Annotated in this window: 99 protein-coding genes, 1 tRNA gene, 1 other RNA gene and 1 riboswitch (2 of these 102 cut by a window edge); of the genes, 55 read left to right on the forward strand and 46 right to left on the reverse strand. The window is 62.9% G+C overall.

The window, feature by feature from the left end; translation table 11 throughout:
- Nucleotides 1-2,601, forward strand: partial view of a preprotein translocase subunit SecA gene (gene secA / locus AB4074_RS00535; protein ID WP_441411655.1) — the 3' portion only. Its footprint begins 144 nt before the window's first position; only the last 2,601 of its 2,745 coding nucleotides appear in the window; its start codon lies off the left edge, out of view; the stop codon is at nt 2,599-2,601.
- A 139-nt stretch (nt 2,602-2,740) separates the two neighbouring features.
- On the opposite strand, the gene AB4074_RS00540 is transcribed toward secA, so the two are convergent.
- Together AB4074_RS00540 and AB4074_RS00545 are read right to left on the reverse strand one after the other, a co-directional pair.
- Entirely contained in the window at nt 2,741-3,253 is a 513-nt protein-coding gene (locus tag AB4074_RS00540; RefSeq protein ID WP_441411656.1) for an Rv3235 family protein, read from the reverse strand.
- 69 nt (nt 3,254-3,322) lie between these two features.
- A complete protein-coding gene (locus AB4074_RS00545; RefSeq protein WP_441411657.1) occupies nt 3,323-4,069 on the reverse strand; it encodes a LysM peptidoglycan-binding domain-containing protein in 747 nt (248 codons plus the stop codon).
- 183 nt (nt 4,070-4,252) lie between these two features.
- Between AB4074_RS00545 and AB4074_RS00550 the strand changes: the two genes are divergently transcribed.
- Nucleotides 4,253-4,825 carry a hypothetical protein gene (locus AB4074_RS00550; RefSeq protein WP_441411658.1) on the forward strand — a complete coding sequence of 191 codons (573 nt, stop codon included), beginning with the start codon at nt 4,253-4,255 and terminating at the stop codon, nt 4,823-4,825.
- Nucleotides 4,826-4,871: 46 nt separating this feature from the next.
- On the opposite strand, the gene AB4074_RS00555 is transcribed toward AB4074_RS00550, so the two are convergent.
- Entirely contained in the window at nt 4,872-5,087 is a 216-nt protein-coding gene (locus tag AB4074_RS00555) for a helix-turn-helix domain-containing protein (RefSeq protein ID WP_059387549.1), read from the reverse strand.
- A 152-nt stretch (nt 5,088-5,239) separates the two neighbouring features.
- Here AB4074_RS00555 and AB4074_RS00560 point away from each other — a divergent pair, with 152 nt between their 5' ends.
- The 4 genes from AB4074_RS00560 to AB4074_RS00575 are packed head-to-tail and all read left to right on the forward strand — an operon-like array spanning nt 5,240 to nt 13,605.
- Entirely contained in the window at nt 5,240-5,884 is a 645-nt protein-coding gene (locus tag AB4074_RS00560) for an SAF domain-containing protein (RefSeq protein ID WP_441411659.1), read from the forward strand.
- Complete coding sequence (locus AB4074_RS00565; RefSeq protein WP_441411660.1) at nt 5,881-7,194, forward strand: AAA family ATPase; 1,314 nt, start codon at nt 5,881-5,883, stop codon at nt 7,192-7,194. The genes AB4074_RS00560 and AB4074_RS00565 overlap by 4 nt, the downstream gene beginning before the upstream one ends.
- A gap of 57 nt (nt 7,195-7,251) precedes the next feature.
- The gene (locus AB4074_RS00570; RefSeq protein ID WP_441411661.1) at nt 7,252-12,105 is read left to right on the forward strand and encodes an NAD-glutamate dehydrogenase; all 4,854 of its coding nucleotides are present in this window, start codon (nt 7,252-7,254) and stop codon (nt 12,103-12,105) included.
- 30 nt (nt 12,106-12,135) lie between these two features.
- The gene (locus AB4074_RS00575) at nt 12,136-13,605 is read left to right on the forward strand and encodes a sensor histidine kinase (protein ID WP_236811889.1); all 1,470 of its coding nucleotides are present in this window, start codon (nt 12,136-12,138) and stop codon (nt 13,603-13,605) included.
- Nucleotides 13,606-13,735: 130 nt separating this feature from the next.
- Here AB4074_RS00575 and AB4074_RS00580 read toward each other — a convergent pair whose 3' ends face one another.
- Entirely contained in the window at nt 13,736-13,984 is a 249-nt protein-coding gene (locus AB4074_RS00580; RefSeq protein WP_003804966.1) for a WhiB family transcriptional regulator, read from the reverse strand.
- Between the two features lie 228 nt (nt 13,985-14,212).
- Between AB4074_RS00580 and AB4074_RS00585 the strand changes: the two genes are divergently transcribed.
- Complete coding sequence (locus AB4074_RS00585) at nt 14,213-14,710, forward strand: hypothetical protein (RefSeq protein ID WP_441411662.1); 498 nt, start codon at nt 14,213-14,215, stop codon at nt 14,708-14,710.
- A gap of 22 nt (nt 14,711-14,732) precedes the next feature.
- Here the strand turns inward: AB4074_RS00585 and AB4074_RS00590 are convergent, their stop codons facing one another.
- Nucleotides 14,733-18,854 (reverse strand): FtsK/SpoIIIE domain-containing protein, encoded by a 4,122-nt coding sequence (locus tag AB4074_RS00590; RefSeq protein ID WP_441411663.1) that lies wholly within the window; start codon nt 18,852-18,854, stop codon nt 14,733-14,735.
- 211 nt (nt 18,855-19,065) lie between these two features.
- Between AB4074_RS00590 and glf the strand changes: the two genes are divergently transcribed.
- The 5 genes from glf to AB4074_RS00615 all read left to right on the forward strand — a co-directional run bounded on the left by glf (nt 19,066) and on the right by AB4074_RS00615 (nt 25,018).
- Nucleotides 19,066-20,253: a UDP-galactopyranose mutase gene (gene glf / locus AB4074_RS00595; RefSeq protein ID WP_345452988.1), complete on the forward strand. Its 1,188-nt coding sequence runs from the start codon at nt 19,066-19,068 to the stop codon at nt 20,251-20,253.
- Nucleotides 20,250-22,220: a glycosyltransferase gene (locus tag AB4074_RS00600; RefSeq protein ID WP_437770826.1), complete on the forward strand. Its 1,971-nt coding sequence runs from the start codon at nt 20,250-20,252 to the stop codon at nt 22,218-22,220. The genes glf and AB4074_RS00600 overlap by 4 nt, the downstream gene beginning before the upstream one ends.
- Nucleotides 22,207-23,094, forward strand: a complete 888-nt coding sequence (locus AB4074_RS00605; protein WP_437770825.1) for an ABC transporter permease — start codon at nt 22,207-22,209, stop codon at nt 23,092-23,094. Before AB4074_RS00600 ends, AB4074_RS00605 begins: the two co-directional genes overlap by 14 nt.
- Nucleotide 23,095: 1 nt before the next feature.
- The gene (locus AB4074_RS00610) at nt 23,096-23,848 is read left to right on the forward strand and encodes an ABC transporter ATP-binding protein (RefSeq protein ID WP_345452997.1); all 753 of its coding nucleotides are present in this window, start codon (nt 23,096-23,098) and stop codon (nt 23,846-23,848) included.
- Between the two features lie 93 nt (nt 23,849-23,941).
- A complete protein-coding gene (locus AB4074_RS00615; RefSeq protein ID WP_441411664.1) occupies nt 23,942-25,018 on the forward strand; it encodes an ABC transporter substrate-binding protein in 1,077 nt (358 codons plus the stop codon).
- Between the two features lie 181 nt (nt 25,019-25,199).
- Here AB4074_RS00615 and AB4074_RS00620 read toward each other — a convergent pair whose 3' ends face one another.
- On the reverse strand, nt 25,200-27,248 hold the full coding sequence (locus AB4074_RS00620; RefSeq protein WP_441411665.1) for a DUF6541 family protein: 2,049 nt from the start codon (nt 27,246-27,248) through the stop codon (nt 25,200-25,202).
- Nucleotides 27,249-27,527: 279 nt separating this feature from the next.
- On the opposite strand from AB4074_RS00620, the gene AB4074_RS00625 reads away from it, so the two are divergent.
- Genes AB4074_RS00625 through AB4074_RS00635 form a run of 3 tightly spaced genes read left to right on the forward strand, consistent with a single transcriptional unit; the run spans nt 27,528 to nt 29,635 of the window.
- Nucleotides 27,528-28,319 carry a glycosyltransferase family 2 protein gene (locus AB4074_RS00625; RefSeq protein WP_345453097.1) on the forward strand — a complete coding sequence of 264 codons (792 nt, stop codon included), beginning with the start codon at nt 27,528-27,530 and terminating at the stop codon, nt 28,317-28,319.
- The gene (locus tag AB4074_RS00630; protein WP_345453005.1) at nt 28,316-28,735 is read left to right on the forward strand and encodes a DUF2304 domain-containing protein; all 420 of its coding nucleotides are present in this window, start codon (nt 28,316-28,318) and stop codon (nt 28,733-28,735) included. Before AB4074_RS00625 ends, AB4074_RS00630 begins: the two co-directional genes overlap by 4 nt.
- Before the next feature lie 3 nt (nt 28,736-28,738).
- Nucleotides 28,739-29,635, forward strand: a complete 897-nt coding sequence (locus AB4074_RS00635) for a glycosyltransferase family 2 protein (protein WP_441411666.1) — start codon at nt 28,739-28,741, stop codon at nt 29,633-29,635.
- A 94-nt stretch (nt 29,636-29,729) separates the two neighbouring features.
- Here AB4074_RS00635 and AB4074_RS00640 read toward each other — a convergent pair whose 3' ends face one another.
- The 3 genes from AB4074_RS00640 to AB4074_RS00650 all read right to left on the reverse strand — a co-directional run bounded on the left by AB4074_RS00640 (nt 29,730) and on the right by AB4074_RS00650 (nt 34,388).
- Entirely contained in the window at nt 29,730-31,181 is a 1,452-nt protein-coding gene (locus AB4074_RS00640) for a lipopolysaccharide biosynthesis protein (protein WP_441411667.1), read from the reverse strand.
- Nucleotide 31,182: 1 nt separating this feature from the next.
- Nucleotides 31,183-32,193: a glycosyltransferase family 2 protein gene (locus AB4074_RS00645; RefSeq protein WP_441411668.1), complete on the reverse strand. Its 1,011-nt coding sequence runs from the start codon at nt 32,191-32,193 to the stop codon at nt 31,183-31,185.
- A gap of 74 nt (nt 32,194-32,267) precedes the next feature.
- Nucleotides 32,268-34,388 (reverse strand): GH25 family lysozyme, encoded by a 2,121-nt coding sequence (locus AB4074_RS00650; RefSeq protein WP_441411669.1) that lies wholly within the window; start codon nt 34,386-34,388, stop codon nt 32,268-32,270.
- A gap of 325 nt (nt 34,389-34,713) precedes the next feature.
- Between AB4074_RS00650 and AB4074_RS00655 the strand changes: the two genes are divergently transcribed.
- The 14 genes from AB4074_RS00655 (at nt 34,714) to ssrA (ending at nt 47,325) form a co-directional block, all read left to right on the forward strand.
- Nucleotides 34,714-35,937 carry a CpaF family protein gene (locus AB4074_RS00655; protein WP_441411670.1) on the forward strand — a complete coding sequence of 408 codons (1,224 nt, stop codon included), beginning with the start codon at nt 34,714-34,716 and terminating at the stop codon, nt 35,935-35,937.
- On the forward strand, nt 35,937-36,791 hold the full coding sequence (locus tag AB4074_RS00660) for a type II secretion system F family protein (RefSeq protein ID WP_441411671.1): 855 nt from the start codon (nt 35,937-35,939) through the stop codon (nt 36,789-36,791). The genes AB4074_RS00655 and AB4074_RS00660 overlap by 1 nt, the downstream gene beginning before the upstream one ends.
- Entirely contained in the window at nt 36,788-37,726 is a 939-nt protein-coding gene (locus AB4074_RS00665; RefSeq protein ID WP_441411672.1) for a type II secretion system F family protein, read from the forward strand. The genes AB4074_RS00660 and AB4074_RS00665 overlap by 4 nt, the downstream gene beginning before the upstream one ends.
- 125 nt (nt 37,727-37,851) lie before the next feature.
- Nucleotides 37,852-38,115 (forward strand): hypothetical protein, encoded by a 264-nt coding sequence (locus AB4074_RS00670; RefSeq protein ID WP_441411673.1) that lies wholly within the window; start codon nt 37,852-37,854, stop codon nt 38,113-38,115.
- 4 nt (nt 38,116-38,119) lie between these two features.
- Nucleotides 38,120-38,542 (forward strand): TadE family protein, encoded by a 423-nt coding sequence (locus AB4074_RS00675; protein WP_441411674.1) that lies wholly within the window; start codon nt 38,120-38,122, stop codon nt 38,540-38,542.
- Nucleotides 38,523-39,041, forward strand: a complete 519-nt coding sequence (locus AB4074_RS00680; RefSeq protein WP_441411675.1) for a hypothetical protein — start codon at nt 38,523-38,525, stop codon at nt 39,039-39,041. Before AB4074_RS00675 ends, AB4074_RS00680 begins: the two co-directional genes overlap by 20 nt.
- 65 nt (nt 39,042-39,106) lie before the next feature.
- A complete protein-coding gene (locus AB4074_RS00685) occupies nt 39,107-39,517 on the forward strand; it encodes a pilus assembly protein TadG-related protein (RefSeq protein WP_441411676.1) in 411 nt (136 codons plus the stop codon).
- A 67-nt stretch (nt 39,518-39,584) separates the two neighbouring features.
- Nucleotides 39,585-40,700, forward strand: a complete 1,116-nt coding sequence (gene prfB, locus AB4074_RS00690) for a peptide chain release factor 2 (protein WP_236811830.1) — start codon at nt 39,585-39,587, stop codon at nt 40,698-40,700.
- Between the two features lie 175 nt (nt 40,701-40,875).
- On the forward strand, nt 40,876-42,987 hold the full coding sequence (locus AB4074_RS00695) for an acyltransferase family protein (protein ID WP_441411677.1): 2,112 nt from the start codon (nt 40,876-40,878) through the stop codon (nt 42,985-42,987).
- Nucleotides 42,988-43,164: 177 nt separating this feature from the next.
- Nucleotides 43,165-43,929, forward strand: coding sequence for a cell division ATP-binding protein FtsE (ftsE, locus tag AB4074_RS00700; RefSeq protein WP_059387583.1), 765 nt, complete (start codon nt 43,165-43,167; stop codon nt 43,927-43,929).
- Nucleotides 43,926-44,840, forward strand: a complete 915-nt coding sequence (gene ftsX / locus AB4074_RS00705) for a permease-like cell division protein FtsX (protein ID WP_236811828.1) — start codon at nt 43,926-43,928, stop codon at nt 44,838-44,840. Before ftsE ends, ftsX begins: the two co-directional genes overlap by 4 nt.
- Nucleotides 44,841-44,878: 38 nt before the next feature.
- Nucleotides 44,879-46,270: a peptidoglycan DD-metalloendopeptidase family protein gene (locus tag AB4074_RS00710; RefSeq protein WP_441411839.1), complete on the forward strand. Its 1,392-nt coding sequence runs from the start codon at nt 44,879-44,881 to the stop codon at nt 46,268-46,270.
- A 64-nt stretch (nt 46,271-46,334) separates the two neighbouring features.
- On the forward strand, nt 46,335-46,805 hold the full coding sequence (gene smpB / locus AB4074_RS00715) for an SsrA-binding protein SmpB (protein WP_028264808.1): 471 nt from the start codon (nt 46,335-46,337) through the stop codon (nt 46,803-46,805).
- Between the two features lie 151 nt (nt 46,806-46,956).
- Nucleotides 46,957-47,325: a transfer-messenger RNA gene (ssrA, locus tag AB4074_RS00720) on the forward strand.
- A gap of 132 nt (nt 47,326-47,457) precedes the next feature.
- Here the strand turns inward: ssrA and AB4074_RS00725 are convergent.
- From AB4074_RS00725 to AB4074_RS00735, 3 genes are read right to left on the reverse strand one after another with little or no spacing between them, the layout of a single operon-like run.
- Nucleotides 47,458-48,711 carry a hypothetical protein gene (locus AB4074_RS00725; protein WP_441411678.1) on the reverse strand — a complete coding sequence of 418 codons (1,254 nt, stop codon included), beginning with the start codon at nt 48,709-48,711 and terminating at the stop codon, nt 47,458-47,460.
- The gene (locus tag AB4074_RS00730; protein WP_441411679.1) at nt 48,701-49,456 is read right to left on the reverse strand and encodes a TIGR03943 family putative permease subunit; all 756 of its coding nucleotides are present in this window, start codon (nt 49,454-49,456) and stop codon (nt 48,701-48,703) included. The genes AB4074_RS00725 and AB4074_RS00730 overlap by 11 nt, the downstream gene beginning before the upstream one ends.
- On the reverse strand, nt 49,446-50,504 hold the full coding sequence (locus tag AB4074_RS00735) for a permease (RefSeq protein ID WP_441411680.1): 1,059 nt from the start codon (nt 50,502-50,504) through the stop codon (nt 49,446-49,448). The genes AB4074_RS00730 and AB4074_RS00735 overlap by 11 nt, the downstream gene beginning before the upstream one ends.
- Before the next feature lie 224 nt (nt 50,505-50,728).
- Here AB4074_RS00735 and AB4074_RS00740 point away from each other — a divergent pair, with 224 nt between their 5' ends.
- Nucleotides 50,729-51,052, forward strand: coding sequence for a hypothetical protein (locus AB4074_RS00740; RefSeq protein ID WP_441411681.1), 324 nt, complete (start codon nt 50,729-50,731; stop codon nt 51,050-51,052).
- Nucleotides 51,053-51,397: 345 nt separating this feature from the next.
- Here the strand turns inward: AB4074_RS00740 and AB4074_RS00745 are convergent, their stop codons facing one another.
- The 3 genes from AB4074_RS00745 to AB4074_RS00755 all read right to left on the reverse strand — a co-directional run bounded on the left by AB4074_RS00745 (nt 51,398) and on the right by AB4074_RS00755 (nt 55,062).
- Nucleotides 51,398-51,871, reverse strand: a complete 474-nt coding sequence (locus AB4074_RS00745; RefSeq protein WP_441411682.1) for a DUF3237 domain-containing protein — start codon at nt 51,869-51,871, stop codon at nt 51,398-51,400.
- Nucleotides 51,868-53,619 (reverse strand): CocE/NonD family hydrolase, encoded by a 1,752-nt coding sequence (locus tag AB4074_RS00750; RefSeq protein ID WP_441411683.1) that lies wholly within the window; start codon nt 53,617-53,619, stop codon nt 51,868-51,870. Before AB4074_RS00750 ends, AB4074_RS00745 begins: the two co-directional genes overlap by 4 nt.
- A gap of 72 nt (nt 53,620-53,691) precedes the next feature.
- Nucleotides 53,692-55,062, reverse strand: a complete 1,371-nt coding sequence (locus AB4074_RS00755; RefSeq protein WP_441411684.1) for an MFS transporter — start codon at nt 55,060-55,062, stop codon at nt 53,692-53,694.
- 176 nt (nt 55,063-55,238) lie between these two features.
- Between AB4074_RS00755 and AB4074_RS00760 the strand changes: the two genes are divergently transcribed.
- Entirely contained in the window at nt 55,239-56,168 is a 930-nt protein-coding gene (locus tag AB4074_RS00760) for a PaaX family transcriptional regulator (RefSeq protein ID WP_441411685.1), read from the forward strand.
- Between the two features lie 45 nt (nt 56,169-56,213).
- Here the strand turns inward: AB4074_RS00760 and AB4074_RS00765 are convergent, their stop codons facing one another.
- Genes AB4074_RS00765 through AB4074_RS00790 form a run of 6 tightly spaced genes read right to left on the reverse strand, consistent with a single transcriptional unit; the run spans nt 56,214 to nt 62,799 of the window.
- On the reverse strand, nt 56,214-57,773 hold the full coding sequence (locus tag AB4074_RS00765; protein ID WP_441411686.1) for an acyl-CoA synthetase: 1,560 nt from the start codon (nt 57,771-57,773) through the stop codon (nt 56,214-56,216).
- Nucleotides 57,774-57,813: 40 nt separating this feature from the next.
- The gene (locus AB4074_RS00770; RefSeq protein ID WP_441411687.1) at nt 57,814-59,181 is read right to left on the reverse strand and encodes an MFS transporter; all 1,368 of its coding nucleotides are present in this window, start codon (nt 59,179-59,181) and stop codon (nt 57,814-57,816) included.
- 45 nt (nt 59,182-59,226) lie between these two features.
- Entirely contained in the window at nt 59,227-59,682 is a 456-nt protein-coding gene (locus AB4074_RS00775) for a MaoC family dehydratase (RefSeq protein WP_441411688.1), read from the reverse strand.
- A 40-nt stretch (nt 59,683-59,722) separates the two neighbouring features.
- Nucleotides 59,723-60,961, reverse strand: a complete 1,239-nt coding sequence (locus AB4074_RS00780; protein WP_441411689.1) for an acyl-CoA dehydrogenase family protein — start codon at nt 60,959-60,961, stop codon at nt 59,723-59,725.
- Between the two features lies 1 nt (nt 60,962).
- Complete coding sequence (locus tag AB4074_RS00785) at nt 60,963-61,856, reverse strand: amidohydrolase family protein (RefSeq protein ID WP_441411690.1); 894 nt, start codon at nt 61,854-61,856, stop codon at nt 60,963-60,965.
- A gap of 1 nt (nt 61,857) precedes the next feature.
- Entirely contained in the window at nt 61,858-62,799 is a 942-nt protein-coding gene (locus tag AB4074_RS00790) for an SDR family NAD(P)-dependent oxidoreductase (RefSeq protein ID WP_441411691.1), read from the reverse strand.
- A gap of 123 nt (nt 62,800-62,922) precedes the next feature.
- On the opposite strand from AB4074_RS00790, the gene AB4074_RS00795 reads away from it, so the two are divergent.
- Complete coding sequence (locus AB4074_RS00795) at nt 62,923-63,393, forward strand: MarR family winged helix-turn-helix transcriptional regulator (protein WP_441411692.1); 471 nt, start codon at nt 62,923-62,925, stop codon at nt 63,391-63,393.
- Between the two features lie 111 nt (nt 63,394-63,504).
- A complete protein-coding gene (locus AB4074_RS00800) occupies nt 63,505-64,503 on the forward strand; it encodes a S1C family serine protease (protein ID WP_441411693.1) in 999 nt (332 codons plus the stop codon).
- Between the two features lie 64 nt (nt 64,504-64,567).
- Here AB4074_RS00800 and AB4074_RS00805 read toward each other — a convergent pair whose 3' ends face one another.
- Nucleotides 64,568-64,708: a hypothetical protein gene (locus tag AB4074_RS00805; RefSeq protein WP_234747959.1), complete on the reverse strand. Its 141-nt coding sequence runs from the start codon at nt 64,706-64,708 to the stop codon at nt 64,568-64,570.
- A gap of 136 nt (nt 64,709-64,844) precedes the next feature.
- Entirely contained in the window at nt 64,845-65,219 is a 375-nt protein-coding gene (locus AB4074_RS00810) for a hypothetical protein (RefSeq protein WP_441411694.1), read from the reverse strand.
- A gap of 74 nt (nt 65,220-65,293) precedes the next feature.
- Between AB4074_RS00810 and AB4074_RS00815 the strand changes: the two genes are divergently transcribed.
- Entirely contained in the window at nt 65,294-66,745 is a 1,452-nt protein-coding gene (locus tag AB4074_RS00815; RefSeq protein WP_441411695.1) for an MFS transporter, read from the forward strand.
- Between the two features lie 41 nt (nt 66,746-66,786).
- Here the strand turns inward: AB4074_RS00815 and AB4074_RS00820 are convergent, their stop codons facing one another.
- The 7 genes from AB4074_RS00820 to AB4074_RS00850 form a co-directional block, all read right to left on the reverse strand.
- Nucleotides 66,787-67,500: a metal-dependent transcriptional regulator gene (locus AB4074_RS00820; RefSeq protein WP_441411696.1), complete on the reverse strand. Its 714-nt coding sequence runs from the start codon at nt 67,498-67,500 to the stop codon at nt 66,787-66,789.
- Nucleotides 67,501-67,529: 29 nt separating this feature from the next.
- Nucleotides 67,530-68,306 carry a class I SAM-dependent methyltransferase gene (locus AB4074_RS00825; protein WP_441411697.1) on the reverse strand — a complete coding sequence of 259 codons (777 nt, stop codon included), beginning with the start codon at nt 68,304-68,306 and terminating at the stop codon, nt 67,530-67,532.
- Nucleotides 68,307-68,356: 50 nt separating this feature from the next.
- On the reverse strand, nt 68,357-69,781 hold the full coding sequence (locus tag AB4074_RS00830) for an aminotransferase class V-fold PLP-dependent enzyme (RefSeq protein WP_441411698.1): 1,425 nt from the start codon (nt 69,779-69,781) through the stop codon (nt 68,357-68,359).
- Between the two features lie 35 nt (nt 69,782-69,816).
- Nucleotides 69,817-69,929: riboswitch (SAM riboswitch) on the reverse strand.
- A gap of 161 nt (nt 69,930-70,090) precedes the next feature.
- Nucleotides 70,091-70,903, reverse strand: coding sequence for a histidinol-phosphatase (hisN, locus tag AB4074_RS00835; protein WP_441411699.1), 813 nt, complete (start codon nt 70,901-70,903; stop codon nt 70,091-70,093).
- A 59-nt stretch (nt 70,904-70,962) separates the two neighbouring features.
- Nucleotides 70,963-72,078 (reverse strand): ribosome small subunit-dependent GTPase A, encoded by a 1,116-nt coding sequence (gene rsgA / locus AB4074_RS00840; protein WP_441411700.1) that lies wholly within the window; start codon nt 72,076-72,078, stop codon nt 70,963-70,965.
- Nucleotides 72,079-72,080: 2 nt separating this feature from the next.
- Nucleotides 72,081-73,475: a 3-phosphoshikimate 1-carboxyvinyltransferase gene (aroA, locus tag AB4074_RS00845; RefSeq protein ID WP_441411701.1), complete on the reverse strand. Its 1,395-nt coding sequence runs from the start codon at nt 73,473-73,475 to the stop codon at nt 72,081-72,083.
- Nucleotides 73,476-73,481: 6 nt separating this feature from the next.
- A complete protein-coding gene (locus AB4074_RS00850) occupies nt 73,482-73,997 on the reverse strand; it encodes a DoxX family protein (protein WP_441411702.1) in 516 nt (171 codons plus the stop codon).
- 215 nt (nt 73,998-74,212) lie between these two features.
- On the opposite strand from AB4074_RS00850, the gene AB4074_RS00855 reads away from it, so the two are divergent.
- Entirely contained in the window at nt 74,213-75,052 is an 840-nt protein-coding gene (locus tag AB4074_RS00855) for a sigma-70 family RNA polymerase sigma factor (RefSeq protein ID WP_441411703.1), read from the forward strand.
- Nucleotides 75,049-75,306, forward strand: a complete 258-nt coding sequence (rsrA, locus tag AB4074_RS00860; RefSeq protein ID WP_028264789.1) for a mycothiol system anti-sigma-R factor — start codon at nt 75,049-75,051, stop codon at nt 75,304-75,306. Before AB4074_RS00855 ends, rsrA begins: the two co-directional genes overlap by 4 nt.
- Nucleotides 75,307-75,385: 79 nt before the next feature.
- On the opposite strand, the gene AB4074_RS00865 is transcribed toward rsrA, so the two are convergent.
- The 5 genes from AB4074_RS00865 to AB4074_RS00885 all read right to left on the reverse strand — a co-directional run bounded on the left by AB4074_RS00865 (nt 75,386) and on the right by AB4074_RS00885 (nt 81,697).
- Entirely contained in the window at nt 75,386-75,460 is a 75-nt protein-coding gene (locus AB4074_RS00865) for a 50S ribosomal protein bL37 (RefSeq protein ID WP_369299106.1), read from the reverse strand.
- Nucleotides 75,461-75,566: 106 nt separating this feature from the next.
- The gene (locus tag AB4074_RS00870) at nt 75,567-76,181 is read right to left on the reverse strand and encodes a PadR family transcriptional regulator (protein WP_234747938.1); all 615 of its coding nucleotides are present in this window, start codon (nt 76,179-76,181) and stop codon (nt 75,567-75,569) included.
- Entirely contained in the window at nt 76,181-77,029 is an 849-nt protein-coding gene (locus AB4074_RS00875; protein WP_441411704.1) for a DUF4097 family beta strand repeat-containing protein, read from the reverse strand. The genes AB4074_RS00870 and AB4074_RS00875 overlap by 1 nt, the downstream gene beginning before the upstream one ends.
- 120 nt (nt 77,030-77,149) lie before the next feature.
- Nucleotides 77,150-77,749: a GDSL-type esterase/lipase family protein gene (locus AB4074_RS00880; protein WP_236811788.1), complete on the reverse strand. Its 600-nt coding sequence runs from the start codon at nt 77,747-77,749 to the stop codon at nt 77,150-77,152.
- A gap of 135 nt (nt 77,750-77,884) precedes the next feature.
- Nucleotides 77,885-81,697 carry a multifunctional oxoglutarate decarboxylase/oxoglutarate dehydrogenase thiamine pyrophosphate-binding subunit/dihydrolipoyllysine-residue succinyltransferase subunit gene (locus tag AB4074_RS00885; RefSeq protein WP_441411705.1) on the reverse strand — a complete coding sequence of 1,271 codons (3,813 nt, stop codon included), beginning with the start codon at nt 81,695-81,697 and terminating at the stop codon, nt 77,885-77,887.
- Between the two features lie 542 nt (nt 81,698-82,239).
- Between AB4074_RS00885 and AB4074_RS00890 the strand changes: the two genes are divergently transcribed.
- From AB4074_RS00890 to AB4074_RS00910, 5 genes are all read left to right on the forward strand, one after another.
- Complete coding sequence (locus tag AB4074_RS00890; protein WP_441411706.1) at nt 82,240-83,721, forward strand: hemolysin family protein; 1,482 nt, start codon at nt 82,240-82,242, stop codon at nt 83,719-83,721.
- The gene (locus tag AB4074_RS00895) at nt 83,718-84,788 is read left to right on the forward strand and encodes a hemolysin family protein (RefSeq protein ID WP_345452788.1); all 1,071 of its coding nucleotides are present in this window, start codon (nt 83,718-83,720) and stop codon (nt 84,786-84,788) included. Before AB4074_RS00890 ends, AB4074_RS00895 begins: the two co-directional genes overlap by 4 nt.
- 124 nt (nt 84,789-84,912) lie before the next feature.
- Nucleotides 84,913-85,869, forward strand: coding sequence for a metal ABC transporter solute-binding protein, Zn/Mn family (locus AB4074_RS00900; RefSeq protein WP_441411707.1), 957 nt, complete (start codon nt 84,913-84,915; stop codon nt 85,867-85,869).
- A gap of 120 nt (nt 85,870-85,989) precedes the next feature.
- Nucleotides 85,990-86,823: a metal ABC transporter ATP-binding protein gene (locus tag AB4074_RS00905; protein WP_441411708.1), complete on the forward strand. Its 834-nt coding sequence runs from the start codon at nt 85,990-85,992 to the stop codon at nt 86,821-86,823.
- The gene (locus AB4074_RS00910) at nt 86,824-87,741 is read left to right on the forward strand and encodes a metal ABC transporter permease (RefSeq protein WP_441411709.1); all 918 of its coding nucleotides are present in this window, start codon (nt 86,824-86,826) and stop codon (nt 87,739-87,741) included. It abuts the gene before it with no gap.
- Here AB4074_RS00910 and AB4074_RS00915 read toward each other — a convergent pair.
- Complete coding sequence (locus tag AB4074_RS00915; protein ID WP_441411710.1) at nt 87,738-88,220, reverse strand: Fur family transcriptional regulator; 483 nt, start codon at nt 88,218-88,220, stop codon at nt 87,738-87,740. The genes AB4074_RS00910 and AB4074_RS00915 overlap by 4 nt on opposite strands.
- A 108-nt stretch (nt 88,221-88,328) precedes the next feature.
- On the opposite strand from AB4074_RS00915, the gene AB4074_RS00920 reads away from it, so the two are divergent.
- Entirely contained in the window at nt 88,329-88,985 is a 657-nt protein-coding gene (locus AB4074_RS00920; protein ID WP_441411711.1) for an MBL fold metallo-hydrolase, read from the forward strand.
- A gap of 50 nt (nt 88,986-89,035) precedes the next feature.
- Here AB4074_RS00920 and AB4074_RS00925 read toward each other — a convergent pair whose 3' ends face one another.
- A complete protein-coding gene (locus tag AB4074_RS00925; protein ID WP_441411712.1) occupies nt 89,036-90,124 on the reverse strand; it encodes a PLP-dependent cysteine synthase family protein in 1,089 nt (362 codons plus the stop codon).
- 115 nt (nt 90,125-90,239) lie between these two features.
- Between AB4074_RS00925 and AB4074_RS00930 the strand changes: the two genes are divergently transcribed.
- The 3 genes from AB4074_RS00930 (at nt 90,240) to AB4074_RS00940 (ending at nt 92,775) form a co-directional block, all read left to right on the forward strand.
- Complete coding sequence (locus tag AB4074_RS00930; RefSeq protein WP_441411713.1) at nt 90,240-91,094, forward strand: sulfurtransferase; 855 nt, start codon at nt 90,240-90,242, stop codon at nt 91,092-91,094.
- A 77-nt stretch (nt 91,095-91,171) separates the two neighbouring features.
- Nucleotides 91,172-92,350, forward strand: coding sequence for an NAD(P)-dependent alcohol dehydrogenase (locus tag AB4074_RS00935; protein ID WP_441411714.1), 1,179 nt, complete (start codon nt 91,172-91,174; stop codon nt 92,348-92,350).
- The gene (locus AB4074_RS00940) at nt 92,347-92,775 is read left to right on the forward strand and encodes an HIT family protein (protein ID WP_437770775.1); all 429 of its coding nucleotides are present in this window, start codon (nt 92,347-92,349) and stop codon (nt 92,773-92,775) included. Before AB4074_RS00935 ends, AB4074_RS00940 begins: the two co-directional genes overlap by 4 nt.
- A 275-nt stretch (nt 92,776-93,050) precedes the next feature.
- Here the strand turns inward: AB4074_RS00940 and hrpA are convergent, their stop codons facing one another.
- From hrpA to AB4074_RS00955, 3 genes are read right to left on the reverse strand one after another with little or no spacing between them, the layout of a single operon-like run.
- Entirely contained in the window at nt 93,051-97,058 is a 4,008-nt protein-coding gene (gene hrpA, locus AB4074_RS00945) for an ATP-dependent RNA helicase HrpA (RefSeq protein ID WP_441411715.1), read from the reverse strand.
- A 13-nt stretch (nt 97,059-97,071) separates the two neighbouring features.
- Nucleotides 97,072-98,058, reverse strand: a complete 987-nt coding sequence (locus tag AB4074_RS00950) for a helix-turn-helix transcriptional regulator (RefSeq protein ID WP_441411716.1) — start codon at nt 98,056-98,058, stop codon at nt 97,072-97,074.
- A 60-nt stretch (nt 98,059-98,118) separates the two neighbouring features.
- Nucleotides 98,119-98,283 carry a hypothetical protein gene (locus AB4074_RS00955; protein ID WP_236811764.1) on the reverse strand — a complete coding sequence of 55 codons (165 nt, stop codon included), beginning with the start codon at nt 98,281-98,283 and terminating at the stop codon, nt 98,119-98,121.
- 81 nt (nt 98,284-98,364) lie between these two features.
- Between AB4074_RS00955 and AB4074_RS00960 the strand changes: the two genes are divergently transcribed.
- Nucleotides 98,365-99,333, forward strand: a complete 969-nt coding sequence (locus AB4074_RS00960; RefSeq protein ID WP_441411717.1) for a GlxA family transcriptional regulator — start codon at nt 98,365-98,367, stop codon at nt 99,331-99,333.
- On the opposite strand, the gene AB4074_RS00965 is transcribed toward AB4074_RS00960, so the two are convergent.
- The 6 genes from AB4074_RS00965 to AB4074_RS00990 form a co-directional block, all read right to left on the reverse strand.
- Nucleotides 99,330-99,641, reverse strand: a complete 312-nt coding sequence (locus tag AB4074_RS00965) for a protealysin inhibitor emfourin (RefSeq protein WP_441411718.1) — start codon at nt 99,639-99,641, stop codon at nt 99,330-99,332. The two genes, AB4074_RS00960 and AB4074_RS00965, sit on opposite strands and share 4 nt — an antisense overlap.
- A gap of 33 nt (nt 99,642-99,674) precedes the next feature.
- Nucleotides 99,675-100,691 (reverse strand): M4 family metallopeptidase, encoded by a 1,017-nt coding sequence (locus AB4074_RS00970; protein WP_441411719.1) that lies wholly within the window; start codon nt 100,689-100,691, stop codon nt 99,675-99,677.
- 177 nt (nt 100,692-100,868) lie between these two features.
- Nucleotides 100,869-100,941, reverse strand: a tRNA-Arg gene (locus AB4074_RS00975).
- Nucleotides 100,942-101,028: 87 nt separating this feature from the next.
- Nucleotides 101,029-102,549 (reverse strand): FAD-dependent oxidoreductase, encoded by a 1,521-nt coding sequence (locus AB4074_RS00980; RefSeq protein ID WP_441411720.1) that lies wholly within the window; start codon nt 102,547-102,549, stop codon nt 101,029-101,031.
- Nucleotides 102,546-103,418, reverse strand: coding sequence for an FAD:protein FMN transferase (locus tag AB4074_RS00985; RefSeq protein ID WP_441411721.1), 873 nt, complete (start codon nt 103,416-103,418; stop codon nt 102,546-102,548). The genes AB4074_RS00980 and AB4074_RS00985 overlap by 4 nt, the downstream gene beginning before the upstream one ends.
- Before the next feature lie 4 nt (nt 103,419-103,422).
- Nucleotides 103,423-103,842, reverse strand: a complete 420-nt coding sequence (locus AB4074_RS00990) for an FMN-binding protein (protein ID WP_236811752.1) — start codon at nt 103,840-103,842, stop codon at nt 103,423-103,425.
- A 219-nt stretch (nt 103,843-104,061) separates the two neighbouring features.
- On the opposite strand from AB4074_RS00990, the gene argS reads away from it, so the two are divergent.
- From argS to AB4074_RS01035, 9 genes are all read left to right on the forward strand, one after another.
- Nucleotides 104,062-105,711 carry an arginine--tRNA ligase gene (gene argS, locus AB4074_RS00995; RefSeq protein ID WP_441411722.1) on the forward strand — a complete coding sequence of 550 codons (1,650 nt, stop codon included), beginning with the start codon at nt 104,062-104,064 and terminating at the stop codon, nt 105,709-105,711.
- Between the two features lie 5 nt (nt 105,712-105,716).
- The gene (gene lysA / locus AB4074_RS01000; protein WP_441411723.1) at nt 105,717-107,195 is read left to right on the forward strand and encodes a diaminopimelate decarboxylase; all 1,479 of its coding nucleotides are present in this window, start codon (nt 105,717-105,719) and stop codon (nt 107,193-107,195) included.
- Nucleotides 107,188-108,504 carry a homoserine dehydrogenase gene (locus AB4074_RS01005; protein WP_441411724.1) on the forward strand — a complete coding sequence of 439 codons (1,317 nt, stop codon included), beginning with the start codon at nt 107,188-107,190 and terminating at the stop codon, nt 108,502-108,504. The genes lysA and AB4074_RS01005 overlap by 8 nt, the downstream gene beginning before the upstream one ends.
- Entirely contained in the window at nt 108,505-109,611 is a 1,107-nt protein-coding gene (thrC, locus tag AB4074_RS01010; RefSeq protein ID WP_284984698.1) for a threonine synthase, read from the forward strand.
- Nucleotides 109,612-109,613: 2 nt separating this feature from the next.
- On the forward strand, nt 109,614-110,588 hold the full coding sequence (gene thrB / locus AB4074_RS01015; protein ID WP_441411725.1) for a homoserine kinase: 975 nt from the start codon (nt 109,614-109,616) through the stop codon (nt 110,586-110,588).
- 301 nt (nt 110,589-110,889) lie between these two features.
- Nucleotides 110,890-113,046, forward strand: a complete 2,157-nt coding sequence (rho, locus tag AB4074_RS01020; RefSeq protein ID WP_441411726.1) for a transcription termination factor Rho — start codon at nt 110,890-110,892, stop codon at nt 113,044-113,046.
- A 177-nt stretch (nt 113,047-113,223) separates the two neighbouring features.
- Nucleotides 113,224-114,297, forward strand: coding sequence for a peptide chain release factor 1 (gene prfA, locus AB4074_RS01025; RefSeq protein WP_441411727.1), 1,074 nt, complete (start codon nt 113,224-113,226; stop codon nt 114,295-114,297).
- Between the two features lie 18 nt (nt 114,298-114,315).
- Nucleotides 114,316-115,188, forward strand: a complete 873-nt coding sequence (gene prmC / locus AB4074_RS01030) for a peptide chain release factor N(5)-glutamine methyltransferase (protein WP_441411728.1) — start codon at nt 114,316-114,318, stop codon at nt 115,186-115,188.
- 12 nt (nt 115,189-115,200) lie between these two features.
- Nucleotides 115,201-115,343, forward strand: partial view of an L-threonylcarbamoyladenylate synthase gene (locus tag AB4074_RS01035; protein ID WP_441411729.1) — the beginning only. The gene runs 670 nt beyond the window's last position; only the first 143 of its 813 coding nucleotides appear in the window; its start codon is at nt 115,201-115,203; the stop codon falls past the right edge of the window.

Raw genomic sequence — 115,343 nt, forward strand, 5'->3', positions numbered from 1 at the left:
CTGCGCGCCCGTCACGAGGACGGCGAGAAGCTGGACGATCTCTTGCCGGAGGCTTTCGCCGCCGTGCGTGAAGCTTCCTCCCGCACCTTGGGGATGCGCCACTTCGATGTCCAGCTCATGGGCGGGGCCGCTCTTCACCTCGGCAATATCGCCGAAATGAAGACCGGTGAAGGAAAGACCCTTGTGGCCACCGCTCCGGCCTTCCTCAATGCCCTGACCGGCAAAGGCGTGCACGTCGTTACAGTCAACGACTACCTCGCCGAATACCAGTCCGAACTCATGGGCCGTGTCTATCGCTTCCTTGGCCTGAGCAGCGGTTGCATCCTTTCGAACCAGGATCCCGAAGTGCGCCGTCAGATGTACGCGGCAGACATCACCTATGGCACCAACAACGAATTCGGCTTCGATTACTTGCGCGACAACATGGCGTGGGACAAATCCGAGCTCGTGCAGCGCGGCCACAACTACGCGATTGTCGACGAAGTGGACTCCATCCTCATCGACGAAGCCCGTACCCCGCTCATTATTTCCGGTCCGGCCCAGGGTGACACCAACCGCTGGTACAGCGAATTCGCCAAGGTCGTGCAGCGTCTCCAGCCTGAAATCGACTACGAGGCCGACGAAAAGAAGCGCACTGTCGGTGTTCTCGAAGCCGGAATCGAGAAGGTCGAGGACTACCTCGGCATCCAGAACCTCTACGAATCCGCCAACACCCCGCTCATCGGCTTCCTGAACAACGCCATCAAGGCCAAAGAGCTCTTCAAGCGGGACAAGGACTACGTCATCCTGGACGGCGAAGTCCTCATTGTTGACGAACACACCGGCCGTATCCTTGCCGGACGGCGTTACAACGAAGGCATGCACCAGGCGATCGAGGCCAAGGAAAACGTCGAGATCAAGGCTGAGAACCAGACTCTCGCCACCGTGACCCTGCAGAACTACTTCCGCATGTACTCCAAGCTCTCGGGCATGACCGGTACCGCTGAAACCGAAGCCGCAGAGTTCATGAGCACGTACAAGCTTGGCGTGGTGCCCATTCCCACCAACCGGGACATGCAGCGCCTCGACCAGTCGGACCTCGTGTACAAGAACGAAATCGTGAAGTTCGAAGCCGTCGTGAAAGACATCGCCGAACGGCACGAAAAAGGCCAACCCGTGCTCGTCGGTACCACCAGCGTGGAGAAGAGCGAATACCTGGCCAAGCTGCTTGCCAAGGAAGGCATCCGGCACGAGGTCCTGAACGCAAAGAACCACGCACGGGAGGCCGCCATTGTCGCGCAAGCCGGACGCAAGGGCGCCGTCACGGTTGCTACCAACATGGCCGGCCGTGGCACTGACATCATGCTGGGCGGAAACGCCGAGTTCACGGCCATCGCCGAGCTGGCAAAACGGGGTCTGGACCCTGAAGGAAACTCCGAGGAGTACGAGGCCGCGTGGCCGGAAGCACTCGAAGCGGCCAAGCAGGCAGTCAAGGACGAGCATGAGGAAGTGCTTGAACTTGGCGGGCTGTATGTACTGGGCACGGAACGCCACGAATCCCGTCGAATCGACAACCAGCTCCGTGGCCGCTCGGGCCGCCAGGGCGACCCGGGCGAGTCCCGCTTCTACCTCTCGCTGACCGATGACCTCATGAGGCTCTTCAACTCCGGGGCCGCCGAGCGCCTGATGAACAGCTCCGTGCCGGACGACATTGCCCTCGAATCCAAGCTCGTGTCCCGTGCTATCGCTTCGGCCCAGGGCCAGGTCGAAGGGCGGAACGCTGAGCAGCGCAAGAACGTCCTCAAATACGACGACGTCCTGAACCGCCAGCGTGAAGCCATCTATGGCGACCGTCGCAGGATCCTTGAAGGTGACGATCTGCACGAAAAGGTCCAGTTCTTCCTGGAAGACACCATCAACGCCCTGATCGACGCCGCGACGGCGGAGGGAACCGGCGATGATTGGGACTTCCACCAACTGTGGACCAACCTCAAGACGCTGTACCCGGTAACCGTCACAGCCCAGGACATCATTGACGAAGCCGGCGGCAAGGCCCGCGTGTCCGTTGAATTCCTCAAAAACGAGATCCTTTCGGACGCGCAGCTCGTATATAAGGAGCGGGAAGAAGCCATTGGCGCCGAGAACATGCGCGAGCTTGAGCGCAGGGTTGTCCTCTCGGTCCTTGGCCGCAAGTGGCAGGAACACCTCTATGAGATGGACTACCTCAAAGAGGGCATTGGCCTGCGCGCCATGGCCCAAAGGGATCCCCTGGTCGAGTACCAGCGTGAAGGATTCACGATGTTCCAGAGCATGATGGAAGCCATCCGCGAGGAGAGCGTTGGCTTCCTCTACAACCTGGAAGTGGAAGTAACCCCCGCCGAAGACGTGGTGGTGGTGGACGGCAGCCCTGAAGGCGGTCACGTGGAACACCACGATCCACAGATCCGCGCGGCCGGGCTCGAAGCCCCGGAAAAGCCTGTTCAGCTGCAGTACACGGCGCCGGGTGAAGACGGAGCGAGCCAGACCCGCGTTGAGGGTCGGGCCTCGGGTCGCTCAGGCAACCCCGCCAAGGCCGCCGCCGATGACAAGCAGCGCGGATCCAACAAGAAGAAGCGCCGCTGACATCGCGATTGCCTGACGCATGTAGCTGACGCCGCAACCGACGGACGTGTCCAACGAACGGATGCCTGCAGCGAAAACGGAGAGGGACCAGAACACCCGTTCTGGTCCCTCTCCGTTTTGCTGCTTTTGAACCCCGCCCTCAGCCGATTTCGAGGGCGGTGACTTTCCACGCGCCGTTGCTCTCTTCAAGCCTCATGGCTACTGCTCGGGAGCGGAGTTCTTCCGAGACAACCAAGCTGGCCTCGTACACTCCGTCGTTTACAGCGCAGACGCGCACGGAGCGGACCATCGGACTTCGGTGAACGCGGGATTGCCCGCCTTGGGAGTTGGCAGCATGGGCTCGCGTCAGTGCTGCCCGGTGTTGCAGCGCGCCGAGGCATCCGGGGTCCAGGGTCCGTGAGAGCTGTTGCGCCGGCCGGGTGCCGGCAAGGACTTCGACCGCAGCTTGGGCGATGCTGCGGGCCAGTGCGCGGATTTCGCCGTCGAGGCTGCGGATCTGGGCCGCTTTGCGGGCAGAAGACGGCCCCCTTCCGGTTGGCCCGTCCGTTCGGGATTTGGCCGGGGGTGACGCCGCGATTGAACGGGAGGCAATCGACGAAGTCGCCTGGACGACTCCATTCGGCAGGCTGTGGACGGCTGGTGATGCGCTCATGTGCTTCCTCGGTGACGAATCGCTGGTTGGCGGCGGGTGGTGGTGGTTCGGATGGTGGCAGCTCGAGTGCTAGCTGGGCGGTGGTTGCAGGATCTGACCCGGGACAAGGAAACCCGGGTCGTTTCCGATCACATGCCTGTTTGCGGCATACCACTTCGGCCAGTGGAGGGCGACGTCGACGTCGCTGGCCATAGGGCCTAGCTGCCGGGCGGCAATCGACCAAAGTGAATCTCCCCGCTTCACCACTACTTCGCCTTGATTTGGCGACGCAGGCTGTTCGGGGGCGCGCTGTGACCCGGTACCCAGAAGCCCCGGCTCGGCGACAAATGCGCGGGGTTGCCAGTGGGGGTCGATCTCCGACGAACCTGACTCAAGCGAGGGTATGACTGGGAGATGGGGAGAAGGGCTCGAGGCGGGTGTCCATTGGACAGATATGTCGCTCGACGATGCTGCGCCGTTTGCCGGGCTCCACGCTGGTTCAAGCTGTGCCGGTGACGCATTCGCCAGGGGGATTCCCACGAGATTCAGGCCCAGAATCGCAACGGCCAGCCGGCGCATGAAGGCAGGGCTGAGTTTGGCGGTGGCACTCGCGAAGCGGTCCTTTCCCGCTTGCCGGAGAAGCGCGGCCGCCATTGCCAGGAGGAACGTCGCGATCCACCAGGCTCCGAGCCCCAGACCGGCGGCAGTTGCGATGAATCCCAGGAGGTCTTCGAACGTGGGTTCCTGGAGTCGTCCTGCTGCGGAGTGCCATCGGTCGACCAAGATCAGTCCAGCGACAGCGAGCAAGAGAGCGAGCACAAGGATGGTCGCCGCCATCGCAACATCGTTCCGAACGGGTCTGTTCGTCTGTTCCAAGGGTTCCCCTTACCCAGTTGATGCTATTTGATGCTGTTTGATAAAGATTGACCTATTTTGACCACGAAGAGTTGCATTTGTCTAGCGGTCTGGTGTCGATGAAGAAAGATTGACCATCGAGGGGTGCCCGCTTACGCTGACGCAATGCGTTGGGATGCTCTGTTTGAAGACATGGAGGCACAACTGGCCTCTGAACGATTGCTGGGACTTGAATCCGAAATTTCAGAGCGAGCCCGGGTGGAGCTGGCCGGAATCGAGGTCTCCGACAGGCTGCGTGGAGCAATCGGCCAGAAGATTGATGTGACGCTCCGGTCCGGCACGCAGGTGTCCGGGACGCTCAGCCATGTCGGCGGCGAATCGTTGGTCCTTGACGAAGGTCGCCACCAGTGGTTGGTGCCTGTCACGGCAGCATTGGCGTATCAGGGCCTAGGCCGGCAGGTGCGGCCAGGCCAATCGAAGGCGTCACAGCGGCTTGGCTTGGCCAGTGCTCTCCGAATGCTGGCCCGCGACAGGGCAGAACTGGCGGTTCATCTGCTTGAGTCGGCACGGGAGGAACGGACCATGCGGGGCGTCATTGATCGCGTGGGCAAGGACCACTTTGATCTCGCCGTCATGTTGCCGGGCGAAGTCCGCCGGTCGCGAAACGTCGTGTCTGTAGCGACAATTCCGTTCCAGGCCCTTGCAGCGCTGCGCTCATTGCGGGGCCAGGACTTCTAGCCCGGCCAACCTCCCCGCCGGCGCCGCCTGGGGCAGTGGGCAAAGATCAGGAGGACTTGGATTTGGCCTCTTGGATGATCCTGCTCGCCTCGGCGTAGCGTTCCTCGATGTACTGCTCCAGCATCTTCTCTTCGACGCGCCACTGGCCCCTGCCACCCACTTGGATCGCCTTGAGCTCTCCGCTTCGCACGAGAGCGTATGCCTGCGGCGAGTTGATCTGAAGCTGTTCGGCGACATCAGCGAGGGTGAGGAATCGGGGCATGCATCCATTTTGCCACTGTTCGACCCACTTGCCGGGTTATCCACAGCTTGACGTAATTTGGGGCATTTAGCTTTCGGAAGGGACGCCCTTCCGGTCAGAATAAAGGCCACCGAACGTCGACGCGGACAAACTATGCAAACGGGGGAGCAAGGATGGGTGCAACTACCGCGGCCGCTGCAGCGCGGCTCAGGAAACCGTCATGGAGGGATCCGCGACTATTGGTGGGGATTCTCCTTGTCTTGGCATCGCTGGCCGGAGTCATCGCCCTCGTTGGAACCGCGGACCGTACCACTCAGGTCTATGCGGCGCGCGAGTCGATTGCCGTGGGCCAGAGAGTCAGCAAGGACAATCTTGCGGTCGTCAAAGTCCGGCTCGACGACGTTGAGTCCAGTTACGTGACTCTGGCTGACGGTCTGCCCGAAGGAAAAGTCGCCGTTCAGAGAATTGCCAAGAATCAACTCGTCCCGCAGGAGAGCCTCGGGGCCGCCGATTCCCTGGACCGCAAACCGGTGGCGATCGCGATCCAGGAATCACTGCCTTCGCAGGCTATGGCAGGATCCCGCGTTGACGTCTGGGTGGCACCCCCCGACGCGCGCAACGGTTTCGGCACGCCGCAGCTATTGTTGCCGGGTGCGGAGATCGCCCAGGTCACGGAGGGCGCCTCCACCCTCGGAGCGTCCAAGGAGAAAGTGGTTCTGGTCCTGGTGACCGATGAGCAGATGCCGAAACTTCTCGGAGCGCAGGCGAACAAAGCGAAGATTGCCGTGGTTTGGAACCCGGGCGGTGCCGGCAAGTGAGTATCCCGGTTGTCACAGTCGGGCAGTCCCGGGAGGATTTGGTCGGGGGACTCGAGCGGCTCCACGGGCCGGTGACGGTGGTGCGTCGGTGTGGCGAACTCACGGAACTTCTGGCCGCTTGCCAAAGCGGTCTCGCGCGCGCGGCGGTCATCGCCGAAGGCGCTCAGGAACTGACGGCGTCGCTGGTCGATCGGCTCGCGGCTGTCGGAGTCTCCGTTGTTGCACTGAGCGACGACCCGGAGGAGTCGGGCCGCCTGTGGAGCATCGGCGTCGTGACCGCGTCCCTGGATGTAGATTCGGCAACGCTGGCTTCCAGAATCTCCGATGCAGTAGGCCAGATGCCCGGACATGGACGGCGACGTTCGGAGTCCCGGGATTCCGGGTTTGCGGACACTGCCGCAGAACTCCGTCCCACCGATGCGCCGGAAGAACCGGAGCAGGCCCCGGCCGGGGCTGGCCGGATCATCGCAGTCTGGGGGCCCACCGGGGCGCCGGGCAGGACTCTTGTGGCTGTCAACATTGCCGCAGAACTGGCGGCTGAAGGCAAATCGGTGATCCTTCTCGATGCAGACAGCTACGGGGCCAGTGTCGCAGCATCGCTTGGTTTGCTGGACGAATCCGCCGGACTGGCGCAATCTTGTCGACTGGCGGACCAGGGATTGCTGGATGCTGAATCCCTCAAGCGGATCGCCGCGCCGGTCTTCGCCAAAGCCACGAGTTTCAGGGTTCTTACGGGCATTACCCGCGCGGACCGGTGGCCGGAGCTCCGGGCCGCAGCGCTTTCGTCGGTACTTGAACTCTCCAAGGCGATCGCGGACGTCGTCGTGGTCGATGCAGGTTTCTGCCTTGAAGCGGACGAGGAACTCAGCTTCGACACGATGGCCCCTCGACGCAATGCAGCAACCCTCCGCAGCATCGAACTGGCGGACACCATTTACGCCGTCGGCGCGGCCGATGCCGTCGGGGTTCCGCGACTCGTACGTGGCCTCGCTGAGCTTGAACGGGCAGTCCCGCATGCGGCTCCCCGCGTGGTATTGAACAAGGTCCGGGGAGCATCGGCTGGCCGCTCACCCGAACGTGAACTCCGCGAGGCATGGGAGCGGTACGGCCCCGGTCATGGCATCGAGGTATTCCTTCCATCCGATCCTGAAGCTTGTGACGCTGCCTTGTTGTCCGGCGCTGTCCTCTTCGAAGCTGCGCCCGAATCTGCGTTGCGGCTCGCAATCGCAAAAATGGTCTGTGCACCCGTCCAGCAAAATGGCAAATCCTCTGTCGTTTATTCCAGAGCAAGGCGTCGTCTAAAGCGTTAGGCTCGCCATGTGGGCTGCAAGGACGCAGCAATTGAGATGTGATGGAGGCGTTTGTCGATGTCGTCAGGATCCAGCGTGGAGGATCGTTCTAAACCTGCAGTAGTCCGGGAAGGGTTCTTCGGGGACTACTACGAGCATCTCGCAGAGGAGGACGCCCGCGGATACGCTGCCGAGCAATTGACCTCCAGGGCAGCGGCACACCGCGAGGCGGGGCAGAGCCGCAAGCCGGGCACTGCCAATGTCAGGATTGCCAACGAGGGTGATCGCAGCATTCTGTACATCGTCACGGATGACATGCCGTTCCTGGTGGACTCGGTGAACGCCGAACTCGTTCGCCAGAACTGCGCTATCCGGCTCGTCATGCACCCACTCTTCGTGGTTTCTCGTGATCACGTCACCGGCGATCTGTCCGACATTGCCCGGGTGCCGTCGAACATCGGCATCTCAAGCGGTGACACCGCGGCGATGCCGAATATCGCTCATCTGATCTCGCAAGGTGACAACGTCTCCCACATGGAGTCGTGGATCGCCGTCGAAGTTGACAGGGTGGCCGACGACTTCCAGAAGGAGCTCGTTGACGGAATCCACCGCGTCCTGAACGACGTCCGGGCCGCCGTCGAAGACTGGCCCAAAATGCGCACAAAGGCGCTCGAGCTGGCATCGTCCCTGGACAAGGTGGCCCACCCGGAAGACATCGCGGAGCTCAGGCAAGCGCAGGACCTCCTGCGCTGGTTGGACAACGGCAACTTCACGTTCCTGGGTTACAGGGAATACGACCTCATCACCGAGAACGGTGAAGACGTCCTTGAGTTGCGCGAAGCGAGCGGTCTGGGACTCTTGAGGGCGGGGGACCACCCGCACCAAATCCAGCACCTTACCGACGCCGGACGCCGTAAAGCTCGCGAGAAGCGTGCCTTGGTGATCACCAAAGCCAACTCGCGGTCCACCGTGCACCGCCCCGCGTACCTGGACTACATCGGTGTCAAGAGCTTCGATGTTGCGGGCAACGTCAACGGTGAGCGCCGCTTCATCGGCCTGTTCGCCACGAGCGCGTACACCGGGTCCGTAAGGAACATCCCCATCGTTCGGGAAAAGGTCGACGCCGTGCTCCGCTCGGCCGGGTTCCCGCAGGACTCCCACTCCGGCAAGGACCTCGTCGGTATTCTCGAGACCTACCCCCGTGACGAACTCTTCCAGATCGAGACCGAGGACCTGGCAGCGACGGCTTTGGGCATCCAGCGTCTGCAGGAGCGGCGCCGCACGAAGCTCTTCCTGCGCCCGGATATCTACGGGCGGTTCATGTCGGCACTGGTCTACCTGCCCCGTGACCGCTACACCACTAACGTCCGGCAACGAATTGAACAGGAACTACGCGAGACCTTCGAAGCCGAGAGCATCGACTACGAGGCCCGGATCACGGAGTCCGCACTCTCAAGGGTTTTCTTCCGGATCCGGCTGCCGCGCGAGGCTGAGCTCCGCGACGTCGACGCCGGTGAACTCGAAAAGCGGCTTGTCCGGGCCTCGCGGTCCTGGGCTGAAGGTATTGCGGAGGTGCTCCGCGAGAACACCAGCGGTTTGGATGCCGAGCGATTGTCAGCCCTGTGGGCGGATGCGTTCCCCGCCGGCTACCGAGTCGACTACGAAGTCGAGGACGCCCTCAAGGACATTGAGCGTTTCGAGAAGTATGCCGCCACAACCGACCGCGACGCCGTCGCCGTCCAGACGGTCCCTGGAGTGCATGTCTACCTGCCCAACGGCGCCGGTGAGCTGCTCGAAGAGGATGCCCGCGTCAAGCTCTACCTTTTGGAACCGAAGAGCCTGAGCCAGATCCTGCCCTACTTCCACAATCTTGGCCTTGAGGTTCTCGATGAGCGGCCTTTCGAAATTGAGACTGCCGACCACCGGGACTTCTTCCTCTACGACCTTGGCCTGAAATACCCCACCGGTGTCGATCCCGTGGCTACCGGCCAGCTCTTGGCGGACTCCTTCAGTGCCGCGGTGACCGGTGCGGTGGAATCCGACAGTTTCGACCGGCTCGTGCTCCGGGAAGGTATCCACTGGCGGCAGGTTGTCATGCTCCGCGCCTATGCGAAGTACATGCGCCAGATGGGGAACACCAACTCCTTCGAGTTCATTGCGGACACCCTTCTCGCCAACCCTGAGGTTGCCCGCGGCCTGATTGACCTCTTTGGGGCCCGTTTCGATCCTTCTTCGCCTGACGCCGCGCGTCCGGCCCGCCAGGAGGGCGCGCGCGCCACACTGGCCGAAGCAATTGACCAGGTGGCCACGCTCGACGCCGACCGGGTACTGCGGACTTTCGTTAACCTCATTGAGTCGACGCTGCGAACGAACTACTTCCAAGGCAAGTCGTACGTCAGCTTCAAACTCGATCCGACCACGATCGACGGCCTGCCGTTCCCGCGGCCGAAGTACGAGATCTGGGTGTACTCGCCTCGCGTTGAAGGCGTGCACTTGCGCTTCGGCAAGGTGGCCCGTGGCGGTTTGCGGTGGTCCGACCGCCGCGAAGATTTCCGGACCGAGATTCTCGGGCTCGTCAAGGCACAGACGGTGAAGAACGCCGTGATTGTGCCGACCGGTGCAAAGGGCGGATTCTTCGCGAAGCAGCTTCCGGATCCGGCACTTGACCGTGCCGCTTGGATGGCCGAAGGCATCGAAAGCTACAAGACCTTCATCCGCGGACTGCTCGACCTTACCGACAACCTCGTGACCACGGCAGACGGCGAGAAGATTGTGCCGCCGTCGGACGTTGTCCGTCAGGACGACGACGATTCGTACCTGGTGGTGGCAGCGGACAAGGGCACGGCAACTTTCTCGGACACCGCGAACGGCCTGGCCGCCGAGTATGGATTCTGGCTGGGGGACGCATTCGCTTCCGGTGGCTCCGTAGGATACGACCACAAGGCCATGGCCATTACGGCCCGCGGTGCATGGGAGTCGGTCAAGCGCCACTTCAGTGAGCTGGACCTTGACACCCAGACTGAGGAATTCACCGTGGTCGGCGTCGGCGACATGTCCGGCGACGTGTTCGGCAACGGAATGCTGCTTTCCCGGCACATCCGCCTGCTTGCCGCCTTCGATCACCGGCACATCTTCCTGGATCCGACGCCGGATGCGGCTTCGTCCTTCGGCGAGCGGCAGCGTCTCTTCGAGCTTCCCCGCTCCTCCTGGGACGACTACGACCGCTCGCTCATCAGCGCAGGTGGCGGGGTCTACCCCCGCCAGGCCAAGGTCATCCCGATCTCGCCGGAAGTCCGCCGTGCCCTCGGCCTGCCGGACGGAACCGTTCAGCTGAGTCCTCCTGAACTCCTGCGTGCAATACTCCTGGCTCCGGCCGATCTCCTCTACAACGGCGGGATCGGAACGTACGTCAAGGCCAGCACCGAGTCCCACGCCGAGGTGGGAGACAAGGCGAACGACGTCATCCGCGTGAACGGACGGGAGCTCCGTGTCAAGGTCGTTGGCGAAGGCGGAAACCTCGGAATGACGCAGCGCGGACGCATCGAAGCTGCCCTGCAGGGTGTCATCCTCAACACCGATGCAATCGACAACTCTGCCGGCGTCGATTGCTCCGACCATGAAGTCAACATCAAGATCTTCGTCGACCGGATGGTTGCCGCAGGAAAACTGGATGCTTCCGAGCGCACATCCTTCCTCGCCGACATGACCGACGAGGTCGGACGCCTCGTGCTCGAAGACAATATCGATCAGAACATCCTGTTGCTCAACGACCGCACGCGCGTCGCCGAATGGAGCCCGAGCTACGAGCGCCTGATGGACTGGCTCGAGAAGTCCGCCGACCTCAAACGGGACCTCGAAGCGCTGCCGACGACCGAGACGCTTCGCGAGCGGCTGGAACAGGGCCAGGGCCTGACGTCCCCGGAACTGTCCGTCCTCGCCGCCTACGCCAAGATCGAATTGGGCTCCGCCTTGCGGGACAGCGATCTGGCTGACGATCCTTGGTTCCGTAAGACGATTCGCTCCTACTTCCCGAAGCAGCTCCGAGAACGGTTCGACGCCGAACTGGACACCCATCCCTTGCGTCGCGAGATCATCGCGACCGTGGTGGCCAACGACATGATCAACCTGGGTGGCATCACCTTCGCCTTCCGCACCATGGAGGAGACCTCGGCTACCGAGGTCGCCGTCGCGAAGGCGTTCGTAGCCCTCCGTGAGATCTACGAACTCGATTCGATGGTGCGGGAGCTCAATGCCCTGCCTGCTTCGTTCCCCACGGAACACTGGAGCACCGTCCACCTCGACATCCGAAGGCTTCTTGACCGTGCGGTTCGCTGGTTGCTCAGCCAGGGCAACGCCTCGAAGCCGATCTCGGAGATCGTCGCGGAATTCAAGCCGATGATGGATCCGATGCGGGCCAGGGTGCTCGACTACTTGCGCGGCAGCGACAAAGAGCGCGTTACCGGCTGGCTCGAAAAGGCGCGCTCGTGGGGCCTTCCCGACACGCTCGCCCATCGCTGGGCCGAGCTATTCGAGAGCTTCGTGCTCTTGGACATCGCCAAGATCACGCACAGCCGCGACGCCCGTGTGGAAGAGGTCAGCCACGTCTACTACACGGTATTCGACCGCTTCCACGTCGATTCGTTGCTGGAGCGGATCACAGCACTCCCGCGCGATGACCGCTGGCAGGCGCTTGCCCGGGCGGCCCTGCGCGACGACCTCTACTCGACCGTAGCGGACATGACGACGTCGGTGCTCGAATCGACCGACGCCGGCCTCGACGCCGAGGCCCGTTTGCGGGCCTGGGAAGGCATCAATGCCGAGCAATTGGGCCGCGCGAAGAGCATGTTCGACGAGGTCAACGCGCTGGAGGCCGACGACATGGCTTCTCTGTCGGTAGCATTGAGGCTCTTGAGGTCAATCGTTCGACGCTAGGGACAAGCCCGGGCGTTATATGGAGGTGCAGTGGCAATCTTTACAGACCCCATCAGGGAGCACGCTGATTTCGGGCCTGGAGATGCCGAATGGCTGCACCTCCTGGTCGGCGACTGGCAGATGGTCGCCGACCTGGCGTTCGCGGACCTCGCCCTATGGTTTCCGCATCCTGAGTTCGGTTACATCGCGCTTGCTCACGTGAGGCCGTCGACGAGCCACACGGTGTTTCATGCGGACTTCGTTGGGGAAGGCATCCGCTCGGATCTGCGACCGATAGTCGACAAAGCGTGGTCCAGTCGTTCCATCGAACGCTCCAGCGAAACGAGCTGGAGCAGCGAGATGGCCCTGAGGGTTGAAGCGGTGCCCATGGTCAGGAACGGACGGACCCTTGCCGTCGTCACGTCGCATATGGACCTTTCCAGTTCACGGATGCCTTCCCGCCTGGAGCTTACGTACAGGCAATGCGCCTACGATCTGCTCCGGATGGGAACGCTGGGCCTCTGGCCGGACTTCGCTTCACCGACGGGTTCGCGCCGTGGCGCTCCCCGCGTGGGTGACGGCCTGATCAGGCTCGACGCCGACGGCATCGTGCAGTACGCGAGTCCGAACGGCGTCTCCGCATTCCGTCGCCTCGGCGAGGTGGAAACCTTGGAAGGACGGTCCCTCGCGGAAGTAACCGCAGGACTCCTCAAGGACCGGCGGATGGTGGACGAGACGCTGCCGCTGGTCGTTACTGGTCGGATGCCGTGGCGGAGCGAGATCGAGTCCCGCGGTGTCAGCTTGTCGTTGCGCGCGATTCCATTGCGCGACGAGAAGCATCGCTTCGGAGCCTTGGTACTGTGCCGCGACGTATCAGAACTGCGACGCCGCGAGCTCGAGCTGGTGACCAAGGACGCGACGATTCGTGAAATCCACCACCGCGTCAAAAACAACCTGCAGACGGTGGCTGCTTTGCTGCGCATGCAGTCGCGACGGATGGTCAGCGACGAGGCGAAACAAGGCCTGGAACAGGCAATGCGGCGAGTGGCGACGATTGCGTTGGTACACGAGACGCTTTCACAAGGGCTCACGCAGAGCGTTGATTTCGATGAACTCATTGGACGTCAGTTCCGGCTCTCGGCAGAAGTAGCGTCCCCTTCGCAGCACGTCCGGACTGAGCGCGCCGGCCTGTTCGGCGAATTGCCGAGCGACTTTGCCACGCCCCTTGCGCTGGTCATCAATGAGCTCGTGACAAATGCCGTGGAACACGGTCTTGAAGGCCGGGCCGGAACGGTATGGCTAATGGCGGATCGTTCCACGGGGGAGCGCGGCGATGAACTCCTCACGGTGACGATCGCCGATGATGGCGTCGGACTGCCCGAGGGGTCGTATACCGAGGGTCTAGGCCTTCAGATTGTGCGGACTCTTGTCACGAGCGAGTTGGGTGGCAGCATCCAGTGGCGGCCGCGCGACGGCGGTGGCACCGCCGTCGAGATCGTCCTGAACCTGGTGCGGAGCTGACGCCGGCCGCTGGCGGCGCGCTCTATCTCTGACCGCGGTCAGAAATGCGAAGATGGCCCGGACCTATCGGTCCGGGCCATCTTCGTGTGTTCTCTTTGCCTTAGGCTCTGTGCTTCGCGGGCCCAGTCGCTTAGGAAGCGCGGCGGGCGCGGGCGGCGCGTCGCTTGAGTGCGCGTCGCTCGTCCTCGCTCATGCCGCCCCAGACGCCAGCGTCCTGGCCCGATTCAAGGGCCCACTGAAGGCATGTGTCCACAACGGGACAGCGACGGCAGACACTCTTCGCTTCCTCGATCTGGAGAAGCGCAGGGCCGGTGTTGCCTACGGGGAAGAAAAGCTCCGGGTCCTTGTCGAGGCAGGCTGCGCGGTTACGCCAATCCATGCTGATCAGTCACTCCATTCGTGAGTACTAGTTAAGCCTTTTGTGAAAATATTCACGAGAGGCTTCATAGGAAAGGGGACCCATTGGGCCCCCTTGGTCGTCTGAGTCAAGCGTGTCATGTTAACGCCATGTAAACAAGGGGTTTTAGCGTTTGAAACCGTGAGCGATGCATCACATTGGCCACCGGTCTACTCACAGGTATTCGACTATGTCCGGTATTGTGCCAATGTGTCAAGACCCCCTCTGAACCCTAACCATGACCCAGCAACGCCCGGCGACGACGGCCAGGGGACCGGCAGCGACAACATTGGCCGGGCATCCGGCGGAGGGCCGCGCCCTGTAGGGATCGTTGTTATTTCCATCGTGGTTGTGCTGGAAGCCCTCGCACTGTTGGCCGCCGGAGCCCTGTATGTATACGAGCTGGTGACCGGGGCTCCGGTGGCCTCATTCTGGGGAGCCGTGTTTACCGTTGGCCTGTTGCTGGCTTTTTCTGCATTGTTGTTTGCCGTGGGGCACTTCCTGTTCCGTGGCTACCGTTGGACCCGGGCACCCGCGTTGGTTGCGCAGCTGTTCGCCCTGACGATCGGGTTTCCCACCATGACCGGAGGACTGGTTCCTGCCGGCCTGGCCATGGTGGTGCCGGCTTTGGCCGGAATTGTCTTTTTGTTCGACAAGCGGGTCATTGCCTTTGCCTCCCGAGCGGGCGGATCGCGCGCCGCCCTTTGACTCTTCACTTGGGTACGGCTTCCTAGCCCGGAGCGGCGATCTGGACAGTGCGTGTTCGTCCATTCTCGATGAGGACAGCACGACCCGGTGGCGGCGCCTGATCGACGTCGACGCGCACGCCAAAGAAATCTCCGGCCGTGGGCGACCCATTGCCCAGGAGAATTCCGCTTCCGTGGTTTCGGGCCAGGGAAGCAAGGGGCGTCCGCTGCAGTAGGGCAGGGCTGCCCGCAGTTGCCACCACCGGGAAACCGATACCAGGAAGTTCAGCCAGGAGGACGGCGGTTTCGCTGGTGAGGCGTTCGACGTCGTCCACGAGGGGGATGACTTCTGCTCCCACGAGCCTGCGGCTTGCTTCCCGGTGGAATTCGGCCCAAAAGGCGTCAGGATCGGCCCCTTTGGGTGATGTCCACCATTGATGGCCTGGATTGAGCATGGCCAAAGCGGCCAGAAGCGACGACTTGCCGGAACCGGGGGTGCCGAGGGCGAGGAGGACGCCTCCGCGCGGCAGCGTGATCCAAGCAGGTTCTTGTTCATCCCCTCCAACGCCAAGGAGCACCGACCCGGGCACCCGGGCACGGGAAAGGGCAGTAGCATCGCTTCGGCCATCCGCAATGAGATCCGAAGCCCGGATGAATTGCGGCAAGGGATCCACCCGGATTGGGCGCCGTGCAGGCTCGGGGGGCACGCAGTACGGCCAAGCCGCGGTTGGCGGCGGCTCGACAAGCTGCGCAACTGCAGTGTCAACCCCGAGCAAGTTGCCACTTACGACCGCCCGACCCTTCAGGGGCTTCATTGCCGCAAAACGGGGCCACGCCAACCGCCCTTCTTCTGTGGTCCCGGTGGGAAAGTATGCGCGGTTGGGGATTGATGCGAACATGCGCGAGGCGGTCAGTTCGCGGTCGCCGGTGACAAGGACAGCCAGTCCTGCCTTCTGTCCATCGCGGACGAGGGCGTGGACAACGTCTTCGGCCCAGGCCAGCGGTCCGGCGCGTAACTCGGAGACCCACGAACCCCAGTTCGAAATGACCAGCAAAAGCGGGACTTGCCCGGCGGCGGTTCCCCGGGATTGCCGCGCCGACATCTCAGCTGCGAGCCTCTCCAGGATGCGAACGCCCCTTCTGATGTCGTTGGGGGAGGCAACGGCCCCCACGCGTCCCTGGGCGGCCACGTCGGCCAATGAACCGTCACCGTCGAGGACATAGAGATGGAGTTCTTCGGCACTTCCAACAAGCTGCGCAGCCGCTGCCCGACACGTATCTTCAGCTCCGCGTCCAGGAGGGCCAACGAGTCCAAGATTCCCGTGGACGAAAGGAGTCCAGCACAGGCCGGCACCTCGTTGTTGCGAGGGCAAATCTGCCAAGCCAAGGTAGGCGGTCGGGCCTGCCGGCGTACGGCTTGCCGCGTGCTTGCCCATCATTGCTGTGATGCCAAGGGATTCGGGAAGTGGGACGGACTCTGGAAGCGGATGCGCCACAGGTCTCCTAAGCGGTGTACTCCCCTGGATGTCCCAAACCCGGTTGAGTGCCTTGATAATGGGGCGGGCGGCTTCTGCTGGCGTTGCAATCGCACCCTGAGTCTCCGCCAACGCGGTTTCAGACGAACCGCTGAAGCGGAGCGACCCCGCTGCCGGCAACGAAATGGCCTTTGCGTGCGCCCGGGCTTTTTCGCTGCCCGAGAGGGTTGCTGACTGAAAGGGCTCGGCATCTTCCACTCCGCGAACCATAAAGGCGCGGCCAGGCAGGGACACCGGAATCGAGGCCGCTGCCGGCGAGTTGATGACGTCCCGGGATTCCATTTCTGATTGGACGCGAAGTGCAATGCTGGTAGTGACGTTGGCCCGAATGTCCGCACTCAGTGCACCCTGCGGACGTTGTGTCGCCATGATCAGGTGGATGCCCAGAGACCGGCCCAGGGTGGCGATCCGCATCAATTCGGCCAAGGCATCCGGGGCGTCTTCAATGAGCATCCTGAATTCATCGATTACAAGCACCAGACGGGGCAGTACCGGAAGGTGGCTTCTTCGACCCGCCGCGCCCCCGCCCCCGGGTCCTCGGGCTTTGGCCCAATACGCGGGCAAATCAGGGACACCGGCCTTCGCAAGGCTCCCTTCCCGCATCCGAACCTCGGCGCGGAGGGAGGAGAGGGTACGTTCAAGCTCGTGTTCACTGAGGTCCGTAAGCATCCCGACGCAGTGCGGAAGGTCTGCCAACGGCCCGAGGCCCGAACCTCCCTTGAAATCAACAAACAGGAAGTTGACCCTGTCCGGGCTGTGTTTCAGTGAGATCGCGGCCACAATCGTGCGCAGAAGCTCTGACTTTCCCGATCCCGTAGTTCCGGCAACGAGGAGGTGCGGGCCGTCCGAAACCAGGTCCAGCGTCCGGGGCCCGTCGGCTCCTTGCCCAATAACCGCGGATAGCCCTCCGCGTGCTGAAGAAGCGCTCCAGCGGGCCGCGATGCTCGAGGGCTCAGCGGGAAGCAATTCGGCAAGTTGGCAGGTAGAGGGGACAAGCGGCGCCCTTTCTTTCGCTAGACGGGGCAATCTTGCCAATGAGCGGCAGTAGCGGTCGAAGACCGGGTGCGGCACAAGGTCCGGGTCAAATTCCGTTTCTGAATGACACGAACGAAGGATTGCGCGCTTGTTCCAGAGCTCGACGGCGGAACCGCTTTCGTCGCCCCTCGCGGCGCCTTGGAAGATTCTCCAGCCGGACTCGATCGCCGCCAGCCGGAGTGGGTCGACGGCGGGATCACGTTCGGGCCCCACCAGAAACAGTGCTCCCGGTTTATCCGCAAGCGCGGAAAGAGCAGCCGCGGCTGAAGAGGCGTCCGTGGTCAACGTGATGCCGGGGAGGAACCGGGCGCTTGACGGCAAGTGGGGTAGCGGTCCATGTATGAGGACGGGAGCGTCGCTTGCGCCCGGAAAAGCTGCCAGCTGCATGAGCAGAAATCTGAACATTCCTTGCACCTTGGCTTCGGGTCCCGTGAGGGAAACGGCCTGGATGGAGGGATCCAGAACTACCGGAACGGGGCCCAGCTGCGGTGGCTGAAAGCCCGGGTCCGCGGGATCGAGGGCAACCCTGGCGTTCTGCGGACAGGTGCCGAGCCGGAGCCACACATCGCGGCAACCCGCCGTCCCTTTGGTTGCCCCCGAGGCTTGCACCGTGCTGGCTCCTTGAGCTGTGCCGGATCCTTGCGTTGTGGTGGTTCTTGGCAGCGCCAGCCGCATTCGCCCGTGTTCCCTTGAGGGGAAAGCTGCCGAGTTGACGGCGAAGGCGAGCTCAGCGGCGGACGGTGAACACCGCCGTCGTCGGGCCCGGTCTTGTTCGACTGCCGCCGCGATCGCGGCAGCCAGAAAGCGGCGCTCGCGTCTCCCCGAAATTGCAGGTGCGAGGACCGCGATCGCAGAAATTGCCGTGAATCCGAGGAACATCCACATGCCAGTGGCCAGAGCCATTCCAACTCCCAGCAGGAACGGGAGCCCGGCCGTGAGGAGAAGTTGCGTGCGGCTGCCCGCATCGTGGCGCCGCGGGACCAGGATCGGCTCGGCGACGCCCTGGCCGGCTGCCCCCAGCGACTCCGCTCCGTGTTCTTCGTCGCCGAAGACAATTGACATGACAGAGCCGCCACATCGGATCCCGGAGGCGGTCGAGACAGGGGCGGAGCGGACTTTGCGTCCATCCACCACCGTTCCGTTCGCGCTCCCGTTATCGCTTATGGTGACCGCTGTCTCGGAGATCGTCAGGACGGCGTGATCCCGCGAAACATCAGGATCCGGGAGGCAGACATCGGCGTTGCTCCGGCCGATCCTGTATTTGCCCCTTTCCAGCGGTATGACCAGGCCCGCGGCCGGGCCGGCGTGCACCAGCAACGACAACGCCGCGGGACTGCGATAGCGATCACGGGTGTCTTGCGCCTCCGAATCGGCCCCGCACACCAACACAGCCCCCGACATGAGCGGCGCCGAGCCAACGGTGAGACCGCCGAGTGGCAGTCCCTCGACTGCAAGTTTTCCAGATCCGAACTCCGCCGCGACGGCGGCCTCGACGACGGCGCCAGGGGTGCCGTTGCCCGCGGCTATGGTCAGTTCGATGGGTCCGCCTTGCCGTAACGCCAACGGGCCCCAGACGAGGGTGCAATGGAATGCCACTGTGTCCGCTCCTTCGGTTCGCGCGGCTTCTGTTCGTCCACGATATTTGTGATGATCACCGCGTGTTCCAAGCCAGTTGACGTATGTGGAAAACGTTGCACCTATCAGGGCTGGCAGGGACCGGCCCGAAAAGCGGCGCGCCATCTCGGGTAGGCTTGACCTGCAGCCAATGCACATCATTGGGCTGCCCGCATTCGAACCAGGAGTATTTGTGACCGCTGACCTCGTCATCGTCGGGTCGGGCTTTTTTGGCCTGACAATCGCAGAACAGGCCGCCACTGAGCTGGGCTTGAAGGTTGTTGTCATTGACCGCCGGCATCACATCGGCGGCAACGCCTACAGCGAAACGGAAGAGAAGACCGGAATCGAGGTGCACCGTTATGGTGCACACCTCTTCCACACCTCGAACGAGCGGGTGTGGGAGTACGTCAACCGATTCACGACCTTCACGAACTACGTGCACAAGGTGTACGGCGTGCACAAGGGTGAGGTGTATTCCCTCCCCATCAACCTGGCGACGATCAACCAGTTCTTCCGGGCCAACTTGACTCCTAGCCAGGCGCAGGACCTGATCAAGGAGCAAGCTGGTGAACTCGCGGGAACCGATCCGCAGAATCTCAATGACAAGGGCATCCAGCTGATCGGTCGCCCCCTGTACGAGGCATTCATCAAGCACTACACCGGCAAGCAGTGGCAGACCGACCCCAAGGACCTCCCAGCGGAAATCATTTCTCGCCTTCCTGTCAGGTACAACTACGACAACCGATACTTCAACGACAAGTACGAAGGCCTGCCGACCAACGGGTATACGGCGTGGATCGAGAAGATGGCCGAGCACCCGAACATCGAGGTACGCCTGAACACGGACTTCTTTGACGAGTCGCACGAGTATTCAAAAAACAAGGTTGTCGGCAAGATTCCCGTCGTCTACACAGGACCCGTGGACCGCTACTTTGACTTTGTCGCCGGAGATCTGTCTTGGCGCACCATCGACTTCGAAGAAGAAGTCCTGGACATGGGAGACTTCCAGGGAACGTCCGTCGTCAATTACAACGACGACGACGTCCCGTTCACCAGGATCATCGAACCGCGCCATTTCCACCCGGAGCGTGGCTACCAGACGGAGAAAACCGTCATCATGCGCGAGTTTTCCCGGTTCGCCGAAAGCGGCGATGAGCCGTACTATCCGATCAACACCCCGGATGACCGCGAAAAGCTGCTGAAATACCGCGATCTCGCAGCCGCTGAAAAAGACGTGCTGTTCGGCGGGCGCCTTGGCACCTACAAGTATCTCGATATGCACATGGCTATCGGTTCGGCTCTCTCCATGTTTGACAACAAGGTCCGTCCGCATTTCGAAAACGGCGCGGAAATTGAAAGCGGAGGAGTGGACGCGTGAGTCCCACGACGACTGCCGAGCTTCAAAGGGTCGTCTTCCCGTCCCCGGGTGAGCTGGACGCCGTTGAACTCTATGTCGACGCCGGAAGTTCGGTTGGCACCCAACTCGTCGAGGACGACGGACTCTACCGACAGCCCAAGCTTCCGGAAAACAAGCTGCACCTAGTTGGTTCGAGCCCGCTGGAGGCTCATCATGAGGACTTCCTCTCGCGCACTTCCGCAAAGGTACGCGCCGGACAGCACGTTTCATTCGGTACGTATTTCAATGCATTTCCTGCCAGCTACTGGCGTCGATGGACAGCTGTCCGCTCGGTTCAGCTGCACGTCCGCACCGAGGGCTCAGGAACGGTGCTGGTCTACCGCTCGAACGCGCGCGGGATGCCTCAGCGTCTGAACTCAATCCACGTCGAAGGGTATAACGAGCTCGAGCTCGAGCTGTCCCTGGAGACGTTCGGCGACGGCGGCTGGTACTGGTTTGAGTTGGTTGCCGGCGCGTCAGAATTGACCTTGCTCGGCGCCGAATGGGCAACGCGGGAGTCTCCGCGGATTCCTGCGGGAGAAGTCGCAACAGTCCAAATCACCACCATGAACAAGCCGGACTTCTGCATCGCGAACGCCCGTATTCTTGGCGGAAGCTCCAAGGCGCTCGAGAGCGTCAAGGAAGTGTTGATTGTGGACCAGGGCACGAACAAGGTCTCGGCAGCCGAAGGATTCAATGACGTCAAGGATGTGTTGGGTCGCAAACTACGGATCGTGGAGCAAGCCAACCTTGGCGGTGCGGGAGGCTTCTCGCGGGGGATGGCGGAGGCTGTCCAGAACGACAGCAGCTTCGTCGTGCTTCTCGATGACGACGTCGTGGTGGAACCTGACAGCATTGAAAGGCTCATCACTTTTGCGCGCTTCAGCAAGAAGCCGACAATCGTTGGCGGTCACATGTTCGATCTTTACAGTCGGACGACGTTGCACACCTTCGGTGAAGTGGTCGACCCCTACAGGCTGAGCTGGGTAAGCCCGGATGACGCCCTTGAGTATCGCCACGACTTCAGACACCGGAATTTGCGGCAAACCCCTTGGATGCACCGTCGTGTCGATGTTGATTTCAATGGCTGGTGGATGTGCCTGATACCGACTGACATCATCCGGGAGATAGGCCTTTCCCTGCCTGTCTTCATCAAATGGGATGACGCCGAATATAGCTTGAGGGCGAAGCAGGCCGGGTACGCGACCGTCTCCCTGCCTGGCGCCGCCCTGTGGCATGTGTCGTGGATCGATAAGGATGACTCTCTGGGATGGCAGGCCTACTTCCATGAACGCAACCGATTGATCGCGGCCCTTCTTCACAGCCCTTTCCCAAAAGGGGGGCGGGTATTGCGGGAGTCGTTCCAGAACAACGTCAAACATCTGATCTCCATGCAGTACTTCGCTCAGGAAGCACGCATCATGGCGATGCGGGACGTCCTGCGCGGACCGGGGAGCCTCCACGCTGAATTGGCAAGCAAGTTGGCCGAAGTTAATGAGCTGCGTTCCCGCCACACAGAGGCGCAAATCAAATCCGACGTGGACGAGTTTCCGGCTGTGGGCCTCAATGGGGGAGGCCGAGGAGGCGCCGCGGGGATGCCGCCCAAAAAGGACCTCGTGAAATGGGCGGCGAAGACGGTCCTTCGCCAGATATTCAAGAAGCCGGATCCTTCATCGCTGGAGCGGCCCCAGGCCCATTTGGCGCACAGGGAAAATCGTTGGTGGAGGCTGTCCTCATTCGACAGCGTCCTCGTCTCCAATGCCGAAGGCACTGGAGTGTCCTGGTACCGCCGGGACCCCAAGCGGTTGAGGAGCCAGATGCTGGAAGCGGCCAAGCTCCAGAGCGAACTGTACCGTCGATGGGATCAACTCTCCGCCGAGTACAAGGCGGCCTTGCCGGAGATCACTTCCTTGGAGTCCTGGAAGGCCACTTTCGATGTCAGCGGGTAGGAATCCCAATAGCGTGTCGACTCAACTCATAAAACCAGGCCATGGCCGTGGACTATTTGACGTGTATTCCAACCGGTTTCTATTGAAGCTGCTGGTCCGAAAAGAGATCAAAGTACGATACCGGGGTTCGGTATTGGGACTGCTTTGGTCTTATGTCAAGCCACTGATGCAGTTTCTTATCTACTTTGTAGCGTTGGGGATTTTCCTCAATCTCCAGCATGGTACGCCGAACTATTCGATCTATCTGTTTGCAGGAATTGTCTTCGTGAACTTTTTCACGGAGTCTTTGGGAAATGCGACCCGTTCGATTCTTGACAATAGGGACTTGATTCGGAAAATCTATCTGCCGAGGGAATTGTTTCCCGTAGCGACGGTCCTGGTGTCGGCAGCGCATTTCCTTCCTCAATTGGCAGTCCTCGTTGGTGCCTGCTTGCTCGCAGGCTGGCAGCCATCCCTGATCCAGCTGCTGATGGTGATTGTTGCGTTCATTATGGTTGCAATTCTTGCAACTGGACTCGGTCTCCTCTTCGGAGCGGCAAATGTGTACTTCCGTGATTCCGAGAACATTGTCGACATGATCCTGATGGTTGTGACGTGGGCCTCGCCGGTTCTCTACATCTGGACGATGGTGCAACGGGTCATGGGGCCCTGGTACTGGGTCTACCAGATGAATCCGCTGACTGTCGGCGTCGAGATCTTCCACTGGGCGTTTTGGTATCCGACTTTGACGGCGGACCAGATTGGGCTTGCTCCTTTGCCGCCGGATCTCCTCGGATTCTGGCTGCCGGTTGCAATTGCAATTTCCGTTGCCATCCTGTTCCTGGGCCAGTCTGTATTCCGCAAGCTCTCCATCCATTTCGCACAGGAGCTCTAGATTGTTTCAAACTGACGAGTTGGCAATTACGTGTGTAGGTATCCGTAAGCAATTCGTGCTCCGTCACACGCGTTCCCTGAAGGAAGCCCTCGTCTGGTTCATTCGTGGACGCAAGGGTGACCTATCGAGAAAATTTGATGCCTTGAAGGACGTCTCCCTTGACGTTCGTCATGGGGAGACAGTTGCTCTTCTCGGGCTCAATGGGTCCGGAAAATCAACGCTGCTCAAACTGATCTCCGGAGTCCTCCAGCCCGATGGCGGGACTGTCCTCACCCGCGGGCGCGTAGCCGGCCTGATTGAGGTTGGGGCTGGCTTCCATCACGATCTCAGCGGGCGCGACAATGTGTATCTCAATGGCGCAATTCTTGGAATGACCGAGCGAGAGATCGACGAAAAGTTCGCCTCGATCGTGGAGTTCTCCGAAATTGGCGAGTTTATCGACACCGAGGTGAAGTTCTATTCGTCGGGCATGTATCTTCGGCTCGCTTTCTCTATTGCCGTGCATACAGATCCCGAAGTGTTCCTCATCGACGAAATCCTCGCTGTTGGAGACGAACCATTCCAGCGGAAGTGCATCGCCAAGATCAAAGAGTTGGCCGGCAAGGGCAAGACCCTCTTTGTGGTCAGCCACGACCTTGACCTTGTGGCGACCATTTGCGAACGGGGCGTCCTTTTGGAACACGGCCACGTCGTCATGGACGGTGAAGTCCATGAGGTGGTCGCTGAACTCAGGCAGCGGTCCAAGGCCGCTTGAGTCATTGAAGCGGAGACCCCGCTCGCACGAGACATTGACAAATTGCCCTTGGGGCTAAAGCACGGGCCTCAAGGCCGAACGGGAAGGGACCACATGAAGCAACCAAATGGAGGCTCAGGCGACCATCTGGGTCGTCGTGGGTTCCTGGCGGCCGTCGCCGTGTCGCCGCTCCTGCTCTCAGGTTGTTTCGGTGGAGCGGCGTCGCAGGGATCGGCTGACACTGGCAATTTCCCCGTCACGATTCCGCATTTGTTCGGCGAGACTACTGTGACCAAGGTACCGACCAGAATTGCGACGCTTGGTTTCGCGAGCCAGGATGCCTGCGTCGAACTAGGAGTCGTGCCGGTCGGCGTTCCGGCCTATGAAGCGCGTGGCTTCGGGACCAGTCTGTGGTTCGGCAAGGCGATTACTTCAATGAACGCGGTCATGCCGGCTCAATATCGGGAAGTGGACGGGCCGCCCTATGACTCGCTCAAGTCGCTGAAACCTGACCTCATCCTGGCCGTCAACTCGGGCATCACACGGAACGAGTATGACACCCTGAGTAAAATCGCCCCGGTTATCGCTTACCCCGGGACTCCCTTTGGAACTGACTGGCGGACTACGACACTCACCGTGGGCAAGGCCATCGGCCGCTCCCAGGCTGCCAAGGAACTGGTAGCGAATATTGAAAAGGAAATTGCGAAGGCCAAGTCCAGCTACTCGGACCTTGCGGGCAGCAGCTTCCTTTACCTTGGTGCCAGCTCCGTGCCCGGCGCGGACTTTGAAGTCTATGACGAGAACTCGAATCCAGTTCGGATTCTTGAGGACTTTGGAGTTGTTCCTTCACCGTCACTGGACAAAGTCAAAGCCCAGGGAAAGCGGCAGATCGTGCGTTACGGTGTGAGCCCGCTGTTGTGGGAATCCCGGCGCGGGGGCGAATTGCAAGCCGATATAGACGTAGTCGCCGTGAACATGTCCGAACGGGCGGACATCGCCAAGAACGGGGTGCTCGACGTCCTGCCGGCAGCCAAACGGAATTCACTGGCCGTCGTTCAGAATTCCGACGACGCATTGGCTCTCCTGGAAGCTTCGCCCCTGGGCGTCAAGTGGGTTCTCTGGACCGTCATGCCCGAACTGGCCAGGGCGGCCTACCAAGCGAAGCACGGTAGCGGGGCTGCTGGTTCCTGATACTCGACATTGTCCGGCCAACGCGGCGGTCAACAGGAGTCGAAACTGGCCTGTGCCCGGACAACCGGGCGCAGGCCAGTTTCATGTGTTGGGGGGGCGGCGGATTGCGGGTTCGGTACCAAAATCCTAGGGTTTGGGTCAATGAGCGGTCATCCGGCCTGCTACGAAGCCGATGGCCCGGTCACTTGTCGCAGGCTGTTGTACGCACCAGGCGTACCTTTCCGGAGGTCGCGAGCACCTGGATATCCGGTGCCGATCCGCTCGTCAGGTCAGCAAGACCGGGGAACGGATCCTCGGTAGGAATTACCGTCTTGGTGCCGAAATCGAGTGCCCAGTAAGCGTTGAGTTCTTTGATGACGGGGCAGACGTCCTTATTGAAGGCGGCCTCGTCCCAATGATCCAGCAACAGCTGCTCTTTCTCGGTCCGTTCGCCGAAAATGTGTGGTGCGAGCGGCTGTCGATCGGCCAAAGCGTAAACCAATGAAGCGCCGGTGAGGGGGTTGCCGACGACGACACCATCCTTGGGGACTATGGCATCGACTTGCTTCAACAACGCCAATTTGTCGCTATCCACGAGATCAGAGGTGGCCGACACCCGGAACGCGTCGCCAAGCCGTTGCTGGACAGGCGCCAACGTTCCGCCTTGGGAGGCAACTCCCAGCACTCCGAGGGCAACCCAAATCACTGCAACATAGCGGCGACCAAGTTGGACCCGGCTGCGACCGGCGTCGGCCATTGCCCCGTCAACGGATGGTTCCTTGCGGATCCGGCGTTTCGAGACAAGTTCCAGGAGGGCCCTGAAGCGCCACAGCAGCCATTCCGCACCAAAGACAATAATCGGAAAGCTCGCCACCGGGAGCAATGCGGCCAAGCGGAAGCTGTCGTTGTACCACACGCCTGTGAGCAGTGTCCTGAAGGTGCCGGGTGGCCAGCTGGAGACCACCATGTAGAGGACAGCAGCCACCAGATAGACACCCAGGACCCACCACGTCCGGCGGAGGTTGCGTGCGATGACATACAAGCCTATGACGGTCAATATGGCGAGTATCCAGGCCGCCGTGGTGCCCATGGGCGCGCTACTCAGGATTTCGCCAAGTGCCCGGGAGTTGGACTGGAAGGGGGTCCAGGGCGCTGCACCAAGGCCCGGCCGCAGAATCATCCATGTCACGACGGCTGCTCCAAAGTATGCGACGCTCAGAAGAGCCCAGACGATCACCGCGCGTCTGGATCCGGCGCCTTCCCGCCATTCAAGGAAGAGTTTCACAAGACGTCCCAGCACTACTGGAGCGGTGAATCCAATAAGGGCGACCATTGCACTCGGATGGGTCAGAACCATGCCTGGGAACGTGGCGCACAAAGCCAGCAGCGGAGGCCAGATTGAAGTTGCCGGCATCCTCGAGAGACCAAACAACTCGATCACCAACCCGAATACCGCCGGCAGCAGTGCGATCGCTGCGTTGTTGGGATACAGCACGCCGAATCCAACCAGCAGGTAGGGGAAGGCGCTGAATCCTGCGGCCAGGACTCCCGTGGCGATCAACGGCACGGGCCGGTAGCCCACGATCCGCGACACAAGGAACATGCAGCCGAGCGGCCAAACCAAGGCCCCGATGACGATCGTCCCGACGTTGACACTGGCGGGGACAGAAGCGCCGGTCAGCATCTGGAGGAGCGCCATCATGTCATGCATGCCGGCGGGGTAAAAGTACCGTGAGGCTTCCGTGAGGTTGCCGAGGGTAAGGGACGAGCCGTTTTGCGTCTGAACGATGTGGTGGACGGCGTTGAGGTGATAGACGTTGTCAAAGGTCTGGGAGAAGTTTTCGGGACTTCCAAAGCCGGTGATGAACCGACCTGCAATCACAACTGCCCCGAACGCAACGCCCAGTGGCACCGCGAGGATTGCGGTCCAGCGACCAAGGTCGTGGGCGTTCAGGGGCCCGTTGTTGGCTAGATTCCCCCAGCTTTTGCCCCGCCGGGTCCACCAATACCGGGCGGCGAGAACCAGGAAGGCGAGAACCACGCTAACGGTGAAGTAGACGGCCGGCGTGTAGGGAAGGTGCAGGAAAGGTGCGACGACGGCGGTGCACGACGCGATCGTCGTGGATACCGGCGCGGCAAGCGCCGCCAGGTTCAGGCGCCGGACTCCTGCAGCCCCGAGCACCAACAACCCGGGAAGAACGTAGATCAATGCTGCCATGGCGAAAATCGGAATGGTCTGCCACCAAGTCATCGATCAAAGCTCCTTATCGGGTATAGCCAACCTAACAATTATGCAGGGTGGGGAATGGACGCGCGTCCAGCAGCGGCCTGCACGCAAGTCCTCGCGGGCGAGATCCATGGATCCGGGAAGCGGCGAGCCGGTTCGGTGAGGAGGTACTCCTATAGCCCGAAACCTTCCCCCCTTTGGGGACCGCTGGCTGCCGGGAACATGGCCCGCGGGGATTGTGCGCCTGTCAGAAGCCGGGAGGATGAAGCTGCCGACCATGTGGAATAGGTATACTTGACCATCATGGCAACTACAACGCACTCAGACGCGCTGATTATCATGCCTTCCTGGAATGAAGCTGAAGCAATTGGTGCGACTATTCGGCAGGTGCGTGAGGCGGTACCCCATCACGACATCCTCGTAGTCGACGATGGATCCAAGGACGAAACTGCACGTATCGCGGCAGAGGCCGGGGCCGCCGTCGTCATTCTGCCCTTTAATCTGGGGGTTGGCGGCGCGATGCGGGCCGGCTTCAACTATGCGCTGCGTCACGGATACACGCGCGCCATTCAGGTTGACGCCGACGGACAGCACGACCCGCACGATATCGACAGAGTGCTGGCGGGCCTTGAGCATGCCGATATTTCGATCGGTGCCCGGTTCGCTGGACGCGGCAACTACAGTGCCAAGGGGCCGCGTCGGTGGGCGATGAACGCCTTGGCCAAAGTAATCTCCGGAGTGGCTAAAACCACGCTGACTGATGTCACCAGCGGATTCCGTGCCGCCAATCTGCGTGCCCTTCACCAATACATGGAACATTTTCCGGCAGAGTATCTCGGCGACACGATCGACTCACTGGTCGTAGCAATAAAGTCCGGCTGCAAGGTAACCCAGGTTCCAGTGGAAATGAAGGTCCGCCAAGCCGGAACGCCGAGCCACAGTCCTTGGAAGGCAACCATCTACCTAGCTAGGTCGGGCCTTGTGCTGTGCTTCGCGCTGGCCAGGCCTCGGACCAAACTGAGTCAGGAATTCCCTGCACCGGAAGTCCTCCAGGAAGCCGCTGAGGGATCGGCGCAGAGAGGAACGGCCACATGAGCGTGGCGTTTTCGATTGTCATCTCGATTGGCATGGTCCTTGCCGTGCTCATCATGCTGCGGGCGGGAAAGCTTCGCGAGAAGTATGCCATCCTCTGGCTCGTCGTCGGTGGACTCACGATCGTCCTCGGGTTCTTTCCGAGCCTGCTTGATTGGGCCGCCGGACTAGCCGGCGTCCGTGTTCCTGCCAACCTGCTTTTTGCCTTGTCCATCGTGTTGCTGGTGGGTGTGGGCCTGCACGTCTCGCGCGAATTGACCATCCTCGAGGATGAAACACGCACGTTGGCGGAAGAGCTGGCGATACTGCGCAACGCAGTAGAGCGGCTTGAGTCTTCGCGGCAAGAGAACGTGCCCTTTGAACAAACTGAAAATGTGAACGACTATCAGGCCAAAGGCCTCAAAACCCCGAAGAGGTAGACCTTGACCATTGACGTGATGTTCCCGTACTACGGCGATGTGGCCATGATGAAAGCCGCCGTTTCGTCCATTCTGGCGCAAGAGGACCGGGATTTCCGCCTCACCATCGTGGATGACGGATATCCCGACGAAACTCTTCCCGCGTACTTCCAGGGACTTATCGATAGCGACGACCGGGTGCGGTACTACCGCAATGACACGAATCTCGGAGCGAACGGCAACTACAAGAAGTGCCTCTCGCTCGTAGAGCACGACGTCGTCGTGGTCATGGGCGCCGACGACATCATGCTTCCTAACTACATCGGTACCATCCGCAAGGCGTTTGATAATCCGGAAGTGTCAATTGTCCAGCCCGGCGTCGAGGTCATCGACGAAAACGGGACCGTCTACCTTCCACTCGGTGACAAGGTCAAGGATCGCCTGCGCCGCATGGTGGTCGGTGGCTCTGAGCTGGCCATTTTGTCGGGCGAACCGATTGCCGAAAGCTTGATCACAGGTGACTGGCTCTATTTCCCCTCTGTGGCTTGGCGGGCGAAGGCAATCCTCAAGCACGACTTCCGCGAGCAGTACAACGTGGTCCAGGACATCGCGCTTGCGATGGATATCATCATGGACGGCGGCAAGATGCTCGTCACTGACACCGTTTGTTTCCAGTACCGTCGCCATCGCGAATCGGACTCGTCCGTGCGTGCGCTGGATGGTCGCCGTTTCGTCGAGGAACGCGCATTTTTTGATGAGTGTGCCCGTGACTTCGCGGCGCTTGGGTGGACAAAAGCTGCCCGTGCGGCCCGTCTGCACGTCACGTCCCGCTTGAACGCCCTCGTATTGACTCCCAAGGTTGTTCAGAAGCGGATGTGGCCCGGGCTGAAGAAGCTCTTGGCTCATTCCGTGCGTCCGTAGTAGCCAGAACAGCGCTACGGGCCTGTTCGCGGAAACCCAGTTGCGCCCGGCGGGTTAACCGGGCGGGGCGCAACTGTTTAAGCGAATCGGCGTCTTAGGTAACGTCGGACTGTCGCTTCTCCTCCGCGCTAAGGGCAGATTGGCGACGCTTGAGGAACAGGAAAGCCGCCGCCCCGGCCATAAGAAGCGCCGCTAGGCCAAATGTCACAAGGCCCGTCACGAAGTCAGTGGGCAGTGAAAGCATGATCGCCGTAATGCCCGCAGTCGCCGCAAGCCCAATGAGCAGGGGGCGAGCATGGACCAGCCCTTTCCCATATCGGCGGGCTACCAGCAGATAGATAGCACCAAGGGCGGCGAAGCAGGAAACTTTGACCAGACCGACAAAGAATAAGGACTCGGAGGACGCAGGCCAAGACATGGCGAGAAGGGCGACTCCAGCGGTGAGAGGCGTGATCACGGCCAGTAGCCTCGTCTTGCCGACCGCCACCATCTGGGTTGTGGACATGAGGAAAACCACGTAACCCATGGCAATCGATGGTAGAAGCCTGGCCAACTGAAACTGTTCGACGGTTGGTGACTTGACCAGGATGTTCGTCGCAAAGACAGCCGCGGAGCTGCCGGCGAGGGCCAAAGCCACACCCACCACGGCACCTTCCCGTTGCGTTCTTTTGACGATTCCATGCGGGTCCTTGCCATGTTGTGAAAGAACCTGCGTGTCCCACACATTTGATAGAGCCAGAACAACGGCAAGCGGCCCGAGTGCCATCGGAAGGACGGCGCCGTATTTTCCGTAGAGGGCCGGTCCATGCATGGTCGTAAGAAGGAACGATTCGCCCTGCAGCATGAGCACCAGGGCGATACTGTGCGGCAGGACCGGCATCGAGGTCTTGAGCGCGCTTTTGATCACACGGGGGAACTCGAAAGGAGCACCTGGTCGGACCGCCACCGCGCTCCATAGGGCCGTGATCAGCACAATGATGGAAAATGCCCCGAGATAGCTCGCCGCCGTCGGAGAAAAAAATGTGACGGCACCAAGCCCTGCGAGGTGGCCGAGGGTCTGCGCCCCGATGGTAATTCCGACGAAAAGCGAGGCGCGATGTTCTGCCCGGAGAACGGCGAGGCACATCTGGATGCACCCCAACAGTCCCACGGATAGTAGTGCGAGCAGGACAGACAGTTGATCCGTGAACTGCCCCGACATAAGGGCGACTGCGCCTGCACATGCGACGGCTAGTACACCGAGTCCAGCGCTCTGCAGGATGCCGAATCCCGCGAGAGAGCGCGCGTGCTTGGGCCCGATCCCGGCCTCAAAATAGGTCCGGGTGATAATGAGCGGCAATCCCGCAAGAATCACGATGAGGCCTACGGATATCAGAGATATCGCGAACGACACCCGGCCCCACTGCTCCGGACTCAGAATTCGTTGAACGAAGGGTTGGGTAAGCAAAGGGCCGGCAGCCTGTGCGACGGCCGCCAACAAATAGAGGAACCGATGGTGGCCCGGGGGAGTCAAGCTGCTGCTCGCCACGGAGACGGGTGCAGCCATCCTAGGCTCCCAGCTCATAGGTACGGGCGACGTAGCGCCGATATAGCCATGCGTAAATCCGAGGCGCCACGCGGGCCACCAGGGCTGAAATACCGATCAGGGGGGCCGTTCGGACTACATCGGGCAGGTCCGTCATTTTGACGTTGCGGCGCAGGACTCTTCGCAGCTCGCGCAGAACGGCGGGTTCCGCATCACCGGCGATCGCATTCGACAAGACAACGACTGCCAAGGTTGCCCTCATGGTCCGCCAGGATTTTCCACTGACTTGCGGGGCAACATCGGGATTCAGGCCCTCACGAATGTGTGCCTCGGTGTCATGTACAAAATCGGCCGTCAGCCGCTGAGTCCACGTTGTTGACTGTCCATTGATGGAATAGACGTGCACCGGTTCGGGGCTGAGGACCACCTGCTTGCTATAGGAGAAGGCGCAGGCATTGAAAATGATGTCCTCGTAGCGGCGGATGTCTTCCCTGAAGCTGACCGATTGAAGCAACTGGCGGCTGTAGATCTTACCGTGCGTGTAGTTCCAGATCCGTTCCTGCAAGAGTCCTTGGACAGCTTCCACCCCCGTCATCGACCCGGTTTGGGAGTCAGGACGGGGAGAGAGCCGGCCGCTGTCTGTGCGAGCAATGTGGGCCCCTCCCACAATGTCGACTTGCCCCCCGGCAGCTAATCCGAGGAGGTGGTTCAGCGCACCCGGAAGCAGTTCGTCATCGCAATCAAGAAACATGATGAATTGTCCGCTGGCCATCCGGACGCCGTCATTCCGGACGGCGCTGGGTCCACGGTTTTCCGCCTGGACGACCAGAGTGATCCGGTGGTCCGCCGTGCGGGAGATGTAGTCTCGGACGATCTCCGGGCCCGCGTCGCTTGAGCAATCGTCAACGACGAACAGCTCCCAGGCGGCATGGGTCTGTGCCCGCACACTGTCAAGGGCGCGCTCGATTCGGTCTGCGCCATTGTAAAGAGGCACCACGATGCTGACTTGCGGGCTAAGGGGTGAGGGGGGCATTCATTCTCCAGGGTAATCTGCGCAACAACCTGGCCCCGTGAAACGAAGCCCGGTACCCCTCAGACTACCGTCGCTCAGCGATAGGCAACGCTCGCGCCGGTATCTGAGCGCCAGGAAATCCGACCCCCTTGGAAATCCTGGAAGCACGAGGCGCTGGTGGCACATGTCTCCTCGGACGTCGGATACCCGAGGGCTCCGCGTTCGAAGCCCAGGGAGCCCCACATAGAACGGATTCCTCCATACAGGCTCGTGTGTGCCCCAGTGGCAGGAGACCAGTTGATGGCTCCGCCTTGGAACATTTGGAAGCAGCCACCGTCTTTTTGGCCGCAGATTTCGGACGACGTCGGATAACCGAGCCGTCCATTCTCGTATCCTAGGGAGCCCCACAAATTCCTGATGGCACCCCATGTACTCAGTTGGCCGCCCGTCGCCGGGGACCAGTTGATGGCTCCGCCTTGGAACATTTGGAAGCAGCCACCGTCTTTTTGGCCGCAGATCTGTTCGCTGGTGGGGTATCCCAATCGCCCGTTTTCGAAGCCGGTTGATCCCCAGGTGTTGCGGATGGGGCCGWAGAGGGAGGTGTGGGCGCCTGTTCCGGGGGACCAGTTGATGGCTCCGCCTTGGAACATTTGGTAGCAGCCRCCGTCTTTTTGGCCGCAGATCTGTTCGTTGGTGGGGTATCCGAGTGGTCCGTTTTCGAAGCCGGTGGATCCCCAGGTGCCGCGGATGGGGCCGTAGAGGGAGGTGTGGGCGCCTGTTCCGGGGGACCAGTTSATGGCTCCGCCTTGGAACATTTGGTAGCAGCCGCCGTCTTTYTGGCCGCAGATCTGTTCGCTGGTGGGGTATCCGAGCGGTCCGTTTTCGAAGCCGGTTGAAGCCCAAGCGTTGCGGATGGGACCGTAGAGGGACGTGTGGGCGCCTGTTCCGGGGGACCAGTTCATGGCTCCGCCCTGGAACATCTGGTAGCAGCCGCCGTTGCTCAAACCACAAGCGATGCCGCTCGTCTGGTTGCCAAGCTTGCCGCCGTAACTGGAGTAGGCCGCGCCGAAGGAATAACTTGGATCGGAATCCCCGTACGTGGCGAACCTCTGGAGGGACGCATAGTCACCATTCCAAATGTTGGAATCACCTTGGAATGGACCGGTGCTGCTGTACTGCCACAGGCTGAACTGGCCCCAACTGGCGGGCAGCGTCCCGGGCGAGTCGCTTGCAGCCAAGGGATAGGAAGCGATCCACAGCGGATAGGCGCTGAAACTTGCCGAATTTCCGGTGCACGTGCGCCACCAGTCAGTGGTCGAATAGATGACTGGATATCTTCCGACCAAAGCCTTGACGGTGTTTCCGAAGTCCGCGATCCAGCTAACCATTTGCGACGCCGACATGCCGTAGCAGACATTGCCGAAATAGAAACCGCCGATTGTCTGGCCCTCGTAGGGGTTGTACTCGATATCCAGGACAGGCGGAAGCGTATAGCCGTCCGGGCCCCATGATCCGCCGTTCGCAACGAAGTACCTCGCTTGGTCGGCGCCCGAGGACCAGTTGGGAATGGCGAAGTGATAAGCCCCGCGGGTCATGCCGGCATTGCGCGAGCCGTTGTATTGCTGAGAGAAGTTCTCGTTTTGGTAGTAGTTGCCTTCGGACGCCTTCACATAGGCGAACCGTGAGCCTTGGTTCCACTGGGACGTCCAGTCGACGTTGCCCTGATATGCGGACACGTCCTGCCCGGCCACTCCAAACGAGGGTGTCCAGTGTCCGGTGTCCGGTGCCATCGGGAGCGCGCCAGCAACTGCCTGGGACTTCGCCGGGGCGGCCCTGGTCACTGAAACTTTGTTGGCCAGCACTCGCGGCGAGCGCTGGCCCATTTCGGCTCCGCCGGCGGGAATTGCCTGGAGCATGGCGCGTTTCATCAGGTCGCCAGAAAGGGGATTGCCACCGGGCATCGCCTGCGTGGAGACCTGCGCCTGAGGATCTATGGCCGGAGAGGGCGAGGGGCTAGGGGCAGCCGACGGCGCTGTACTAGCAGGGACGGCTGGGATCCCGCTTGGTGTCGGCGCGGCCTTGGGGGCCGTTGCCCCGGCCGGGGCCTGCACCGGGCTGGTAGGCACTACGGCATTCTCAGAGTGGGCGGCTCCGGCCACAGAGAGCATCAGCGCGAGCACCACGGTCAGTACGACGCCAGCTCGCGCGATCGACACTCTGGGGGCCTCTTCAGGCGTGGTTCGATTCATTATTCAATTCCGGCAGGGTGCCGCTCTGCTGAGGGCACATGGTGATAGCTTCGACTGCAGCTCCAACAATGAACGCCTCTGCAGTGCACCATTAAGCCAGCTCCTAACCGGGACACCATAGCATTTGGTGGCAGGAGTGAACAGAGTTGCATGTGATGCCTGTGTGACTAGTGGGTGAAAAGTTATCCACAACCTCCTCAAAAATGACTTGGCCCTGCAGTGCAACCTCCCCTAGCCTTAAGCCTGTTGAAGGTTTCCGCAGCGCCTGGGCGCATGCTGCATTGGGGGGAACATGGAGGCTTTGCGCATCGTCGAGGACGAAGTCCGGGAGCTGATTCGTCGGCGTGGGCTGGATCCTTTGAGTCAAGCAGTCGAAGTTCACCGGCTCGTCGAGGCCGCCGTGAATGACTACGATGAGCGGGCGCTCCTGGGCCCCTTGCCTCCTTTGGGACACTTGGACACTGCCCGCAAGTACGTGTTCGACGCCGTTGCCGGCTTCGGGCCGCTCCAGCCACTCTTGGATGACCCCACCATCGAAGAGGTCTGGCTCAACGCACCCAATGAGGTTTACGTTGCCCGAAATGGCGAGTCCGAACTTACCTCGATCAGCCTCACCGAGCAGCAGGTTCGCGACCTTGTTGAACGGATGCTTAAGAGTTCCGGGCGCAGGCTGGACCTCTCCTCACCCTTCGTGGACGCGGCCCTGCCCGATGGCTCTCGGCTCCACGTCGTCATTCCCGACGTCACCCGCCGCCATTGGGCTGTGAATATCCGCAAATTCGTGGTCAAGGCGACCCGGCTCGAGCATCTAGTGGACCTGGGTACTTTGACGCCCGAGTCAGCCCGATTCCTGGGCGCCTCGGTGGCCAGTGGACTGAACATTCTCGTCTCGGGAGCCACCCAGGCAGGAAAGACCACAATGCTCAACTGCCTGGCAGCCAACATCGGCTCCCGGGAGCGGGTCATCACCGTCGAAGAGATCTTTGAACTCCACTTCCCGCTGCGAGACGTCGTTGGACTCCAGTGCCGCCAGCCAAACCTTGAGGGTCAAGGCGAAATTCCCTTGCGCCGGCTCGTCAAAGAGGCTCTTCGCATGCGGCCGGACCGCCTCGTGGTGGGCGAAGTCCGGGAAGCCGAAAGCCTGGACATGCTTATTGCGTTGAATTCTGGCCTGCCGGGCATGTGTACCGTCCATGCCAACTCCGCCCATGACGCGGTGACCAAGATCTGCACCCTGCCGCTGCTGGCCGGTGGGAACATCTCGAGTGCGTTCGTCGTACCGACCGTGGCATCCTGCATCGATCTCGTGGTCCATTGCAGCCGCCAGGCGGATGGTCGCCGGCAAGTCACGGAGATCCTTTCGCTGGGGCGACGTGTGGAGAACGGCATCATTGAGTCGTCCAAGGTATTCGCGATGCAGGACGGCAGGCTCCAAGCCATTTCGAATTCCATGCCGGCCGTCGAGAAATTCGCCCGGGCAGGTTTTGACGTCGCCGCGCTCCTGGAACAGTTCTGATGGCGCCGCTGCTGGGCGTTCTCTGCGGCCTGGGTGTCTTTCTTGTCTGGTGGTCTGCATGGGAACAACACCCCCTTGCCGCCAAGGAGCCCAAACCGAAACGCCTTGAGTCTTTGTTGCTCACTGCCGGGATCGAAAAGGTGAGCGGCGGGGGATTCATCGCATCGTGCCTAGGATTGGGCCTTTTCACCACGCTGGTGATCTACGTCATGACAGCGTCCTTTTCGATTGCAGCGTGTTTCGGCTTGTTCGGCGCGTGGCTTCCCTTGGCCGTTGTCAGCTGGCGGGCGCGCAAGCGGACCGCCATGCTCCGGGAGCTCTGGCCCGATGTCGTCGACCATTTGCGCTCGGCAATCCGCGCAGGACTTTCGCTGCCCGAGGCGCTTATCCAACTTGGCGACAATGGCCCCGAAGAGTTGCGGGCCCTCTTCCGCGAGTTTGCTGCGGATTACCGTTCCGGCGGCCATTTCGATTCGGCGTTGGGCAAGCTAAAGGAGCGTTTGGCCGATCCCGTTGCCGACCGGATCATTGAGGCGCTCAGGCTGACGCGCGACGTGGGCGGATCCGATCTAGGTCGCCTTTTGGGAACTCTCGCCGAGTTCCTTCGCGAGAGCGCGAGGACCCGCCGTGAACTCGAGGCACGACAATCATGGACCATCAATGGGGCGCGCCTGGCCGTTGCCGCCCCGTGGATCGTCCTGATGCTGCTGGCCAGCAGGCCGGAAGCCGTCGCCGCGTACAACTCGGCCGCGGGAGTCAGCGTTCTTGGAGGCGGATTGTTGGTCTCGGGCTTCTGTTACTGGGCGATGCTGCGCATTGCCGCCCTTCCTGAAGATGAAAGGGTGCTTCGATGACTGCGTTGACTGCCCTGGCCGTGTTCTGCGGACTTCTTTTGGGAGCCGGGTTGTGGCTCATCTTTGTTCGCATGCCATTCATGCGGGCCACTCCCTTCGCGGAGCGCATCGAGCCGCAACTCAGGTCCCAGAACCTCGAATCGCGCCTGCTGTCCACAACCCCGGACATCGCACCGTTCGGCCCCTTGGAGCGCATTCTGCGGCCGGCGATCCGGGACGCCCTCCGCTACCTGACTAAGTTCAACCTTGGTACCACGTCTCTCAACAAGAGGCTGGCAAAGTCCGGTTCCGGCAAGTCCGCGCTGGACTTCCGCGCGGAGCAGCTGCTATGGGCGGCGGCGGGCTTTGCCACGGCGGTTGTTGTGGTGGTCGTGAGTGCCACCCGGGGACGGTTCAATCCGGGGCTTGCGGTTGCCTCGGTTCTGGTTTGTGCATTGGGTGGCTTTCTTTTCCGCGACTACATGCTGGGGGTGCGGATCAAACGAAGGCACAGGCGGATGTTGGCGGAATTCCCCAGCCTTGCAGAATTGATGGCCCTGGCGGTGGGTGCGGGGGAGAGCGCTAGCGGTGCACTCGATCGAGTGTGTCGGACGGCCCGCGGCGAGCTGGCGAAGGAGTTTGCCCTGGTAGTGGCCGCCACGCGGGCCGGCACGCCGCTGGTTGACGCCCTGCACGAGTTTTCGGGACGAACCGAGCTCGGCCCGCTTATTCGGTTCGTGGATGGGATTGTCGTTGCCGTCGAACGTGGTACCCCTTTGGCCGATGTTTTGCGGGCCCAAGCTGCGGATGTCCGCGATTCAGCCAAACGGGAGCTGATGGAAGCGGCGGGCCGCAAGGAAATCGCCATGATGGTGCCGCTGGTTTTCGGCGTCCTGCCCCTCACCGTGATCTTCGCCGTCTATCCGGGCTTGGCCGCGCTGGAACTTGGTTTCTGATGGCCGTCTCCGACAAGCCTTTTCACCTCCATCGCATGGGCGTCCGCCTGAATGCCAAAACATAAACCAGCACGGATCACAACGATTCCTGCACAGCGAAATGGGGAAAAATGAACTGGGGAAGAATGAACAAGCCCGGACGCCGAGGCCTGGCGGCTCCAGGACTTTTGCTGTGCCTGTTGTGGACACTCCCGCCGTCCAGACCATCGCTGAGAACCACCCCGAATGAAAGTTCGGTCCCGGACGATGGTCATCCCGAGCGGGGAGATGTCCCCGGTTGGGTCATGATCACCTTGATGTCCGCGGCACTCGTCGCGGGCCTGCTGGCGCTGGCCGGCCCGGCTCTTGAGGGACTCTTCAACCAGGCCATGAGCAAGGTCGGAAAGTAAGTCCGTGCCGTTCCGCAGCCGGGGAGCAGGACGTGGCGGCGGCGCCAGTGCCAGCCGCAGCGATGAACAGGGCTCCGCCGTCGTGGATTTTGTGCTGGTCGGGGGTCTGTTGACGGTGTTCTTCCTCGCCGTCGTTCAACTGACCCTCGTGTTGCACGTGCGCAATACCCTCATTGATGCGGCCTCGTCCGGTGCCCGTTACGGCGCTCTCGCCGACCGCACGCCGGCCGATGCCCGTGAGCGCACCGCAGACCTGATCGGAATGGCGCTGAACGCGGATTTTGCACGGGACATCTCGACGTCGGAGGCCAGCTTCCAGGGAATCCGCACCTTGGTAGTGACAGTCCGGGCACCCGTGCCGGTTATCGGGCTGATCGGACCTCGAGCGGCGCTGGAGGTGAGGGGGCATGCTGCGACTCCCGGTTGACTTTGGCAGTGCAGCGACTTCCCGCTTCCGGGAGGTGGTCTGGCGGCCACTGGCCGAGGGCCAGGAATCTTCCGTTCCTCCATGTGCCTCTGAGCGGGGTAGCGCCGTGGTCGAGTTCATCCTCCTGTCCCTTTTGCTCATGGTTCCCGTGGTCTACTTCATCGTCACTATTGGACAGATCCAGGGCGGTTCCTTCGCCGTCGTGGGGGCAGCGGACCAAGCCGCCAAGGTCTATGTCATGCAGGAGGACGCCTCCCAAGGCCGTGCCGCCGCTGAACGGACCGCCCTTCTGACCCTTGCCGACTATGGCCATCCGGCGGAGCGGGCATTTGTCGACGTCGTGTGCGACCGCGGCGATTGCCTGGCGGCCGGTGCTGCGGTGACGGTGACGGTGAAGCTTACGGTGCCGTTGCCCATGCTGCCGTTTGGAGACACCTTGAATCTTGACGCCGCGAATCTGAGCGCGTCGGCCACGCAAATCGTCGGGCGGTTCCGGTGAAGGACCTTCCTGCGAAGACGGATATGCTGCGGTCGCGAAAATCAAAGGGGGAAGACGGCCATCTGATGGTATTGACCATCGGCTATGTGGTGATCGCGTTGTTGCTGGCAACGGTCGTTGTTGCGGCTTCCGCCATCTACATCGAACATAAGAAGCTCCTCTCCGTGGCGGACGGAGCTTCGGTGGCAGCCGCTGACAGCTATGCCCTCGGCCAAGTAGAAAATAGCGCTGAAACGCCCTCGGCCGTCCTCAACAGTGAGCGGGTGCGGAGCGTTACTGTGTCATACCTCAGGCAAAACGGCGCCCATTCACGGTTCGCTCAACTTGCCGTCGCGCCGGGTACTGGAAGTCCGGACAGTACCACGGCCGAAGTTGTGCTGAGCGCGGTTGCCCATCCGCCCGTGGTCAGCTTTCTGCTCCCCGACGGTATTCCGATCGAAGCCCGTTCCACTGCGCGTTCCCGGCTGACCCGCTGAGTTCCAAGCGTCATACGTCCAGTGCCCGTGCCAAGGCCACCAATGGATGGCGTACTCTGGAACAACCATGGCTCAGATTGACTTTCCCGCAGAAATCCGCGCGCTTCGCTCCACCTACCGCTCCATCGAACAGGTTTCCGATGTCGAGAAGCTCAAGGAAGAGATCGCAGAACTGAGCGAGCGAGCGGGTGAACCGAACCTCTGGGACGATCCGGCTGCCGCGCAGGTAATTACGTCGAAGTTGTCCCACCGGCAGTCCGAACTTGAACGGTTGAACAGGCTGACGGGCCGTATCGACGACCTTGAGGTTCTTGTCGAGCTCGGCCAGGACGAGGACGACGACGCTTCCATGGTCGAAGCCGCCACGGAACTCGATTCAATTCGCAAGGCCCTCAAGGAACTTGAGGTGGTAACCCTGCTCTCGGGCGAATACGACGAACGCGAAGCCGTCGTCACGATTCGTGCGGGCGCCGGCGGTGTTGATGCGGCGGACTTCGCCGAAATGCTCATGCGCATGTACCTTCGCTGGGCGGAACGCCACGGCTACCCGACTACCGTCATGGACACTTCGTACGCCGAAGAGGCCGGCCTCAAATCAGCCACTTTCGAGGTCAAAGCGCCGTACGCGTTCGGTACCCTCAGCGTCGAAGCCGGGACGCACCGCCTTGTCCGCATCAGCCCCTTCGACAACCAGGGCCGCCGGCAAACCTCCTTTGCCGCCGTCGAAGTCATCCCGCTTATCGAGCAGACCGACTCGATCGACATTCCCGACAATGAGATCCGCGTCGATGTCTTCCGCTCTTCCGGCCCCGGCGGCCAGTCCGTCAACACGACGGACTCCGCAGTGCGTTTGACCCATATCCCCTCAGGGATTGTCGTCTCCATGCAGAACGAGAAGTCCCAGCTGCAGAACCGCGCAGCCGCAATGCGCGTGCTCCAATCGCGGCTCCTCCTCCTGAAAAAGGAGCAGGAAGATGCTGAGAAGAAGGCATTCGCAGGTGACGTCAAGGCATCGTGGGGGGACCAGATGCGTTCGTATGTCCTCAATCCGTACCAGATGGTCAAGGATCTGCGGACTGAACACGAAGTGGGCAACACGTCAGCGGTGTTCGACGGCGACATCGACGACTTCATCGACGCCGGCATTCGCTGGCGTACTGGCAATCGCAACGCCGAAGGGTAGGCGGCACCGGCCCGATTGGTCATGCCATCTTAACTGAGGCATGCCACTATCGCATCGGATTGCCGGGCCGCATCAATGGCAGGTAATCATGGCTAAGCTGATTCGGCCAGTTCGACTCACGACGCCGCATACGTCATCCTTTAACGGGGCACTCATCGACGGCAGGCAAGGCGGAATGCAGAAAACTAGGGCGACCAAAACCGTACTTCGCAAGGATATCCAGGGTCTTAGGGCCGTGGCCGTAGCGGCGGTAGTACTTGATCACCTGCTCCACTGGCCCAGCGGCGGCTTCGTGGGGGTCGATATCTTCTTCGTAATCTCCGGATTCCTCATCACAGGGCTCCTCATCCGTGAATGGCGGCGCGCGGGGCGGATCTCGTTTGTGGACTTCTACAGGCGTCGCGTCAAGCGGATCCTCCCAGCTTCGCTGCTGGTCATCGCGGTGACCGTCATCGCGGCCCGGTTCCTTTTTGCCGCCCAGCGGTGGCACGCAACTGTGTGGGACGCTGTCTTCTCGGCCCTTTTTTCGGCGAACTGGCGGTTCATGGTCATTGGAAGTGACTATTTTCAGGCTGACGGGCCGGTTTCGCCCCTGCGCCACTATTGGTCGCTTGCCGTGGAAGAACAGTACTACTTCATCTGGCCCTGGGTAATGCTCGCAGTCCTGCTGCTCACCAGGAAGCTGTCCGCGAAGGCAACGACGTCGATGAAGCCCGTAGTCCTGACCATTACCGGCATTACCGTGGCATCTTTCGCCTGGGCTTTGTTCGCAACGTCTACCAACCCGGGCGCCGCCTACTACGACACCTTTTCACGCGTATGGGAACTCGGGATCGGGGCAATACTCGCATTCGCTGTCCCGTGGCTGGAGAAGCTGCCGCATCGGCTGCGTCCCGTTGCCGCGAACTTAGGCCTGCTAGGAATCGTCGCGTCCGTTTTCCTGGTCTCTCCCGATTCCGGATTTCCCGCGCCCGTTGGATTGATACCTGTACTGGCCACGGCATTGGTGATCGCAGCCGGATGCGGTGGAGAGCAAAAGTTCCTGAAGCCCTTGACCAACAGGGCGAGCCAACATCTCGGCGACATCTCGTTCAGCCTCTACCTCTGGCATTTCCCCGTGGTGATATTCCTGGGCGCCTTCCTTGAAGCCGACCTGTTCTATTACGTGTTGGCTGGCTTGCTCATGCTGGTTCTGGCGCACTATTCGTTCCGGCTTGTGGAAGATCCCATCCGGAATAGCCGGTGGCTTTCCAAGGCAGAGAAGCGGCCGCATACGGAACGGCGACGATCAACGCGGACCTTTGTCCGTTCCGCTCTGGGATTGGCGATGTGCCTAACCGTTCTGGTCGGCGCAACGGGGGCGCGCTTGGCAATCTTCCCGATGGCCTCGCCGTCAGGCGGTTCGACGATCGAATCCAGCAGTGCCGGGAAGGGTTTCCCCGTGGACGGACCCGAATCCAGGAAGATTCAAGCAGAACTGCAGGCCGCGGTGGGGGCCACTGAATGGCCTACCTTCTCGCCGTCCCTGGAAGAGATCATCGCCAAGGACCCCTACCCGGATGGGGTCCACGCTTGTGGCGATGCCGGTGAACACCCGGCGGATCAATGCACCTGGGGACCCAAGGACGCCAAAAAGCACGCCGTTCTTGTCGGCGACTCCATCTCCATGCGATGGGCGACTCCTTTGATCAAACTCTATTCCGAGAACGGTTGGAATATCCGGGTTCTGGGACGCTATGGATGCCCGTTCAATCTTTATCCGATCGCCAAGCCCGCTGAAGAGGGGAAGGCTTGCGATGACCGGAAGGCTGAGGCCGTCCGAGTCATCCAGGAGATGTCTCCCGACATTGTTTTCATTGGCAACACACACTTCCCGGAGCGCATGTCAACGACAGGCAAAGTTGCTACGGCCGAGGACTGGGGTGCTGGAATGACGGCGATCCTGTCCAAGATTCCGAACGCGAAGAAGAAAGTCCTGCTGAGCCCGCCGCCGATAGATAAAGACCCGCGCCAGTGTTACAGCCCTGTACAAGGACCTCAGGCGTGCTTGGGTGGCGTCAGTCAGCTCTGGGTCGACATCTCGGCGGCCGATCGCAAATCGGTTGAGGCAGTCCCCGGCGGTGTTTACGTGGACACAAGGGAGCTGTATTGCACGCAGGACGGGATGTGCCCTGAGTTTGTGGGCAACATACCAATTAAGCAGGACGGCACACACATGACGATGTACTACGGCTACCACATTCAACCCGCGCTTAAGGAGATGCTGGCCAAACGAGGCCTGGGTTAGGACCGGGAACGTCCGTCCCTGCCGCCCGTTTGGGCGACACACCGCACCAAGCCCGCGATTCCGCCGCGGAGCGTGCGTATAGTCGAAGAGCCGGCGCTCAACTTCCCCCAACGAAAGCCCGTGCGCTGGCGGTTGGACTGGTCGAACGTGGCATGTCCGGCGGGGTTCTGAAGAGTCATGATCCGATTTGAGAATGTCACCAAGGTCTACGACCCCAATGCCCGTCCGGCGCTGGATGCTGTCAACCTTGAGATTGACCGTGGAGAATTCACCTTCCTCGTCGGGGCCTCGGGCTCCGGCAAGTCGACGTTCCTGCGACTCATTCTGAAGGAAGACCGGGCAACATCCGGTTCGGTCTACGTCGCAGGCCAGAACGTAGCCAACATTTCAAGCTGGCGGGTCCCCAAGCTTCGCCGCGGAATCGGCGTCGTTTTCCAGGACTTCCGCTTGTTGCCGCAGAAGAATGTCTTCGCCAACGTGGCCTTCGCCATGCAGGTGATCGGCAAAAGCCGCAGCATCATCCGCGAGACTGTTCCGGAAGTGCTGAAGACTGTTGGCCTTGAAGGCAAGGAACGCCGCATGCCCCATGAGCTGTCCGGTGGCGAGCAACAGCGCGTGGCCATCGCCCGCGCCGTCGTCAACCGCCCCGGCATCCTGTTGGCGGACGAACCCACCGGAAACCTGGACCCCATCACCTCGATGGGCATCATGGGTGTGCTCGACAAGATCAACCAGAACGGCACCACTGTGGTCATGGCAACGCACGACGACGACATCGTGAACGAGATGCGCAAACGCGTGGTGGAGCTCCGGAACGGAGTGGTGGTCCGTGATGAGGCAAGGGCCTTGTACACCTCGATGATTCCGGTGGTGGGAGAGTCCCGGCGAATGAAGGACGCGAGCGATGCTGAAATCGACCGCGCACAGGGGGTCCAGCAGTGAGGCTCGCTTTTATCCTGGGCGAGATCGGCAGTGGCCTGCGCCGGAACCTGTCCATGGTGATTTCCGTAGTCCTGGTGACGTTTGTCTCCCTCACCTTTGTCGGCGCGGCCGGCATGCTGCAGATGCAGATCAACCAGATGAAGGGTTACTGGTACGACAAAGTCCAGGTTGCCATCTTCCTCTGCAACGACTCCTCGACTTCGACGGGATGCGCTTCGGGCGCGGTCACCAAAGAGCAGCAGGCCAACCTGGCCAAAATGCTCGATTCGCCGACAGTCAAGCAGTACATCACCGACTACCAGTTCGAATCACAGGCCGATGCGTTCAAGCACTTCAAGGAACAGTTCTCCAACTCTCCGATCGTTGACTCGGTAACACAGGACCAGCTTCCTTCGTCTTTCCGAATCAACATGAAGGACCCCCAGAAGTACCAGATCATCAGCGAGACCTTCTCCTCCCAGGCCGGGGTGGAGACCGTCAGCGATCAGCGCCAGGTCCTTGAACGGATCTTTGAGTGGATGAACGGCGCCTCTGTGGCGGCAATGGTGGTCGCGGGAGTCATGATCTTCTGCGCAGTCCTGCTCATCACCACCACCATCAGGTTGTCCGCGTTCAGCAGACGGCGGGAGACAGGCATCATGCGCCTCGTTGGAGCGTCGAAGACCGTTATCCAACTGCCGTTCATCCTTGAAGGCGTGATCGCCGCGGTCGTGGGTGCAGTCCTGGCTTCCGGCACACTGTGGCTGGTTGCCCAGTTCTGGCTTAATGGTGACTTGTCGCGGCAGTTCCTGAACACTCCGTTTATTTCCTCGGCCCAGGTACTCGTGATTGCTCCGGTCCTGATAGCGTTGGGCGGCGGCCTGGCTGGAATATCTTCACTTCTGACCCTCCGTCGATATCTCAAGGTCTAGCCATGAAGAGCACTGATCCCGGGCGAACAGGACAGCCGATGACACGGAAGTACCAGGCTGCGTTGCGGCTGCGAAAAGTTGGTGGCCGTGCGAAGGTTGCTGGCTCTGTGCTGGCCATTGCACTCGCGGCGAGCCTGGGCACTGCCCCCATGGCACACGCTGACAACCTCGACGACCAACAGGCCGCCCTCAACGCAGAATCTGCGCGGGTCCAGCAGTCCCTGGAATTCGTTGATGCCAACATTGCGAAGGCAGCCGGCGACCTTGTGGTCTATCAGGGACAGCTCCCGGGAGCTCAACAGGCACTTCTCGAAGCCCAGGGCAAGGTTGCCACTGCGGTAAAGGAGGCGGACGCCCTGGCGGCCCGCGTGGACCTGGCGCAGCAGAGCAAAGCCCAGATCACCCAGCAGCTGGAAAACGACAAGCAAAAGATCACCGACACCAAGAAGCTCATCGGCCAGATCGCGGCTCAGGCATATAAATCCGGTGGCGTTCCCACGAACGTTGCGTTGATGTTCGGAGCGAGCGACGGCGGCAACCTTACGGACACCATGGACCTCGCCAACCAGGCGATGCGCAGCCAGAACGCCACGATGACGAAGTTGACGCAGCAGAGCGCCACGAACGTTAACTCCCAAGCCCGGCTCACCGCCGTCGAACAGGAAATCCGCGACCTCAAGGCGAAAGCAGACGCGGCACTTGAGCGTGAGAAGGCAGCCCGCGATGATGCCGCTGCCAAGAAGGCGGAGGTGGACAAGCTCATCTCCGACACCACCCGTCTTAACAGCCAACTTCAAGCAGCCAAGCCCGGGATCCAGGCCCAGCTCCAACAAGTGAAGGCGAATCAGGACGCAGTCGCTGCGGAAATCTCGGAGCGCGACCGCAAACTGCGCGAAGCATGGTTGGCAGAACAGCAGCGAATCGCCGCGGCCGCTGCGGCAGCCGCCCAGGCGCAAAACCAGGCACCCCCGCAACCTTTTGTCCCGCCAGCGAGCAACCCGCGCTCCAACTTCGGCTTGATCCACCCGGTACCTGCGAACATCCCGATCACCTCAGGCTTCGGTTGGCGTGCGACGCCGCCTGGAACCATCGATTTCTACGGCCAGGGCGGCTACATGCACACGGGCATCGACTTCGGTGCCCCCTGTGGAACGCCCGTATACGCCGCGGCCGCCGGCACCGTGTTTTCAGCGGGCTGGGGTAACGACGGCGGTGGCAACCGTGTCAAGATATCGCACGGAGTCATCAATGGTGATTCCCTGACCACGGTTTACTACCACAACACCAGCGTGGTGGTTTCTTCCGGTCAGCAGGTGAGCCAAGGTCAGCTCATTGCATATTCAGGGACCACGGGTAACTCCACTGGTTGCCACGTGCATTTTGAGACCTGGGTGAACGGGCAGGCCGTTGACCCGATGAACCTTTTGTAGCCCACACGACAAGGTCCTGCTGGCGTAGACTAGTGTGATTCTTCGACAACCAAGGAGTTCTACCGTGCCCAAGGAAAGTGGCCGTAAGGTAGTGGCCACCAATCGCAAGGCTCGGCATGACTACCACATATTGGATACCTATGAGGCCGGCATTGCCCTCATGGGAACCGAAGTAAAGTCCCTGCGTGAAGGCCACGCCTCCATGGTGGATGGCTTCTGTACTTTCTACAATGACGAGTTGTGGATGGAGGGCATCCATATCCCTGAGTACAACCAGGGGAGCTGGACCAACCACGCCGCGCGCCGCCGTCGGAAGCTGTTGCTTCACCGCGAGGAACTCAACAAAATCTCCGGCAAGATCCGCGAGACAGGGCTGACGGTCGTGCCGCTCCAGCTGTACTTCCTGGATGGACGTGCCAAGGTCGAGATTGCGTTGGCTCGAGGCAAGAAGGACTACGACAAGCGGCAGACCTTGCGCGAGCAGCAGGACAAGCGTGAATCGCTGCGTGAACTGCGCGAGCGCAACCGCCGCTGACTTGCCCGCAAAACGCTGCCAAGTGCGTCGCCAGCCAAAGCGTGTCCCGGAATGTTCAGGTGCCGCGATGCGTTATGCTGATTAACCCGGCAGGTTTTCATGGTGGTAGCTTTCGAGCGATCATCGTGCGCGGGGATTGATAACAAAATACGGGGATGATCGGTTTCGACGATGTTAGTCGCGACAGGTGAAGCGGGCCGAGGATGCAGAATTATCTCGTAAACGCTGTCTGCAAACCAATAAGTGCCAATTCAAAGCGCACTGACTTCGCTCTTGCTGCCTAAGCAGTAAGACAGTCCGTCAGCCCGAGGTTGCTATTGCCCCGGATCCTGGCGTCATTTAGATAGCCACTGCTGTTTGCCTTCGTCATCGAGGCAAGCGGGACTCTTAGATGACTGGGCCCGGATCAGCTACTTGTTCGCACGATAGCTGGGGCCGAGAAAGTCCGACGCGAACTGCGCCCGGAGAAGCCCTGACAACACGACATCGGACGGGGGTTCAATTCCCCCCATCTCCACTTTTGTGATGAGTCGAGACATCCTTCATGGATGAGTCCGGTCATCGGTAACACCCCGGTCTTCGGACCGGGGTGTTTTTCTTTGTCTGGGTGCGGACCATCAGACCTCCGGAGCCAGCCGTTGCCCGGGTTCGCTCAACGGCACCAGCTCGGGAGGAAACCGGGAACGCTTTTGAGGACGGTACCCGATTTCAGGTCCACGAGGTCGGTCCGCATGGGGGAAGGTTCGGGGAGGACGGGGTATTGGTCCCCGACGTATTTCGGGGCCGCTGTCTCAACGGCGAGGTAGTCACGGGACGGAGATACGCACATGTCCAGGATGCGGGACCATTCGGCGGCCGGCTGGTAGAGCACGCGCGAGCCGTTCTTGTCGGCGAGGTTGATGACGGAGGCCTCATTTCCGGCGTCGTACTTTCTCACTACCTGCGCATATAGGCCGGAAGCGTCGAGGACCACGGGCTGGCTCGCGTAGGTGCCGACCCCGGTGGCAGCATCGCGCGCGAAAGTGTCGGTAAGGGTCAGCGTCGTGAGTGTGCCGGTGGTGAGGTTGATGGTGGAGTACCGTGGCGGGTCTATGCCCTTTTTCAGCCCTGCGTCGGCGACGGCGAGTTCGTCGGTGCCGGGGACGAATCCGAGGATCCCGGCATGCGCGCCCAGCGGCGACACTTTGCCGGTTTCCAGTGCATCAATGATGAACATGGACTGGTCGTCGGTTTGCGCCACCAAGGTGGCCCCGCCCGGGACAAAGCGCCAGTCCGCGGCCGAGACCGGACCGTTGATCCCCTGGATGGCCCGCGGGCCCGAGGACGGATTGTCGACGTCGTACACGAAGAGTGATTTCCAGTACTGGCCGGTGCCCGAAGAAGCGGTGAAGGTGAAACCAATGAGGTGCTTGGATCCTGCCGCGTGAAGGTTCGCTACTGTCCCTAGGCCCGGCAATGGAACGAGTGTGGGCGGGCCGCCGGTGAGGGGGACGATCTCGAGCGAGCTGGTGTTGTCATCGTTGAGGGTTACAACGGCAAGGGCGGAGGGAAGGGCGGCATACTCCTGGATGCGGGGAGCGCTGACAATGACCGTGCCCTGGTCACTGGCGGTGAGGCTTGTGCCGAGGATGGTGTCCGGCTTCTTTCGCCCTGTGTTGTCTTTGCCGGTGTCCCTCTGCAGCGTGTAGAGGCCGGATTCCGCGGGTGCGGAGGAGTTGGCCAAGACCGAGGTGTTGGGGTGCGGAAGCTTCGAAAGATTCGCCGCGGTCAGTGCGCCGGCGAGCAGGGCGAGGATCGCGATAGTGCCGTAGAGGCGCCGGGCAAAACGGCGTCCGGCCAGGAACTCTGCCGCGGACGCAATCGCCGCAGCCCGCTTGGCTGAGACGGGACGGCGCTTAGTAGACATAGGGCTGTGCCGGCTGTGTGGTGGGCTTGATGGAGTCCGGTATCAGGACGATTGCCTCGCGACTGGCCGTGTTGGGGTTGGCGCGAAAGCTGCTGGTGACCGTGACCCAGCTGTCGGCTTTGTATTCGTTTTGCCACCCGGGGTGATAAACGGGAACGCCAATCGGCTGGGCATCAACGGCGCAGCAGGTCACCACAAAACGGGTCACGAAAAAGACGTTTGGATCTGTCTTGTCCGCACTGATGAACCCGGTCACGGTGGCAGTCTTGTCGGCAAAAAAGTCCTGCCCAGCGCCGGACCGAAGCAATGATGCCCAGTCCCTCACCGTGAACGCGGAGTAGTCTCCCTTGCCCGGCAGCGCGGGTGCTTTCAGGGTGAGGGCGGATGCTGAGCCGTTGAGGTCCCGCTGTGCGACAGTGGCAGTAGTAAGGGTCGACGGCGGCAGGATCAGCAAGGCGACGACGGCGGCGATGATGGTCAGCACGCTCCCGACCGGCCACAGCCAGCCCCATCGCGAACCGGGCTCATCGCCATGCTCGTGCCCGTCGTGGGTAGTGGGAGCAAAGGCGAAGGCCGCCAGGGCAAGCACTCCTGCGATCACGGCCATGATGACCGTGAACACGAAATACCGTGGATGGATATACAAGGCAAGCTGCCCTGACAAGCCCAGCCAGACCGTCGCGATGAGGCCGATCAGGCTGAGGACCACGCCCTGCCAGCGGCCCACGAGCCGCCTAATGACCATAGTTGACCGCCAATCCGAGGACCGCGGCGCAAAGCGCCACCAGCAAGCTGAGCTGAAGAAGGGTCTTCGCAGTGAACGTGGTGCGCATCAGGGCGAGCATTTTCACGTCAATCATGGGCCCGAAGACGAGGAAAGCCACGATGCCTCCCGGCATGAAGGTTGCTCCGAACGACAGGATAAAGAAGGCATCCACGTTTGAGCAGATCGCAACGACGAAGGCCAGCAACATCAACGCCAGGACAGACCAGACCGGGTTGCTGCCCAGGGCCACCAGCACTTCGCGGGAAACGGCAACCTGGATCAGCCCCGCCATGCCTGCACCAATAAAGAGGGCAGGCATCATTGCGCGCGTCTCCTGGGAGAACATCTGTACGCTGCGCCTGATCCTCCCGGCAGAGCCGGCGTGGTGGTCTGCCAGCGAACACGTTTCCTGGAACCGGGCGGTCAGCAGTTCCCCGGGCCGCGGATGCCGGCTGTAGATCCAACCGACAAGGTTGGCGATGAAGAAACCGCCCAGGATACGGGAGGCCAGGATGCCGTTGTCCCAGCCAAACGCCTGCGCGGTGGTGACGATGGTGACGGGGTTCAGGATGGGTGCCGCGAACAGGAAGGTCATCGATTCCGCAACCGTGAGGCCGTTGACCACCAGACCGCGGGCCAGCGGAACATTGCCGCATTCGCAAACCGGCAGCAGCATTCCCAAGAGCGAGAGGACCAGCCTCCGCAGAACGGGGCTCCGGGGCAGGCGGCGGAGCAGCATGCCCTCCGGCAGCCAGACCTGGACGGCGATCGAGAGGACAATCCCGAGGAAAACGAACGGCAGGGACTCGACGACGACACTGATCGACAGCGTGGCAAAGTCGCGGGCGGCGTTGGGAAGCGCAAAGACCTCCGGCGTGGATGGTGCCAGCACCCGCACAACCGCGAACAGTGCAACGAGGGCTAGCCCGACGATGAGACCGGCGGCAGACTTCGACGTGAAAGCGCGGGACGGGCTTTCACGCTCGCCTTCCGGCCGTTCGCGTTTGTCGACCGCAGGTAGCGTCACAGTCACTCCTTACTCCTCGGACCCGGTCGGGGAAGCCGGAAGGGGCCGCGAAAACCGACTGTACACGTCGGTCACCTTCGCGACTAGCCTGTCAGCCCAACCGGTTTTCGCGCCGGGAATCCCTCCGTTGCTCGCTGAGCGGGACACCCGGAAGAAATCGAGTGCCCGGTCCAAAAGACAGGTAGCGGACACTCAAGCAGCTGTGTGGGAACGACAGTATTTTGGTGAGGGTCGACCACCTGTGGGTGTGGGTGGCGGGCACCCGGGCCGTCCTAGTGGTGCGGACTCCGGGCTGCAGGCTCGTCATCCGAGCTGTCGACGTTGTCCGTGGGACTCCCGGGTTCCCGGTCGCGATGTTTTGCGACGCGTTTGCTATCAACCAGCCTGCGCCGCTGGTGGCCAAAGACCATCACAACGGCTACCAATGCCGCTCCGACAAGGACCATTACGACCCATATCCATTGTTGCCCGTCCACGTTCTCCCCAATCTCAGCCCGTCGGCTGGGTCCGGCATTGTGCTGCGAAAGGCCCTCGCCCCGTCTGCCTAGGCTGGGAGGGCGGGCCTGGTAAGGAGTCGGTCTTTCTCCTGATCGTTTGCGTAGGCGATGCACCGACCCCGGTTCTTGAAAAGCCGGTAGTCCATTCAGCAAGCCCCCTTGCTTCTTTGGCTGCGGCCCCTCGCCAGTCCGGGCCCAGTCGTTGCAATCCGCCCATCTCTTGTGGCATGGACGCTGTCCGACACGCTAGGACTGCGGGCGGTTGCTGTCTTGAGTAGTCCCTACTTGTTTTCGGGGATCCCTACGTAACCGCTGTTCCGGTCCGTCGAATGGGGTTGTTAACCAGCTCAAAGAAGGTCACGACGGCGGCATTCACGGTCGCCGTCGACGGTACTGTTAGTCGATCAGAAAGATCCGCACGACCACCTGGTCGGGATGGCGTTCGCCCGTTCCGATAGCCAGACGGTTGTTGAGCCAAGCGAGTTCGGGCGCAGAAGTGGTCAGACGCGGCCAGCAGCGAAAGTAGATGCGGTCGGGGGCGACATGCTCGCCGCGGTTCAGTCGCTCGATGTCCTCTTCCGTGCCGTGGCGGAGCGCCGTGTTCTGGACGTAGATGCGTTGTCCAGTGTCCGTTTCCAGGGCATAGCGGGCATCCAGTTCGGTGAGCTCCCGGCTGCGCAGTATCTGGTAGTCGGCACCGCCGGGGAGGACCCTGCCGGTGACATGGGAGCCGTGGAAAGTTCCTCCGGTGATCGGCACGATCCGGCGGTGCCCCTCGGGCGTGGTCCCGACGTCGACCGGCGGCCCGACGTCGACGGAGACTTCGGCGAAGAAGGACAGTCCGGGCGCCGCCGTCCGGTCGGTGGTCACAGTATGCCCGCGATCAGGCGGCTCGGGTGCAGCTCACCGAAGTGGATGCTTTGCCGGGCAACGATGGTCTCGTCGGAGTCGTAGGCGCGCTTGCCAGTGTTCAGGTTCCTGTCCCAGCGCGGATGGCAGCTGGAGGTGACTTGCACCCGGAGCCGTTCGCCGGGTGCGAAAGTGTACGCGGTCTGCCACAGGCTCACTGTGTATTCGTGGATGCTGCCCGGCTCTACCAGGGAAGGCACGTGGCCAGGAGAGTAGCGTCCAGTCTCCGCATAGCTGTCCCGCCAGGAGGCCCGGACGATTCCGTCCGCCAGCGAAATGGATGTTCCGTCGGCAGCTACCCGGCAAAGACGCACCACGAAATCCGTGTCGACAGCGGAAGTGGAGGCGAAAAAACTGGCCCGCACTTCCCCGAACAGGGTCAGGGTCTCGGTGAAGGCTTCGCTGGTGAAGACCAGGACATCTTCCCGCTCTTCGACCGTTTCCTGCCGGGCGGGTCCTGCAGGGAAGGTGCCGTGGAGCATCGTGGCTCCTCCCACCGTTGGCACAGGGTGGAGGGGATCGTAGTCGTATTCGGCAATGCCGTCTGCTTGGGGCTCGGGGGAGAGGGAGCCGTCACGTCCGAAGTACCATGATCGTTCGCTGGCTGGAACCGGGAGTTCCTCGAAGCCGCGCCACTGGTTCTCGCCCATGAAGTAGAGCAACACCGGGGGAACGCGGCGCAGGCGCTCCGGCCGTTTCTTGAGGACGGCGTCGAACCAGTCGGTGTGGATCCGCGACAAGTCCCCCAAACCGTTCATCATCCCTGACGCCGCAGCGATCCCGAAGTTGATGTCCGGGTAGGCGCCGGTGAAGTTCGTGTGGGTCCAGGGGCCGACGATCAGGCGGGGCACGGGGGAGCCTTGGACCCGGCTCAACTCGAGCTGCTTTCCGTACTGTTCGAGGGTGTTGGGCGCGAAGATGTCGAACCAGCCGCCGATGTGCAGGGTCGGCAGCGGGACCGGCACCGCCGATGCGGCGTCCCACAGTTTGGTGAAGCGGCTGCCCGGATCCTCGCCCGCGGACGGCAGCACATGGGAATTCATGAAAGTTCCGAGTTTCGGGGAGAGCCTGCGTAGCGGAAGTGTGTCGAAGAGCGATCCATCGGCGAAGCCGCGGTCAAGATCGAGCCAGGACTCGAGTTCCTTTTCCCGGCGCTCGGGGTCGTCGTCGAACTCGCGGAGCAGTTCGTTGACGGAGATTGAGGCGTGGCCCCAGCCGAGCCGGCTCCCGAGCTCGTGGGCTCCACCCCGGTACAGGGCACCGTTGTTGGCGTTTCCCCCGGCCGAAACGCCGAGCGCCAGGGCACGCAGGGCACCCGGGGACAACGATGCAGCGCGCCATTGGGTCTCGGCAAAATAGGAACGGCCCCACATTCCGACGCTGCCGTCGGACCACGGCAGCCCGGCGGCCCAGGCGACGGTATCCGCGCCGTCGGAGGCTTCGTTGATTGAGGGAGTGAAGACGCCGCCCGAGCCGAACCGGCCACGGCAGTCCTGGAGAATCACTCCATAACCCTCGGCCGCTACGGTTGCGGGGTTGAAATAGGCGGAATTCACCGCGAGGTCCCTGCCATAAGGAGTTCTGGTGAGCAGGACCGGAAACCGTCCGCCGCCGTCGTCCGCGGGGCGGTAGACGGTTGACCGCAGGACTGTGCCATCGGTCATGCGGGTTTCGACGTCGGTCTCGATGAGTACGGGGAGCGGGCTCACGTAGGCGGTCCTTTGGGTTGAGGGAATTCGGTCCGCGGAGGAGGCACGAAGCCATACCTCCTCCGCGGAAGCTTAAGACGGACTTGAGGTCTTCGTGCCCAGCGCTTCCGTGGGTACTTTGTAGGTCTCTTTGACCCAGATGGCCGTCACTGCGGCGGAGACGAGGCAGCAGCCCGCGGTGAAAGCGGCAACGGGCACCCAGCCGTTGGGGCCGGGTTGCACAATTGCCGCTGCGATGGTCGGCGCGAATCCGGTGACAATCAACCCGAGCTGCGAGGCTGTTGCTGCACCCGTGTATCGGATCCGGGTTTCGAACATCTCGGCCGTCATCGAGGGGCCGAGCGGATTGACCAAGCCATAACCGACCGTCATGAACATGATGGCCGTGACGAAGATCAGCGCGATCGAGCCGGCGCTGATTGACCAGAAGAATGCGAAGGCCGATGCGGCGCAGATGATGTTGCCGGCAATGAACACGGGCTTGCGGCCGATTCTGTCGGCGAGGATGCCGGCGTATGGCTGGACGATGATCCCGAGGGCCGCCGTCACGATGGTGACGGTGAGCATGAGGGCGGCGGGGATCCCGAACTTTCCAGAGTAGGCAAGCGCGAAGGCCGCGAAGATCGAGGAGACGACGCTCCATAGACCAAAGAAGATGACCTTGATGATGGTGGTCCAGTGGTCCCGCAGGACCACTTTCAGCGGAAGTTCCTTGGAGCTCTCGGATTCCTTTGCCGATTCGAACACCTCGGACTCGGGAAGGCGAAGCCGGATGTACAGGCCCACGGCCACGACAATGATGCTCGCAAGGAATGGCAAGCGCCAGCCCCAGCTCAGCAATTCAGCTTGAGGAAGGAGGGACACTGCGAGGAAGGCCAGGGAGGCGAGCATGATTCCGGCGACGGCGCCGGTGTTGACCCAACTCCCGTAGAACGCCCGCTTGTTGCTGGGTGCGTGCTCCAGTGTCATGGTGACCGCGCCAACCGATTCTCCGGCGGCGGAAGCGCCCTGCAGTGCACGCAGCAGAACGAGGAGGACAGGGGCTGCAGCGCCGATGGCTGCAGTGGGCGGCAGGCACCCGATGAGGAAGGTGGCAACCCCCATCATGACCAAGGTGAGCACCAGCATCTGGCGGCGGCCGATGCGGTCGCCGAAGTGTCCGATCACACTCGCGGCCAGCGGACGGACGAAATATCCGATTCCAATGGTCGCCATGGAAAGAAGGGTGCCCAGTGCCGGGTCGATTCCGGGGAAGAAGATCTTGTTGAAGATCAGGGCTGACGCCGAGCCGTAGATGAAGAAATCGTAGTACTCGAGCGTGCTGCCGATGAAGCTCGCGACGGCAGAACGGCGGGCATGTCCGGTGCCGGCGTGGGTGGTTGAAGGGGCGATGTCAGCGGACGGCGTCAGTGCCGTCGGCGGAACGGTGGGACCAGCGGTCATTGCGGATCTCCTGAGTGTGAAAGGGGCTTGGGGCTCGCGGTGCGGCAGGGGCTGAGTTCCGCTGAGAATTGTGGTCTGCATCACTCGTACAAAAAATAGTATGCGACATAATCCACGCCCGTCAATACAAGTGCATAATAAAATGATTGCGGTGCGGGGACTGACAGAATGGATGGGTGACGCCAGCGACTGCTTCCTCAGCTCCCGGGTTGGTCCCCGAGGCCCCCGTGGATTTTCCGCGCCCCTTGAAGGGTTCCTCTACCCAGCATCTGCTCACCACGATGCTCGGCGATTTCTGGCAAAACACGGACGAATGGATTCCCGCCAAATTGATCGCGGCTCTGGCGGCCCCGCTTGGCGTATCGCCCTCCGCCTGCGCGACGGGCCTCAGCCGCTTGGCAAGCAGGGGAGTGTTGGAACAGTCCAGCGCTGGAAGGACGTCGCGGTATCGGTTCACCCAGCGGGCCCGGGCGCGGCTGCGCATCGGATTTGAACAAGTGCGCTTGTTTGGTAGCCAAAGCAACGCCTGGGACGGCGCCTGGACGGTGATCGCTTTCTCTGTTCCCGAGTCCTCCAGGGAAATCCGCGATATGTTCCGATCGCGGCTTCGGTGGCGGGGATTCGCCCCCCTTTACGGGGCACTGTGGGTATCGCCGCGGGACCATGCCGAGGAGCTGGAAGAAAACTGCGCGTCCTTTGGCGTCGCGGATTACGTCATCTTCCGGACAGCGGACCAGACCCTGCGCGGAAAAAACCTCATCACCGCCTGGTCTCCCGAGGAGCTGGCGGAGCAGTACGCGCCCTTCATCGAGAGCTACAGTCCATGGGTGGAGAAGGTGGAGGCCGGCCTTGTGACCGCGGCAGAGGCCTTCCGCGTCCGCACGATGGCCATGGACGCTTGGCGCGCCTTTCCTTGGAACGACCCCGACCTGCCCGCGGAACTCCTCCCCGAGAATTGGCCATTGGCCGAAGCCCGCAAGATCTTCGTACAGGTGTACGACGGTCTTGCGGCTTCGGCACTGGTCCACGTCGATACGATCCTTGCCGACGCCGCACCATCCCTCGGGGGATCCGCGTCATGCATCCCTATCGAAACCGGACGCTGACCCGCCAGCAACGCTGAGGTGTCACGCACCCAGTCAGTGAATCCCTCAGGAAACGGTGCTCCGGCGGAGCTCGCTTTTGCGGATCTTTCCACTGGCCGTTCGCGGCATGTCGTCCACGAACACCACAGTCTTCGGGATTTTGTAGCGGGCCAGTCTGCCGGCCAGGTGCTCCTTGAGTTCGTCCTCGGTCAAAAAGGCTCCCTCGCGCAGAACCACCACGGCGCGTGGCACCTCTCCCCATTTCTCGTCCGGCACGCCGATGACTGCCACGCTGCCCACTGCGTCCAGTTCGCTGATCGCTTGTTCCACCTCGGCCGGGTAGATGTTCTCGCCGCCTGAGATGATCATGTCCTTGAGCCTGTCCGAGACGAAGACGAATCCTTCTGCGTCCTTGTAGCCCATGTCTCCGGACTTGAACCAGCCGCGGTCTTCATACGATTCAGCCGTGGCATCGGGCCGATTCCAGTATTCGTGGATGACGTTGGGGCCTTGGATCTGGATTTCCCCCACCACGCCCTGCTCGGCAAGGCCGCCCGCGACGTCGGCGATCCGGACGTCGCTGAAGAAGTGCGGGAGCCCGGAAGAGCCCGCCTTGTCGCGGGAACTGGCGGCGGGCAGCGTGGTGGCGCCCGGCGCCGTTTCGGTCATTCCGTAGCCGTTGGAGAAGTGCAGTCCGCGCGCTTCGTACGCTTCGAGGACGCGCATGGGAACTGCCGATCCACCGCAGGTCAGCTTGTTGAGGGAGCCGAGGTCCGACGTCGGCCAGGCCGGATGCTCGCAGAGCATCTGGTAGGTGGTGGGCACCCCGCTAATGGTGGTGGCTCTGTGCTGCTCGATGAGCTCAAGGGTGCGTTGGGGATCGAACCTCGACTCCAGGACCACGGTCCCGCCCTTGAGAAGCGTTGGCAACACTCCCATGTCGAGCGACGCTACGTGGAACATCGGCGAGATCATGAGCGCTACATCGCTGGAAGAGAAATCGAAGTCGACAATTACGTTGATGCAGTTCCAGGTGATGTTGCCGTGGGTCAGCAACGCACCCTTGGGGCGTCCCGTGGTTCCGGACGTGTAGAGGATCATGGCCCCGTCATCGAGCCCGATTTCCTCGTCCAGATGCCGGGGCGTTCCCGAGGCGACGACGTCCTCATAGTCCTCCGCCGACGTCTGGGTTTCACTTCCGGAAGCGGCGCTACTGTCGCCCACGAGGGAATCGCCGACGACGACGCGCCGGCTTACACGGGTGCCTTCCGCGCCGCTGGCCGCAAGGCCGTTGAGGCTCGCGGAGTGGATCAGTGCAACGGCCCCGCAGTCCTCAAGCTGGAAATTGATCTCCGGCGGCGCCAATCGGGTGTTGAGGGGCACGAAGATCGCGCCGAGCTCCCCACAAGCAAAAAGCGTTTCCAGGAAAGCGGGATGGTTTTCCCCGAGATAGGCCACCCTGTCGCCCTTGGCAACGCCCCCGGCTTTGAGGGCGTTGGCGAGCCTGTCCGATCGTTCCGCAAATTCCTCATAGCTGAGACGGCGGTCTCCGGAGATCAACGCAACCTTGCTTCCGGACTTCGGGCGGCGGCGCTGCAGCCATGAACCGATGCCAAAATTCTCCATGACGGTCCTTTCTGGTTCCCAAGCTAGACCCTTCCCGGCTTCAAGGCCGGACGGTCTGCAAATCGTTGTTCTTCGGTTCCCGGGTCAACAGGATGAAGATGATGGAGGTGACGGACATCGCGGCCAGGTAGAAGACCACCGAGCCGGTGTCCTGGCCCGAGTCCTTGAAGATCTGGGCCACGATCCCCGGCGTGAAGCCCGCACCGAGGAGCGTCGCGAGCTGATAACCGAGCGAGGCGCCCGTGTAGCGGGAGGCGGTGCCGAACTGCTCGGACACGAAGGCGGCCAGTGGCCCGAAAAGCGTTGAATGGATCATCAGGCCGACGGTGAAGGCGACGAAGACCAGGAGGATGTTGTTCGAGGACAACAGCTGGAACATCGGGATCAGATAGGCGATGAAGAGTATGAGTCCGCCGATCATCACGGGCCTCCGGCCCAACTTGTCGGAGAGCCTGCCGCCAAGGATCACGAAGGCGATGGAAATGAAGGAAGCAGCCGCGAAGGCGTAAAGCACGCCCTGGCGGTCGGCACCCTTGGACACCGCGAACGTGACCGCGAACGTTGCCAGCACCACCTGGAGGGCAAAGCCCGCGGCCCCGGCGAGCATGGTGAATATCAGGGTCTTGGGCCGGCGCAGCACCTGGAGGAGCGGGATGACGGGCTTCGTGGCGGCGCGATTGTCCGGGTTCCGGGCCACTCTTTCCTGCTCTGCCACCCGTTCCTGTTCGATGGCGGCTTTGAAGATGGGGCTCTCCGATACTTTCAGCCGGACGAACATGCCCACTGCAAGCAAGACAAACGAGAGCAGAAAGGGAACCCGCCAGCCCCAGGCAAGGAACTGGGAGTTTGGCAGGGCCGAGAAAGCGCCCATGATGAGGGTGCCCAGCACGGCGCCCGAGGGCGCTCCCGCATTGACGAACGAGGCAGCGAAGCCGCGCTTCCCCGATTCCGAATGCTCCAGCGCCATCAAGGCGGCTCCGCCCCACTCGCCGCCCACAGCGATGCCCTGGAAGACGCGGAGTACAACAAGCATCACGGCGCCCCACGGACCGGCCACGGAGGCGTCCGGGACCAATCCGATCAGCGCGGAAGCCAGGCCCATGACCAACATGGAGACGATGAGCATTCCCTTGCGTCCCAGCTTGTCGCCGAAGTGCCCGAAGATGACTCCACCCAGCGGACGGGCCACGTATCCTGCGGCGAAAGTCCCGTAAGCTGCCACGACGCCCACCCAGTCGTCCATTCCCGAGAAGAACACCTTGGGGAAGACCACGGCTGCGGCTGTGGCGTAGAGCAGGAAGTCGTAGTACTCGATGGTGCTGCCCAGGTAGCTGGAAGCAATGACGGTGCGTGCTTCCTTGCGCCTGGTAGCCACGTCCATGGATTGAAGCTGCGATATTTGGGACATCGTTGTTCCTTAAAGCAGGGGTGGGGGGAGAGGGCCTAGCGGCGGCTATTTGTAGAAGCGGGCGAGGAATTCGGCCACGACTGCCGGGCGTTCCTGGCCTTCGATTTCGATGGTGTTGGACACCTTGATCTGGGCTCCGCCCTTGACCTCGGTGACCTCGGCGATGGTCGCTTGCATGCGGATTCGCGCGCCCACCTTGACCGGGGAAGTGAAACGGACCTTGTCCAGGCCGTAGTTCACTTTCGTGGTGACGCCTTCGACGTCGAACAGCTCGCCCCAGAACGGGATGATGAGCGAGAGCGTGAGGAAGCCGTGTGCGATCGGGGCGCCGAACGGGCCGTCCTTGGCGCGTTCCGGATCGACGTGGATCCACTGGGCGTCTCCGGTGGCGTCAGCGAACTTGTTGATTTGTTCCTGGGTGATTTCGCGGTATTCGGTGACGCCGAGATCGGTTCCGGCGAGGGTGAGCAATTTGTCGAAGTCGACGACGAGATTGGGCACTTTGGCTCCTGGTGGTTGTGATGGATGAAGAGAGTGTGGGTTAGCGGGTAAAGGCGCTCTCGCCGGTCAGTGCGCGCCCGACGATCAGGGCGTTGATCTCGTGCGTTCCTTCGTAGGAGTAGACGGCTTCGGCGTCGGCGTGGAACCGGGCAACATCACTCTCCAGCGTGATGCCGTTGCCGCCTGCCAGCTCGCGGGCCAGGGCGACTGTTTCCCGCATGGCCAGGCAGCTTTGCATCTTGGCGAGCGCGGAGTCCTGGTCGCGGTAGATGCCGTTGGCCTGTTGCTCCGTAAGACGGACCACAAGCGAGAGCGAGGCGGTGAGGTTGCCAAGCATCCGGGCCAGCTTTTCCTGGACCAGCTGGAAGGAACCCAGCGGGCGGCCGAACTGGCGGCGCTCGCGGACGTAGCGGAGGGCTGCTTCGAAGGCGCCGGCCTGGATGCCGGTGGCGATCCAGGCGACATCGGAGCGCATGGCCCGGAGCATCGCCGCCACGTCCTTGAAGGAGTTCACGTTGTGCAGGCGCATGGATTCGGGGACCCGGACACCGTCGAGCGTGATGTGGGCGTTCTGCATCATCCGCAATGAGGTTTTCCGGTGGATCTTCTCCACAGTCACCCCGGCGGCCTGGCGGTCCACGAGGAACGCCTTGACCTGTCCGTCGGCGACGTCCCGGGCGAACACCGCGAGGACATCCGTCGTCGCGGCGCCACCGATCCAGCGCTTGGCACCGTCGAGCACCCAGGTTTCGCCGTCGCCGTCGGGACTGCGCCGTGCGGTAGTGGAGAGTCCGCCGGCAATGTCCGAGCCGGATTCCGGTTCGGTCAGGGAGAAGACGCCCTTGAGCGAGAAATCGATCACACGCGGCATCCACTCGGCTTCTTGCTCCGCTGAGGCGCCCATCCGGATGGCGGTGCGGAAGAGTCCGGCTTGCGCCGTGTACCAGGTAGCGAGCGAAGCGTCTGTGCGTGCGAGTTCGAAGATCCTGAAGCCCTGGTAGATGCCGCGGGCAGGACCGCTGTTTGTGCCCGAGGTACCGGTCAGTTCCGCCGGTTCCATCAGGTCCAGGTCGATGAGCGGCTGGGCCAACCGCGTAGGGAACTCGCCGCGCTCCCAGTAGTCGGCCAACAGCGGCTTCGCTTCGCGGTCCAGGAAATCCCGCAGTCGGCCCAGCACCCGGCGCTCGTCCTCGGTGAGGAGGGACTCGGCGTCGTAGTAGTCGCAGACGTCGTAGAGGCGTTCTGTAACCGCGGTCTCCACATGGGTTTCCAGGCTCATGTCAGCCGTCCAATCCGAGCAGCCGCACGGCATTGTCCTTGAGGATCTTGGGCCGGACCTCGTCCTTGAGCGGGAGCTCCGCGAAGGCGCCCAGCCATTTCTGCGGCGTGATGAGCGGGAAGTCCGTGCCGAAAAGGACTTTGTCCTGCAGCACCGAGTTGGACATGCGCACCAGCGACTCGGGGAAATATTTGGGGGACCAGCCGGAGAGATCGATGAACACGTTGGATTTGTGCGTGGCGATGGAGTTGGCCTCATCCTGCCAGGGCACCGAGGGGTGGGCCATGATGATCTGCAGCCCGGGGAAGTCGGCGGCCACGGCGTCGAGAAGGAGCGGGTTGGAGTAGGCAAGCTTGATGCCGTAGCCTCCAGGAAGGCCCGCGCCCATGCCGTTCTGGCCGGTGTGGAAGATGGCGGGGAGGCCCAGTTCCTGGAGGGTCTCCCAGAGTGGGTAGAACTGTTCGTTGGAGGGATCGAAGCCCTGCAGGCTCGGATGGAACTTGAAGCCGCGGGCGCCCAAGTCGATCGCCTGGTGCTTGGCGCCCTGGATGGCCTCGGTGCCGGTGCGGGGATCCACGCTGCCGAACGGGATCAGCACGTCGTTGTTCCTGGCGGCTCCCGCGATCAGTTCCGGGATGCTGTTGGGCTCGTGCTTGAGCTGGGTGCGGGCGTCCACGGTGAAGACGACGGCGGCCATGTTCAGTTCGCGGTAGACCTCGGCGATCCGGTCCAGCGAGGGCGTGCGGTCCTCGGCCTTGAAGTACTTGGCGGAAGCTTCCGTCAGGGCCGGCGGCAGGGATTCGTGGCCATGGCCGTCCACTTCGAGATGGACGTGCATGTCGATCGCATCAAGTTCTGCGGCGTCGATGCCCGGCTCGTAACGCTGTGCGGCCATGTCAGCGGACCTGAGCCGCGGCGGCTTCGGGCTGCAGTTCCGCCGGGAGCGGCAGGAATTCCTCGCCGACGCTTTGCAGCTTGTCGCCGAACAACGGGCCGAAGTTCTCCACGAGTTCCTGGTATCCCCAACCGCCTTCACGGTATTCGGTGGCGGCCGCTTCGGGGTGGGTCCAGAGCTGGAGGCGGTCACCTCCGGCGCCGATGGCCTGGCCGGTAATCCCGGCCGCTTCGTCGGAGGCGAGGAAGGCAATGAGTCCGGAGACGTCGTCGGCAGTTCCAAAGCCAAGCTCGTGGCGGAAGAAGTGCGGCATAGCTTCGCCGCGCTCGTCCGCCTCCACCGCTTTGCGGAAGTACGGGATGGTCTTGGTCATCGCCGTCGCGGCCACGGGAATGACGGCGTTGGCAGTGACGCCGGCCTTCTTCATCTCCAGTGCCCAGGTCCGGACCATGCCCACGATTCCCGCCTTCGCGGCGGCGTAGTTTGTCTGGCCGAAGTTGCCGCGCTGCCCGGTCGGGGAGCCGATGGCGATGATCCGGCCGCCGATCCCGTTCTCCTTGAAGTAGCCGAAGGCCTCGCGGGCGCACGTGAAGGTGCCGCGGAGGTGGACGTTGATGACCAAGTCGAAGTCTTCGTCCGTCATCTTCAGCAGGCTCTTGTCCCGCAGGATGCCGGCGTTGGTGACCAGGATGTCCAGGCGGCCGAATTCCGTGACGGCCGCCTTCACGAGCTGCTTAGCTGCTTCTGTGCTGCCTACGGGAGCGACGACGGCGGCCGCCCGGCCGCCGTCGGCCTCGATGGTCCGGACCGCTTCTCCGGCCACCTCGGCGTCGACGTCGTTGATGACTACCGCCGCGCCCTCACGGGCGAGTTCCCGGGCGTAGGCCAGCCCCAGTCCCCGACCGCTTCCGGTGACAATCGCTACTTTTCCTGTCAGGCTCATCGCTGCTCCTTTGCTCGATACCCGTGCATCCAAGCCTTAGGCGTGGGATGCTGTTCTGTATCCATGAGAATACGTATAGTTGTAAATGTCAACGATTTATTTTGAAGATTATTGGAGTTTGTTATGACGATCGAGGCGCAGGACGAGCAACAGGCTGCCACGAAGGACCGGCTGGTCGCCGCTCCTATCAGCCAAGACGTGGGTTTCCTGCTGGCCAAGCTCCATGCAGGCGGATCGCTCGTGAACAACCGGGCGCTTGCTGAGTTCGACCTCAAGGAGCGTTCGTACTCGGTGCTGATCCTGGCCAACAGCGGCCTGGAGCCCACCCAGCGGGAATTGGCGGACTTCCTGAGCCTTGATCCCAGCCAGATCGTCGCCTTGGTGGACGAACTTGAAAAGCGGAAGCTCGTGGCCAGGGCGCCAGGCAAGCAGGACCGCCGGGCCAAGACGGTGACTGCGACGTCGAAGGGGAGCCAGCTGCTCGCCCAAGCAGCCGTGGCGGCCCGCCACGCGGAATCCGAAGTGCTGGCCGCGCTGGACGACGGGGAAGCCGCCCAGCTCAAAGCACTGCTGCGGAAAGCGTTATGGGGTTAGTTTCCCCATCATCAGCTGCGTGACAGAGTTCACCCACGGCGTAGGACGGAACGGACTAACCGAAGCAGCGTATTCGTTGATATAGACACCACCGGTTACAGGAGGTGCACGATGAGTACGTTGCCGGAACAAGTATTTCCCGAGGACATCCCTGACGCCCCGTCGGATGACGAAGCCTTGGACGCCTACTCGCGGACAGTGATGCACGTCGCAGAGACGGTCACGCCGCATGTTGCAGCGTTGGAGATGAGCAGCGCCCGCAGAAACGGCCAGGTCAGGATCGGAAGTGGATCTGCCGTCGTGTTCACGGGGGATGGCTATATGCTGACCAACGCCCACGTAGTCTCGGGGCTCCGCTCCGGGCGGGCAATCTTCGCCGACGGAACCCATAGCGACGTCGAACTCGTCGGTGCGGATCCCTTGTCCGATCTCGCCATCGTCCGCGGGCACCACACACCGCCGCCGGCCACCTTGGGCAACGCGGAGTCACTGCACGTAGGCCAATTGGTGATCGCCGTGGGCAACCCGCTAGGACTGGCAGGATCAGTGACCGCGGGCGTCGTCAGCGGCCTCGGACGTTCCATCCCGGTCAGGTCCGGCCGGCACAGCAGGGTCATCGAGGACGTTATCCAGACCGACGCAGCGCTGAACCCGGGCAATTCCGGGGGAGCCCTGGCCGACACCAAAGGGCGGATTGTGGGGATCAACACCGCCGTGGCTGGTTTGGGCCTCGGACTCGCAGTGCCCATCAACACCACCACCCAACGGATCATCGCCGCCCTGCTGAAGGACGGCCGGGTCCGCCGGGCATACCTTGGCCTGGTGAGCACCCCTATACCTCTGGACGCGAGCGCGGTGATCCGGACAGGCCAGAAGGAAGCGCTGCGGGTGGTGGAAGTCATCGCCGGATCTCCGGCGGAGCTGGCAGGACTGCTCGCGGGCGACCTGGTCCTCAGTGCACAGTCGCGGGCGGTATCCAGCGCTGAGAGCCTTCAAAAACTCTTGTTTTCGCAGGCCATTGGGGAGCCGTTCTTCCTGACGGTCCTCCGGGACGGCAAAATCCACGCGATTGTCGCCGTGCCCAGCGAAATGACTGACGCGGATTCATGAGGAGCCGGGTCACGACGGAACCTGTCCGCTAAAAAGCCGGGGCCAAGATGGCTCCGGCTTTTTGCTACTTCTTCCGCATCCTCAAATGGGCCACTGGATCCACGGCGGCGTCGGATTCGTGCTTGGCACGCTTCACTGCCCGTTTCTCCTTGATGGTCTTGATACTCTTTTTCGTCTCGTGCTGGTGCGGCGCTTTGTCAGGCATGTCATGCTCCCTAACTACGGATCTTTCCGTGAAGATCCTGCAAAGAGGGTCCTGAAAGGCCCTCTCCTTGTAAGTTACGCCTGTTTCAGGCGAAAGCAACTGGGGGCCGGAGGCGCCAGGAACAACGCCCGAGCAACTAGGCTTCGGAAGCCGGGACGTCCACAATGCCCACGAACCGCGAGCCGATTCCTTCGTACTCGCTGCGGACCTCTCCGGGCAGGATTCCGGGAACCTCGCTGTTCCGGTGGTGGCCACAGAATACGTAGGTGAAGTCCGGCCACCATTTCTTGGGACGCGCAGCCTCGGTGTAACCGCAGACGACGCAGCTCAGGTGCACCCAAACAGGACGCTTGCCGGTGCGGTTGGCGCGCGATTGGACGAGCCACTGCGGTGGATTGTCTTGCAGCTCGCTCAGCTCGGCTTTTGAAAGCCTGGAGGGGATGCCGTGGCGTTGGGCCATTTCCATCGAAATATCAAGGGCCAGTGCGGCGTCACGTCTGCTAATCACCATTCAACGATACGGGACTTTCGCCGTGGCAGGATCGGGCAGGAATCCGAACGGGAGCGGACAAGCAGGCGTAGGCTGTGCTCATGACCGACGCAGCGGCCCTGCTGCCAAGCACTCCGCTCCAAAAGCGGGTCCTTGTTGTGGCTATTGTGGCTTCCTTCATCGCCATTTTGGATGGCTTCGTGGTGAACCTCGCGCTCCCGGCGATTGGCCGCGAACTGGGTGGTGGACTTGTCATCCAGCAATGGGTTGTGGATGCCTACCTTTTGACCCTGGGCGCGCTGATCCTGGTCGCCGGATCCCTCTCCGACCACTTCGGCCGCGCCCGCATCCTGGAATGGGGACTCGCCGGCTTCACCCTCACCTCCGTCGCGTGCGGTCTCGCCTGGAACGGGGAAGTGCTGGTGGTATCGCGGGCCCTGCAGGGGATCGCCGGTGCCCTGCTTGTCCCGAGTTCGCTCGCCATGATCGTCACGTTCTTCTCCGGGCCCGCGCAGTCCAAAGCCATCGGCCAATGGTCCGGCTGGACCAGCGCGGCTGCCATTGTCGCCCCGCTGATCGGCGGCGCATCGGTCGACCTGCTGTCCTGGCGCGTCATCTTCTTTATCAATGTGATTCCGGCAGTCGCCGTCTGGCCGATCCTCGCGGGGCTGCGGAAGTCCGATGCCGCCACGGACACAAGCAAGAAGATCGACTACCTTGGCGCGTTCCTGGCCATGGTGGGACTCGGTGGCCCGGTCTACGCTTTCATCGAACAAGGGCGCATGGGCTGGAGCAACATGGTGGTCTGGATGCCGCTCGCCATCGGAGCCGTTGGCCTGGTCCTCTTTTTGATCCACGAAGCCAGGACCCCGGAACCAATGCTGCCCCTACGGCTCTTCGGCATCCGTAACTTCGGTTGGGGAAACATCGCCACACTGGCCATTTACGGCGCCCTGTCCCTGGGCTTCTTCGCCGTAGGCATCTACTTGCAGCAAGTGGGAGGGATGAAAGCAACCACTGCGGGCATCGCGTTGCTCCCCGCGACGGTCCTCCTGATGCTCACGGCCTCATTTTTCGGCGGACTGGCCGGCAAGTACGGTCCGCGGTGGTTCATGACGGCCGGGCCGTTCATCTGTGGAGTCGGTTTTCTCATGACGTTGGCCGTCCAGGAGCCCTTGAACTACTGGACCCAAGTGCTGCCCGGGCAGATCGTCTTCGGGATCGGCCTCAGCACCTTGGTTGCGCCCCTCACCGCGGCTATCCTGGGCGCAGTACCCACTGAAGAGGCAGGGATCGGCTCCGCAGTGAACAACGCCGTGGCCCGCATCGCAGGCTTGATCTGCATCGCATTTGCCGGGCTCATCATCGGCCCGGTCTTCACCCGCCAAGGTCTCATGAATGCCGTGGTGGTCACCGCTGTGCTTTTCTTCCTAGGGGCCGTCGCATCCGCCGTCGGGATCCGGAACCCGGTGCTGGGCGCTGCGGTGATGGACTCTCCGGAAGGTCCAGCCGCCGACGACGGCGGGACGGCTGCCCAGCGCGCCTGAGGAGTACTGTCCAAGACATCGGCTTTCCAGTGACAGCTTCGTCAGCGTTCCGCGAGGACGCAGCCTTCGTGGACGGCGTCCGTGGCCACCCAGAGCGCCGAGGCGACCTCATCGGCGAGATCGTAGTCGCGGCTGCCCGGACCTTTTCCGATCCGCACCACCAGCGCACCGCCGAACGGTTTGCGGCCAATCACCTCGATGCTGGCATCGAGGTCGATTTCCTCGGCAGACAGGTACCGCAGCAGCTCCGGGTTTTCGTCGCTGATCCGGGTGATCTTCCCGGAATGGCCGTCGTCGAGCTCGATCATCCGGTGCGCATGCGGCAGGCTCACCGAACCGTCCGCAGCGGGGATGGGGTCACCATGGGGATCGCGTCCGGGGTTGCCCAGCTTGGCGGCCATGCGATCGATGAAGGTGTCCGAGACGGCGTGCTCGAGCATCTCGGCCTCGTCGTGGACTTCATCCCAGCTGTAGCCCAATTCCCTCACGAGGTAGGTCTCGATCAGGCGGTGCCGGCGGACCATCCCCAGGGCCAGCTGCATGCCCCGGGGGGTCAAAGTAATGGCGCTGTAGGGCTGGTGGTCCACCAGGCCTTGGTCCTTGAGTTTGCGGACCATCTCAGAGACGGAGGAATTGGCGACACCGAGCCGCTGCGCGAGCTGTGAGGACGTGATGGGTTTGTCCTGCCACTCCGTAAAGGAGTAGATGACCTTGACGTAGTCCTCGATCGAGGAGGAGGGCGCACTGGTCTTCACGGTTCCAAGCCTATCGCGTACCGGCCGAATCAGACTTTCCGCGCCCGCCAGCTCTGCGTGAGATAAGGCAACGGGATGACCTCGCCCTCGGCATGGCCCAGATGTTCGAAGAGGTACCACTGAAGGTTGCCCATGACCTTGGCCCGGGTGGCGTCATTCGCCCTCAGGTAGTAGCTGCGCGACTTCACGAGTTCGAGGATATCGGCCGGAGTCACCGGATCCTCCCAACGTGTCACGTGACTTTCGAGGCCCGCGAACTCCGGGCCCACCACAGGCCGGAAGTCCGGTTTGTGGACATCGCCGGCATGCATGATGCGGGTCAATCGATGGACCCAGGGCACCGAAGTGTCCATTTGGTTCCAGATCAAGCCGATAGTGCCCTTGGGTCGAAGGATCCGGGCGATCTCGGTGCTCGCGGCGAGGGGATCGCACCAGTGCCAGGCCTGGGCAACGCTGACGACGTCGAATGCTGAGTCCGCCAGTCCAGTTGCCTCGGCAAAGCCCTCCAGGGCGATCACTTGTGGATACGTTTTGCGCAGCTGCGTGAGCATGTCCGTGGAGGGGTCCACTGCGGACACCGCCAGCCCGCGCTCGACGAAGAGCGCGGTGAACTTTCCGGTGCCGGCGCCGATGTCTGCCGCGTCCCGGGCGCCTTCCGGCAGCAGCCAGTCGGCCGAATCCGCAGGGTAGCCGGGCCGGACACGATCATAGTGTTCTCCGCCGTCCTGGAAACTCCGGCCGAGTTCAAGGCGCCGTTCCTCATAGAGCTTGGGGCCGGCTGACGTGCCTTTGGGTCGCGGGGCCACGCAGGAACTCCTTCGTAGGACAGGAAAAATACCCTACGAATCTACCGCAATCAGTCGGTGCTGCAGGGAGCCGCTCCCGCGGTCCCGGGAGTGTTGGGAGCCCACTCCGGATAGCTGCGGTGGTCGTTCGCCGGCACCCAGCGGCCGGCATCCACCACGTAGTCCCAGCTGAGGCCGTTGCTCTTGAGCGCCTGGATGCCCGCAATGAGCCGGGTGGCGTCTTCCAAGCGCGAGCCCACGCCGAAACTGGCTCGAAGTGATCCGGAGGGCAGGCCGAGGCGCTTGAGCAGCGGGTGGGCGCAAAAGCGTCCGTCGCGCAGGCCAATGCCGTGCTCGGCCGCAAGATAGGCAGCCACAAGTCCGGCGTCGTAGCCCTGGAGCGAGAAGTTCACGACGCCGATGGTGTCCTGGGGATCCGTGTCGCTGAAGATCTGGTGCACGGTCACGCCGTCGATTTGCTTGAGGCCCTCGACCAGATGTGAGCGGATGGCTGCCTCGTGGGCGTGCCATTCATCGTGGTCGAGGCTGGCGATGACCTGCGTTGCCCGGGCGAGTGTGGCCGCGCCGAGTACGTTCGGCGAGCCGCCTTCGTGCCTGGCCGGTCCTGTGGCCCAGCTGACCGAATCGAGGCGCGCTTCGCGGACGGCGCCGCCTCCGGCCAGGTGCGGTGTGCCGGCGTCGAGCCAGTCGGGACGGCCCACCAGGACACCTGCGCCAAACGGTGCATAGAGCTTGTGCCCAGAGAAAACCAAGTAGTCGACATCCGCTGCGGCGATGTCGATTCTGCGGTGCGGGGCGAGTTGCGCCGCGTCCACCACAATCCGCGCCCCGAATTCGTGGGCCAAGGCTGCGAGTTCCTTGATGGGCAGGATTTCGCCGGTCACGTTTGACGCGCCGGTGACAGCCAGAAGGCTGACGCCGCCGTGGGAGAGCGCTGTGCGGACATTGGCGACGGTCTCGGACAACGTTCCCGCGGCAACGATGCTGCGGTGGGGGACACTTTGCCACGGGAGGAGATTGGCGTGGTGCTCGATGTCCAGGTAAAGGACTTCGCCAATGTGTCGACCGCCCTCCACTGGCAGGCAGCCGGCCAGTAGATTGAGGGAATCGGTGGTGTTGCGCGTGAAAATGACCGAATCGTCCGGCCGGCCGCCAACGAAGTCACGGACGATGTTGCGGGCGTTTTCATAGACCGAGGTGCTGATTTGGGAGGCATAGCCTGCGCCGCGGTGGACGCTCGCGTAGTACGGCAGGATCTCGTTAAGGTACGCGGAAACCACCGTCAGGGCAGGTGCGGAAGCGCCGTAGTCAAGGTTGGCGTAGCGGATGTGGCCGCCCTGGATCAAGGGTGCCTGCAACTCCGCGCCGGTGACCGCGGCGAGCGGGCGCGATGCCCGGGGGAGGGTTTCACCACGGTGCTGTGCAGATTCCTTGTTCAGCGAAAGAGCCGGGGAAGTAAATGTGGCTGTGCTCATGGGACCTCACTCAAGAGGGACCCCTGCGTGCAGGGGGTCCGCGCTTGCCGCATCCGTTCCGGACCGGCCGGGTCGTCACCCGGGGCACCCCGCCGCGATGGAGGGTTGCCGGCCAGCAAACCGGGGTTTCGCGCTGGCACTCGTGACCTGTAAAGAGCGTAGGACACTGGCAAGGCTCATTCCAATGTGACCGGCGATTGTTAAGCGGATTATTACACCGCCGGAAAAGTGTGCCTTCTGCCGAAGAAAAAGCGGCGGACACCCCCAAAAGTGGGCGTCCGCCGTCGTTTATTCAGTGGAGAGGGTGGGCTAGAGGAGGTCGTCGAGCTCGGGGTTGAGCCTCTTGAGGACCTCGGAGTGCAGGATCGAGTTAGTGGCCACGGCGTTTCCGCCGAAGGGACCATCCGCACCGTCCAGGGACGTGAAGCGCCCGCCGGCTTCCGTCACGATCGGCACCAAAGCCGCCATGTCGTAGACCTGGAGTTCCGGCTCGGCGGCGATGTCCACGGCGCCCTCGGCCACGAGGCAGTAGGACCAGAAATCGCCGTACGCACGGCTGCGCCAGACATCGTTCTCGAGGCCCAGGAAGTTGTCCAGCTTACCGTGCTGCTTCCACTCGGAAAGCTCGGAGTAGGAAAGCGAGGCGTCTTCAAGCCGCGACACGTTGGAAACCTTCAGCCGGGTGGCTGCGGCCAGGGATCGGCCCATGTAGGCGCCCGAGCCCTTGGCCGCCCACCAACGCTTGCCGAGCGCCGCAGCGCTCACGAGCCCCACTACTACCTCGCCCTCGTCCACGAGGGCGATCAACGTAGCCCAGACGGGCACGCCACGCACGAAGTTCTTGGTCCCGTCGATGGGATCGATGATCCAACGCCTCGAGCCGTGGCCCGTGCTGCCGAATTCTTCCCCGAGGACGGCGTCGCGGGGGCGGGAACGGGAGAGCTGCCCGCGGATTGCTTCTTCGGCGGCTTTGTCGGCATCGGTGACGGGGCTCAGGTCGGGTTTGGTCTCGACCTGGAGGTCCAGTGCCTTGAACCGCTCCATTGTCAGGGAATCGACGGAGTCGGCCAGGACGTGTGCCAGCCGCAGGTCGTCATTGTAGCTCGAATCGGGTTGGGTCATGGTTCCAAACTACCGTCTTTTCGCGGGTGAGCCGGGGAGGTAGGACGGCAAGCGCGCAGTTAGTTGACCGTACCCAATTCCTTGGTCTCCTGGGCTTCCATGCGCGGGTCCGCGCCGAGGAGCCGGCGCAACGACGCCAAGCGGGCCGGGCCTGCCTCGCCGGCGTGGCCGTCGGCGACCCAGGAATCCAGTCCGCATCGAACCGCGGAGGCATCGTGCTTGCAGCCTCGCTCGCACATTTCGGTTCCGGGTTCCAGATCCGGGAAGGCATGCAGGATGCGGTCCGGGTTCACGTGGGCGAGGCCGAAGGAGCGGATGCCGGGCGTATCGATGATCCAGCTGCCGCCGGGGGCGTCGCTGAGCTTCAGTGCAAGGGCAGAGGACGAGGTGTGCCGTCCGCGCCCCGTCACGGCGTTGACCCCGCCCGTGGCGCGCTCGGCGCCGGTGAGGGCATTCACCATGGTGGACTTCCCGACGCCGGAATGGCCGAGGAGCACGGTGACCTTGCCGTCGAGGTAGTCCCGCAATTGGCCGACGGAGTCACCGTCGAGGCGGGCGGACAAGCCGTCGTCGGAACGGGCGTCGATGCCGGAGGCCCCTGCGTCGGCCGTCCGGCTGATGATGATGGGGAAACCCAGGCTCACATAGTTGGCAAGGAGTTCCGTTGGATCCTTGACGTCCGCTTTGGTAACGAGCAGCAGCGGCTCGATTCCGGCGTCGTACGCTGCCACCAAGGCGCGGTCGATGAATCCGGTGCGCGGCTCCGGGTTGGCGGCTGCGACCACCACCACGAGCTGGTCGGCGTTGGCGACGACGGCCCGTTCGATCGGATCCGTGTCATCGGCACTTCGCCGCAGGAGGGTCTTGCGCTCCTCGACGCGCACGAGGCGGGCGAGGGTGTCCGGGGCTCCGGACACATCGCCGACAAGCGCCACGAAGTCTCCGGGAACCACGGGGGAGCGCCGGAGTTCCCGGGCACGGGCCGCGATGACGATGCGCTCGTTGTCCGAGCTTTCGTCCACTATCGCGGTGTAGCGCCCGCGGTCGACCGTAATGATGCGCCCGATCACGGCGTCGTCGTGGCTGGGGCGGTCCTTCGTGCGGGGGCGTGTGCCCTTCTTGTTGGGGCGGATCCGGACATCGGACTCATCCCAGGAGCTTGCGTCGCGGGCCATCTTTAGTTGCTTGTCTCCGTTGAAACGGTGTCCGCGCCCGCTGGGCCGGCACTGAGCATCGATGCCCAGATTTGCGGAAATTCGGGCATGGTCTTGGAGGTCGTCGCGATGTCTTCAACCTGGACACCCTCGACGGCGAGCCCAAGGATGGCGCCCGCGGTAGCCATGCGGTGGTCGGCATAGCTGTGCACGACGCCGGCGTGCAGCGTCGCGGGCCGGATCACCAAGCCGTCGCTGGTTTCCTCGGCGTCGCCGCCAAGCCGGTTGATTTCGGCGACCAAGGCAGCCAGCCTGTCCGTTTCGTGGCCCCGCAAATGAGCGATGCCGGTGAGCCGGGAAGGGCTGGTTGCCAGGGCGCACAATGCCGCAACGGTAGGGGCGAGTTCGCTGGTTTCGTCGAAGTCCGCGCCCAGGATCTCCGGTCCGCCGGTGACTGTCAGCGTGCCGTTGTCCAGCGTGACAGTGGCACCCATGGTGGCGAGGATGTCCCGCCAGAGATCCCCGACTTGCGTGGTGTTGGCTGGCCAGTTGGGGATCCGGACAGTTCCCTTCGTGGCCAACGCCGCGGCGAGGAAGGGACCCGCGTTGGACAGATCCTGCTCGATCCTCTCGTCGAACGCCTGGATGGCACCGGGGGCGACGCGCCAATGGTTTGGCACGGAGTCATCCACCTGCACTCCGACGCCGCGCAGGACCGACACGGTCATGTTGATGTGGTCAAGGCTCGGCACGGGCTTGCCGACATGCTCCAGGTGAAGGCCCTCATCGAACCGGGCCCCGACCAGCAACAGGGCGGAGACGAACTGCGAAGAAGCGCTCGCATCGATGACCAGGTGGCCACCGCGGACAGAGCCCGTGCCGGATACTTTGAACGGCAGGGAGCTCGCCGCGGGGCCGTCCAGTGCGCTGACTTCCACCCCGAGTGTCCGGAGGGCTTCGATAATGGTGCCCATGGGACGTTGGCGTGCGTGGGGATCGCCGTCGAACACCGAAGCGCCGTTGCGGAGGGCCGCGAGCGGCGGCACAAAGCGCATGACCGTGCCGGCCAGGCCGCAGTCGATGGCGGTCTCTGATGCGGCAGCGGCCGGGTCGATGGGGGTGACTTCAAGGTCCGGGCCGTAGTGTCCATCGCCGGGAACCTCGGTAATGGTGGCGCCGAGCTGGCGCAGGGCCTCGACCATCAGAGCGGAATCCCGCGAATGCAAGGGCGCCCGCAGCCTGCTTGGGCCGTTGGCCAATGCCGCCAGGACCAGATAGCGGTTGGTCAGGGACTTCGAACCAGGAACCGTGACCGTGGCATCCACAGGGTGGCTGGCGAAGGGTGCCGGCCACAAGGGGAGTGCGGAGGTGGTGGTGCTCCCTGAATCGTCTGTCTGCGTGGCGGGGGTTCCTGGCATGCTTCCTTATGCTCCAACTGCGTTGTCTACGGCCTTGCGGACGGCCCGGTCTGTCTTCTTGAACTGCTTGCCCGTGGCCTTCTTGGCATCCATGGCGAGGTGTTCGGCGCGCCAAGCCAGGCTCGGTTTGCCCGCGGTATCGACGGCGGCAAGGAAAACGCCACCCGTCAGCGAAATGTTCTTGAGCAACTGGGCTCGGCGGGCGTGCCGGCCTTCCTTGGTGCTGATGTCGGCAGAACGCCACTCAACAAAGGTATTCAGGACCGAGATGCCGGCAAGCAGGCTTGCCGAGAACCGGGAACATTTTCCGAGGGCCAGCAAGGCGCCGGCCCCAACTTGCGCGCCGCCGATGACTCGCGCCAGCACCTTCTCGTCCGCCGGGAAAGGCAATGACTCGGAAGCGCGGCGGAGCAGGGGAGAGAGCTGTTTGGCAGTGTCATCCGCGTTCTTGAGCTTGTCCAGCCCTGCGACGACAAAACTGGAAGCCAACATTGGCCTGGCGAGAAAACGGACGAGGGACATGTTTTGCCTCCTGGATGGCTTGCCACAGTGTTCAGGTGGTGTTGCGTTCAAGTGGTGCGGTGTTCACGGGGTGCAGTCGGATCTAGTCTTGCATCTTTGCGGAATATTTGCCCGGAGCCTGCCGTTGTCAAGAGAAGGTGCGGTATGGGCTGGACCTTGGAATGTGGCGCGTGAGTTGTGCCGCGCGGTCATGTCGTTTGAGTGGAGATGGTTTTTTGGCCTTGGTTAAGGACCGCGAGGGACACTTGGCGCTTGGGCGGGAGCTGCCGAGGGACTCCCGGACGGTGACAGTAGACTTGGATGCAATGAGCACCATGGATCCGGCCGCAGCGGCCATGTACAAAGCAGCGACTGAAGTCACGGACGCAACGTCCGACGGCGACGCAACTGTTGAGGCCGACGTCGAGATTGCAGTGGACTTCGCAACCGAGACCCCCGAGCAACGGAGGGCGCGCTTCGAACGCGACGCCATGCAGTATGTCGACCAGCTCTATTCGGCTGCCATGCGCATGGCCAGGAATCCGTCCGACGCCGAGGACCTGGTCCAGGAGGCCTACACCAAGGCCTTCTCCGCCTTCCACCAGTACAAGCCGGGAACCAACCTCAAGGCGTGGCTGTACCGCATCCTGACCAACACTTACATCAACCTCTACCGGAAGCGGCAGCGCGAACCGTTGCAGTCGAATTCGGACACCATCGAAGACTGGCAGTTGGCGCGGGCGGAATCCCATACGTCCGCGGGGCTGCGCTCTGCGGAGGCGGAGGCACTGGATCATTTGCCGGACTCGGACGTGAAGAGCGCCTTGCAGTCCATTCCGGAGGAATTCCGGCTCGCGGTGTACTTCGCTGACGTCGAAGGCTTCGCATACAAGGAAATATCAGACATCATGAATACCCCGATCGGGACGGTCATGTCCCGGCTTCATCGCGGCAGGAAAATGTTGCGCGATCTGCTGGCGGACTATGCCGCAGAACGGGGAATCAGCGCCGGCGCGGAAGAAAAGGCCTTGGCCGTGGGCGCGGCCACAAGCAAAAAACAGGAGAAAAGGAAATGAGCTGCCAAGGATTGGGCGACTGCGACGATGCTCGGATGCAGCGTATCTACGAGTACCTCGATGGTGCGTTGACCCGCGAGGACATCGCAGAGATCAAAGTGCATCTGGAAGACTGCCCGGAGTGCACCGAGCAATACGACCTTGAATGCGTCATCCGCACCGTGGTCAAGCGCTCCTGTACGGAAGCGGCTCCTGAGAATCTCAAGAACTCGATCCTGGACAGGATCCACGCTATGAAGTCCGTGGACGTGTAAGAGCCTTAAACGGCAAGGGCCCCGGAAACCTGATGGTTTCCGGGGCCCTCCGCATTAAGTCTTACGCTAAGCCGCTGGCTTAGGTGTTGGGACGCTTGCCGTGGTTTGCGCCGCCGCGCTTACGGTCACGACGCTTACGTGCACGCTTGCTCATAGCTGGCCTCCTTAGATTCTTGATACTCAATAAAGCTGCCCTCCAGTCTCCCACATCACGGGGCCGCCCCGCGAACCGTGCCGGCCAGCCCCGCGGGATTTCGGACTCAGCCGCGCAGGGAATTCCGGATGGAGATCCTGGCCTGGTCCAGGACGGTGCGCACGGTTTCGAGGGCAATCGGAGTCAGGGCCTTGGATCCGGCGTGCTGCCGCAGCTCCACGCGTATGTCATCGCGGAAGGACTGGACCATCATTTCGGCTTCCTTCAGGATGCGGTGTCCCTCCGGAGAGTAGCTTCCGGCCCATGACTGGAATTCCGCGGACTTCGCATTGGCTCGCGCGGCTTCGGCAGTCGCGGCCAGGTCTGCACGCAAGCCGCGCATGTTGCTGCGGATGTCGTCGCGGAGATTGTCGGCCAACCGCCGCACGGAGGCGGAGATGTTGTCCTCGACGTCGGCCAGTTCCTGCCGCCGGCTGTTGAGTTCCGCCAGTCCGGCCGCGGTGATGGAGTAGTTGGTGCGGCGCCCGTCGCTGCTGGTGGCAACGAGTCCTTCTTCCTCGAGTTTGCCAAGGCGCGGGTAGATGGTTCCGGCACTGGGGGAGTAGGTCCCGCCGAAGCGTTCGCCGAGGGCCTTGATGAGCTCGTAGCCGTGCTTGGGGCCCGATTCCAGGAGTGCCAGCAGGTAGAGCCGGAGGGCTCCGTGGGCAAAGACGGGCGGCATCAGGCTTCCTCTTCTCCGGGGACTGAGGGCGTTGTTCCAGGTGTTGGCGCACTGCCATGGATGATGGAGGTCTTTCCGGACACGGAATTGGTACGTGCCACCATGAGCCGCTCGTCAGGGCCAACGATGGTCTGGACCCTGCCGCCTGACTGCGCGTAGAGCTGGTCATCGATCATCACAGTGCCACCGGCCGTTTTGGCCACGATGTCCACGCCCACATCATGCGGCAGGCGGATGGTGAGGTCGCCTGAAACGGAATTGGCTCCGAAGTCCTGGGTGTAGCCGTGAAGGTCGAAGCTGAGGTCGCCGCTGACGGTATTGGCCCGGATATTCTTGAAACGGCCCGAAGCCGTCACTTCGCCCGAGACGCTCTTGGCGGTCATGACGCCGTCGTGGTTCCGGGCGATGACTTCACCGCTGACGGTGTTGACGTGGAGCTCGCCCCGCGTGCCGTCCGCGAGGACTGACCCGGAAACTGTATTGAGGCGGATATGACCGCTGACGCCCGACACCATGCCGTCGCCGCCCACGGTTCCTGCTTCGACGTCGACGCCGGCTGGCAGCGCGATGCTGATGACGATCGTGTTGGTGCTGGTGTTGTTGACGGTTCCCATCAGGTTGCGGAACCAGCCCTGGGGGCCGTGCAACTGGTGGCGGACTTCGAGCCGGCCGTCAATGAGGCTGACGCTCAGTGGATCGCCGGCGATCTCCGAGACTTCGATCCTGGTGATTGCTTCGTCGTGCGTGACGACGTCGAAGCGGCCCTTGACGATCCCCAGCTTGAGTGAGCGGACGCCGTCGACGTCGATGGTCTGCGGACCGGTAACGGTCCAGTTTTCTTCTGACATGACCCCTCCATTGCTGCACTGCGGACATTGCGATATATCGCGTTTATGCACACACGATATATCGCGAAATTGAAGTTGGCAATGGGTCTTGCGTGGGAGAAAGGGCGTCTCCGGCCGCGGCTATTCCGGCTGGGCGATCCTCAGCCACTGGAACCAGCCGCGGTGCAACACGAGCCAGGCCATGAGGCCGTAGCCCGCCTGGCCCGGGGTGCCGCCATTCGCAGCGAGGTCCGTGCGCCATTGTTCGTGGTTGAGCAACGGTGAGAACGTGTCGACGTAGTGGTGGTTGCGGCGGGTTGTGACGTCCGCAAATGCCGCGTTGAGATCCGCGATCCTACGGTTCTTGGCCGGGTCCAGCGTGGGCGGCGGACCGACGACGAATACTTCGATGTTGCTTTGGGACGCCCCGTCCAGGATATTGGCCAGATTGAGGCGGCTGCGTGCTGTGGAGACACCGAATTCGATGTCGCGGCCGGACAGGCCGATCACCAGGCGGTTTTCGTGGACGTTGCTGAAGCGTCTCCCGGCTTCGTCGAGCCAGCGCGCCGCAAGGCCTTCTGTGCCCTCCATGGGGCAGGGAAGAGAGTAGCTCTCCACAAGGACGGAGTCCTGGGGAGTCCGCGCAAGAACCCTGCCGAGCCAGCCCAAGGCCCGGGGATCACCGAGCCCGGCGAGTAGTTCATCACCAACAGCTGCGATGCGCAGCTTCCTGTCTTCCACAGTTACCTCTTCACCAAACGTTGCGGTCCTTGCACTGTGCCCGGCCGGGCGGCTTGATCACCGGACACTTGTTCCATTAAACAGAACTGCCCGGCTGGAAGCGGGTATTGAACCTCCAGCCGGGCAGCCGCCGTCTTACTTGCGTTCGAATGCCTGCTTCAGCAACGTGGCCTGTTCGGCGCTGTGGCGCTTCATGGAACCGGCCGCCGTGGAGGCCGATGCCGGACGCGAAACGAGCCGGACCTTGCGGTCCAGTGCCTGCGGCAGGTTCAAGCCGATGAACGGCCACGGACCCTGGTTGGCGGGTTCGTCTTGTGCCCAGACGATATCGGCGTTCGGGTACTTGGCCAGTTCCGTCTCGATCTGGGCCTGGGGCAGCGGGTACAGCTGCTCCAGGCGGATGATTGCCGTCGAGGTGTCGCCGCTCTTCTGGCGGTTCGACAGGAGATCGTAATAGAGACGGCCGGAAACCAGGATCACGCGGTCAACGTTCTGGGCCTGAAGGGGCTCGTGTTCGCCGATAACCGGCTTGAAGCCGCCCGTGGTGAAGTCCTCCACCGCGGAAGCCGCACCCTTGAGGCGCAAAAGCTGCTTCGGGGTGAAGATGATGAGCGGCTTGCGCGGACGACTGTAGGCCTGACGGCGCAACAAGTGGAAGTGCGAGGCAGCAGTGGTGGGGTTCGCCACGATCATGTTGTCCTCGGCACAAAGCTGCAGGAAGCGCTCGATGCGTGCGGACGAGTGGTCCGGCCCCTGGCCTTCGTAGCCGTGAGGCAGCATGAGCACGAGCGAGGAACGCTGGCCCCATTTCTGCTCGGCCGAGGAGATGAATTCGTCGATGATGGTCTGTGCACCGTTGACGAAGTCGCCGAACTGGGCTTCCCACAACACCAATGCGTCCGGGCGTTCCACGGAGTAGCCGTATTCGAAGCCCATGGCTGCGTATTCGGACAACAAGGAGTCGTAGATCCACAGCTTGGCCTGCTCGTCGCTCAGGTTGCCCAGCGGCATCCATTCGCGTCCGTTGGCGCGGTCGTGGAAGACGGCGTGACGCTGCACGAACGTGCCACGGCGGGAGTCCTGGCCGGCAAGGCGGACGGGTACGCCCTCCATGACAAGCGAGCCAAAAGCCGCGATCTCGCCGAAGCCCCAGTCGATGCCGCCTTCGCGGGACATCTGCTCGCGCTTCTCAAGCAGTTGCTTGAGCTTGGAGTGGACCGTGAAGCCTTCCGGAATGTCGAGGTGCGCCTGGCCGATCCTCTGCAGCATTTCGGCTGAAATGGCGGTGGTGGCCGGCGCGTTGGTGCCGAAGTCCGCCTGCTGGGCGATGGGACGCTCGATGTCCGAAACCGCGGCGGAATCCGCCGTGATGATCGGGATAGGCGAAGTCTGCGCCGCGTGGGTCTCCGCGAAAACGCGTTCGAGGCGTTCCTGGTAGTCGCGCAGCAACTGTTCGGCTTCGTCCTCGGTGATGTCGCCACGGCCGATGAGGGATTCCGTGTAGAGCTTGCGGACGGAGCGCTTGGCTTCGATGAGGTTGTACATGAGCGGCTGCGTCATCGAGGGGTCGTCGCCCTCGTTGTGTCCACGGCGGCGGTAGCACACCATGTCCACAATGACGTCCTTGTGGAAGCGCTGGCGGAACTCGTAGGCCAACTGCGCGATGCGCACGACGGCCTCGGGGTCGTCACCGTTCACATGGAAGACCGGAGCCTGGATCATCTTGGCCACGTCGGTGGAGTACGTCGAGGATCGCGACGACGACGGTGCGGTGGTGAAGCCCACCTGGTTGTTCACGATGATGTGGATGGTTCCACCGGTACGGTAACCACGCAGCTGGGACAAGTTGAGGGTTTCCGCCACAACGCCCTGGCCGGCAAAGGCGGCATCGCCGTGGACCATGATGGGCAACACGGGGAACGCTTCGCCCTGGTCCAGCCGGTCTTGCTTGGCCCGGACAATGCCTTCAAGCACGGAGTCAACCGCTTCAAGGTGGGACGGGTTGGCGGCAAGGTAGACCTTGGTCTCATTGCCGTTGTCCGAAGTGAACGTTCCTTCAGTGCCCAGGTGGTACTTGACGTCGCCCGAGCCCTGCACGGAGCGGGGGTCCTGGGTGCCTTCGAACTCGCGGAACACCTGGGCGTACGTCTTGCCCGCGATGTTGGTGAGCACGTTGAGGCGGCCACGGTGGGCCATGCCGATCGCGACTTCGTCGAGTCCGTCGTCGGCGGCGTCGGAAATGATGGTGTCCAGCAGCGGAATCAGGGATTCCCCGCCTTCGAGGGAGAACCGCTTCTGCCCTACGAACTTGGTCTGCAGGAAGGTCTCGAAGGCCTCTGCTGCGTTGAGCTTGGAAACGATGCGCAGCTGCTCTTCGCGGCTCGGCTTGGAGTACGGGTGCTCCACCTGGTCCTGGAACCACTTGCGTTCTTCAGGCTCCTGGATGTGCATGTACTCAATGCCCGTAGTGCGGCAGTAAGCGTCGCGGAGGACGCCCAGGATGTCCCGGAACTTGAGCATCGGCTTGCCGCCGAATCCGCCGGTAGGCCACTCGCGGTCCAGGTCCCACAGGGTGAGGCCATAGGTCAGCACGTCGAGGTCCGGGTGCTTGCGCTGGACGTATTCGAGCGGGTTCGTGTCGGCCATGAGGTGGCCGCGGACCCGGTAGGAGTGGATCAACTGCTGGATGCGGGCAACCTTGTTGATCTCGTCAGCGGGGTCGACCTGGAGGTCGGGGCTCCAACGGACGGGCTCGTAGGGGATGCGGAGTGCTTCGAAGATCTCGTCGTAGAAGTTCTGGGCGCCGAGGAGGAGCTGGTGGACGAGCTTGAGGAACTCGCCGCTTCCGGCGCCTTGGATGACGCGGTGGTCGTACGTGGACGTCAGCGTGAGGATCTTGCTGATTGCGTTCTGGGCGATGATCTTCTCGCTGGCGCCTTGCCACTCAGCCGGGTAGTCGAGGGCTCCGACGCCGATGATGGCCGCCTGGCCCTTGGAGAGCCGGGGCACGGAGTGCACGGTACCGATGCCACCCGGGTTTGTCAGGGATACTGTGGTCCCCGCGTGGTCGTCCGCCGTGAGCTTGCCGTTGCGCGCACGCTTGATGAGGTCTTCGTAGGTGTGCCAGAACTCCGCGAAGTTCATGGTCTCGGCCTTCTTGATGTTGGGAACCATCAGGAGGCGCGTGCCATCGGGCTTGGGCATGTCAATGGCGATGCCGAAGTTGACGTGTGCGGGCTGCACGGCAACGGGCTTGCCATCTACTTCGTCGTAGTACACGTTCATCGACGGGAACTGGGACAGGGCGCGGACCACTGCGTAGCCGATGAGGTGGGTGAAGGAGACCTTGCCGCCACGGGCGCGGGCGAGGTTGGAATTGATGACAACGCGGTTGTCGATCAGGAGTTTGGCAGGAACGGCCCTGACGCTCGTGGCGGTAGGAACCTCAAGGCTCAAGACCATGTTGGAGGCAATGGCCTTGGCCGGACCGCGCAGGACGGAGACGACGTCCTCTTCCGGGGGAGTGGGAGCCTTGGTGCTCTTGGGAAGCTGTGCCGGGATCGGCTGGGACTGGCTGCCGTCGGATGGCTTCTGCGCGCCGTCCTTGGCGACAGTGGCCGGAGCCTTCTTGACCGGTGCTGCGGGAGCAGCCGGAGCAGGTGCGGGGGCGGCAGGGGCGGCTGCCGGGGCAACCACAGGCGCGGCCGGCGTCATTGCCGTTGCGGCGGCCTGTGCCACGACAGGAATCTCGCGAGTGGGAGGGTTTGCAGGGGCTGCGGAGGTTCCGTTGGAAGAAGTGCCGTCAGCGGTGTCGAAGGACTCGAAAAGCGGCCACCACTTGGCGTCGACCGAATTCTTGTCCTGCTGGTACCGCTCGTACAGTTCGTCAACGAGCCACTCGTTTCCGCCAAATTCCTCGGGTAGACGGTGGCTTGGCTGCTCTGGCACTTGAAATACGCCTCTTCCATGAGTGTTGATTTCCAGCTGGCCCGGGGAACTGCAGGAGGTGCAAAGGCGAGCCAGGGTCTGGGTCCCGCGAACTCAGACCCTAGCCAGTCTAGTGACGAGCGACGGCTATCTGCCAATAGTGGTGATCTAAATCATGCCGATCGCGATATGCCCCGGCTTCCATGCCCCGAGGTGCATCTTCTTTCCCGGGTTTTTCCTGCCGTTTTAGCGTCGCAGATCTCGAACCCGGCCGGTGAAGTCGCGTGAAGCCGCGCCGCGACCGGACTGTAGACTTGAATTCTTATGGACAGTAATTCTAGGTGCCGGCCTGGGAGCTGCGGGGGAAGCCGTTCGGCTATCTCCGAGCAACGCACCCACAGAGCCGGCAATGCCCGTACACATGCCCATCGCACCCCGGAGCTCCAGGCCGGCCGGTCGGCGGATAGTTCTTCCGCAGCGTCCGACCAACCTCCGCCGGGTCAACCAGCCATTAGTCTTCCTGGCGCCCTGCTCCAGCCGTTCGCACCCTCCGGCGGCCTCTGATGGAGTGGCTTTTCCTTCTGGCCGGCGTGCTCCTCATTCTGGGTACCGGCTTCTTTGTCGCGGTCGAATTTTCGCTCGTGGCGCTTGACCAGTCAACGGTCCAAAGAGCGGTCGACGGCGGCGACCATGCCGCCGCGGCGTTGCTCAAATGCCTGAAATCCCTCTCCACCCAGCTCTCCAGCTGCCAATTGGGGATCACCCTCACCACCTTGTTGACCGGCTTCGTCATGGAGCCATCCGTCGGCTCCCTCTTGCACGGACCGCTGCTTTGGGCCGGGCTGCCTGAGGCCGCCGCGCAGTCCTTGTCACTCATCCTCGCCATGACCTTCGCCACCGTTTTGTCGATGCTGATCGGCGAACTCGTCCCGAAGAACATGGCCCTGGCCTTGGCATTCCCGCTGGGCCGGGCGTTGGCCCGCCCGCAACTGATGTTCACAGCCGTGTTCAAGCCCGCAATCGTTGTGCTCAATGGTTTCTCGAACAAGATGCTCAACCTCGTGGGACTCGAGGCCAAGGAAGAGATCTCGGGTGCCCGCTCGCCTTCTGAACTGGCCTCCCTCGTACGCCGTTCAGCAGAGCTGGGAACCCTCGACGCCGGCACGGCCAACTTTGTTGCCCGGACCCTGAACTTCTCGGCGCGTACGGCGGCGGACGTCATGACCCCCCGCATCCGCATGGAAACCATCGACGCCGACCAGCCGGTATCGGACATCATCGAAGCGGCGCGGCGGACCGGATATTCGCGCTTCCCGGTCATCGGCGAATCGGCCGATGACATCCGGGGCGTGGTGCACATCAAGAAAGCCGTGTCCGTCCCGTCGGAACGCAGGAGCCGGCTGGAAGCCGGAGCAATCATGTCCGAGGTCCTGAGCGTTCCCGAGACCATCCACCTTGACGCCCTGCTTTTGGAACTTCGCGAGGGCAACCTGCAACTCGCGGTCGTGCTTGACGAGTACGGCGGAACCGCGGGGATCGCGACCCTTGAGGACCTGGTGGAGGAAATCGTCGGCGAAGTTGCGGATGAGCACGACAAAGTCCGTCCTGGACTGCTGCAGAGCGCCTCGGGGGACTGGTATTTCCCTGGACTCTTGCGCCCGGACGAGGTCAGCGAGCAGATCCCGGGCCTCACGGTTCCCGACGACCCCGCCTACGAGACCGTGGGTGGTTACGTCATGAGCCAACTTGGACGGATCGCGTTGGTAGGCGACGTCGTCGAGGCCGGCGGCGGCACTTTGGCCGTCACCCGTATGGACGGTCGCCGGATCGACCGCATTTGCTTCCACCCCACGGCTCCCGACACCGACGACGACGGCGACGACGATAAAGGCGCCGATCGTAGAGGCGCAACGGAAAGCGATTCGAGCGGATGGCAAAGCAGGAAGCAGGCGGGCAAACGGTTGAGTAAGGGCTCCGGCGGTTCGGCAGGCGATGCCGTTGGCAACCCCATGGCCAAAACCAGTCGCAAAGGACGTGCCGCATGAGCGACTGGGTAGGAATCCTGTGGCTCGTGGTGCTGTTGATCGGCAACGCCTTCTTTGTCGGCGCCGAGTTTGCCGTGATGTCTGCGCGCCGCAGCCAGATTGAACCTTTGGCCCAACGCGGTTCCAAACGCGCGCAGACGACTCTGTACGCAATGGAACACGTCTCGCTGATGTTGGCGTGTGCCCAGCTCGGCATCACCGTGTGTTCCTTGCTGATTCTCCTCGTGGCCGAGCCTGCCATCCACCATTTGCTGGGGGCACCGCTGGAGTCCGTAGGTGTCCCTGTTGAGTTGGCAGACGTTATCGCTTTTGCGGTTGCCTTGCTTGCGGTCACCTTCCTGCATGTGACCTTTGGCGAGATGGTCCCCAAGAACATCTCTGTTTCGGTCGCAGACAAGGCAGCGTTGCTCCTGGCGCCGCCGTTGGTCCACGTGGCCCGTTTCGTGAAGCCCGTCATCTGGACCCTGAACTGGCTGGCAAACCGCATCCTTCGCCTGATGAAGATCGAGCCCAAGGACGAGGTGACCTCCTCCTTCACGCTCGAAGAAGTGCAGTCGATCGTGCAGGAATCGACCCGCCACGGGCTCGTGGACGACGACGCCGGCTTGCTGAGCGGCGCTTTGGAGTTTTCCGAGCACACCGCGGCGCACATCATGGTGCCGCTGGACAAACTGGTAACGCTCAAGCCTGGCTCTACGCCGCGGCAACTCGAGAAGGCGGTCAGCCGCACCGGTTTCTCCCGCTTTCCCGTGTTGGACGACGACGGCGAGTTGACCGGCTACCTGCACATCAAGGATGTGCTTTCCATCCCCGAGGAAGGACGCCGCTATCCGATCGCGGAAAGCCGGATCCGGTCCCTCGTGAACCTCGCACCTGAGGACGAAATTGAAGATGCCATGGCCGTGATGCAGCGGACCGGCTCGCACCTGGGCCGTGTTGTGGGGACCGGCGGCGCGACCCTGGGAGTGTTGTTCCTGGAGGACGTTATCGAGCAGCTTGTGGGCGAGATCCGTGACGCCACCCAGGCCAGGGGAATCCGGCGGCTGGGCGGACCCGAGTCGGCGTAGCCTCCTGCTGGCCCCAAGGGGCCAGCAGGACCCGTCTGGAATTCTAAATAGGAATCATTCCCATTTGTGGGTACACTTATTTGAGTCCCCTGTTGTGCTTGATTCGGTAGATCCGAGGTTTCCCGTGCGCCGTACCGCCGCCCGTCTTTCCCTTGCCGCAGTGCCTGCTGCGTGCGCGGCAGTTGCCGTCCTGCTTGCCGCATGCTCGGCACCCGCCGCGACGGCGCCGTCGTCGTCCTCCGGAGTGATCGACGTGGTCGCCTCCACCAGCGTGTACGGCGACATCGCCAAGAGCGTCGGCGGTGACAAGGTGTCTGTCACGTCCATCATCAGCAAGACCAGCCAGGATCCGCACTCCTACGAGGCAAGCACCCAGGACAAACTGGTCGTCTCCAAAGCCCAATTGGTGATCGACAACGGCGCGGGCTACGACGACTTCTTCAGCAAGCTGGCCGATGACAGCAAGGTGGCTGCGGACAAGACGATCACTGCGGTCAACGTTTCGGGGCTCCTTCCCGCGGCGACGTCCAGCACATCCCCCTCAGCGGTGCCGGAAGGGTTCAACGAGCACGTCTGGTACAACTTCGACGCCATGGCGAAAGTGGCCGACGCCGTCGCTGCGAAGCTTGGAAGCCTGAACCCGGCCGATGCCAAGACCTTTACTGCCAACGCCGACAAGTTCAAGTCCTCGCTGACCGGACTCAGCGCCAAAGTCTCTGAAATCAAGTCAGCCAAGGGTTCCGCTCCGGTCGCCATCACGGAGCCCGTTCCCGGGTATTTGCTTGAAGCTGCAGGCTTGGAGAACAAGACGCCGGAGGAATTCAGCCACGCTATTGAGGTCGGCTCCGACGTTCCGCCGGCAGCGGTCAAGGAAACGAGCGATCTGATTTCGTCGAAGTCCGTTCGCTTCCTGGCGTACAACGAACAGACTGCAAGCGCCGAGACGGAGAAGCTGAAGGCCGCCGCAACCGCCGCCGGTGTTCCGGTGATTGGTTTCACCGAGACACTTCCCGAGGGCAAGGACTACGTCGCCTGGATGACGGAAAATGTGGGCAACGTTGCTGCTGCCCTGAACAAGTAAACGGCGCCGGCATATAAGAGCAGACGGGCCCCGCAATCGTCCTAAGATATACAGGGCGGCTGCGGGGCCCTCTCTGTTCATCCAAGAGCAGGCCACCAGCACCATCGCTTCGCGAATCCCATGGATCGAGGAATCTTTTTGACACCGGTAGTGAGCCTTCGCGGCGCGGGCCTCCAGTTTGGCCAACGGGCCCTCTGGAAGGACCTCGACGTGGACATCCAGGCGGGTGAGTTCTTCGCTGTGCTCGGCCCCAACGGCAGCGGCAAGACCAGCCTCCTCAAAGTCCTCCTCGGTTTGCAGCAGCTTCACTCGGGGACGGTGACCGTGGCCGGACACCCCGTGGAACGTGGCAGCCGGAAGATCGGCTACATTCCGCAGCAAAAGTCCTTTGCTCCGGATACACCCTTGCGTGCCAGGGACCTGGTTGCCCTCGGCGTCGACGGCCACCGCTGGGGCCTGCGGATCAAGGCCAAAGCCGTCAATGAACGCGTCGACTCGCTCCTGGACTTGGTGGGGGCGAGCGACTACGCCCGAGTACCACTTGGCCAATTGTCCGGCGGCGAGCAACAGCGGCTCCGTGTTGCGCAAGCCCTTGCCGCGGCGCCTGAACTCCTGCTCTGTGACGAACCGCTGCTGTCCTTGGACCTGCACCACCAACAGGCCGTGAGTGCCCTCATCAACCAGCAATGCCACGAGCGGAACAGCGCCGTCGTGTTCGTGACCCACGAGATCAACCCGGTCATCGACTACGTCGACCGGGTTCTCTACCTTGCAGGCGGCAGGTTCCGGGTGGGAACACCGGAGGAGGTCATGACCACCGAGGTCCTGTCCGAGCTGTACAACAGCCGCGTTGAGGTCATCCGCGCGAACGGCAGGATCGTCGTCGTCGGGCTTCCGGACGCGACGACCCACTACCACGATGACGCCCACGCCGGTGTGGAGGAAGGTCACTAAATGGATCTCGGAAGCATCCTTCACACCATCTTCAACTTTGAAAACTATGGCGAACTGCTGGCGCTCGTCCAGAATTCCATCTGGGCCGGTGCAGTCCTAGGCCTGCTCGGCGGGCTCATCGGCACTTTCGTCATGAAGCGGGACCTCGCCTTCGCGGTGCACGGCATTTCGGAGTTGTCCTTCGCCGGCGCCTCCTTCGCCCTGCTCATCGGGGCGGACATCATTTTCGGTTCGCTCGCGGGATCCGTCGCGGCTGCGCTGCTTCTGGGACTCATGGGCGTCCGGGCGCGGGACAAGAACTCGATCATTGGCGTCATCATGCCGTTCGGGCTGGGCCTTGGCATCTTGTTCCTGGCCCTCTACCAGGGCCGGGCTGCCAACAAGTTCGGGCTGCTGACCGGCCAGATCGTTTCGGTGGACACTGTCCAGCTCCAGGTCCTGGCAGGCACGGCTGTGGTGGTCATGCTCGCACTGGCCGCAATTTGGCGCCCGCTCAGCTTCGCGAGCGTGGACCCCGAGATGGCGGAAGCCAGGGGAGTGCCTGTCCGTGGCTTGGCGATTGCCTTCATGGTGTTGCTCGGCGTCAGCGTTGCCCTGTCCATCCAGATAGTCGGCGCGCTTCTGGTCCTGGCATTGTTGATCACGCCCGCGGCTGCTGCCCTGCGGGTGACCACTTCGCCGCGGCTCGTGGTCTTGTTGAGCGTGGTCTTTGCGATCACCGCCACTGTGGGTGGAATTCTCCTGGCGCTCGGCAGCCGGATTCCGATCAGCCCGTATGTCACCACTTTGTCGTTCCTGATCTATGTGGTGTGCCGGATCATCGGCAACGTGCGGGCCAAACGGGGAATCAACGGCAGGATCGTCCGTCCCCACGCCGCCGTGGGCCAGGCCGTCCAGGACCAGACGGTAGCCGGCTAGAGCAGGCCCTCAGCCTTCTTGGCAGTGCACTCAGGGCAGAGACCGAAAATCTCCACCGTGTGCGCCACTTCGGTGTAGCCGTTCTCAGCAGCCACCCGGGCCGCCCACGTCTCGACGGCTGGAGCTTCCACTTCGACGGCCTTGCCGCAATTGCGGCACAGCAGATGGTGGTGGTGGCCCGAGACCGCACAGCGGCGGTAGACGGCTTCGCCATCGGCATTTCTCAGCACATCGATAAGGCCGTCGTCGGCAAGCGACTGCAGAATGCGGTACGCCGTTGCCAGGGACACCGAAACGCCCTGGTTCTGGAGCAGCCGGTAAAGTTCCTGCGTGCTCACGAAGTCGTCAAGTTCGTCCAGGGCGGCGCTGACCGCAAGGCGTTGCTTGGTGACGCGCTGCTCCTTGACGACGGGATCCTTCGCATCCGGAAGCGTCCGGGCTGCGGGCCCGGACGTGGCGGCATGGGCGCCCTGTGACATTCGTGGACTCATTTCGATGTGGATGTTCGCAAATACCAACGTTACCAGCAGGCCACGCCCCGACGTCGGTTCGTGGACACCATTGGAGGCCAGCCCTAGGCTGGCTGCATGAAGCTCACCAAGTTCACCCACGCTTGTGTCCGCCTGCAAAAGGACAGCCAGGTCCTCGTGATCGACCCCGGGACTTTTTCCGAGTCCGAGGAAGCCCTCGCAGGCGCCCACGCGGTGCTGATCACCCATGAGCACGCTGACCACGTGGACGCGGACGCCGTCGTCGGAGCCCTCAAGGGAAACCCGGGACTTCAGGTGTACGCACCCTCGGGGGTCGCTTCCCAGCTGGCCGTGAAGGCGGGCGACGACGGCGATCGGGTACACGCCGTCGAACCCGGGACGTCCTTTGAAGCGGGGGGCTTTGCGATTCGTTCCTTCGGAGGGCAGCATGCCCTCATCCACCCGCAGATTCCGGTAGTGGCCAACATCGGCTACCTCGTGGACGAAAACATCTTCCACCCGGGGGACTCGTTCGTTGTCCCTGATGGCATCGACGTACAAACCCTGCTGGTGCCAATCCACGCGCCGTGGTCAAAAGTGGGCGAGGTGGTTGACTTCGTGATCGCGGTCCGCGCGCCCAAGGCCTATCCGGTCCACGATGGCCTGCTCAACGAACTGGGACGCGGATTGGTGGAAGCCCATGTGACCAGGATCGGCGCGAAGTACGGTACCAGCTATGCCAGGTTGTCGCCGCGGGAATCGGTGGAGGTCTAGCTCAGTCCGCCGCGGCGCCTACAGGCGGCGTGGCCTAAATGCCGCGGCGCCTATATGCTGGGCGGCCAGATGCCTGTCTCGAAGAAGTCAGCGAGCACTGCCTCGTACGGGGCCGGATCCAGTCCACGCTCGGCTAGCCAGTCCGGGTTGTAGTAGCTCCCCGCGTAGCGATCGCCGGCGTCGCACATGAGCGACACAATGCTGCCGCGCTTTCCCCGGGCCACCATCTCGGCAATCAGTTGGCAAACGCCCCACAGGTTGGTTCCCGTGGAAGGCCCGGCGTGCAGCCCGGCCAGCCTGCGGAGGTGCCGCATAGCGGCCACCGAGGCCGCATCGGGAACCTGGATCATGGTGTCGATGACGGCCGGGACGAAGCTGGGCTCCATGCGCGGCCGTCCGATGCCTTCGATCCTGGAGGGCATACCCGTCGAGTAGTCCGGGACGCCGTCGCGCCACCCGGGATAGAACGCGGAATTTTCGGGATCGACCACTGCCAGCCGGGTCGAGTGGCAGTGGTACCGCAGGTACCGGCCGATGGTGGCGCTGGTTCCGCCGGTGCCGGCGCCCACCACGATCCACTCGGGCACCGGATGCTCTTCGAGGGCCAGCTGCTCGAAGATCGATTCCGCGATGTTGTTGTTGCCCCGCCAGTCGGTGGCGCGCTCAGCAAAAGTGAATTGGTCCATGTAGTAACCACCGGACGTCCGGGCAACCTCCTCGGCCATCGCATAGACCTCCGAGGCGTGATCCACGAGGAGGCAGGCGCCACCGAACTCTTCGATGAGGGCGATCTTTTCGGGGCTGGTGGTCCGGGTCATCACGGCGATGAACGGAAGCCCGATCAGCCTGGCGAAGTACGCCTCGGACACAGCCGTGCTTCCACTGGAAGCCTCCACGATGGTGGTCCCTTCCGTGATCCAGCCGTTGACCAGGCCGTAGAGGAAGAGCGAGCGGGCCAAGCGATGCTTGAGGCTGCCCGAACGGTGCGTGGACTCGTCCTTGAGGTAGAGCTGGACACCCCAATGTTCCGGGAGTGGCACCGCGTAGAGGTGCGTATCCGCCGAACGGTTGTTCTCGGCTTCGATGCGTCGGATTGCCTCGCTGGCCCATGCCCGGTCCTGGTTGCGTAAAGTGCTCACCGATCCAGCCTACCGGCGGAGGCTGCCGCCCAAGGATAGGCTGGTAGCCGGTCGGCAGCTGAACTGCGGCCGCTTCGACGTCGTTTGGTAGACACAGCAAAACGAAGGAGATTTGATGGCCACCCTCATTGACGTAGCCGCGCTCAAGGACCGCATGGATGCGGGCAAGCGGACCGTGTTGCTTGACGTCCGGTGGGTGTTGGGCGATCCGCACGGCCATTCGCACTTCCGCCAGGGCCACATTCCAGGCGCAGTCTATGTCGACTTGCATAACGAACTTGCCGATCCCACGGCCGAGGGCCAAGGCAGGCACCCGTTGCCGCCCACCGCTGCGCTGCAGCGGAGCGCCCGTGCCTGGGGCATCAACGACGGCGACACCGTGGTTGCGTACGATGACAGCGGCAGCACCGCTGCGGCGCGGTTGTGGTGGCTGCTCCGGGACGCCGGTTTCCACTCCGTCTTCCTGCTCGACGGCGGATTGGGTGCCTGGCGCACGGCCGGCCACCCGTTGGCGCAGGACGAGCAACCGCCGGTTCCGGGCGACGTCGTGCTGGGACACGGCCATATGGATGCGATCACCATGGACGAGGCAGCGGAGTGGCACAACCACGGAATCCTTCTCGATGCCCGGGCCGGGGAGCGCTACCGCGGCGAAATCGAACCCATTGATCCCCGCGCGGGACACATTCCCGGCGCGCTGAGCGCCCCCACCGCCGGAAACCTCGGACCGGACGGCACGTTCCTCCGCGCAGCCCAGCTCCGCAATAGATTTGCGGCCATGGGCATCGACGAGGGCAGCAAGGTAGCGGTTTACTGCGGCTCCGGCGTAACGGCAGCCCACGAGATCGCGGCCCTGGAAATCGCCGGATTCAGGGCGGCACTCTTCCCGGGCTCCTTTTCGCAGTGGTCCTCGCTCGACTCCAACCAGGTGCTCACTGGAGCAGCGCCGCTGGGATCTCCGGGTCAGTGAACCGTGGCCGCGGCGAAGCCGGAGGGCGTGGCAGCGCAGAGTGGCAATAAATCATCCCGCAGGGGTAGCGTCGAGGCATGACCCCCGGACGCCCCGTTCCTCCACCCCTTGGCAAGCCGCTCGTCGTGGCTGACGAGACAGCGGAGGCCGCCCCATCAACACCCGGCGCGCACGGCACGCCGACACTCGCGGCCGCATACGGCGCCACTTCTGCGGACAGCGGTCTTGTCCCGCTGACCGTGGCGCGCCGCGTTCCCAAGGAAGACGACGTCGAGATCCAGATCGATTTCTGCGGCCTCTGCCACTCCGACGTCCACGCGACACGGGGCGAATGGGGGGCCCAGGACTATCCGCTGGTCCCCGGCCACGAAATCGTGGGCCGGGTCCGCAGCGTTGGCTCCGCCGTCGACGACTTCGCACCGGGAGACCTGGTGGGCGTCGGCTGCATGGTGGATTCCTGCCGCGAGTGCGGCAGCTGCCTCGAAGGCCTGGAGCAGTATTGCGAACGCGGAAACGTCGGCACCTATGGGGTGAAGGACGCGCGGAACGGCAACTCCATCACCCAGGGCGGGTACTCCACCTCGGTGGTGGTTGACCGCCGCTTCGTGCTCCGGGTGCCAGAGGGCCTTGACCCTGCAGCGGCGGCGCCGTTGCTCTGCGCGGGCATCACCACCTACTCGCCGCTGCGCTACTTCGACGTCGAGGAGGGGGACGTCGTAGGCGTCGTCGGACTCGGTGGACTGGGCCACATGGCGGTCAAGATTGCGAAGGCCATGGGGGCGCGCGTAGTGGTCTTCACCACCTCGGAGGCCAAGTTCGAGGCGGCAATAGAACTTGGCGCCGACGACGTGATCCTCTCGAAGGATCCCGAGGCAATGGAAGGCGCCAACCGCACCATCGACGTCATTATCGACACTGTTGCGGCGCCCCATGACCTCAACCCGTACTTCCGCACCTTGCGGCTGAATGGGGCCCTCTTCCAATTGGGGCTCCCTCCCACCGACATGCCCCCGGTCAGTCCCGGCGCTCTGATCCGGCGCCGCCTCTCCTATGCAGGCTCGTTGATCGGCGGCATTGCCGAGACCCAGGAAATGCTGGACTTCTGTGCCGAGCACGGCGTAGTAAGCGACGTCGAAGTCGTCACTGCCCGGCAACTCAACGAAGCCTACGACCGCATGGTTGCCGGCGACGTCAAATACCGTTTCGTCCTCGATACCAAGACCCTTCAGCCCGCTTCGGAAAAGGCAGACGTATGAGCACCCTGTTTACCAAGATCATCAACGGCGAGATTCCCGGACGTTTTGTCTGGAAGGACGACGACGTCGTGGGCTTCCTGACCATCGCCCCGCTTACCGACGGCCACACTCTCGTGGTGCCGCGCCAAGAGGTGGACCGCTGGACCGACGTCCCCCCTGAGCTCCTCAACAAAGTCATGTCCGTCGCGCAGACAATCGGCAAGGCACAAGTGGAGGCGTTTGGCGCACCACGGGCAGGACTCTCCGTAGTGGGATTCGAAGTGGAGCACTTCCACGTGCACGTCTTCCCGGCAACGTCCCTGGCCGATTTCGACTTCGGAACCGTAGAGCACAACCCGGACCCTGCGCGGCTCGACGCGAACGCGGCGAAACTCCGCGCCGGCCTCGTCGCCGCCGGGCACCGAGAGTTCGTTCCGGCGGACTGAGGCCGGGAGAAGCCGTCTAGGTGGCAGCACCCTTGCGGTCCGGCGACCCGGTTCCGGGGTGACGCTCGCTCACCTTTGTGGTGTTTTCCCAAACGCTCGCTCACCCCTGGCGGGAATGCGGCGGTATAGGTGAGCGAGCGTCGGGGGAAAGGCGTGTATAGGTGAGCGAGCGTCGGGGGAAAGGCGTGTATAGGTGAGCGAGCGTCGCTACCGTCGCGGGAACCCGTCGCATCCCGGGAGGGAGGGAAGCGCAGGTATTCTGCCCGGCGCCCCGGCTACGCGGGTGCCAGCGCCTGGTTGAGCACGGTCCGGATGCGCTTTTCCGAAACCGAGTAGGCTGTGCCAAGCTCGACGGCGAAAAGGCTCACTCGCAGCTCCTCGATCATCCAGCGCACCCGTGTTAATTCAGCTCCTGCCCGTCGGCCAGGCAGCAGGGCGGAGACGGCGTCGTCGTAGTCGTCCTCCAATGCCTGCACCACCGACATGTTCAGCCCGTCACGCTGGACATTGTTCGGAAGTTTTTCGAGGCGCTTCTCGATTCCGGCCAGATACCGCGGCAACTGGCTCAATTGGGCGTAGCCCGTCCGTGCTACAAAACCGGGGAACACGAGCTGCTCCAGTTGGCTCTTCATGTCGTTGAGCGCACTGATCAAGGCGAGGCTCGTGCTGCCCTTGAGTTGCTTCTCGATCCGCCGGGTGCTCCCCAAGATGCGTTCGACGACGGCGGTCACCGTGAAGACGGTGTCGATCAGCTCCGCACGGACCAGTTCGTACAGGGCATCGAACGCCGCCTTGTCCCAAGGAAGTTCGGCCGGAGTCAGCTTGTCGATGGCCGCCAGGACGCAGTCCGCGATCAAGGCGCTCACCGAGCCGTGAGGGTTCTGGCTGAACGTCAACTTCTCCGTGTTGTTCAGATGTTCCAGGACGTAGCGGTCCGGGGCGGGAACCCGCAGGGCGAGCAGCCGGATAACGCCGCCGCGCATTGCCGGCTCCTGCTCCGCCCGGGTTTGGAACACGCGCAACGCAACGGATTTTCCCTCATCCACGAGAGCGGGAAAGCCCGTGACATCGTGCCCCTTCACCGTGCGCGTCACTTGGCGTTCGATAGCTCCGAAAGTCCACTCGGTCAGCCCGGTTTGCTCGGACAGGAAACCGGCGGACTGCTGGGTCGTCCCGCCGCGGCCGTTTCCGCCGCTGGATCCGGTACCGCCGGCATTTGGGGCGCCCTTCGGACCGTTGGCGCGTGCCGTCGTCGCGGGTGTTGCCCCGAGGGATTCGGCGATGGCCCGGCGGGTGGCCGGGGCCAGCTGTTCCTGGAGTGCGGCGAGGTCCTTGCCTTCGTCGAGCACCTTGCCGCGGCTGTCCACCACTTTGAAGCTGACGCGGAGGTGCGCCGGCACGGCGTCCCAATTCCACGATCCCGGAGGAATGATGTGTCCGCGGATACGGCGCAGCACCAGCTCGAGCGAGGTTTGAAGATCGTCCGAGGCGGGATCGAAGTCGGTTTCCAAGGCAGCAGCCGCTTGCCGGGCCACGTCCGGGGCCGGCACGAAGTTCTTGCGGATCTGTTTGGGCAGCGACTTGATCAAGGCCGTGACGAGTTCCACCCGCTGGCCGGGTATCTGCCATCGGAAGGCGGCGTCGTCGAGCTGGTTGAGGAACAGCACGGGAACCTCGGCTGTGACGCCGTCCGAGGGATTGGGCGGCGAGCCGGGAGCCACGGGATGGAACTCGTAGCTCAGGGGCAGCTCAAAGCCCTTGTGCAGCCAGGTTTTCGGGTAGGCGGAATCGTCCAGGGCTTCGGCGTCCTCGCTGATGAGCAGCGATTGGTCGAAGTCCAACAAGGTGGGGTCCTGCTGGCGGGCTTCCTTCCACCATTTGTCGAAGTGGCGTTCGGAGACCACGTCCTTGCCGATCCTGGCGTCGTAGAACTCGAACAGCGTGTGGTCGTCCACCAGGATGTCCCGGCGGCGCATCCGCGTCTCGAGTTCCTCGATCTCGTGGAGCAAGGCGCGGTTACGGTGGAAGAATTTGTGGTGGGTCTTCCAGTCGCCTTCTACCAGGGCATGCCGGATGAAGAGTTCGCGGCAGAGCTCGGGGTCGATCCTGCCGTAGTTGATGCGGCGGTTCGGGATGATGGGAACTCCGTAGAGCATGACCTTCTCGTGCGCCATGACCGAGCCCGTCCGGGTGGACCAGTGGGGTTCGCTGTAGGAACGCTTCACGAGATCCGGCGCAACCTGCTCGGCCCACAGGGGATCGAATTTCGCCGCGACCCGGGCCCAGAGCCGGCTAGTTTCAACCAACTCCGCGGCCATCACAAAAGCGGGCGACTTCTTGAACAACGCCGAGCCCGGGAAGATGGCGAATCGGCTGCCTCGTGCTCCGGCGTATTCGCGCTTGCGTTCATCCAGCATGCCGATGTGGCTCAGCAGTCCCGAGAGCAGGCTGATGTGGATTCCCTCGTTGTTGCCTACGGGGTCGGCCTCGCGCTTGTTGTCGATAGTGATTCCCAGCGGCTTGGCGAGCTGGCGCAATTGCTGGAAGAGGTCCTGCCATTCGCGGACGCGCAGGTAGTTGATGAACTCGTTCCTGCACAGCCGGCGGAACTGCGTGGAGGAGAGCTCCTGCTGTTTTTCCTGGATGTAGTTCCACAGATTCAGGAATCCAGTGAAGTCCGAGTTCTCGTCCCGGAAGCGCGCGTGCTTCTCGGCGGCAAGCTGCTGCTTATCGCTCGGGCGCTCGCGCGGATCCTGGATGGTCAAGGCCGCTGCCAGGATCATGACTTCCTTGACGCAGCCGCGCTTTCCGGCTTCCACAATCATCCTGCCGAGCCGGGGGTCGACCGGGAGTTGGGCCAACTTCTGCCCGACGGCGGTCAGGCCGCCCCGGTTTTCTGCGCCGCCCCCGGTGCGCGCGTTGCCGCCGTCGATGGCCGGGGGAGCGCCGCCGTCGCCCGTGCGTGCTGCGCTGAGGGCGCCGAGTTCGCGCAGCAGCGTGACGCCGTCGTTGATGGCACGGGAGTCCGGCGGCTCAACAAAGGGGAAGTTCTCGACGTCCTTGGGGCCGCGGGCAACACCCATGGCGGTCATCTGCAGGATGACCGCGGCAAGGTTGGTCCTCAGGATCTCCGGATCAGTGAACGGGGGGCGGGACTCGAAGTCTTCCTCGGAATAGAGCCGGATGGCGATACCTTCGGACACGCGACCGCAGCGGCCGGAACGCTGGCTTGCCGATGCCTGCGAAACACGTTCGATCGGCAGCCGTTGCACTTTGGTGCGGTGCGAGTAACGCGAGATGCGGGCCGTGCCGGTGTCGATGACGTATTTGATGCCCGGCACCGTCAGGGAAGTTTCCGCGACGTTGGTGGCAAGGATGATCCGCCGTTTGCCGCCCGGGTTGAAGACCCTGTGCTGCTCCTGCAGGCTCAAACGGGCAAACAACGGGAGGACCTCCGTGCCCGCCAGCCTGCGGTTGGCTTGGATCCGGCCGTTCAGGGCTTCCGCCGCGTCGCGGATTTCGCGCTCGCCGGAGAAGAACACCAGGATGTCTCCTGGAGCCTCAAGGGCGAGCTCGTCGACGGCGTCGCACACGGCGTCGAGGGGATCGCGGTCCTCCTCAAGCTCGTCGTCGGACGCGTCCTCATCTTCGCCGGAGGCACTGCCGCCGGCCGGTTGGGACAGCGGACGGTAGCGGATTTCCACCGGGTAGGTCCGGCCCGAGACTTCGATGATCGGCGCAGGTTCTTCTTCGCTGCCGAAATGCTTCGCGAAACGCTGGGGGTCGATGGTCGCCGAGGTGATGATGACCTTCAGGTCCGGCCTTTGCGGCAGGATCCGCTTGAGGTAGCCCAGGATGAAGTCGATGTTGAGGCTGCGCTCGTGTGCCTCGTCGATGATGATGGCGCTGTACTTCCGCAGCAACTTGTCCCGCTGGATCTCGGCCAGCAGGATGCCGTCGGTCATCAGCTTGATTTTGGTAGCCCTGCTGACTTCGCCGGTGAAACGGACCTGGAAGCCCACTTCCTGCCCTATCTCCACGCCCATTTCGAAGGCGATGCGTTCGGCAACGGTACGCGCGGCAAGGCGGCGCGGCTGGGTGTGGCCGATCAAGCCCTTGTCCCCGAGGCCGAGTTCCAGGCACATTTTGGGGATCTGGGTGGTCTTGCCGGAACCGGTTTCGCCGGCGATGATGGTCACCTGGTTTGCGGCGATGGCCGCCATCAAGTCCTCGCGGCGCTCGGAGACGGGCAGCTCTGCGGGGTAGGAAATATGAAGTGTCATGGCTGCTGACAGTCTACTGTGGCGGCGCGTCGCCTTGCAGTGAGTGCTTCCCGGCGGCCTTTTCCAATCGCCCGGCCATGGTGCGGGCATATTCCTTGAATTCCTCCGGAGAGATGATCTCAAAGTCCATGTCGAGCGCCGCGAGGTGCGCCGCGGGCTGGGCCAGGCTGTCCCAGCCGGCACGGAGCAGGGTGGCGTTCCCGCCGTCGTCGCTCAAGCTCGCGAGCTGCGGGCCGACGACGGCGGCCACCTCGGCGATGGGGGCGTGGAGGCGCACGACGACGTCGTAACGGTACGGCGAGCGGGTCACGGAGCGCTGGACGTAGTCCGCGAGGTCCTTGGCCGGCAGGGGGCGCGGCACATACTTCTTCCGTTCGGCCGGAAGCGTGGCGATGCGGTCGGCGCGGAACGTGCGCCAGTCTTCCCGGTCCACATCCCACGCGACGAGGTACCAGCGCCGCCCGGTGTCCACCAGCCGGTATGGCTCCACCAGACGCCGGCCGGCGTCGCCGTCAGCCTTGACGTAGTCGAAACTGAGTTGTCGCTTGTCCGCGATCGCCGCAGAGACCACCGTGAGCTGCTGGGGGTCTACCGACGCCGCGTTGCTGGGCAGCGTGGTGACCGCAGCCTTGAGCATCGCGAACTTCGGGCGGAGTCGTGCGGGCAGCACCTGCTCGAGCTTGGCCAAGGCTCGAACCGACGCTTCGCCGATACCGGCGACCGGACCCGCCGCCACGGAGTTGAGCCCCAGTGCGACGGCGAGTGCTTCATTGTCGTCGAGCAGCAACGGCGGGAGCTGCGCCCCGGCGCCCAGCTGGTAGCCGCCGGCTACGCCCGGTGAGGCATGGATGGGGTAGCCGAGGTTCCGGAGCTTGTCGATATCGCGGCGGACCGTGCGCTCGGTGACACCCATCCGCTTGGCCAATGCCGGGCCGGTCCATTCACGCCGGACCTGCAGCAAGGACAGCAATTGCAGGAGCCTCGCGGATGTCTGGATCATGGCATTGAATCTAGCCCACGATGCGGACAAAAGTCGTCCGTGTTCAGGGGCAGACTGTGCTTAGAACGCGCGCAGTGTCCAGCATGAGTTGTTAGGCAGATCCCTCGCCGTCCAGGGCTCGGAACGGTCGGGAAGCCGGCCGCGGCCGTCCCGGAGGACAGCTGAGATGGAAGCGGCGGCAGTGATGATGAGGATGATGAAGAGCAAGACTCCGATGAATTCCATGACTCCATCGTGGTCCTTGTGCACCCCAAGAAACAGTGGCAGAAACGACCCATTTAGGCAATTTTCTGCCACACTGGATCTATGTTGAAAACGGTGGCAATCATTGTTGTTCCCAACTTCTCGATCTTCGAATTCGGGACCGCCTGCGAGGTCTTTGGCATTGACCGCGCGGACCGTGGGAGTGGCGTTCCCGGCTTTGACTTCAGGGTCTGCACTCCCGTCCCCGGAGACGTGAAGATGAAGTCCGGGCTGTCGATGCACGTCGGCCTGGGCCTGGAAGCCACGGCCGATGCCGACCTGGTCATCATGGCTCCATACGGACGGGATGAGGACGTGCCGGAGTCTGTATTGGCTGCGCTACGGGCGGCGCACGCGCGCGGGGCCTGGGTCATGTCAATTTGTTCCGGGGCGTACGCGCTTGCCCGTGCAGGCCTCCTTGACGGGCGCCGCTGCACCACGCACTGGCATTATTCACAGGACCTCGCCAGCAGGTACCCGCAGATTCACGTGGACGAAAATGTGCTCTACGTCCAGGACGGAACGATCATCACAAGTGCCGGCACGGCCGCCGGCATTGACGCCTGCCTGCATCTGATTCGCGTCGAGCTTGGCGCCCACGTTGCTGCCGCCATTGCCCGCGACATGGTCGTTCCGCCGCACCGCGACGGCGGCCAGGCCCAGTTCATCGACCGGCCCATGCCCACGTGCGGCTCTGCGCCCATGGAGGCATTGCTGCGCTGGATGGTGGAGAACCTCGATCGGGACCACAGCGTCAACGAACTGGCGGCCCGGCTGCACATGTCCGCCCGGACCTTCGCCCGCCGGTTCCGGGCCGAAACGGGTGCCACGCCGGCGGCCTGGCTCAACTCGCAACGCGTGCTCCGGGCCCAGGAACTCCTGGAAACCACGGAGCTGAACATCGACGAGGTTGCGCGCGAAGCCGGGTTCGGGCATTCCGTGCTGCTGCGGCACCACTTCGCCAAGGTCCTGGCCACGAGCCCGCAGTCGTACCGCAGGGCTTTCCGTGGCCAGTTGGCGGAGGTTGGCTAGCGGCGGAGGGTCTCGTGTCCCTCTACCTTGGCGTTCTCCACGAGGGTGTGCCATGGCCCGGTGACATCGGTTTCCGGAAGCGTGGCCCGGTGTTGTCCGGCGCGGATCGAATACATGAACCGGTCGGCTTGCCCGGCCGCTCTCCCGGCTGCCTGCGCGGCCGCTAGTGCGCGCGATGGCACCTGGTCCCAAGGGCAGGCCTCCACGATCGGCATCCAGCGTCTCTTGTCTTCGGAAGTGGCGGCATCCACGGTCCAGACGCGTGTGATCGCGGCGACGCCACCGCTGCGCTGGACAGTGATTTTCATGTTCTGCGGCTTCCACTGCTCCGGAGGGTGCTGCTAGAGCTTTACCTTCACAGTTTCCCACGCCTTATGGACTGCGTCATGCTCGTTTGAACCGGCGCCGAAGAGCTCCTCCGCCGACGCCGCTGTGGCCTTTGCGAAGCGTCCGAACGTGCACGTGGCAGGCAGTGAGCCGCTGCTCAGCGTGTTGTACCAGATCTGTCCCGGCGCCTCCCAGGCATTGCCGCCCAGCTCCAGGGCAACAAGGGAGAACGCCCGGTTGGGGATGCCTGAGTTGATGTGCACACCGCCGTTGTCCGCGGTGGTCCGGACGTACTTGTCCATGGAGTCCGGTTGCGGATCCTTGCCGAGCACGTCGTCGTCATACGCAGTCCCTGGTGCTTTCATGGAACGAAGCGCGGTGCCTTGGACGGCGTCGGTGAACAAGCCCTCGCCGATCAGCCAGCTGGCCTCGGCAGCAGATTGCTTTTTGGCATACTGCTCCACAAGCGCCCCGAAAACATCCGACATGGACTCGTTGAGGGCCCCGGCCTGGTTCCGGTAGGCGAGGGCCGCCGTGTACTGGGTGACGCCGTGGGCGAGCTCGTGCCCTATCACGCTGAGCGACGTCGTGAACCTTTGGAAGATCTCGCCATCGCCGTCACCGAAGACCATTTGGCTGCCGTTCCAGAAGGCGTTGTCGTACAGCTCGCCGTAGTGGACAGTGGCATCGAGTTTCAGCCCGGCGCCGTCGATCGAATTCCGGCTGAACGCCTCGGCAAAAAGCGCGTGGGTTTCGCCCAGTCCGTCGTAGGCTTCATCGGCGGCAGCGTCGCCCGTCGCCGGACCTTTCTCCTTGCGGACAAGCGTCCCCGGCAAAGCCTCGGTGGAGCCGGCGTCGTAGATGGTCCGCTTGGGCGGGCCGGGCTTCGCCTGGCGCGCCGTGGGCACAGGGACTGGCACCGGAAGCGCCCGGACCGCCTGGAGGTTCTTGATGTGCAGCAGGGATTCCTTGGCCGCGCGGGCAATCACCCGCAGGCGGGGCTCGTGCTGGGCCGCCAGCCTTCGCAGCATGTAGGGAGGAATGATGGAACAAATCACGGCGAACCCTTTCGTACCTGTTGGACGGGTACGAACAGCTTAGGAGCGGCCACCGACTTTTTTGGCAGGCCCGGTGCGGCATGTCCCCGGCAACGCGGACAGGCAAAGAAAAACCCCGCCGGTTCCTTGAACTGGCGGGGTTTTCTGTTGTGCCCTCGATAGGATTCGAACCTACGGCCTTCTGCTCCGGAGGCAGACGCTCTATCCCCTGAGCTACGAGGGCATCCGGGGCTCCCGTCCGTTGCCGGAGGGACGTCCACGAGCTTAGCAGGTCACCGCGCCGCAATGGAAAACGGGCGGGGGCGAGCCGTCAGTAGCCCGCGAAAGCGTCCACATGGATTCGTCGGGCTCCGGCATGGCGGGCGGCGGAGCGAAGGGTGTCCACGTTTGCCGGGGACCCGGAGACGTACACTTCCCGCTCGGCGACATCGGGGATCAGCTCCCGCAGGGAGTCGCCGTCGATGCGGCTCCGCCCGGCGTCGTGCATGAACGACGGCGGGGAACCGTCCGAAAGGCGGGCGATGACCCGTGCGCCGGAGGCCGCCAGGACATCGCTCCCGGCTAGTTCGGCGGCACTGGGGGCGAGATACAACACGACGATGTCCCTTCGCGCGGAGTCGCCGGACGCCAGCTGGGAAAGAAAAGGGGCAATCCCGATTCCCGCCGCGATGAGCAGCACGGGTTTGCCGGCGTCGGGCGGTAGGACAAAGTCGCCGCCCACCGCGGTTCCTTGGACGCACTGTCCAGGCTCAAGCGCGAGCAACGCGCGCTTGGCGGCCGAGACAGGTTCCGCCGTGCCGACGCCGAATGTCATTTCGGGCGAGTCCGGCGCGCTGGTGATGCTGAAGACCCGTCGCCGTCCTTTCCCGTCCGAGCGAGCGTGCGGAAGGTTGAGTTCCATGAACTGCCCCGGCAGGAAACGGACGGGCCGTCGTGGCTCAAAACGGAATTCGGTGGTGAAGGGCGTCATCGGACGCGAACCCTTGTACGTCAGCATGATTCCGCCGCGCTGTCCCACGAGAAAGGCGAGGAGGTTCCCGATGAGCAGTGCGAGCTCGGGCGAATTGGCGACGACGCCCGCCAGGTTGTAGGGCACCGCAAACAACAAGGCCACGACGGCGGCCAGTGCCACTTGTTGCCATCGGCGGGGAGGCAGGGTGAGGGGCTCGGTGAGCATGAAGCCGACGAAAAACAGCAACGGCTGCTGCGCGATCGGTTGCCACACAGCGGAGCCGAAGCTCATTCCGCCCCGGAGGAGCACGGCGCAGACCACCGACAGCGCCACCACCAGGAAAGCGCAGGCCATGAGCACCTTCAGCGTCCGGTAGAGCACCAGCGCCACGCCGGGGACCAGGAGCCACAGCATGGCCGGGGTTGCTGCCCACCACGTGGCGATGTTCAAACCCGTCAGCCCTGCGATGAAGGCGCCCGCCGCGGCGGGATTGAAAATATGCCGTCCGCGGAAGGCCAGGACGTATTTGGATGCCGAGGCGATGACACATGCCACGGCGACACCGGCGAGATCCGGGATCTGGACCGAGGGAATCAGCTCGGTGGGCCAGAACAGGAAGTACAACAGAAGGCCTGTGATGAGCGAGGACTCCGAATGCGGCTGCACCTTGAAGAGCATGGCCACGAGCCTGTTCGATGCGTACGTCAGACCCAGGCACAGCACGAGGTGGACCAGCATCTCAGGCAGCCCGAAGCTTAGCCACCCCAAGGCGTTCAACACCAGGCTGTACACCGCGAGTACGGCAAGGACCCAGAGGATCAGCCGGTACATCGTGAAACGGCCGAGCCAGGCATCCACTCGCGCTTTGATGGCAATCATGAGAACAGTGTCCCTTCGAAGCCGGCCGAATAGGCGGCGTGTCCGTCCGAATAAACCTTGAGCCAGGAGAATTCGAATTCTCCCTCAAGCACCTTCGGATCCACCATGAAAAGCGCCGTGGCCAGGGCATCGGCTTCCACTGCGGTGGCAGCCATGGTCCACGTGGCCACCACGGTCTCTATCGGGCGACCAGTCGCGCCGTCGAGGACATGGTGCAGCCCGTCGCCCCACGCGCGGCGGTTGGCGGCGGAGGCGCACAGCGCGCCGTCGTGGAGTTCGACGACGCCGATCGCCTGGGTGGGGTCGTACGGGTGTTCGAGGGCCACGCCCAACGGTTCCGCCCCGGAATGGAGCATGTCGCCGCTGGCATCGACAAGGAACTCCGTGATTCCCGCTGAGCGCAGGACCGCTGCCGCAAGGTCCACCAGCTGGCCCTTCCCGGCAGCACCGATGTCCAGGACCACGGGTGCGGAAGCGGAGATCGTCGTACCCTTCCAGGCGAGGACGTCTTCCCACCGCGGTGCCGCCACCGGGTGGCCGAGGGGCCGCAAGGCATAGCCCGCACCGTAGCCCAGTCGCTCGAGGCTGCCGCCGATGAGCGGCGTCATGGCGCCGTTGCTGAGGCGGTACAGCTTTTTGAATAGCTGTTCCAGCTCTCCTGCCCCGGCCGGGAGGGTGACGGTGCCGGCTTCACGGGCGAGCGCTGCAACCAGGGAGTCGTCCCGGAAACGCGAATAGCTTCGGTCGTAGTCCTCCACGACGCCGAGCAGGCTGACACGCACCCTGTCCGGGAGTTCCTCCGGCGTCGAGATTTCCCATCTGGTCCCGATACCGTCGAAGCTGAAAACGCTCCAGCCCGTGTGCGTCATGCGCCTACTTGGCCTCGGACTTGATGGTTTCCACGGCCTTGTTGAATCCTTCGCTGGTCAGCGAGGAGCCGGCAACCTTTGAGACGTTGATCTCGTCCAGTTTCTTTCCGACCACCTGCGCGGCGATGCCGTTCTTGAACTGCCCTTGGAATTCCTTGGTGTTCGGGTTGTTGGCATGGACGGTGATGTCCACCGCGGAAATAGTGCTGCCGGCCAAGGTCAGCTTGACGCCCACGGTTTCACCGCCATTGGGTGAAATGTAGTCACCGTCCGCGCTGTAGGTACCGTCCTTGTACGGGCCGGAGATCGTGGAGGTCTTTTGCGGGGTGCTGCCTTGGGCCGAGGGGGCGCAAGCTGCCACCGAACTGGCCAGGGAGAGGCCGGCGGCGCCCACCAGAAGGCCCTTGCGGAGTGGCGTAGTCATGGTTCTGCTCGTTTCAACTGGACTCGAAAAGGGTCAATGCACATTGCTCCGGGCCGTGGGCCGATCACACCATTGACGTTGATTTCAGCCTATCGGTTCAGTCTGGGAGCTCTACTGGCCGAAGCTGAGCGTCGGCTGGGTGCGCGCTGGTGCCCGCGTGTGCGCATTGCTAAGCATAAGAATTCCACCACTTGCAAGCCCCACCGGTAGGCTAGACAGGTGACTCCCGAAGAACTCTCAGCCGCCATATCCGCCTGCCTGAAAGACGCGGTCGCCGCCGGCGAGCTTGCGCTTTCAGAATCTGCCCTCCCCGAGGATGTGCGCGTGGAGCGACCGAAGAACCGGGAGCACGGCGACTGGGCCACGAACATTGCCTTGCAGCTTGCCAAGCACGCCGGGACCAACCCGCGTGAATTCGCGACGATACTGGGCAAGCGCCTGGAAGCGATTGACGGCGTCACTGCCGTGGACATCGCGGGCCCGGGCTTCCTTAACATCACCGTGGATGCGGCCGCCGCCGGCGCGCTGGCCAAGGTCATCGTCGGGGCGGGAAGCTCCTACGGAACCAACCAGGCGCTCGCAGGCCATGTGGTCAACATGGAATTCGTCTCGGCCAACCCCACGGGACCGCTGCACATCGGCCACACGCGCTGGGCCGCCCTGGGCGATTCCATTGCCCGCGTCCTCCGCGCCTCCGGTGCGGAGGTCACCGCGGAGTACTACATCAACGACGCCGGCTCGCAGATGAACGTTTTCGCGAACTCCGTACTGTCCCGCCTGCACGGACGCGGCGTTCCTGAGGGTGGCTACCCGGGTGAGTACATCCGGGAACTCGGCGACGAGGTCCTCAAGGCCCATCCGGCAATCCGCGAGCTGACCGACGAGGCAGCATTGCCCGTGATCCGTTCCGCCGCCTACAAGGCCCAGATGAAGGACATCAAGGACACCCTGGCCGGGTTCGGCGTTGCTTTCGATGTCTTCTTCTCCGAGCAGGAACTGCACGACGGCGGTGCGATCGAATCGGCCGTTGCCCGCCTCCGGGAGCAGGGCCACGTGTTCGACGACGGCGGGGCAGTCTGGCTGCGCACCACGGACTTCGGCGACGACAAGGACCGCGTGATGATCCGGGCCAACGGCGAACCCACGTATTTCGCCGCCGATGCCGCCTACTACCTGTCGAAGAAGGACCGCGGCTTCACGGAGAAGATCTACCTGCTCGGGGCCGACCACCACGGCTACATCAACCGGCTCAAGGCCATTGCCGCGTGTGCGGGCGATGACCCCGAGGTCAACATCGAGGTCCTGATCGGCCAGCTGGTCTCCGTCAACGGTGCCAAGCTGTCCAAGCGTGCCGGCAACATCATCGAGCTCAAGGACCTTATCGAGTGGCTCGGGAAGGACGCGGTGCGTTACTCGCTCGCGCGCTTCCCCGCCGATTCGCCGCTGACACTGGATCCGGAACTGCTGAAGAAGAACAGCAACGAAAACCCTGTGTTCTACGTTCAGTACGCGCACGCCCGCTCCCGCGGCACGGCACGCAACGCGATCGAGGCCGGCGTCGACCACAGCGCGTTCGACGCGTCCCTGTTGGACCACGCCACCGAGAACGAGCTGCTGTCCTACCTCGGCAGCTACCCGTCCATCGTGGCCAAGGCCGCGGAGCTGCGCGAACCGCACCGTGTGGCCCGCCACCTCGAGGTCATTGCCGGCGCCTACCACCGCTGGTACGACGCCTGCCGCGTTTCGCCGCTCGGCGACGAACCCGTCCAGGACGTCAACCGCACACGGCTTTGGCTCAACGACGCCACGAGCCAGGTGCTGGCCAACGGACTTGAACTCCTTGGCGTTTCAGCTCCGGAACGGATGTGATCGGCATGCAGCAAACCCCCAGCAACGCCGCAGGCTCGCCCCTTGCCCCCGAATGGCTTGCCGTCCCGGACGACGTCAACGCGCTTCACACACCGATGTGGGCCGAAGGAGTCCGGAGGAACGACGACGGCGAACTCGCCATTGACGGGGTTCCTGTCAGTGACCTCAAGGCGGAGTTCGGCACCCCGTTGTTCGTCATGAGCGAGGGCGATTTCCGTGCCCGCGCCCGCTCCTTCAAGGATGCCTTTGACGCAGCTTTCGAGGACATCTGCGGGGGAGTGGACGTCTACTACGCCGGTAAGTCCTTCTTGTGCACTGCGGTGGCCAGCTGGGTGGCCGAGGAAGGCCTGCGCCTGGACACGTGCTCAGGCGGCGAACTCGCCGTCGCGGCCCGCGCCGGCATCGACGGCGCCAACCTGGGGCTGCACGGCAACAACAAATCCGACGCCGAGATCAACCGGGCGCTGGACATGAAGCTCGGACGCATCGTGGTGGACAGCCTCGATGAGCTTGAGCGGGTTGCCAAAATTGCGTCCGGCCGCGGCGAGACGGCGAAGGTCTTGCTGCGGCTGACTCCCGGCGTCCACGCCCACACCCACGAATTCATCGCCACAGCCCACGAGGACCAAAAATTCGGTCTCTCCATGGCCGGGGATACGACCGAGTCAGCCGGCCTCTCGGCCGCCGAAGAAGCCGTTGCTGCGGCCACCTCGTACTCCAACGTGGAACTCCTGGGCCTGCATTGCCACATCGGTTCCCAGATCTTCGAGCCCGACGGATTCGCCCTGGCAGCCGAGAAGCTGTTGGGATTCCTCGCCGCGATGCAGGCGAAGTACTCCATCGTCTTGCCGGAACTGGACCTGGGCGGCGGCTACGGCATCGCCTACACGCCCGTGGACACGCCCCGCCCCCCGGCCGAAATCGCGCGGGCGATGGCCGCCGTCGTACGCTCCAAGTGCGCTGAGCTTGGCATCAGCTCGCCGCGCATTTCGATCGAACCGGGCCGCGCAATCGTGGGCACCAGCACCTTCACCTTGTACGAGGTCGGGACGCTGAAAACGGTTCGCGTCGATGCGCCTGGCGGGACAGCAGGGCAGGAAAACGTTACGTTCCCGCGCCGCTATGTGTCGGTGGATGGCGGCATGAGCGATAACGCCCGTCCGGTGCTGTACGACGCGGATTATTCGGCCATTCTCGCCTCTCGGACCTCGGACGCCGCCCCGCAACTGTCCCGAGTAGTGGGCAAACATTGCGAGAGCGGCGACATAGTTGTTAGAGATGTATATCTGCCCGAAGACGTGGCAGCCGGTGATCTGCTCGCTGTACCGGGAACCGGCGCTTACTGCTGGGCCCTCTCAAGCAACTACAACTATCTGGCCAGGCCTGGCGTTGTCGCTGTGCGCAATGGATCCGCCCGGCTGATCGTCCGCGGGGAAACCGAAGAAGATCTCTTGAACCGCGACATGGGAGTGGCGAATGTCTGAAGTGCGAACCCTGAAGGTGGCCCTGCTGGGCTGTGGCAACGTGGGAGCCCAGGTAGCGCGGATTCTCCTGGACGACGCCGACGCCCTTGCGGCCCGCACTGGCGCACGCTTGCAGCTGTCCGGCATCGCCGTGCGAAACATTGATTCAGAGCGCGACGTCGAATTGCCGCGCGATCTGTTCACCACCGACGCCGACACCTTGGTCAAGGACGCCGACCTGGTGATCGAACTCATGGGAGGCATCGAGCCCGCCCGTTCGCTCATCCTGACCGCCATGCAGAACGGCGCCTGTGTCGTGACCGGCAACAAGGCGCTTCTGGCACAGGATGGCCCCACGCTCTATGAAGAGGCCGACAAGGCCGGCGTCCAGCTCTCCTATGAGGCCGCCGTCGCCGGAGCCATTCCGATCCTGCGCCCCATCCGTGACAGCCTCTCCGGCGACCGCATCACCCGGGTCCTGGGCATCGTGAACGGCACCACCAACTTCATCCTCGACCAGATGGACAGCACCGGTGCGCAGTTCGCTGACGCGCTGGCCGAGGCCCAACGGCTCGGATACGCGGAAGCCGATCCGACTGCCGACGTCGAAGGCCATGACGCTGCGGCCAAGGCCGCCATCCTCGCGTCGTTGTCCTTCCACACGCGCTTCGCCCTCGAAGACGTCTACTGCGAAGGCATCACCAAGGTCAGCGCAGCCGACATTGCTGCCGCAAAGGAAGCAGGCTTCGTCATCAAGCTGCTGGCCATCGCCGAGAAGATCACCAATGCAAACGGCGACGGCGGCATTTCAGTCCGCGTCCACCCCACTCTCCTGCCTCGCGAACACCCGCTTGCAGCCGTTCGCGGTGCGTTCAACGCCGTCTTCATCGAGGCCGAGAACGCCGGGGAGCTAATGTTCTACGGCCAGGGCGCCGGCGGAACCCCGACGGCGTCTGCCGTCCTGGGCGATCTCGTCTCAGCGGCGCGCCGGGTGGTGCTTGGCGGTCCGGGTCGTACCGAGACAACCACCGGCTACGTGCCCGCGCTGCCGATCGATGCGTCGACCACGAGTTACTACATCGGCCTCGACGTTGCCGACCAGGCCGGCGTGCTGGCCCGGATCACCCACATCTTTGCCGAGCACGGCGTATCGATTGAAATCATGCGCCAGACGATCCACCGCGACGCCGCCTCGAAGGTTGAGTCGGCCGAGCTGAAGATCGTCACCCATCGCGCATCCGAAGCCGCACTCGCGGCAACCGTCGAGGCCGTCAAGGGCCTGGACGTCATCAATTCTGTGACATCCGTCCTGCGGGTAGAAGGGGTCTAAGTGGCTCACCAATGGCGCGGAGTAATCCGCGAATACGCTGATCGTTTGCCTGTAACGGAAGCCACGAAGGTGATTACCCTCGGCGAGGGCGGAACGCCGCTCGTTTACGCGCAGAAGCTCTCGGAACTCACCGGATCCACTGTGTACCTGAAGGTGGAGGGCATGAACCCCACCGGATCCTTCAAGGACCGCGGCATGACCATGGCCATGACGGCGGCTGTCGAAGCAGGCGCCAAAGCCGTTGTCTGCGCCTCCACGGGCAACACCTCGGCCTCGGCCGCAGCCTATGCCACGGCCGCCGGGCTGAAGTGCGCCGTTTTGGTCCCCGAAGGCAAGATCTCCATGGGCAAGCTCAGCCAGGCGATCGCCCACGGCGCCACGCTCCTGCAGGTGGACGGCAACTTCGACAACTGCCTGGACATCGCCCGCAAGCTCGGCGAGTCCTACCCGGTGTTCCTCGTGAACTCCGTCAACCCGGCGCGAATCCAGGGCCAGAAGACCGGTGCCTTCGAAATCGTCGACGCCCTCGGAGACGCTCCGGACATCCACGTCCTCCCGGTGGGCAACGCGGGCAACATCAGCGCGTACTGGAAGGGTTACAAGGAGTACTCCGCGCCCTTCGAGTCCGCAACCGCCGGCACCCTTCCCGCTGTCTCCACCAAGACGCCGGCCATGTGGGGATTCCAGGCAGCAGGCGCGGCACCGTTCGTGGCAGGCCACCCCATCACCGAACCGGACACGATCGCCACGGCCATCCGCATCGGAAACCCGGCATCCTGGGACACCGCCATCGCGGCACGCGATGAATCCGGCGGCTTCATCGACGCCGTGACCGACGAGGAAATCCTCGATGCCCACCGCTGGCTCTCCGCCAAGGAAGGCGTCTTCGTCGAACCCGGTTCCGCGGCAGGCGTAGCCGGCCTCATCAAGAAGCACGCCGCAGGCGAGGTTCCCACCGGCAAGACGATCGTCATCACCGTCACCGGACACGGACTCAAAGACCCGCAGTGGGCTCTCCGCACCGAAGACGGCAGCGAGGTCCAGCCGGTCAAGGTGCCGAACGACGTCGTGACCGTGGCATCCGAACTGGGACTGGAAGAAAACTAAGAGTGGAAACCACGCAGCCCACCGCGACCGGTCTCAAGCTTGTCGCGGCAGGCCAGCGGCTGACCGTCAGGGTCCCGGGTACCAGCGCCAACCTGGGCCCCGGCTATGACAGCCTCGGCCTGGCATTGTCGATCTACGACACCCTGACTGTCGAAACACTCACCACCGGAGAGCTCGAGTTCGAGCTCTCCGGTGAGGGAGCAGACACCCTTCCTCGCGATGCCAGCCACCTGGTTGTGCGCGCCCTCAACACGGCCTTGGAACGACTCGGTTTCCGGCACAGCGGTCTCAAGATCACCGCGGACAACGTCAACCCGCACGGCCGCGGACTTGGCTCCTCGGCCTCGGCGGTGGTTGCTGCCGTTACCGCGGCCAACGCCTTGGTGCCCGAATCCGCCCAGCGTGACCGCGAATGGATCCTGCAACTCACGAGCGAGATGGAAGGGCACCCGGACAACGTCGCACCCGCGATTTTCGGCGGACTGGCCTTGTCATGGCAGGACAGCGAGCAGTACAGCAGCACCCGCGCAGAAGTGATTCCGTCGGTCATCCCGATCGTCGCCGTGCCTGACTACGAACTGTCAACCGAAACCGCCAGAGGTTTGCTGCCTGCTTCCATCGGCCACCACGCAGCAGCGATGAACTCAGGACGCGCGGCCCTCCTGATCCACGCGTTGACGGCAGACCCCCGTTTCCTGCTTCCCGGAACCGAGGACTACCTGCACCAGAGCTACCGTGCAGAGGCAATGCGGCCAAGCGCGGCGCTGATCACGGCATTGCGGTCGGCGGGCCATGCAGCTGTCGTTTCAGGGGCGGGGCCTACAGTTCTGGCATTGGCCAACGGCGCGGACGAAGCCGGGGCGATTGCCGAATTGATTAACTCGTTCACCGCGGACAACACTCCGGACGTTGCCTGGCGCGTGATGACACTGGCAGTGGACGTTGAAGGTGCTAGAGTGGACTTGCACCGGCGGTAGAACCGCGGGCAGTTCCCTGACATTGGATCCCGGCTAAATGCCGTTCCCGTCTCATACTGTGTCGAAGTCTGCCGGTGTCGTCTCCTTATCGGCCTGTCGCAGGTGCCACAGAACCCTTTCTGTTACCCGAACCGTCAGCCCGCGCCCCGCCCGCCGGAGCATCGAAGACGTATTAGTATCCGGCCCTGCTGAAACTAACCCGGCAAGACCGAAATCACGGCTGCAGATCTGAACTGCAGTCCAGAACAAATCATCGCGTCCAGCTCTAGGTCTGGACGCCGTCGAGGGGGAAGGATCCTTCGTGACAGAAACCACTGAGCTGGCTTCAGCTGTGGACACAACATCTTCTGCAGCTGAATCAACGGCCGCAACCGCTAAGAGCAGCGGCCTTGCAGGCCTCAAGCTCGCGCAGCTCCAGGCTCTCGCCAGTCAGCTGGGCATTTCGGGCGGATCCCGTATGCGCAAGGGGGACTTGGTCTCGGCTATTTCGGCCCACCGTGCCGGTGCAACCACCAGCAAGGCTCCCACTGCGGCCAAGGCCGTGGCAGCAAAAGCCGCGCCTGCAGCCCCGGAAGCTGAGACCTCAGCCGCACCTGCCGCAGCATCCACCGAAGCTCCTGCGCAGGACGGCACCCGGGCACGTGGCCGTGGCCGAAGCCGTCGCGCCACCAGCGATGGTGTTGTTGCCGCTCCTGCCGCCGCGGAAACCGCGGAAGCTCCCGCCGTCGCCGTCGAGCCCGCTCCCGTCGCCGAAGCAAGCGAGGCCGCCGGCGAACGCCGCCAGCCGCGCACGCGGAACCGTCGTCGTGGAGAGGCCGCTCCTGCGGAGGCCGGTGAAGCCGGTGAGACCCGCGCTGCCGAGCAGCCCCAGGCCGAACAGCCCCGCGTAGAGCAGCGTCAGGCCGAGCAGCGTCAGCCCGAGCAGCGTCAGCCCGAGCAGCGTCAGCCCGAGCAGCGTCAGGCCGAACAGCGCCAGCCGGAGCAGCGTCAGGCCGATCAGCGTCAGGCACAGCCGCGCCAGGGAGACCAGGCTTCGGTCGAAGCCGGCGAACCCGGCCAGCGCGAACGCCGCGACAACACCCGTACGCGTCGTGAAGACACGAACGAGGGCGATGACACCGGCAACCGCCGCAATCGTCGCAACCGCCGCGACCGCAACGATCGCCAGGGTCCGCAGGACAACCGTGACAACCGCGACGGAAACACCCGCAGCGACCGCTTCCGCGACCGCAACGAACGCCGCCGCGGCCGCGGACAGGGACCGGACGTCGACGATGTCGAGGTCACCGAGGACGACGTCCTGCTGCCGGTTGCCGGCATCCTGGATGTACTCGAGAACTACGCGTTCATCCGCACTTCCGGTTACCTGCCCGGCGCAAACGACGTGTACGTGTCCCTCGCCCAGGTCAAGAAGTACAACCTGCGCAAGGGTGACGCCGTCGTCGGCGCAATCCGCGCCCCGCGTGACGGCGAGGACCGCAGCCAGCAGACCGCGCGCCAGAAGTTCAACGCGCTCGTCCGCGTCACGTCGGTCAACGGCAAGACGCCCGAAGAGCTCAAGGACCGCGTCGAATTCGCCAAGCTCGTCCCGCTGTACCCGTCCGAGCGCCTGCGCCTCGAAACGGATCCCAAGAAGATCGGCCCGCGCGTCATCGACCTCGTGGCCCCGATCGGCAAGGGCCAGCGCGGCCTGATCGTCTCACCGCCCAAGGCCGGCAAGACGCTCATCCTGCAGTCCATCGCCAACGCGATCACCACCAACAATCCTGAGGTCCACCTCATGATGGTGCTGGTCGACGAACGTCCTGAAGAAGTCACGGACATGCAGCGCACCGTCAAGGGTGAGGTCATTGCCTCTACCTTCGACCGTCCCGCCGATGACCACACCACGGTTGCCGAGCTTTCCATCGAACGCGCCAAGCGCCTCGTGGAAATGGGCATGGACGTGGTGGTCCTCCTGGATTCCATGACCCGCCTGGGCCGCGCCTACAACCTGGCAGCACCGGCCTCCGGCCGTATCCTGTCCGGTGGCGTCGACTCCGCTGCGCTCTACCCGCCGAAGCGCTTCTTTGGTGCTGCGCGCAACATCGAAAACGGCGGCTCGCTCACCATCCTGGCAACCGCGCTCGTGGAGACCGGTTCCAAGATGGACGAAGTCATCTTCGAAGAGTTCAAGGGCACGGGCAACATGGAGCTCCGACTGTCCCGCCAGCTGGCGGACAAGCGCATCTTCCCGGCCGTGGACGTCAACGCTTCGGGTACCCGTCGCGAAGAGAACCTGCTTTCGCCTGAAGAAGTCAAGATCATGTGGAAGCTGCGCCGCGTCCTGTCCGGACTCGAGACCCAGCAGAGCCTTGAACTCTTGACTAACAAGATCCGGGAGACCGGGAGCAACGTCGAGTTCCTCATGCAGGTTCAGAAGACGACTCTTGGAGCCAAGTCGGATAACGACAAATAGCTGTTTTAGGGGCGGGTGCTGGTTCGTTCGTGCGGTTGATTCCGCGCGGATGTTCCGCCCCCGCCCCTTCCCGTTGCAACGCGGGGTCACTTACGGCCCATGCCGGGGGCCTGGATGGGCCGTAAGTGACCCCGCGTTGCAGTTATTAGACTTGTAGAAGTCGAAAGAGGTTTTGAAATGTTTGAGTCCGTACAGGGATTGCTTGATGAGCATGCTGCTATCCAGGCGCAGTTGAGTGATCCTGCCGTTTATGCCGACCAGGCTTTGGCCCGCAAGTTGGGGCGGCGCTCTGCCCAGTTGCAGGGCATCGTTGAGGCGTACAACCGTTGGCGCGGGCTCATGGACGATCTCCAAGCAGCCAAGGAAATGGCTTCCGAGGACGCCGAATTTGCCGCCGAGGTAGACGAAATCGAGGCGAAGCTTCCGGCCGCGCAGGAGAAATTGCGGCGGTTGCTGATCCCTCGCGATCCCGACGACGCCCGCAACGTCATTCTTGAGGTCAAAGGCGGCGAGGGCGGCGACGAAGCTGCGCTGTTCGCCGGGGACCTGCTGCGCATGTACATGCGTTACGCGGAGTCCCGCGGCTGGAAGACCGAACTCATCTCGGCCACGGAATCGGATCTGGGCGGCTACAAGGACGTCCAGATGGCCGTCAAGGGCAACTCGAACGATCCCGCTGAGGGCGTTTATGCCCGCTTGAAGTTCGAAGGCGGCGTGCACCGCGTCCAGCGTGTCCCTGTCACCGAGTCGCAGGGCCGCATCCACACTTCCGCGGCCGGCGTACTCGTGCTCCCCGAAGTGGATGAGCCCGAAGAACTCGAAATCAACCAGAACGACCTCAAGATCGACGTCTACAGGTCCTCGGGTCCCGGCGGCCAGTCCGTCAACACCACGGACTCGGCAGTCCGCATCACCCACTTGCCTACCGGGATCGTGGTGGCCATGCAGAACGAAAAGTCCCAGCTCCAGAACCGCGAAGCCGGCATGCGCGTCCTCCGTGCCCGTATCCTCGCCCACCAGCAGGAGCAGATCGACGCCGAGAACTCGGCCCAGCGCAAGTCGCAGATCCGCACCATGGACCGTTCGGAGCGCATCCGTACGTATAACTTCCCGGAAAACCGGATTGCCGACCACCGTACCGGCTACAAGGCCTACAATCTCGACGCCGTCATGAATGGTGACCTGGAACCGGTCATCCAATCGGCCATCGAGATGGATGAACAGTCGCGCCTGGATGCCCTGGGCGAGTAACAGCCTGCAAGGAACTTCATGACGCTCTTTCCGGGCCAAAGCCTCGCCGACGCCGTCCGCGAGGCAACAATCATCCTGTCCGACGCCGGAGTCCCCACACCGCGCGTGGACGCGGAACTCCTCGCCGAACATCTCCTGGGTGTCGGCCTCGGCCGCTTGCGCGCCATGCTGCTTGGCGATTCCGCCGCCCCGGAAGGCTACGCGGACTTGGTGGCCGAGCGCGCCCAGCGCGTTCCGCTCCAGCACATCACCGGCGTCGCGCACTTCCGCTACCTCACGCTCGCCGTGGGCCCGGGCGTGTTCATTCCGCGGCCGGAAACGGAATCCGTCGTCCAGCTTGTCATCGACCACCTCCAAGGAATCCAGCACCCCAAAGTGGTTGATCTTGGCACCGGCTCCGGCGCCATCGCAGCCTCGATCGCCCACGAAGTACCTGGGGCCGAGGTCCACGCCGTCGAATTCAGCACGTTCGCCCATGCCTGGGCCGCGAAGAACCTGAAGCCCCTCGGGGTGAAGCTCGTTCAAGGCGACCTCAGGAATGCCTTGCCCGAACACGACGGAACTTTCGACGTCGTCGTTTCCAATCCGCCCTACATCCCGGCTGAAGCAATTCCGAACGAACCTGAAGTGGCACTGCACGATCCGCCGGAGGCGCTTTACGGCGGGGGAGCGGACGGAATGGAGCTTCCGACGGCGGCTGCCGCCTCGGCTGCGCGGCTCCTCAAGAGCGGTGGCTACTTCGTGATGGAGCATGCGGAGGTGCAGGCAGGGTGGATTTCCGAACATCTGAAGTCTGCAGGCTGCTGGACGCAAGTCGCCACCCACCTCGATCTCAACAGCAAGGAACGTGCCACGAGCGCAGTATTGGCAATCGACGCCTCGCGGGAATGAAAGAATAGCCCTGTGACCACAAGCTACAACTGCACGTCAGAGGAACAACGCGCCGAAGGCCTGGAGCATGCGCAGCGCGCCATCAGCGAGAAAAAGTGTGTCGTCATGCCGACGGACACCGTCTACGGCATTGCCGCTGACGCCTTCTCGCCGCA

The sequence above is a fragment of the Arthrobacter sp. 2MCAF14 genome (genome assembly GCF_052115645.1).
In the GTDB taxonomy this organism is placed as follows: Bacteria; Actinomycetota; Actinomycetes; order Actinomycetales; family Micrococcaceae; genus Arthrobacter.

Bases quoted from the DNA above. Each gene is read 5' to 3' on its own strand.
- lysA (WP_441411723.1), top strand. From the start codon at position 105,717: ATGCAGCAAACCCCCAGCAACGCCGCAGGCTCGCCCCTTGCCCCCGAA.
- AB4074_RS00560 (WP_441411659.1), top strand. From the start codon at position 5,240: ATGGGTGCAACTACCGCGGCCGCTGCAGCGCGGCTCAGGAAACCGTCA.
- AB4074_RS00970 (WP_441411719.1), bottom strand. From the start codon at position 100,691: ATGCTGCGAAGGCTGGCGGCCCAGCACGAGCCCCGCCTGCGGGTGATT.
- AB4074_RS00545 (WP_441411657.1), bottom strand. From the start codon at position 4,069: ATGGCGGCGACCATCCTTGTGCTCGCTCTCTTGCTCGCTGTCGCTGGA.
- AB4074_RS00680 (WP_441411675.1), top strand. From the start codon at position 38,523: ATGCTGCGACTCCCGGTTGACTTTGGCAGTGCAGCGACTTCCCGCTTC.
- AB4074_RS00810 (WP_441411694.1), bottom strand. From the start codon at position 65,219: ATGGTGATTAGCAGACGTGACGCCGCACTGGCCCTTGATATTTCGATG.
- AB4074_RS00780 (WP_441411689.1), bottom strand. From the start codon at position 60,961: ATGAGCCTGGAAACCCATGTGGAGACCGCGGTTACAGAACGCCTCTAC.
- AB4074_RS00620 (WP_441411665.1), bottom strand. From the start codon at position 27,248: ATGACTTGGTGGCAGACCATTCCGATTTTCGCCATGGCAGCATTGATC.
- AB4074_RS00770 (WP_441411687.1), bottom strand. From the start codon at position 59,181: ATGTCCCAAATATCGCAGCTTCAATCCATGGACGTGGCTACCAGGCGC.
- AB4074_RS00725 (WP_441411678.1), bottom strand. From the start codon at position 48,711: ATGTCTACTAAGCGCCGTCCCGTCTCAGCCAAGCGGGCTGCGGCGATT.
- AB4074_RS00615 (WP_441411664.1), top strand. From the start codon at position 23,942: ATGAAGCAACCAAATGGAGGCTCAGGCGACCATCTGGGTCGTCGTGGG.
- AB4074_RS00850 (WP_441411702.1), bottom strand. From the start codon at position 73,997: ATGTCCCTCGTCCGTTTTCTCGCCAGGCCAATGTTGGCTTCCAGTTTT.
- AB4074_RS00755 (WP_441411684.1), bottom strand. From the start codon at position 55,062: ATGACCGCTGGTCCCACCGTTCCGCCGACGGCACTGACGCCGTCCGCT.
- AB4074_RS00790 (WP_441411691.1), bottom strand. From the start codon at position 62,799: ATGAGCCTGACAGGAAAAGTAGCGATTGTCACCGGAAGCGGTCGGGGA.
- AB4074_RS00950 (WP_441411716.1), bottom strand. From the start codon at position 98,058: ATGATCCAGACATCCGCGAGGCTCCTGCAATTGCTGTCCTTGCTGCAG.
- AB4074_RS00960 (WP_441411717.1), top strand. From the start codon at position 98,365: ATGTTGAAAACGGTGGCAATCATTGTTGTTCCCAACTTCTCGATCTTC.
- AB4074_RS00605 (WP_437770825.1), top strand. From the start codon at position 22,207: ATGTCAGCGGGTAGGAATCCCAATAGCGTGTCGACTCAACTCATAAAA.
- AB4074_RS00980 (WP_441411720.1), bottom strand. From the start codon at position 102,549: ATGATTGCCATCAAAGCGCGAGTGGATGCCTGGCTCGGCCGTTTCACG.
- AB4074_RS00660 (WP_441411671.1), top strand. From the start codon at position 35,937: ATGGCGCCGCTGCTGGGCGTTCTCTGCGGCCTGGGTGTCTTTCTTGTC.
- AB4074_RS00985 (WP_441411721.1), bottom strand. From the start codon at position 103,418: ATGACGCACACGGGCTGGAGCGTTTTCAGCTTCGACGGTATCGGGACC.
- AB4074_RS00625 (WP_345453097.1), top strand. From the start codon at position 27,528: ATGGCAACTACAACGCACTCAGACGCGCTGATTATCATGCCTTCCTGG.
- AB4074_RS00665 (WP_441411672.1), top strand. From the start codon at position 36,788: ATGACTGCGTTGACTGCCCTGGCCGTGTTCTGCGGACTTCTTTTGGGA.
- prfB (WP_236811830.1), top strand. From the start codon at position 39,585: ATGGCTCAGATTGACTTTCCCGCAGAAATCCGCGCGCTTCGCTCCACC.
- AB4074_RS00920 (WP_441411711.1), top strand. From the start codon at position 88,329: ATGAAGCTCACCAAGTTCACCCACGCTTGTGTCCGCCTGCAAAAGGAC.
- AB4074_RS00990 (WP_236811752.1), bottom strand. From the start codon at position 103,842: ATGACTACGCCACTCCGCAAGGGCCTTCTGGTGGGCGCCGCCGGCCTC.
- AB4074_RS00685 (WP_441411676.1), top strand. From the start codon at position 39,107: ATGGTATTGACCATCGGCTATGTGGTGATCGCGTTGTTGCTGGCAACG.
- AB4074_RS00805 (WP_234747959.1), bottom strand. From the start codon at position 64,708: ATGCCTGACAAAGCGCCGCACCAGCACGAGACGAAAAAGAGTATCAAG.
- AB4074_RS00905 (WP_441411708.1), top strand. From the start codon at position 85,990: ATGGATCGAGGAATCTTTTTGACACCGGTAGTGAGCCTTCGCGGCGCG.
- AB4074_RS00875 (WP_441411704.1), bottom strand. From the start codon at position 77,029: ATGTCAGAAGAAAACTGGACCGTTACCGGTCCGCAGACCATCGACGTC.
- AB4074_RS00570 (WP_441411661.1), top strand. From the start codon at position 7,252: ATGTCGTCAGGATCCAGCGTGGAGGATCGTTCTAAACCTGCAGTAGTC.
- hrpA (WP_441411715.1), bottom strand. From the start codon at position 97,058: ATGACACTTCATATTTCCTACCCCGCAGAGCTGCCCGTCTCCGAGCGC.
- AB4074_RS00580 (WP_003804966.1), bottom strand. From the start codon at position 13,984: ATGGATTGGCGTAACCGCGCAGCCTGCCTCGACAAGGACCCGGAGCTT.
- AB4074_RS00915 (WP_441411710.1), bottom strand. From the start codon at position 88,220: ATGTCACAGGGCGCCCATGCCGCCACGTCCGGGCCCGCAGCCCGGACG.
- AB4074_RS00965 (WP_441411718.1), bottom strand. From the start codon at position 99,641: ATGAAAATCACTGTCCAGCGCAGCGGTGGCGTCGCCGCGATCACACGC.
- AB4074_RS00640 (WP_441411667.1), bottom strand. From the start codon at position 31,181: ATGGCTGCACCCGTCTCCGTGGCGAGCAGCAGCTTGACTCCCCCGGGC.
- AB4074_RS00890 (WP_441411706.1), top strand. From the start codon at position 82,240: ATGGAGTGGCTTTTCCTTCTGGCCGGCGTGCTCCTCATTCTGGGTACC.
- AB4074_RS00955 (WP_236811764.1), bottom strand. From the start codon at position 98,283: ATGGAATTCATCGGAGTCTTGCTCTTCATCATCCTCATCATCACTGCC.
- AB4074_RS00695 (WP_441411677.1), top strand. From the start codon at position 40,876: ATGCAGAAAACTAGGGCGACCAAAACCGTACTTCGCAAGGATATCCAG.
- AB4074_RS00645 (WP_441411668.1), bottom strand. From the start codon at position 32,193: ATGCCCCCCTCACCCCTTAGCCCGCAAGTCAGCATCGTGGTGCCTCTT.
- AB4074_RS00765 (WP_441411686.1), bottom strand. From the start codon at position 57,773: ATGGAGAATTTTGGCATCGGTTCATGGCTGCAGCGCCGCCGCCCGAAG.
- hisN (WP_441411699.1), bottom strand. From the start codon at position 70,903: ATGACCCAACCCGATTCGAGCTACAATGACGACCTGCGGCTGGCACAC.
- AB4074_RS00940 (WP_437770775.1), top strand. From the start codon at position 92,347: ATGAGCACCCTGTTTACCAAGATCATCAACGGCGAGATTCCCGGACGT.
- prfA (WP_441411727.1), top strand. From the start codon at position 113,224: ATGTTTGAGTCCGTACAGGGATTGCTTGATGAGCATGCTGCTATCCAG.
- AB4074_RS00785 (WP_441411690.1), bottom strand. From the start codon at position 61,856: ATGGCCGCACAGCGTTACGAGCCGGGCATCGACGCCGCAGAACTTGAT.
- AB4074_RS00935 (WP_441411714.1), top strand. From the start codon at position 91,172: ATGACCCCCGGACGCCCCGTTCCTCCACCCCTTGGCAAGCCGCTCGTC.
- AB4074_RS00555 (WP_059387549.1), bottom strand. From the start codon at position 5,087: ATGCCCCGATTCCTCACCCTCGCTGATGTCGCCGAACAGCTTCAGATC.
- AB4074_RS00670 (WP_441411673.1), top strand. From the start codon at position 37,852: ATGAACAAGCCCGGACGCCGAGGCCTGGCGGCTCCAGGACTTTTGCTG.
- AB4074_RS00550 (WP_441411658.1), top strand. From the start codon at position 4,253: ATGCGTTGGGATGCTCTGTTTGAAGACATGGAGGCACAACTGGCCTCT.
- AB4074_RS00540 (WP_441411656.1), bottom strand. From the start codon at position 3,253: ATGAGCGCATCACCAGCCGTCCACAGCCTGCCGAATGGAGTCGTCCAG.
- AB4074_RS00910 (WP_441411709.1), top strand. From the start codon at position 86,824: ATGGATCTCGGAAGCATCCTTCACACCATCTTCAACTTTGAAAACTAT.
- rsgA (WP_441411700.1), bottom strand. From the start codon at position 72,078: ATGGCCCGCGACGCAAGCTCCTGGGATGAGTCCGATGTCCGGATCCGC.
- AB4074_RS00870 (WP_234747938.1), bottom strand. From the start codon at position 76,181: ATGCCGCCCGTCTTTGCCCACGGAGCCCTCCGGCTCTACCTGCTGGCA.
- ftsE (WP_059387583.1), top strand. From the start codon at position 43,165: ATGATCCGATTTGAGAATGTCACCAAGGTCTACGACCCCAATGCCCGT.
- AB4074_RS00930 (WP_441411713.1), top strand. From the start codon at position 90,240: ATGGCCACCCTCATTGACGTAGCCGCGCTCAAGGACCGCATGGATGCG.
- AB4074_RS00895 (WP_345452788.1), top strand. From the start codon at position 83,718: ATGAGCGACTGGGTAGGAATCCTGTGGCTCGTGGTGCTGTTGATCGGC.
- AB4074_RS00800 (WP_441411693.1), top strand. From the start codon at position 63,505: ATGAGTACGTTGCCGGAACAAGTATTTCCCGAGGACATCCCTGACGCC.
- AB4074_RS00795 (WP_441411692.1), top strand. From the start codon at position 62,923: ATGACGATCGAGGCGCAGGACGAGCAACAGGCTGCCACGAAGGACCGG.
- AB4074_RS00830 (WP_441411698.1), bottom strand. From the start codon at position 69,781: ATGAGCACAGCCACATTTACTTCCCCGGCTCTTTCGCTGAACAAGGAA.
- AB4074_RS00630 (WP_345453005.1), top strand. From the start codon at position 28,316: ATGAGCGTGGCGTTTTCGATTGTCATCTCGATTGGCATGGTCCTTGCC.
- AB4074_RS00730 (WP_441411679.1), bottom strand. From the start codon at position 49,456: ATGGTCATTAGGCGGCTCGTGGGCCGCTGGCAGGGCGTGGTCCTCAGC.
- rsrA (WP_028264789.1), top strand. From the start codon at position 75,049: ATGAGCTGCCAAGGATTGGGCGACTGCGACGATGCTCGGATGCAGCGT.
- aroA (WP_441411701.1), bottom strand. From the start codon at position 73,475: ATGCCAGGAACCCCCGCCACGCAGACAGACGATTCAGGGAGCACCACC.
- AB4074_RS00655 (WP_441411670.1), top strand. From the start codon at position 34,714: ATGGAGGCTTTGCGCATCGTCGAGGACGAAGTCCGGGAGCTGATTCGT.
- prmC (WP_441411728.1), top strand. From the start codon at position 114,316: ATGACGCTCTTTCCGGGCCAAAGCCTCGCCGACGCCGTCCGCGAGGCA.
- AB4074_RS00710 (WP_441411839.1), top strand. From the start codon at position 44,879: ATGACACGGAAGTACCAGGCTGCGTTGCGGCTGCGAAAAGTTGGTGGC.
- AB4074_RS01005 (WP_441411724.1), top strand. From the start codon at position 107,188: ATGTCTGAAGTGCGAACCCTGAAGGTGGCCCTGCTGGGCTGTGGCAAC.